The sequence below is a fragment of the Paenibacillus sp. BJ-4 genome (assembly GCF_020404765.1).
Lineage (GTDB): Bacteria > Bacillota > Bacilli > Paenibacillales > Paenibacillaceae > Paenibacillus.
The window spans coordinates 115,343-230,685 of record NZ_JAIVEM010000088.1 but is presented as its reverse complement, the minus strand read 5'-3'; the positions used below and the strand labels follow the sequence as shown (position 1 = coordinate 230,685).

At 43.6% G+C, this 115,343-nt stretch carries 112 protein-coding genes, 5 pseudogenes and 1 riboswitch (1 of these 118 cut by a window edge); of the genes and pseudogenes, 82 read left to right on the top strand and 35 right to left on the bottom strand.

Translation table 11 applies throughout. The features are described 5' to 3' along the window. Nucleotides 1-73: 73 nt before the first annotated feature. The 6 genes from LCF57_RS15880 to LCF57_RS15855 form a co-directional block, all read right to left on the bottom strand. Nucleotides 74-514: a GNAT family N-acetyltransferase gene (locus LCF57_RS15880; protein WP_226001562.1), complete on the bottom strand. Its 441-nt coding sequence runs from the start codon at nucleotides 512-514 to the stop codon at nucleotides 74-76. Between the two features lie 111 nt (nucleotides 515-625). Beyond that, on the bottom strand, nucleotides 626-1,603 hold the full coding sequence (locus tag LCF57_RS15875; RefSeq protein WP_226001561.1) for a FecCD family ABC transporter permease: 978 nt from the start codon (nucleotides 1,601-1,603) through the stop codon (nucleotides 626-628). Further along, nucleotides 1,600-2,604, bottom strand: coding sequence for a FecCD family ABC transporter permease (locus LCF57_RS15870; protein WP_226001595.1), 1,005 nt, complete (start codon nucleotides 2,602-2,604; stop codon nucleotides 1,600-1,602). The genes LCF57_RS15875 and LCF57_RS15870 overlap by 4 nt, the downstream gene beginning before the upstream one ends. A gap of 11 nt (nucleotides 2,605-2,615) precedes the next feature. Beyond that, the gene (locus tag LCF57_RS15865) at nucleotides 2,616-3,581 is read right to left on the bottom strand and encodes a helical backbone metal receptor (protein WP_226001560.1); all 966 of its coding nucleotides are present in this window, start codon (nucleotides 3,579-3,581) and stop codon (nucleotides 2,616-2,618) included. A gap of 161 nt (nucleotides 3,582-3,742) precedes the next feature. Next, on the bottom strand, nucleotides 3,743-4,471 hold the full coding sequence (locus LCF57_RS15860) for a response regulator (protein WP_226001559.1): 729 nt from the start codon (nucleotides 4,469-4,471) through the stop codon (nucleotides 3,743-3,745). Continuing rightward, complete coding sequence (locus LCF57_RS15855; protein ID WP_226001558.1) at nucleotides 4,464-6,137, bottom strand: ATP-binding protein; 1,674 nt, start codon at nucleotides 6,135-6,137, stop codon at nucleotides 4,464-4,466. Before LCF57_RS15855 ends, LCF57_RS15860 begins: the two co-directional genes overlap by 8 nt. A gap of 162 nt (nucleotides 6,138-6,299) precedes the next feature. Between LCF57_RS15855 and LCF57_RS15850 the strand changes: the two genes are divergently transcribed. From LCF57_RS15850 to LCF57_RS15840, 3 genes and pseudogenes are all read left to right on the top strand, one after another. Further along, a complete protein-coding gene (locus LCF57_RS15850) occupies nucleotides 6,300-6,593 on the top strand; it encodes a putative quinol monooxygenase (RefSeq protein WP_226001557.1) in 294 nt (97 codons plus the stop codon). A gap of 45 nt (nucleotides 6,594-6,638) precedes the next feature. Then, complete coding sequence (locus LCF57_RS15845) at nucleotides 6,639-7,463, top strand: aldo/keto reductase (protein ID WP_226001556.1); 825 nt, start codon at nucleotides 6,639-6,641, stop codon at nucleotides 7,461-7,463. Nucleotides 7,464-7,483: 20 nt separating this feature from the next. After that, nucleotides 7,484-7,861 (top strand): annotated as a pseudogene (locus tag LCF57_RS15840) (alpha/beta hydrolase fold domain-containing protein); the annotation flags it as partial. Nucleotides 7,862-8,101: 240 nt separating this feature from the next. On the opposite strand, the gene LCF57_RS15835 reads toward LCF57_RS15840, so the two are convergent. Then, the gene (locus LCF57_RS15835; RefSeq protein WP_226001555.1) at nucleotides 8,102-8,458 is read right to left on the bottom strand and encodes a winged helix-turn-helix transcriptional regulator; all 357 of its coding nucleotides are present in this window, start codon (nucleotides 8,456-8,458) and stop codon (nucleotides 8,102-8,104) included. Between LCF57_RS15835 and LCF57_RS15830 the strand changes: the two are divergent. From LCF57_RS15830 to LCF57_RS15810, 5 genes and pseudogenes are all read left to right on the top strand, one after another. After that, nucleotides 8,437-9,098: pseudogene (locus LCF57_RS15830) on the top strand (NAD(P)H-dependent oxidoreductase). The gene LCF57_RS15835 and the pseudogene LCF57_RS15830 overlap by 22 nt on opposite strands. Before the next feature lie 528 nt (nucleotides 9,099-9,626). Beyond that, nucleotides 9,627-11,591 (top strand): elongation factor G, encoded by a 1,965-nt coding sequence (locus LCF57_RS15825; protein WP_226001554.1) that lies wholly within the window; start codon nucleotides 9,627-9,629, stop codon nucleotides 11,589-11,591. Between the two features lie 267 nt (nucleotides 11,592-11,858). Next, complete coding sequence (locus LCF57_RS15820; RefSeq protein ID WP_226001553.1) at nucleotides 11,859-12,419, top strand: DUF4303 domain-containing protein; 561 nt, start codon at nucleotides 11,859-11,861, stop codon at nucleotides 12,417-12,419. 33 nt (nucleotides 12,420-12,452) lie between these two features. Beyond that, entirely contained in the window at nucleotides 12,453-13,094 is a 642-nt protein-coding gene (locus LCF57_RS15815; protein WP_226001552.1) for a hypothetical protein, read from the top strand. A gap of 159 nt (nucleotides 13,095-13,253) precedes the next feature. After that, the gene (locus LCF57_RS15810; protein ID WP_226001551.1) at nucleotides 13,254-13,781 is read left to right on the top strand and encodes a hypothetical protein; all 528 of its coding nucleotides are present in this window, start codon (nucleotides 13,254-13,256) and stop codon (nucleotides 13,779-13,781) included. Between the two features lie 286 nt (nucleotides 13,782-14,067). On the opposite strand, the gene LCF57_RS15805 is transcribed toward LCF57_RS15810, so the two are convergent. The 4 genes and pseudogenes from LCF57_RS15805 to LCF57_RS15790 all read right to left on the bottom strand — a co-directional run bounded on the left by LCF57_RS15805 (nucleotide 14,068) and on the right by LCF57_RS15790 (nucleotide 18,680). Continuing rightward, entirely contained in the window at nucleotides 14,068-16,062 is a 1,995-nt protein-coding gene (locus LCF57_RS15805; protein ID WP_226001550.1) for a serine hydrolase, read from the bottom strand. A gap of 554 nt (nucleotides 16,063-16,616) precedes the next feature. Then, nucleotides 16,617-17,588 (bottom strand): annotated as a pseudogene (locus LCF57_RS15800) (substrate-binding domain-containing protein); the annotation flags it as partial. Between the two features lie 127 nt (nucleotides 17,589-17,715). Next, nucleotides 17,716-18,372: an SdpI family protein gene (locus LCF57_RS15795; RefSeq protein ID WP_226001549.1), complete on the bottom strand. Its 657-nt coding sequence runs from the start codon at nucleotides 18,370-18,372 to the stop codon at nucleotides 17,716-17,718. Then, a complete protein-coding gene (locus LCF57_RS15790; RefSeq protein ID WP_226001548.1) occupies nucleotides 18,369-18,680 on the bottom strand; it encodes an autorepressor SdpR family transcription factor in 312 nt (103 codons plus the stop codon). The genes LCF57_RS15795 and LCF57_RS15790 overlap by 4 nt, the downstream gene beginning before the upstream one ends. A 220-nt stretch (nucleotides 18,681-18,900) precedes the next feature. Here LCF57_RS15790 and LCF57_RS15785 point away from each other — a divergent pair, with 220 nt between their 5' ends. Further along, on the top strand, nucleotides 18,901-19,527 hold the full coding sequence (locus LCF57_RS15785) for an alpha/beta hydrolase (protein ID WP_226001547.1): 627 nt from the start codon (nucleotides 18,901-18,903) through the stop codon (nucleotides 19,525-19,527). Nucleotides 19,528-19,618: 91 nt separating this feature from the next. Here the strand turns inward: LCF57_RS15785 and LCF57_RS15780 are convergent, their stop codons facing one another. Beyond that, entirely contained in the window at nucleotides 19,619-20,815 is a 1,197-nt protein-coding gene (locus LCF57_RS15780) for a chromate transporter (RefSeq protein ID WP_226001546.1), read from the bottom strand. Between the two features lie 172 nt (nucleotides 20,816-20,987). On the opposite strand from LCF57_RS15780, the gene tlp reads away from it, so the two are divergent. The 9 genes from tlp (at nucleotide 20,988) to LCF57_RS15735 (ending at nucleotide 30,541) form a co-directional block, all read left to right on the top strand. Further along, nucleotides 20,988-21,212 carry a small acid-soluble spore protein Tlp gene (gene tlp / locus LCF57_RS15775; protein ID WP_226001545.1) on the top strand — a complete coding sequence of 75 codons (225 nt, stop codon included), beginning with the start codon at nucleotides 20,988-20,990 and terminating at the stop codon, nucleotides 21,210-21,212. A gap of 240 nt (nucleotides 21,213-21,452) precedes the next feature. Then, complete coding sequence (locus LCF57_RS15770; protein ID WP_226001544.1) at nucleotides 21,453-22,745, top strand: ABC transporter substrate-binding protein; 1,293 nt, start codon at nucleotides 21,453-21,455, stop codon at nucleotides 22,743-22,745. A gap of 27 nt (nucleotides 22,746-22,772) precedes the next feature. Further along, nucleotides 22,773-23,735, top strand: a complete 963-nt coding sequence (locus LCF57_RS15765) for a carbohydrate ABC transporter permease (protein ID WP_226001543.1) — start codon at nucleotides 22,773-22,775, stop codon at nucleotides 23,733-23,735. Nucleotides 23,736-23,738: 3 nt separating this feature from the next. Next, nucleotides 23,739-24,578 carry a carbohydrate ABC transporter permease gene (locus LCF57_RS15760; RefSeq protein ID WP_007428865.1) on the top strand — a complete coding sequence of 280 codons (840 nt, stop codon included), beginning with the start codon at nucleotides 23,739-23,741 and terminating at the stop codon, nucleotides 24,576-24,578. Nucleotides 24,579-24,761: 183 nt separating this feature from the next. After that, nucleotides 24,762-26,048: a threonine ammonia-lyase IlvA gene (ilvA, locus tag LCF57_RS15755; protein ID WP_226001542.1), complete on the top strand. Its 1,287-nt coding sequence runs from the start codon at nucleotides 24,762-24,764 to the stop codon at nucleotides 26,046-26,048. Nucleotides 26,049-26,243: 195 nt separating this feature from the next. After that, nucleotides 26,244-27,218: a glycoside hydrolase family 43 protein gene (locus LCF57_RS15750; RefSeq protein ID WP_226001541.1), complete on the top strand. Its 975-nt coding sequence runs from the start codon at nucleotides 26,244-26,246 to the stop codon at nucleotides 27,216-27,218. A gap of 212 nt (nucleotides 27,219-27,430) precedes the next feature. Beyond that, nucleotides 27,431-28,516, top strand: coding sequence for a FecCD family ABC transporter permease (locus tag LCF57_RS15745; protein ID WP_226001540.1), 1,086 nt, complete (start codon nucleotides 27,431-27,433; stop codon nucleotides 28,514-28,516). 17 nt (nucleotides 28,517-28,533) lie between these two features. After that, on the top strand, nucleotides 28,534-29,541 hold the full coding sequence (locus LCF57_RS15740) for a FecCD family ABC transporter permease (protein WP_226001594.1): 1,008 nt from the start codon (nucleotides 28,534-28,536) through the stop codon (nucleotides 29,539-29,541). A gap of 37 nt (nucleotides 29,542-29,578) precedes the next feature. Beyond that, the gene (locus LCF57_RS15735; RefSeq protein WP_226001539.1) at nucleotides 29,579-30,541 is read left to right on the top strand and encodes an ABC transporter substrate-binding protein; all 963 of its coding nucleotides are present in this window, start codon (nucleotides 29,579-29,581) and stop codon (nucleotides 30,539-30,541) included. A 104-nt stretch (nucleotides 30,542-30,645) separates the two neighbouring features. Here the strand turns inward: LCF57_RS15735 and LCF57_RS15730 are convergent, their stop codons facing one another. Beyond that, nucleotides 30,646-31,077, bottom strand: coding sequence for a hypothetical protein (locus LCF57_RS15730; RefSeq protein ID WP_226001538.1), 432 nt, complete (start codon nucleotides 31,075-31,077; stop codon nucleotides 30,646-30,648). Between the two features lie 195 nt (nucleotides 31,078-31,272). Between LCF57_RS15730 and LCF57_RS15725 the strand changes: the two genes are divergently transcribed. From LCF57_RS15725 to LCF57_RS15715, 3 genes are all read left to right on the top strand, one after another. Then, nucleotides 31,273-31,569 (top strand): hypothetical protein, encoded by a 297-nt coding sequence (locus tag LCF57_RS15725; RefSeq protein WP_226001537.1) that lies wholly within the window; start codon nucleotides 31,273-31,275, stop codon nucleotides 31,567-31,569. A gap of 249 nt (nucleotides 31,570-31,818) precedes the next feature. Next, on the top strand, nucleotides 31,819-32,643 hold the full coding sequence (locus tag LCF57_RS15720; RefSeq protein WP_226001593.1) for an alpha/beta hydrolase: 825 nt from the start codon (nucleotides 31,819-31,821) through the stop codon (nucleotides 32,641-32,643). Between the two features lie 92 nt (nucleotides 32,644-32,735). Then, the gene (locus tag LCF57_RS15715; RefSeq protein ID WP_226001536.1) at nucleotides 32,736-33,527 is read left to right on the top strand and encodes a dioxygenase; all 792 of its coding nucleotides are present in this window, start codon (nucleotides 32,736-32,738) and stop codon (nucleotides 33,525-33,527) included. 109 nt (nucleotides 33,528-33,636) lie between these two features. On the opposite strand, the gene LCF57_RS15710 is transcribed toward LCF57_RS15715, so the two are convergent. Beyond that, nucleotides 33,637-34,155, bottom strand: coding sequence for a DoxX family membrane protein (locus tag LCF57_RS15710; protein WP_226001535.1), 519 nt, complete (start codon nucleotides 34,153-34,155; stop codon nucleotides 33,637-33,639). A 290-nt stretch (nucleotides 34,156-34,445) separates the two neighbouring features. Between LCF57_RS15710 and LCF57_RS15705 the strand changes: the two genes are divergently transcribed. From LCF57_RS15705 to corA, 7 genes are all read left to right on the top strand, one after another. Continuing rightward, nucleotides 34,446-35,495 (top strand): DUF3048 domain-containing protein, encoded by a 1,050-nt coding sequence (locus LCF57_RS15705; protein WP_413232200.1) that lies wholly within the window; start codon nucleotides 34,446-34,448, stop codon nucleotides 35,493-35,495. 184 nt (nucleotides 35,496-35,679) lie between these two features. Continuing rightward, nucleotides 35,680-36,294, top strand: coding sequence for a DUF47 domain-containing protein (locus LCF57_RS15700; protein ID WP_007428879.1), 615 nt, complete (start codon nucleotides 35,680-35,682; stop codon nucleotides 36,292-36,294). A gap of 14 nt (nucleotides 36,295-36,308) precedes the next feature. Then, the gene (locus LCF57_RS15695) at nucleotides 36,309-37,298 is read left to right on the top strand and encodes an inorganic phosphate transporter (RefSeq protein WP_226001533.1); all 990 of its coding nucleotides are present in this window, start codon (nucleotides 36,309-36,311) and stop codon (nucleotides 37,296-37,298) included. A gap of 240 nt (nucleotides 37,299-37,538) precedes the next feature. Beyond that, entirely contained in the window at nucleotides 37,539-38,987 is a 1,449-nt protein-coding gene (locus LCF57_RS15690; protein ID WP_226001532.1) for an amino acid ABC transporter substrate-binding protein/permease, read from the top strand. Beyond that, complete coding sequence (locus LCF57_RS15685; RefSeq protein WP_226001531.1) at nucleotides 38,980-39,708, top strand: amino acid ABC transporter ATP-binding protein; 729 nt, start codon at nucleotides 38,980-38,982, stop codon at nucleotides 39,706-39,708. The genes LCF57_RS15690 and LCF57_RS15685 overlap by 8 nt, the downstream gene beginning before the upstream one ends. Before the next feature lie 368 nt (nucleotides 39,709-40,076). Continuing rightward, nucleotides 40,077-40,340: a GNAT family N-acetyltransferase gene (locus LCF57_RS15680; RefSeq protein ID WP_226001530.1), complete on the top strand. Its 264-nt coding sequence runs from the start codon at nucleotides 40,077-40,079 to the stop codon at nucleotides 40,338-40,340. 175 nt (nucleotides 40,341-40,515) lie between these two features. Continuing rightward, on the top strand, nucleotides 40,516-41,475 hold the full coding sequence (gene corA / locus LCF57_RS15675; RefSeq protein WP_226001529.1) for a magnesium/cobalt transporter CorA: 960 nt from the start codon (nucleotides 40,516-40,518) through the stop codon (nucleotides 41,473-41,475). Between the two features lie 6 nt (nucleotides 41,476-41,481). Here corA and LCF57_RS15670 read toward each other — a convergent pair whose 3' ends face one another. Next, nucleotides 41,482-41,997 (bottom strand): tyrosine protein kinase, encoded by a 516-nt coding sequence (locus tag LCF57_RS15670; protein ID WP_226001528.1) that lies wholly within the window; start codon nucleotides 41,995-41,997, stop codon nucleotides 41,482-41,484. A 227-nt stretch (nucleotides 41,998-42,224) separates the two neighbouring features. Here LCF57_RS15670 and LCF57_RS15665 point away from each other — a divergent pair, with 227 nt between their 5' ends. From LCF57_RS15665 to rlmD, 4 genes are all read left to right on the top strand, one after another. Further along, entirely contained in the window at nucleotides 42,225-42,515 is a 291-nt protein-coding gene (locus LCF57_RS15665) for a YerC/YecD family TrpR-related protein (RefSeq protein WP_007428885.1), read from the top strand. Next, entirely contained in the window at nucleotides 42,515-43,282 is a 768-nt protein-coding gene (locus LCF57_RS15660; protein WP_226001527.1) for a sirohydrochlorin chelatase, read from the top strand. The genes LCF57_RS15665 and LCF57_RS15660 overlap by 1 nt, the downstream gene beginning before the upstream one ends. A gap of 209 nt (nucleotides 43,283-43,491) precedes the next feature. Further along, nucleotides 43,492-44,373 (top strand): diacylglycerol kinase, encoded by an 882-nt coding sequence (locus LCF57_RS15655; RefSeq protein WP_226001526.1) that lies wholly within the window; start codon nucleotides 43,492-43,494, stop codon nucleotides 44,371-44,373. Between the two features lie 398 nt (nucleotides 44,374-44,771). Beyond that, nucleotides 44,772-46,628 carry a 23S rRNA (uracil(1939)-C(5))-methyltransferase RlmD gene (gene rlmD, locus LCF57_RS15650; RefSeq protein WP_226001525.1) on the top strand — a complete coding sequence of 619 codons (1,857 nt, stop codon included), beginning with the start codon at nucleotides 44,772-44,774 and terminating at the stop codon, nucleotides 46,626-46,628. 393 nt (nucleotides 46,629-47,021) lie between these two features. On the opposite strand, the gene LCF57_RS15645 is transcribed toward rlmD, so the two are convergent. Then, nucleotides 47,022-47,342 carry a hypothetical protein gene (locus tag LCF57_RS15645; protein WP_226001524.1) on the bottom strand — a complete coding sequence of 107 codons (321 nt, stop codon included), beginning with the start codon at nucleotides 47,340-47,342 and terminating at the stop codon, nucleotides 47,022-47,024. A 19-nt stretch (nucleotides 47,343-47,361) separates the two neighbouring features. On the opposite strand from LCF57_RS15645, the gene LCF57_RS15640 reads away from it, so the two are divergent. The 27 genes from LCF57_RS15640 to LCF57_RS15510 all read left to right on the top strand — a co-directional run bounded on the left by LCF57_RS15640 (nucleotide 47,362) and on the right by LCF57_RS15510 (nucleotide 75,431). Continuing rightward, complete coding sequence (locus tag LCF57_RS15640) at nucleotides 47,362-47,697, top strand: hypothetical protein (RefSeq protein ID WP_226001523.1); 336 nt, start codon at nucleotides 47,362-47,364, stop codon at nucleotides 47,695-47,697. A gap of 247 nt (nucleotides 47,698-47,944) precedes the next feature. After that, nucleotides 47,945-48,148 (top strand): hypothetical protein, encoded by a 204-nt coding sequence (locus LCF57_RS15635; protein WP_226001522.1) that lies wholly within the window; start codon nucleotides 47,945-47,947, stop codon nucleotides 48,146-48,148. A 62-nt stretch (nucleotides 48,149-48,210) separates the two neighbouring features. After that, the gene (locus LCF57_RS15630) at nucleotides 48,211-50,016 is read left to right on the top strand and encodes an N-6 DNA methylase (RefSeq protein WP_226001521.1); all 1,806 of its coding nucleotides are present in this window, start codon (nucleotides 48,211-48,213) and stop codon (nucleotides 50,014-50,016) included. A 51-nt stretch (nucleotides 50,017-50,067) separates the two neighbouring features. Next, on the top strand, nucleotides 50,068-51,555 hold the full coding sequence (locus LCF57_RS15625) for a type I restriction-modification system subunit M (RefSeq protein WP_226001520.1): 1,488 nt from the start codon (nucleotides 50,068-50,070) through the stop codon (nucleotides 51,553-51,555). Further along, the gene (locus LCF57_RS15620) at nucleotides 51,552-52,691 is read left to right on the top strand and encodes a restriction endonuclease subunit S (protein WP_226001519.1); all 1,140 of its coding nucleotides are present in this window, start codon (nucleotides 51,552-51,554) and stop codon (nucleotides 52,689-52,691) included. Before LCF57_RS15625 ends, LCF57_RS15620 begins: the two co-directional genes overlap by 4 nt. A 24-nt stretch (nucleotides 52,692-52,715) precedes the next feature. Next, a complete protein-coding gene (locus LCF57_RS15615) occupies nucleotides 52,716-56,054 on the top strand; it encodes a DEAD/DEAH box helicase family protein (RefSeq protein WP_226001518.1) in 3,339 nt (1,112 codons plus the stop codon). A gap of 101 nt (nucleotides 56,055-56,155) precedes the next feature. After that, nucleotides 56,156-57,706 (top strand): serine/threonine protein kinase, encoded by a 1,551-nt coding sequence (locus LCF57_RS15610; protein WP_226001517.1) that lies wholly within the window; start codon nucleotides 56,156-56,158, stop codon nucleotides 57,704-57,706. Nucleotides 57,707-58,084: 378 nt separating this feature from the next. Next, nucleotides 58,085-58,255 carry a hypothetical protein gene (locus tag LCF57_RS15605; protein WP_226001516.1) on the top strand — a complete coding sequence of 57 codons (171 nt, stop codon included), beginning with the start codon at nucleotides 58,085-58,087 and terminating at the stop codon, nucleotides 58,253-58,255. A 35-nt stretch (nucleotides 58,256-58,290) separates the two neighbouring features. Then, on the top strand, nucleotides 58,291-58,965 hold the full coding sequence (locus tag LCF57_RS15600; protein WP_226001515.1) for a hypothetical protein: 675 nt from the start codon (nucleotides 58,291-58,293) through the stop codon (nucleotides 58,963-58,965). Continuing rightward, entirely contained in the window at nucleotides 58,962-59,885 is a 924-nt protein-coding gene (locus LCF57_RS15595) for a hypothetical protein (protein ID WP_226001514.1), read from the top strand. Before LCF57_RS15600 ends, LCF57_RS15595 begins: the two co-directional genes overlap by 4 nt. Nucleotides 59,886-60,872: 987 nt before the next feature. Further along, nucleotides 60,873-62,135 carry a site-specific DNA-methyltransferase gene (locus tag LCF57_RS15590; protein ID WP_226001513.1) on the top strand — a complete coding sequence of 421 codons (1,263 nt, stop codon included), beginning with the start codon at nucleotides 60,873-60,875 and terminating at the stop codon, nucleotides 62,133-62,135. 94 nt (nucleotides 62,136-62,229) lie between these two features. After that, a complete protein-coding gene (locus LCF57_RS15585; RefSeq protein ID WP_226001512.1) occupies nucleotides 62,230-62,484 on the top strand; it encodes a YciI family protein in 255 nt (84 codons plus the stop codon). A 249-nt stretch (nucleotides 62,485-62,733) separates the two neighbouring features. After that, nucleotides 62,734-62,904, top strand: a complete 171-nt coding sequence (locus LCF57_RS15580) for a hypothetical protein (protein WP_226001511.1) — start codon at nucleotides 62,734-62,736, stop codon at nucleotides 62,902-62,904. A 68-nt stretch (nucleotides 62,905-62,972) separates the two neighbouring features. Beyond that, nucleotides 62,973-63,716 (top strand): transposase, encoded by a 744-nt coding sequence (locus LCF57_RS15575; protein ID WP_226001510.1) that lies wholly within the window; start codon nucleotides 62,973-62,975, stop codon nucleotides 63,714-63,716. A gap of 158 nt (nucleotides 63,717-63,874) precedes the next feature. Continuing rightward, the gene (locus tag LCF57_RS15570) at nucleotides 63,875-64,720 is read left to right on the top strand and encodes a tyrosine-type recombinase/integrase (RefSeq protein ID WP_226001509.1); all 846 of its coding nucleotides are present in this window, start codon (nucleotides 63,875-63,877) and stop codon (nucleotides 64,718-64,720) included. A 175-nt stretch (nucleotides 64,721-64,895) separates the two neighbouring features. Continuing rightward, nucleotides 64,896-66,446: a phage terminase large subunit gene (terL, locus tag LCF57_RS15565; protein ID WP_226001508.1), complete on the top strand. Its 1,551-nt coding sequence runs from the start codon at nucleotides 64,896-64,898 to the stop codon at nucleotides 66,444-66,446. 203 nt (nucleotides 66,447-66,649) lie between these two features. Continuing rightward, on the top strand, nucleotides 66,650-67,285 hold the full coding sequence (gene bluB / locus LCF57_RS15560; RefSeq protein WP_134911101.1) for a 5,6-dimethylbenzimidazole synthase: 636 nt from the start codon (nucleotides 66,650-66,652) through the stop codon (nucleotides 67,283-67,285). 172 nt (nucleotides 67,286-67,457) lie between these two features. Continuing rightward, the gene (locus LCF57_RS15555; RefSeq protein WP_025685200.1) at nucleotides 67,458-67,775 is read left to right on the top strand and encodes a cupin domain-containing protein; all 318 of its coding nucleotides are present in this window, start codon (nucleotides 67,458-67,460) and stop codon (nucleotides 67,773-67,775) included. A 135-nt stretch (nucleotides 67,776-67,910) separates the two neighbouring features. Next, complete coding sequence (locus tag LCF57_RS15550; RefSeq protein WP_226001507.1) at nucleotides 67,911-69,218, top strand: phage portal protein; 1,308 nt, start codon at nucleotides 67,911-67,913, stop codon at nucleotides 69,216-69,218. A 779-nt stretch (nucleotides 69,219-69,997) separates the two neighbouring features. Continuing rightward, nucleotides 69,998-70,615 carry a DUF4355 domain-containing protein gene (locus LCF57_RS15540; RefSeq protein ID WP_226001505.1) on the top strand — a complete coding sequence of 206 codons (618 nt, stop codon included), beginning with the start codon at nucleotides 69,998-70,000 and terminating at the stop codon, nucleotides 70,613-70,615. Nucleotides 70,616-70,642: 27 nt separating this feature from the next. Continuing rightward, a complete protein-coding gene (locus LCF57_RS15535) occupies nucleotides 70,643-71,476 on the top strand; it encodes a P22 phage major capsid protein family protein (protein ID WP_226001504.1) in 834 nt (277 codons plus the stop codon). Nucleotides 71,477-71,570: 94 nt separating this feature from the next. After that, on the top strand, nucleotides 71,571-71,789 hold the full coding sequence (locus LCF57_RS15530; RefSeq protein WP_226001503.1) for a hypothetical protein: 219 nt from the start codon (nucleotides 71,571-71,573) through the stop codon (nucleotides 71,787-71,789). Further along, complete coding sequence (locus tag LCF57_RS15525; protein ID WP_226001502.1) at nucleotides 71,782-72,093, top strand: phage head-tail connector protein; 312 nt, start codon at nucleotides 71,782-71,784, stop codon at nucleotides 72,091-72,093. The genes LCF57_RS15530 and LCF57_RS15525 overlap by 8 nt, the downstream gene beginning before the upstream one ends. After that, nucleotides 72,093-72,374, top strand: a complete 282-nt coding sequence (locus LCF57_RS15520) for a hypothetical protein (protein ID WP_226001501.1) — start codon at nucleotides 72,093-72,095, stop codon at nucleotides 72,372-72,374. The genes LCF57_RS15525 and LCF57_RS15520 overlap by 1 nt, the downstream gene beginning before the upstream one ends. 4 nt (nucleotides 72,375-72,378) lie before the next feature. After that, nucleotides 72,379-73,530 carry an Ig-like domain-containing protein gene (locus LCF57_RS15515; RefSeq protein WP_226001500.1) on the top strand — a complete coding sequence of 384 codons (1,152 nt, stop codon included), beginning with the start codon at nucleotides 72,379-72,381 and terminating at the stop codon, nucleotides 73,528-73,530. 62 nt (nucleotides 73,531-73,592) lie between these two features. Beyond that, complete coding sequence (locus LCF57_RS27605) at nucleotides 73,593-73,718, top strand: SHOCT domain-containing protein (protein ID WP_256873800.1); 126 nt, start codon at nucleotides 73,593-73,595, stop codon at nucleotides 73,716-73,718. Nucleotides 73,719-73,808: 90 nt separating this feature from the next. Then, complete coding sequence (locus LCF57_RS15510) at nucleotides 73,809-75,431, top strand: recombinase family protein (RefSeq protein WP_226001499.1); 1,623 nt, start codon at nucleotides 73,809-73,811, stop codon at nucleotides 75,429-75,431. A gap of 28 nt (nucleotides 75,432-75,459) precedes the next feature. Here the strand turns inward: LCF57_RS15510 and LCF57_RS15505 are convergent, their stop codons facing one another. From LCF57_RS15505 to LCF57_RS15485, 5 genes are all read right to left on the bottom strand, one after another. Then, the gene (locus LCF57_RS15505; RefSeq protein WP_226001498.1) at nucleotides 75,460-75,747 is read right to left on the bottom strand and encodes a hypothetical protein; all 288 of its coding nucleotides are present in this window, start codon (nucleotides 75,745-75,747) and stop codon (nucleotides 75,460-75,462) included. Nucleotides 75,748-75,847: 100 nt separating this feature from the next. After that, the gene (locus LCF57_RS15500) at nucleotides 75,848-76,549 is read right to left on the bottom strand and encodes an Imm3 family immunity protein (protein WP_061830832.1); all 702 of its coding nucleotides are present in this window, start codon (nucleotides 76,547-76,549) and stop codon (nucleotides 75,848-75,850) included. Nucleotides 76,550-76,569: 20 nt separating this feature from the next. After that, nucleotides 76,570-76,698: a deaminase domain-containing protein gene (locus LCF57_RS15495; protein WP_226001592.1), complete on the bottom strand. Its 129-nt coding sequence runs from the start codon at nucleotides 76,696-76,698 to the stop codon at nucleotides 76,570-76,572. A 540-nt stretch (nucleotides 76,699-77,238) separates the two neighbouring features. Further along, a complete protein-coding gene (locus LCF57_RS15490; protein ID WP_226001497.1) occupies nucleotides 77,239-77,583 on the bottom strand; it encodes a hypothetical protein in 345 nt (114 codons plus the stop codon). A 13-nt stretch (nucleotides 77,584-77,596) separates the two neighbouring features. Next, on the bottom strand, nucleotides 77,597-80,656 hold the full coding sequence (locus tag LCF57_RS15485) for a zincin-like metallopeptidase toxin domain-containing protein (protein ID WP_226001496.1): 3,060 nt from the start codon (nucleotides 80,654-80,656) through the stop codon (nucleotides 77,597-77,599). Between the two features lie 268 nt (nucleotides 80,657-80,924). On the opposite strand from LCF57_RS15485, the gene LCF57_RS15480 reads away from it, so the two are divergent. After that, nucleotides 80,925-81,125 (top strand): hypothetical protein, encoded by a 201-nt coding sequence (locus LCF57_RS15480; protein WP_226001495.1) that lies wholly within the window; start codon nucleotides 80,925-80,927, stop codon nucleotides 81,123-81,125. A 118-nt stretch (nucleotides 81,126-81,243) separates the two neighbouring features. On the opposite strand, the gene LCF57_RS15475 is transcribed toward LCF57_RS15480, so the two are convergent. After that, the gene (locus LCF57_RS15475) at nucleotides 81,244-81,666 is read right to left on the bottom strand and encodes an NUDIX domain-containing protein (RefSeq protein WP_226001591.1); all 423 of its coding nucleotides are present in this window, start codon (nucleotides 81,664-81,666) and stop codon (nucleotides 81,244-81,246) included. 102 nt (nucleotides 81,667-81,768) lie between these two features. Next, nucleotides 81,769-82,404, bottom strand: coding sequence for a LysE family translocator (locus tag LCF57_RS15470; RefSeq protein WP_226001494.1), 636 nt, complete (start codon nucleotides 82,402-82,404; stop codon nucleotides 81,769-81,771). A 287-nt stretch (nucleotides 82,405-82,691) separates the two neighbouring features. On the opposite strand from LCF57_RS15470, the gene LCF57_RS15465 reads away from it, so the two are divergent. From LCF57_RS15465 to LCF57_RS15440, 6 genes and pseudogenes are all read left to right on the top strand, one after another. Further along, nucleotides 82,692-83,714: a LacI family DNA-binding transcriptional regulator gene (locus LCF57_RS15465; protein ID WP_226001493.1), complete on the top strand. Its 1,023-nt coding sequence runs from the start codon at nucleotides 82,692-82,694 to the stop codon at nucleotides 83,712-83,714. Nucleotides 83,715-84,011: 297 nt separating this feature from the next. Further along, the gene (locus tag LCF57_RS15460; RefSeq protein WP_226001492.1) at nucleotides 84,012-85,250 is read left to right on the top strand and encodes a PTS ascorbate transporter subunit IIC; all 1,239 of its coding nucleotides are present in this window, start codon (nucleotides 84,012-84,014) and stop codon (nucleotides 85,248-85,250) included. 54 nt (nucleotides 85,251-85,304) lie between these two features. Next, nucleotides 85,305-85,646 carry a cupin domain-containing protein gene (locus LCF57_RS15455; protein WP_226001491.1) on the top strand — a complete coding sequence of 114 codons (342 nt, stop codon included), beginning with the start codon at nucleotides 85,305-85,307 and terminating at the stop codon, nucleotides 85,644-85,646. A 196-nt stretch (nucleotides 85,647-85,842) separates the two neighbouring features. Continuing rightward, nucleotides 85,843-86,529 carry a GNAT family N-acetyltransferase gene (locus tag LCF57_RS15450; RefSeq protein WP_226001490.1) on the top strand — a complete coding sequence of 229 codons (687 nt, stop codon included), beginning with the start codon at nucleotides 85,843-85,845 and terminating at the stop codon, nucleotides 86,527-86,529. 12 nt (nucleotides 86,530-86,541) lie between these two features. Next, nucleotides 86,542-86,712 (top strand): annotated as a pseudogene (locus tag LCF57_RS28220) (GNAT family N-acetyltransferase); the annotation flags it as partial. A gap of 192 nt (nucleotides 86,713-86,904) precedes the next feature. Further along, nucleotides 86,905-88,380, top strand: coding sequence for a protein adenylyltransferase SelO (locus LCF57_RS15440; protein ID WP_226001489.1), 1,476 nt, complete (start codon nucleotides 86,905-86,907; stop codon nucleotides 88,378-88,380). Nucleotides 88,381-88,488: 108 nt separating this feature from the next. On the opposite strand, the gene LCF57_RS15435 is transcribed toward LCF57_RS15440, so the two are convergent. From LCF57_RS15435 to LCF57_RS15410, 6 genes are all read right to left on the bottom strand, one after another. Beyond that, nucleotides 88,489-88,905, bottom strand: a complete 417-nt coding sequence (locus tag LCF57_RS15435; RefSeq protein ID WP_152380566.1) for a DUF4280 domain-containing protein — start codon at nucleotides 88,903-88,905, stop codon at nucleotides 88,489-88,491. A gap of 5 nt (nucleotides 88,906-88,910) precedes the next feature. After that, complete coding sequence (locus tag LCF57_RS15430) at nucleotides 88,911-89,441, bottom strand: hypothetical protein (protein ID WP_226001488.1); 531 nt, start codon at nucleotides 89,439-89,441, stop codon at nucleotides 88,911-88,913. Between the two features lie 15 nt (nucleotides 89,442-89,456). Then, a complete protein-coding gene (locus LCF57_RS15425) occupies nucleotides 89,457-90,722 on the bottom strand; it encodes a pentapeptide repeat-containing protein (protein WP_226001487.1) in 1,266 nt (421 codons plus the stop codon). Nucleotides 90,723-90,734: 12 nt separating this feature from the next. Beyond that, on the bottom strand, nucleotides 90,735-92,150 hold the full coding sequence (locus LCF57_RS15420) for a phage baseplate assembly protein V (RefSeq protein WP_226001486.1): 1,416 nt from the start codon (nucleotides 92,148-92,150) through the stop codon (nucleotides 90,735-90,737). Next, nucleotides 92,150-92,827 carry a hypothetical protein gene (locus tag LCF57_RS15415; protein WP_226001485.1) on the bottom strand — a complete coding sequence of 226 codons (678 nt, stop codon included), beginning with the start codon at nucleotides 92,825-92,827 and terminating at the stop codon, nucleotides 92,150-92,152. The genes LCF57_RS15420 and LCF57_RS15415 overlap by 1 nt, the downstream gene beginning before the upstream one ends. Before the next feature lie 96 nt (nucleotides 92,828-92,923). Continuing rightward, nucleotides 92,924-93,796, bottom strand: coding sequence for an SDR family NAD(P)-dependent oxidoreductase (locus LCF57_RS15410; protein ID WP_226001484.1), 873 nt, complete (start codon nucleotides 93,794-93,796; stop codon nucleotides 92,924-92,926). A gap of 185 nt (nucleotides 93,797-93,981) precedes the next feature. On the opposite strand from LCF57_RS15410, the gene LCF57_RS15405 reads away from it, so the two are divergent. Then, nucleotides 93,982-94,449: a MarR family winged helix-turn-helix transcriptional regulator gene (locus tag LCF57_RS15405; protein WP_226001483.1), complete on the top strand. Its 468-nt coding sequence runs from the start codon at nucleotides 93,982-93,984 to the stop codon at nucleotides 94,447-94,449. 169 nt (nucleotides 94,450-94,618) lie between these two features. On the opposite strand, the pseudogene LCF57_RS15400 reads toward LCF57_RS15405, so the two are convergent. Then, a pseudogene (locus tag LCF57_RS15400) lies at nucleotides 94,619-95,188 on the bottom strand (SDR family oxidoreductase); the annotation flags it as partial. 508 nt (nucleotides 95,189-95,696) lie between these two features. On the opposite strand from LCF57_RS15400, the gene LCF57_RS15395 reads away from it, so the two are divergent. Continuing rightward, on the top strand, nucleotides 95,697-97,079 hold the full coding sequence (locus LCF57_RS15395; RefSeq protein WP_226001482.1) for an amino acid permease: 1,383 nt from the start codon (nucleotides 95,697-95,699) through the stop codon (nucleotides 97,077-97,079). A gap of 118 nt (nucleotides 97,080-97,197) precedes the next feature. Here the strand turns inward: LCF57_RS15395 and LCF57_RS15390 are convergent, their stop codons facing one another. Continuing rightward, nucleotides 97,198-97,404 (bottom strand): YczI family protein, encoded by a 207-nt coding sequence (locus tag LCF57_RS15390; RefSeq protein ID WP_226001589.1) that lies wholly within the window; start codon nucleotides 97,402-97,404, stop codon nucleotides 97,198-97,200. Nucleotides 97,405-97,789: 385 nt separating this feature from the next. Between LCF57_RS15390 and LCF57_RS15385 the strand changes: the two genes are divergently transcribed. The 4 genes from LCF57_RS15385 (at nucleotide 97,790) to LCF57_RS15370 (ending at nucleotide 102,884) form a co-directional block, all read left to right on the top strand. Beyond that, nucleotides 97,790-97,981 carry a hypothetical protein gene (locus LCF57_RS15385; protein ID WP_226001481.1) on the top strand — a complete coding sequence of 64 codons (192 nt, stop codon included), beginning with the start codon at nucleotides 97,790-97,792 and terminating at the stop codon, nucleotides 97,979-97,981. Then, nucleotides 97,948-98,745 (top strand): hypothetical protein, encoded by a 798-nt coding sequence (locus LCF57_RS15380; protein ID WP_226001480.1) that lies wholly within the window; start codon nucleotides 97,948-97,950, stop codon nucleotides 98,743-98,745. The genes LCF57_RS15385 and LCF57_RS15380 overlap by 34 nt, the downstream gene beginning before the upstream one ends. A 155-nt stretch (nucleotides 98,746-98,900) precedes the next feature. Next, complete coding sequence (locus tag LCF57_RS15375) at nucleotides 98,901-99,599, top strand: hypothetical protein (RefSeq protein ID WP_226001479.1); 699 nt, start codon at nucleotides 98,901-98,903, stop codon at nucleotides 99,597-99,599. Nucleotides 99,600-100,016: 417 nt separating this feature from the next. After that, on the top strand, nucleotides 100,017-102,884 hold the full coding sequence (locus LCF57_RS15370) for an S-layer homology domain-containing protein (RefSeq protein ID WP_226001478.1): 2,868 nt from the start codon (nucleotides 100,017-100,019) through the stop codon (nucleotides 102,882-102,884). 139 nt (nucleotides 102,885-103,023) lie between these two features. On the opposite strand, the gene LCF57_RS15365 is transcribed toward LCF57_RS15370, so the two are convergent. Beyond that, nucleotides 103,024-103,698, bottom strand: coding sequence for an NAD(P)H-dependent oxidoreductase (locus LCF57_RS15365; RefSeq protein ID WP_226001477.1), 675 nt, complete (start codon nucleotides 103,696-103,698; stop codon nucleotides 103,024-103,026). Between the two features lie 145 nt (nucleotides 103,699-103,843). Between LCF57_RS15365 and LCF57_RS15360 the strand changes: the two genes are divergently transcribed. The 4 genes from LCF57_RS15360 (at nucleotide 103,844) to LCF57_RS15345 (ending at nucleotide 106,353) form a co-directional block, all read left to right on the top strand. Next, the gene (locus LCF57_RS15360; RefSeq protein ID WP_226001476.1) at nucleotides 103,844-104,236 is read left to right on the top strand and encodes a winged helix-turn-helix transcriptional regulator; all 393 of its coding nucleotides are present in this window, start codon (nucleotides 103,844-103,846) and stop codon (nucleotides 104,234-104,236) included. 210 nt (nucleotides 104,237-104,446) lie between these two features. Continuing rightward, the gene (locus LCF57_RS15355) at nucleotides 104,447-105,442 is read left to right on the top strand and encodes an ABC transporter substrate-binding protein (protein ID WP_226001475.1); all 996 of its coding nucleotides are present in this window, start codon (nucleotides 104,447-104,449) and stop codon (nucleotides 105,440-105,442) included. 186 nt (nucleotides 105,443-105,628) lie between these two features. After that, the gene (locus LCF57_RS15350) at nucleotides 105,629-106,006 is read left to right on the top strand and encodes a MarR family transcriptional regulator (protein ID WP_226001474.1); all 378 of its coding nucleotides are present in this window, start codon (nucleotides 105,629-105,631) and stop codon (nucleotides 106,004-106,006) included. Between the two features lie 110 nt (nucleotides 106,007-106,116). Beyond that, nucleotides 106,117-106,353 (top strand): nuclear transport factor 2 family protein, encoded by a 237-nt coding sequence (locus LCF57_RS15345; protein ID WP_226001473.1) that lies wholly within the window; start codon nucleotides 106,117-106,119, stop codon nucleotides 106,351-106,353. Between the two features lie 131 nt (nucleotides 106,354-106,484). Here LCF57_RS15345 and LCF57_RS15340 read toward each other — a convergent pair whose 3' ends face one another. The 3 genes from LCF57_RS15340 to LCF57_RS15330 all read right to left on the bottom strand — a co-directional run bounded on the left by LCF57_RS15340 (nucleotide 106,485) and on the right by LCF57_RS15330 (nucleotide 109,707). Next, on the bottom strand, nucleotides 106,485-107,996 hold the full coding sequence (locus LCF57_RS15340; RefSeq protein WP_226001472.1) for a stalk domain-containing protein: 1,512 nt from the start codon (nucleotides 107,994-107,996) through the stop codon (nucleotides 106,485-106,487). Nucleotides 107,997-108,208: 212 nt separating this feature from the next. Then, nucleotides 108,209-108,844: a cyclodeaminase/cyclohydrolase family protein gene (locus LCF57_RS15335; protein ID WP_226001471.1), complete on the bottom strand. Its 636-nt coding sequence runs from the start codon at nucleotides 108,842-108,844 to the stop codon at nucleotides 108,209-108,211. Continuing rightward, nucleotides 108,841-109,707 carry a bifunctional 5,10-methylenetetrahydrofolate dehydrogenase/5,10-methenyltetrahydrofolate cyclohydrolase gene (locus tag LCF57_RS15330; RefSeq protein WP_025720698.1) on the bottom strand — a complete coding sequence of 289 codons (867 nt, stop codon included), beginning with the start codon at nucleotides 109,705-109,707 and terminating at the stop codon, nucleotides 108,841-108,843. Before LCF57_RS15330 ends, LCF57_RS15335 begins: the two co-directional genes overlap by 4 nt. Nucleotides 109,708-109,825: 118 nt before the next feature. Next, a riboswitch (ZMP/ZTP riboswitch) is annotated at nucleotides 109,826-109,911 on the bottom strand. Nucleotides 109,912-110,130: 219 nt separating this feature from the next. Between LCF57_RS15330 and LCF57_RS15325 the strand changes: the two genes are divergently transcribed. From LCF57_RS15325 to LCF57_RS15300, 6 genes are all read left to right on the top strand, one after another. Beyond that, the gene (locus tag LCF57_RS15325; protein WP_226001470.1) at nucleotides 110,131-111,186 is read left to right on the top strand and encodes a fatty acid desaturase; all 1,056 of its coding nucleotides are present in this window, start codon (nucleotides 110,131-110,133) and stop codon (nucleotides 111,184-111,186) included. A 67-nt stretch (nucleotides 111,187-111,253) separates the two neighbouring features. Continuing rightward, entirely contained in the window at nucleotides 111,254-112,387 is a 1,134-nt protein-coding gene (locus LCF57_RS15320) for a sensor histidine kinase (protein WP_226001469.1), read from the top strand. Continuing rightward, on the top strand, nucleotides 112,384-112,983 hold the full coding sequence (locus LCF57_RS15315; protein ID WP_226001468.1) for a response regulator transcription factor: 600 nt from the start codon (nucleotides 112,384-112,386) through the stop codon (nucleotides 112,981-112,983). The genes LCF57_RS15320 and LCF57_RS15315 overlap by 4 nt, the downstream gene beginning before the upstream one ends. Before the next feature lie 171 nt (nucleotides 112,984-113,154). Beyond that, nucleotides 113,155-113,778 (top strand): deoxynucleoside kinase, encoded by a 624-nt coding sequence (locus tag LCF57_RS15310; RefSeq protein WP_226001467.1) that lies wholly within the window; start codon nucleotides 113,155-113,157, stop codon nucleotides 113,776-113,778. Further along, a complete protein-coding gene (locus LCF57_RS15305; RefSeq protein WP_226001466.1) occupies nucleotides 113,775-114,416 on the top strand; it encodes a deoxynucleoside kinase in 642 nt (213 codons plus the stop codon). Before LCF57_RS15310 ends, LCF57_RS15305 begins: the two co-directional genes overlap by 4 nt. A 204-nt stretch (nucleotides 114,417-114,620) precedes the next feature. After that, nucleotides 114,621-115,343 carry the 5' portion of a Gfo/Idh/MocA family protein gene (locus LCF57_RS15300; protein ID WP_264083648.1) on the top strand. Its footprint extends 279 nt past the window's final position, so 723 of the gene's 1,002 nt are visible here — the first part of the coding sequence; the start codon lies at nucleotides 114,621-114,623; its stop codon lies beyond the right edge, outside the window.

The following is a 115,343-nucleotide window of genomic DNA, read 5'->3' as shown; positions in this document are numbered from 1 at the left end:
TTATTGTGGCTATGTTAAATCATAATGTTGATTTTTGACCAAAAGAAAACCGCCCTGACAGGCGGTAATTGAGCTATTGTATCCTATACTTCGCAAGCATTTCTCCCCAGGGTGATATTCCCTCTTCCCTGAAACCTGATTTTCTATATAGCTTTCTAGCTAGTTCATTGTCTGGCTTATATCCAATCATTATAACATCAGTTCTATCACTGGCTTTCCTTATTTCGTCAATAACCAGCAACATAGCATTGTAACCATGGCCAAAACCTTGAAATCTTTCGTCAATCATAAATCGGTAAACCCAGTAATTTCCGTCATCCGGGTCTAAACCAAACATCGTAAAACCAATCATTACATTGTCATTGTAAATAGCTTTAGATAAAAATCCATCTAAAAACTGACGTTCCGCAATTGAAAAAAGATTAGATACAATAAACCTTTCTTGCTCTGGTTTCGGTTTAAGTTGAGCACATTCTTCCCAATTATTTTTGTCGACTGCTTTTAGCGTAATCATTTTAGATTCCTCCTATATAGGGAAATCCGTATAGACTTCCCTATTTTTTAGACCTCTCTAATATCTTACCTGAATGCATTTTCATACCACATCACTCCTTTCATAAAACCGCTACCCGCTTCCCTTTGACTTGCGTTCCCGCAGCAATAGATAGAGAAAATAGGGCGCGCCAATGACGGCTGTCACGATGCCGGCAGGAATTTCGAGTGGCGGCTTCAAGCCTCGTCCCAGCGCGTCGGCGAGGACGAGAATCAGGGCGCCGATCATCGCCGCGCCGGGTAGCAGGTAACGGTGGCGGTTGCCAAACAAGCGTCGTGCCAGATGCGGTGCCAGCAGGCCGATAAAGCCAATGGAGCCGATGGCAGCGACACAGGCGGCAGCCAGGGCCACAGACACGGCCAGCAGTCCTGTGCGCACGCGTTTCACGCTAAGTCCTAGCCCAGCCGAGCTTTCTTCATCCAGGCCCATAATGTCCAGCTTGCGCTGTAGCATATAGGCGAGAGGCAGCAGGACGATCAACCAGGGCAGTAGCCCGTATACCTCGTCCCAGCCCTTGCCCCAGAGGCTTCCAGCCAGCCAGGTCAGCGTATCGCTGGCTTCGAGTGGATATTTGACCAGGATGTAATCAGTCGCAGCCTGAAAAATAGCGCCTACCGCCAGCCCGGTCAAGGCCAGCATATTGGGGCGCATGCCGCCCTTCATCGCAAGCTGTACGAGCAGCAATGCGGCCAGTCCGGCTCCGACAAAGGCGGCTACAGGCAGGAGCGCCACCGGGGATGAGGGCAGCAGCACGATGACGAGAACAGCAGCAAAGCCGGCTCCCTTCGATACGCCCACCACGTCCGGCGAAGCCAGCGGGTTGCGGATCATGCCCTGCAGCAGGACCCCGGCTACCGCCAGTCCAGCTCCGGCCAGAATGGCCAGCAGGCCGCGTGGCAGCCGATAGTGATGAACGATGAACCAGGATGAGGCATCGCGGTCAGTCAAAGCCGCGAGTAGCTCGGAGGGCGTAATGTAGGTGGTGCCCACGCCAATGGCTATAAAAGAACCTCCCAGCATTAGCGCGAGTAAAATCCACAGTTTTTTCATCTTGCAGCCCTCCCGTTCTTGTGTGCCAGATATAAAAAGAAGGGTGCACCGACCAGTGCCGTTACAATGCCGACGGGTGATTCATACGGAAACGCGATAAATCGTCCAAGCACGTCTGCATAGGTCAGCAGCAGGGCTCCGCAGATCGCAGACAGGGGAATAACCCGTTTGTAATTGTCGCCTGTAAACATCTTGATGATATTTGGAACCATCAGGCCTACAAAGCCGATGGAACCGGCCACTGCTACAGCAGAGCCTGCCAGCATAATGACCGAGGCCGAGGCCAGTAGACGGACAAGACGGACATTTTGTCCCAACCCCTGTGCGACCTCTGTTCCGAGGCTTAGCACAGACAGCGAGGGAGCCAGTGCCAGCGCAAGAATCATGCCTACGGCGAACCATGGCAGCACCAGACGTGTATCCGCCCAGGTGGAACCGTCAATGGCTCCGGCGAGCCAATACAGCACATCGGATATTTGCTCATTGAACACGAGCAGTCCTTGGGTGACGGAGGCCAGCAGCAGATGCACGGCCATCCCGGCCAGGGCCAGCTTGACTGGCGTCATGCCTGCCGTTCCAGCCAGGGCATATACGAAGGAGCCACCCGCGATAGCTCCGGCAAAAGCAAAATAAATGCTGCCGGACGATCCGATGTTTGGCAGCAGCACGACCGACAGCACGACAGCCAGCGAAGCGCCCGAGCTGACCCCGAACACCTGCGGCGAAGCGAGCGGGTTGCGTGTAATGGCCTGCATCAGCGCTCCCGCCACAGCAAGGCCGGCCCCTACGAGCAGCCCGATGACAGCACGCGGCAGCCGGACTGTCAGGATAATGAGCTGGTCCTTGGACGGATGCTCGGTGAAAAGCGCGGTCAGTATGGTGGGGATATTCATCCTGACCGGGCCAATCGCCACGCTCAGCAGCAGTCCAGCCAGCAGTGCGAATAGAAGTGCAAAGAAGACCGGCTTATTCAGCCGGTCGCGTGAGGCTTGTCCGATCAACGGGAGTCGTCTCATTTGCTTTGCGCGGGATACAGAAGCGAAATGGCTTGCTCGAGTATTTTCTCGGCTGAGCCGAGTCCGCGGTACCGGGTCCATAATGCCCGGTTCACTTCGTAAACTTCCCCTTTTTTCACAGCGGTAATATTTTGCCACAGCGGATTTGGTTTCCATTCTGCAATCAGCTTTTCATCGGCTTCAGCCATAAAGATCACATCCGGATCGGCTTGTGCTATCTGCTCCAGGGTCAGCTTGACGGTAGGTTCGCTTGTATTTTGAAGGGCATTACGGATACCTGCTTGCTCCAGTAGCTGTCCATCAAAGGAAGAAGCAGCATGACCGCTCAGTGAATCAGAGCGAAATACTCCGACCAGTACACTGCGTGACTCGCCTGTTTGGACTCCTTTTTTTAGCTTTTCCATTTTAGCTTTATGAGCAGCTAGAATCTGTTCCCCCTTTTCTTTTTCGCCCAGCGCATCGGCAATGACACCGAAGGATGCCAGGTTTTGTTCATAAGAGGAATTGCGGCTCTTCAGAACAATCGTTGGAGCAATCTCACTCAGTTCTTTGTATATGCCTTTATGACGGTTCAAATCGGCAATGATTAAATCGGGTTTCAAGGAGCTGATAGTTTCCAGATTCGGCTGCTTGCGCGTGCCTACAGGCGTGAAGTCGATTTTCTTGCCGAGTAATCCATCAATATCATCGTCATTTTCCTGAGCTATGCCGATGGGTGTTACACCTAGTTGGGTTGCTGCATCGACAAAAGAGAATTCCAGCGTTACGATTCTTTTGGGTTTACCCGTAATTTTGGTTTCTCCCATCTCATGCTTAATGATTCGGGTATCGCCGGTTGCTTGAGGTGCTGCTGCGCTGTTATCTTTTGACTGGCCACCACATCCCGCCATAATGACCGTCAGTAGTGCAAGGATCGCTGTAAGCAGGATGCCTGTCCGTAGTGGTTGTTTTGGTGTTGCCACATGTTGTCCCCCGTTCCAAAGTGTGCTTATCATAGTTATTGATAATCATTATCAATTAACCAACTGTTGATCATTCTAGCAATCGGGAGGAGGGACGTAAACAATGTGTTCATTTAAACCATTTTGGCTTATAAAGCGAATTAATTTCATAAAAATTACGTTTATTCATTTCTCCGCTGCCGCCGATAAATACGCTCCGGTCTGCCGACTGTTCCGTACATCTGATCGTGGTGGGCGTCACCACTTTCTACCAAGTACTCCAGGTATCTTCTGGCTGTGGAACGGCTCATGCCGAGTTCACTCCCCACCGTACCCGTAGTCAGCTCGCCTCGACGATTCAGGAGATCAAGCACCTTATCGCAGGTTACTTTATCAATGCCCTTGGCCCATAGCTCTCCCGTGCCAGCACCTGCCATCCGACCAGTGCTGGCACTTTGAAGCAGCTTGTCAATTTCGGATTGCTCCACAGTCGATGGCTGCTCCTGCCAAGCCTTGACCTGTCGCTGAAAACGGGCATATTCCTCCAGTGTGGCACGCAATCTCTCGAACACAAGTGGCTTCACGATAAAATCAAACACGCCTGCGCGAACGGCTTGTACCACGGTTTCAGCTTCTTTGGCGGCAGTCAGCATAATGACATCTGTGTCTGGATAGTGTTGCTTGATGAACGATAGCAGTGTTAAACCGTCCGTATCTGGAAAATAAACATCCAGCACGACTAAAGGCGGACGCATCACGTCCAATTGAAGCTTGGCCTCAAATTCGTTCGTTGCTATTGCACATACGGTGAATCCGTCCACCTTTTCAATAAATCGTCGGTTAATCTCTGCAATTCGCGAATCATCTTCAATAACAAGAACCTCAATATCCGATAAAACCCGCTCATTCATGGGTGTAACCTCCTTTTGCCTCATCACTCATTACTGACGTATTTAAAGGTATACGTATTTCAAAAATGGTGCCTCCACCTGTCCGTTCATGTACTTTGATAGAACCGCCCATTCGCTCTGCATACTCGTGCACGAGAGCAAGGCCGTAACCGTGCCCTGCTTCTGCTTTGGTCGATGCTCCTTTGACGAACAGCTTTTCCCGGATATCCTCCGCAATTCCCGCTCCGTTATCCGCAACCTCGACGGTTATGGCTTCAGCCGTTTCTTCAAGCCGGAACCAGACCTGTCCCCCAGGGGTGGAGAGTATCGCGACAGCTTCCATGGCGTTATCCAGCAGGTTTCCGGCCATGGCAGCGAGAAGCGACCACTCCAACGTGGGAGATAAGGTAGAGAATGCACCGCAAACCGTAGAATGTAATACAATCCCCTTGTCCAGCGCCTGTTTTTTCTTGCCGATCAGCAAGCTGGCAATGATCGAATCAGGTAAAAGTGTAGAGGCGGCAGGTTTGTGCACATGATATTCCTCTGATTCCTGAGTAATAAAGTCTACCGCTTCGTCATAGCATTCAAGCTGAATCAAGCCGGATATGAGATACAGACGATTGGCATATTCGTGTGTTTGGGATCGCAGCACTTCCGCGTAATCTTTGACCTCCGTCAATTGCCTCGTCATGCGGAGCAGCTCTGTTTTGTCACGCAGACTGGCAACCGTGCCAATCCTTCGCCCGGATTTATCCTTAATTGGAACACGGTTAACCACTATAACCCGTTGCTGTACCTCAATTTCCTCATTAAATACGATCACTTCATAGTTTGGCTCCATGATTGGGTTTTCCACTGTTGGATGGATGACAAGTACATCTGCCAGTTTACCTGCAGCACCTGGCAGGTGACGAAGCTCGCATCCGTTTAGGGTAGTTCCCAAGGGAAGGCCGAGCAAGCGGACAGCTTGCGGATTGGCAAGTGTGACTTGTCCACTGCTATTAACCGCGATAATCCCTTCGCCTATGGATTCGAGAATGGCTTGCTTTTCCTGGTACAAACGTCCAATTTCCACTGGCTCCAGCCCATGTAGCTCCCGGCGTACCCTTCGCGCTATTAGTAGACTACCTAAAATGCCGATCATAAGAGCCCCCACCATGAACCACAGCCAGGCATAGGTGTATGTACGAATATTTTGCTCCACATCTGTCATTAAGAAACCTACAGAAACGAGGCCGATGGCCTTGCCTTGTTCATCATAAACTGCAGTTTTGGCCCGTAGTGACTGCCCGAGAGAGCCTGTCGATTCCGTGATAAAGGACTGCCCTTGCAGCACCTTATCATTCATGGGGTCTAGCATAGGCGTGCCGATGCGTTCTGGATTTACATGCCACTGCCGGATAAGATGACGATCAGCAATCGTAATAAAATCAGCGCTACTGCTCGCTTGGACTGGCTTTACGGCCTCATTGATTCGCGAACGCAGCTGCGCCAAGTTGGTCTGCTCCAGAGCATCCCTGACCTGCGCATCTACCGCAAGCGTATTGGCAACGGTTAGAGCTCTTTTTCCCATTTCTTCGTATAGAGCGGAGGTGATCATATATCGAAAGGATAATCCCAGCAGCCCGGTAACCACCACCACTAAAAGGGATATAAATATCATTAGTTTTGTCTGAAAACGCACATGTCTTCACCACCGTCAAGCAAGATATAGGAGGAACAGATCAAGCTGTTCATCTCCTCAGTACGATCCATTTTACTGTATTACAGGAACAGCTGCACTTTTAATCTGTCAGATAAATGGTCTATAATAGAAATAGTTACATAATGCGAGGAGGACGAAATCATGATTATTATTCATGCTGATATGAAGGTTTTACCTGAAAAAAGAGAGGCTTTTCTGCAACAAACACAGGGACTGATCAGCGCATCACAGGCTGAAGAAGGCAATGTACGCTACACGCTGATGCAGGATCTGAACGATCCCAACGCATTTACTATGGTCGAAGAATGGAAGGATGCAGCGGCTGTAGATTTCCATAACAAGTCTGCCCATTTCCAAGCATTTGTTGCCGCAGCTAAGGAATTGTTGTCGGCTCCGCTGCAAGTGAATGCTTTTCAGGATGCAACCAAACTGTAATCATCCCGCTATATAAATCATAATCAGGAACAGGAGGAGATAGATATGGGGAACATTGCGGATACAACTGTACTGAATAACGGAGTTCAGATGCCTTGGCTGGGTTTTGGTACGTACAAGGCGGAAGGCAATGAGGTCTACGAAGCAGTCAAAACAGCCATTGAGGTTGGCTACCGTAGCATTGATACGGCGGCGATTTACGGCAATGAGGAGCTCGTTGGACAAGCTATTCGCGACAGCGGGGCGGCCAGAGAAAATCTGTTTGTTACCACAAAGCTATGGAATCAGGATCAGGGCTACGATTCAACACTGCGTGCTTTCGAGGAAAGCCGCAAGCGGCTGGGCCTGGACATCATTGATCTGTATCTTATTCATTGGCCTGGTAAGGACAAGTACAAGGAAACCTGGAAGGCATTTGAACGCCTGTATGAAGAGGGAAGCGTACGCGCTATCGGAGTAAGTAACTTCCAAGTTCACCATCTCGAAGACCTCCTGAAAGACAGCAACATTGTACCTGTCATCAACCAAGTGGAGCTTCATCCGCGTCTGACACAGCAAGAGCTGCATCAATACTGCCGCGAACACCAGATTCAGCTTGAATCGTGGAGCCCACTGATGAAGGGGAAACTGACAGAGCAGGTGGATATCGTTGAGATTGCTGCTAAATACGGCAAAACCTCGTCACAGGTTATTTTGCGCTGGCATCTGGATCGGGGCATTGTGACGATTCCCAAATCTGTAACCGCGCATCGTATCCGCGAAAATGCCGATTTATTTGATTTTGAACTGACGGCAGAGGATGTTAACCGAATCAACGCACTTCATCTTGATGAGCGTGTGGGCACGCATCCCGACAAGCTGTTGTTCTGATATTCAAATATTCTAATTATGCTGGAATGGATTCGGACTCGTACCGTGAATTTGCCGAAGGATACTTCCTGCGTCGTGATGGGATGGCTTGGTTTTGGGCACAGTATATCAACAAATCGGAAGAGTTGAATGAAATCTATACCTCTCCTCTGAGAGCCTCCATCGACCAGCTTCGCGATCTCCCTCCGGCTCTCATCATCACGGCTGAAGCTGACGTTCTTCGAGATGAAGGCGAGGCCTATGGGAATAAGCTTCGGGAGGCTGGCGTGGACGTCACGACGGTGCGTTATCAAGGAATCATTCATGATTTCGTCATGCTGAATGCTTTGGCGGATACGTTAGCCGCCCGCGGTGCGATGGCATTAGCCGGCACTTGGCTGAAGGACGGATTTCAATAATAGGTAAGGGAGAAAATATCTCCAGCTGCCTGGGGTGATTAACCCAGCATAGGATGCCGAAAAAAACCGGGACGCCTTATCAGGCGAATCCCGGTTTTTGAATTGCTTATTCTGCCCCCATCACGATCGGATTCCCACACGTACACTTCTCTGAAATCTCCAAACACTGAGCAAAAGACGCAATCCTGACTATGGGCGTGACTCGGTGCAGAATGAAACGGACTAGCGTAATGTCGAACGCTAGTCCGTTTCTTGTTCATTTTTCTTCTTTATGAGCTGCTTTCGCTCGATATGGGCCAATCCCCATTGATGTAGGGTTTCCAAAACCGGAGACAGGCTCATACCGTATTCCGTGATGGAGTATTCCACTTTCGGCGGGATTTGCGGATAAATGACTCGTTTAACGATCTCTTCCTCCTCCAATTCGCGCAGATGGAGCGTGAGCATCCTTTGAGTAATATCGGGCAGCAATCTTCTTAGCTCATTGAACCGCAAAGGTTTACCTTGAAGCAAATGATAAAGAATAATCGGTTTCCATTTGCCGACGATCGAATCCAGCGCCACAACGAATTGACATTGGACAGGGTTCTTTTGCATACGTTGGCCTCCGTTACAGTACCTTTTTTACCGCACATCCCCTTGATCCTCAGGAATCTTTTAGCCTCGCTGTGGGCAAAGAATTTATTGAAGCGTACCGTGAAGCTAATCCAACAGATGAAATTGTCTATTTGGATCTGTACAAAGAGAATATCCCGCAATTCGATGCAGATGTTTTACGTGGTTGGGGAAAGCTTCGGTCGGGTTCATCTTTCGATCAACTGTCTGATGCTGAGAAATCAAAAATAGCTCGTCTTGATGCGATTGTTGATCAATACGTGGCTGCTGATAAGTACGTGTATGTTTCCCCTATGTGGAATTTCTCAATCCCACTGGTTTTGAAAGCATACACTGATGCGGCTTCAGTTGCGGGTAAGACTTTCAAATATACCAAAAATGGTCCTGTAGGTCTGTTGTCCGGCAAGAAAGCCTACACATTCAAGCTAGTGGTTCCGTTTATTCGGAAGGTCCTCTTGCTGCAGTTGAAATGGGATACAGCTATCTTACTAAGGTTTTACAGTTCTATGGGATTCAATATATTGAGGCAATTTTTGTTGAAGGAACGGCATCATTAGAGAAAGCTCCAGCTATTAAAGAAAAAGCAATTGCTCATGCTACAGACGTCGCCAAACGCTTCTAATAGGGGGTTGTCATCGTTCTCGAACCTCCCAAAAGTAAAGTAATGCTTCGAAGCTGACTTCGATTACTTTTTTGGGAACCCCATCCCCATAATTAAGGTTAATAACTTTGCATTTCAACCAACTAATAATCCGCTTTACTAACTAAGCAATCACGAAGAACCGTATCACAAGTAGGGCAAATGATTTTAAAACTGATTAGTAAAATTAAATTAGAGATAATTGATTGGCAACTATGTTGGAAAGTTCTGAAATATCTGAAGCGAAGAAGTTAAAATAGAGGGTGGGTAATTTGAATAGATAACCAATATTTATAAAAAAATTCAATTTAATTGGAGATTAGTAACTTGCATTACCGGAGTTCTTTATTATTGTTCTGGAGAAATCGCTCAACATAAATGTAACTCGTTGTTTTTATCTTCTGCCTATGAAAAAAGACCCTCACTCAAAACCAACTCCTACCTATCTCCCGATTTCTATGCTTTAATAAAATGAGCAGTATTAACAAGAAGCGTTGAAAGTGGGATTCTATGAAGCGACTAACGATTGGCCTGTTCGCCCATGTGGATGCAGGTAAGACAACTTTTGCGGAACAGCTGTTGTACCATACGAACAGTATCCGGTCGCGGGGGCGGGTGGATCATCAGGATGCGTTTCTGGACAGCCACGACATCGAGCGGGCAAGGGGCATTACGGTGTTCGCAGATCAGGCGGTAATAGAATATAAAGGAGACAGCTATTATTTAATAGACACGCCTGGACACGTCGATTTCTCCCCGGAGATGGAGCGGGCAATTCAGGTTATTGATTATGCCATCCTGATTGTAAGCGCAGTTGAAGGTGTTCAGGGCCATACGGAGACGGTCTGGCAGCTGCTGCGCAAGCATCGGATTCCGACGTTCTTCTTTATCAACAAGACGGATCGGATCGGCGCGGATGCAGGCAGAACCGAGGCGGATATCCGTCAGCAGTTGACGGGGGAAGTATGCTGCATTACACAGAGCTTCGCTGACGGCATAGTCGGCGAGCCGCTGCGGGAGGCCATGGCGGAGCGGGACGAAGCTTTGCTGGAAGCATTCCTGGAGGGGAGAGAGGATTCGGGCTTCTGGCTAGAGGCCTTGCAGAGGATGATAGCGGCGGGTCTTCTATTCCCCTGTGCTTACGGCTCTGCGCTTCAGGATACAGGCGTCATTGAATTTCTGGATCAGCTGCATCTGCTGACGACAACCACTTATGACGAGAATGCTTCATTCCAGGGGCGGGTTTATAAAATTCGGCACGATGCAGGCGGAGCGAGACTCACGTTCATTAAGGCGCTGGGTGGTCAGCTGAAGGTGAGAGAACAGCTTAGTTACGAGAGCGGCGGGGTTCAATATGACGAAAAAGTTACGCGACTCTTCATGTTTAACGGCCTTAAATCGCAGTCGGTGGAACAGGTGGAGGCCGGCGATTTGTTTGCGGTTGCTGGATTGTCCGCCGCCGAGGCTGGACAAGGCCTGGGGGCGATATCGGACAAGTTAGCTTACGAGTCGGAACCGACGTTACAATCGAAGGTATTATTCGACAATTCGATACATGTACAGAAGGTGCTCGGTGCTTTTCGCACGCTGGAGGCGGAGGAGCCGTCTCTGAACGTCGTTTGGGATGAGAAATTGCAGGAGATTTCTATCCGCGTCATGGGATTGATTCAGCTGGAAGTGCTGGAGCAGCTTGTTAGAGAGCGGTTTGGCTTTGCTATCTCTTTTGGACAACCGGAAATCTTGTATAAGGAAACGATTCAATCGGCTGTGAAAGGGTACGGCCACTTCGAACCGCTCAGGCATTATGCTGAAGTGCATTTGCTGATTGAACCGGGAGCAAGGGGCAACGGCATCATGTTCGAAAGCAGATGTCATGCCGATGATCTGAATGTCAGCTATCAGAATCTGATTCGGAATCATCTCTATGAACGGGAGCATCACGGACTGCTGACCGGCATGCCGGTCACCGACGTGAACATTACGCTGCTGAGGGGCCGCGCGCATAAAGAACATACCCATGGTGGCGATTTTCGTGAGGCTGCCTTTCGAGCACTACGACAGGGACTGGAGAAGGCGGACAACGTGCTGCTGGAGCCCTATTACGATTTCAAAATCAAGGTCGCTATCGATGAAATGGGCAGGGTACTGTCCGATATTCAGCGTGCTTCAGGTATTTTTAATCCGCCGCAGACAACCGGAACGCAAGCGGTGGTCACGGGCAGGGTGCCCGTGTCGACTTTCATGAACTACAGTGCCGAATTTGCATCCTTTACGCATGGACGAGGCAGTATCCGCTGCGTGTTCAGCGGCTATGATCGCTGCCATAATACGGAGGAAGTCATAGAGCGGATAGGCTACCGCAAAGGGGCAGACCCACTGTATACATCCTCCTCCATCTTTTGCGCCAAGGGGGCGGGTTACTCGGTGCCATGGGATGAGGCGGAAGCCAAGATGCACCTTGAATTAGAACCTTGAATGAGCTTGCTCTAATGGAGATGAAACTCCAGGTAGGAGAGCAAAAAACCATACCTCAAGTGACGGTAAAAATGTTGTAGTGGATGCAAAATAGTTCAAAAGAGGGTGTCTCAAAGCCGAAAAATAACGGAGAGACATCCTCTTTTATCATGAGGGAGTAAATCGCCCATATTTCCAGGATTCAGGTAGAAAGTAGGTAGATTTAGGACAAACAATTTTTATAATGGAAATAAGATATATATTTTATAGGGCTAAGGGGCGAATGTCATGAAACCGACGCAAGGAATAGAGGCGCTGGCGGCAGAGATTGCCGATGTGGCTAGGACGTCCTTTCGCACTCTTTTTGAAAATGGCGAACGTTACTATTACTGCACGCTATTTACTACTGGAGAGGGACATGCGCCAAGCATCTCCGCCTGGTCATGGGAGGCCTTGGAGAGGGAAGCGGCCAGGCAAGGAGAAGTAAGTGACATGCCGGGGTCAACGATTGCGGAACTCATCAAATGGTCCTATGCCGATTCACCCTATTGTTGTTTCAGGGATGAGGACTTCGATGATGTTAAACAATTGTTTATGAGACGTCCTTCTATTGCGGAGCTTGAAGCTGACGAATGGAATCGTGAATTTGATTCGAGGCTGAAGGCCATGGAGCTGGCGATGCAAATGCTCGATGATGAAGGCGTGTTTGCCTTGAATCAACCGCGAGAGGCTGTATGCGTCCTTGTCGAGGTCATGCCGCCGGATGAGACCAATACCGAAATCGCCTTACGTTTGAATCGGGCGGAGTCTCCGGCTATGCAAGCATGGCTGGTGGAAGCAGCGGAGTAAGGGCATTCGCGTTTCTTGAGGGAGAGTTGTAAAATGCCTAATGAAAATCAAATGAATATTTTAGTTGAGAGAACAGCTTGTATTCTTTATTATGCGGGATCGGCCCTATCGAACGAACATAGTGCAGGCTGGATCGGCGGGAATGCACCCGACTTCTTTGATGATCAATCAGATTTCATCCACGAAGGTAACCCAAAATATGTTTTTTACTTGAGCCTCGTCCATCCCTTTAAACCGGAGAGCATGATTTCGATTTTCATCCCTGAAGACTATGAGGAGTATTTGGAAAACAACATTTATCCTAATTGCTCGGTCAAGGTGATTGAGCATCCCATTTCAACTGAAAGCGTCAAAGATATGTTTACTAACCCAGGTCTTATAAAGCATGCAATTTCAGACGGGAAACTAAGCCATGACGAAAAATCGATGGATCAGCCTTTTTTGATCAAAGTGGGCGGAAACCCGAGACTTATTCAAAATGAAGACTATTATTTTACGAAGCTCAAGGATGAGTCATTCTCTTTTTTATTTCAGGTAGATGAAGATGGTTATCCCGAAACGTTGCTTCAAGAGGATTACAATTATCCTTTTGGTTTTGGGTCACTATATATTTTCGCCAAAATGGGGACGACTGAGATACAACATCCAGTAGCAGGTTTTTGGCAATTCTCTTGATTTAGTGTGGGGCTGTGGTTAGCGGTGTTATTCTTGGGAGGACTTGAACGGCGGCGAGATCATCAAGCGATTTTTGGCGTGCGTATGTCCCATTCGCACAAGCAGACAGCCCGCCCCTGGCGTAAACTGAATTATAATCAGTGAGCGAGGTGAACTTCCATGGCACAATCGAAAGAGATGCGTGCACGGGCTAAGAAGTTTCAAGGCCGTCCGGTCTGTGTCACCCTGCACAGCGGAGAGACTTATGTCGGCTACATCACCGATGTTAATCGCGGCGGGTTGATACTTGCCAGTGCTGGAGCTCCTCCACGCGCTTCTTCCGGGAGGCAAAATTCCCGACCTCTCAAACGCAGAGCCAGTTCGCATGCCCCGGGCGTCCGTCTCGGCAACCGGAAAAGCGGCGCACGTAAACCGTCTGGCCGTTCGCGCTCCCGCAAGCCGGACGCCAAGGTGTCGGCATTCCTGCCGATGATGGGCTCGCTGTTAGGCGGCCTTGGCGGCTCCACTGCAGGCGCAGGAGGGCTTGGCGGTATGCTCGGCAGCGGCTTGCGGCTGTTCGGCATGATCCAGAAATTTGTCCCGGTCGTGAAGATGGGCTACGGCATGATCAAGTCCATTCGCCCGTTTCTCGGCGCCGTTAAAGGCTTGATGCCCACGGCTAGTCCGGCCACGCCGAATAACGAATAATCGTATACCTGGAACCTGAACATTCCGAAATCGGATTTACGAGGAATCCGAAAAAATGTAAAACGCTACTGACATCCCGTTGTCAGTAGCGTTTTTGAATATTAGGAGTATACGAATATCGCAGTGCTTTGAGATGAGGCTTGAGTTACACATGGTTTATACCTGATGTTTTTTATCATCGTTGCTCATGCCAGCTTCCGCAGTAATCCTGCTTCGTATTGACAAAGACCCGCCATATGAATACTTTAAAGATTATTATTTTACTTTTTCTATTTAATCTTTTGAATTAGTGACTGATTGGCAACGTATAGTAATTAAATGCTTGATCCAACAAGGCACTGGCTTCTTGACGCTTCAAAAGCTGTTTGGAGCGGAAGTCTATGGAGCCGTCTAAATTGATCTTGGTATCCGGGTCCATGATACCTTGGGAAAGAAGAGCTGTGACTGCCTTAACTGCCCAAGCATCCGTTTCGCCACTCAATTTAACCTTAGTTCCAGGCTCAACCTGTTTCAGGTTCTGGATCATTACCGCCGCCATTTGTCTAGTGATAGGAGAATTAGGCTGATAATTAGGTAGTCCGGCCATCATCTGCTTTTTATTCGGTTCAATCATGAAAGGTTGTTTATACCACCCATGGGCGCGCAGCAGCACTTCTGAGAATTCTCCCTGAGTCATCGTTCCTTTCGGATCGAAGAGGTTGGCTGACTTTCCGCTCATGACTTTCAAAGCATTAAGGTTGTTTATATATGAAATATATTTACTATCCGCAGGTACATCAGAAAATGGTGAATCAATGTTTACTTTTTGCGCATAAGCAACGAGGTCTGGGAGCTGCATGTAATACAAATATGCAATATGGCCTGCTTGATTTTTATTAAACGTCAATTTATTACCTGATTCATCTTCAAATAATAAAGGGTGGATCATTTTTAGTGTATGTTTGCCTGATGTTCCTGTCTCCATTATTAATTTTCCGTCCGAATACGAAACCTTCGTCCTTAAGGCAGCAAAACGCGTATTTTGGTATAATCCCAAGTAGTCTTGGGCCTGCTGCTCACTTATTGTCGCGTAGGTTGACTTTGGAACTTCTGATTTTCTCGGATAATAATGATTCATAAATTCTTCATACACTTCAAGACTCATCATGGAGTCGTTATTGTAGGACATGTACATTGCTGTATTCTTCTCAGGCAGAATAACAATCAAGGAAGAATGCCCTGTAACATTTCCTCCTTTTAGAATCACATGCTGATTATTCATCTTCTCTTTGAAGTAGCCTTCGAATCCAATTGTTGTAACCGGGAACTCCTTGTCGGGGAATAATTGGTATGTGTGCATTTGCTGTATGCTCTTTGGACTCACCACTTCTTTACCTTTGTACTTGCCTTTGTTCAGGTGCATAATGAGGTACTTCGCCATGTCATCTGCTGTTGAAACTATACCGCCTTCAGGTTTTTCCGTTGGTTTAAACCCGTCCAAGGGTATCAGTTCACCTGTTGGTCCATAGTGAGCAGCCATTCTGCTTAACAATTGGGGGGTAAACCGCACACTCGTCGAATTCATGCCTAACGGTTTGAAAATATTCTTTTCCATATATCGGGAATATGACATGCCCGTTACGTTTGCTACAGCATATCCCGCTAGCATGAAACCAAAATTGTCATACGTGTACGCTTCTCCTGGAGGCCTGACAACAGTTGGCATATTTGATGCAATGAACTTCTTCATTGGAAAATATTTGTCCGCGTATTCTGGATGCATTTCCATGGAAATATCTGGATCATCAAATCCACTTGAATATGTAAGTAGATCAAACATCGTCAGTTTTTTTCCTGTTTTATTCGGAACCTTTATTCCTCCTAAATACTCTTGGATATCGTGTTTTAAATCCATTTTCCCCTTATCGACCAACTGCATAGCTGCCAATGCAGTGAATGACTTTGTAACAGAGCCGATTTGGAAAACGGTATTTTTATCAACAGGAATTTTTTTGCCCTTGTCGGCATAACCGTAACCTTTGCTTAGCATCACTTTCCCACCTGCGACGACCACAAAATTAGAACCAACGGTATTAAACTTCTTCATCTTGTCCGCAAAAACACCATCTGCAAAAGCTTCTAGTTCCTTGGCATCTCGCGGCCCCTCCATGCTAGCCTTTTCAGATGTAACTGGTGGGTTAACGGGTGCGGCAACTGACGCGCCGTTGGGTGCCATACACGCGGTAGTTATCGTAGCAGATAATAGTAGAACCGCGAGACTGGTGTGAATCATTTTTTTCATGAATGATTTCTCCTTGAAATGTATTTTTGCCTTATAGCGTCCGGCAAAACCAAGTATGGCAAAGGACTTGTCATACCAACAAGTTACATTTCGTCACTCACCATACCAAGTCACTCCAAAGTGTCATATGACAATTAGGCACTAGGTTTAAAGGGCAATGGGTCATTCAGAAAACAAACGCTGCCGCAGAGTACAATGACAAGCCGAAAAATTCAACTTCTATGGAAAACAGCCCAGCTTGCGGGTGGGGAATTGTCATGTAGACCGAATGACGTTTTCTTTGCCCAAAGCCATTAGAGGCGGAGCGTGATCATCGTAGATTTCTTGCAAGACATCATTATACCAATTCGATTTTTAAGGAAATAGAAGGGGCTCACTCAAGAGGCCTCTTTCAGAAAAAACGGAAAAATTCACTACAGTTACATATCAGAATTGGAACTAATGCCTAGTGTTCAATGGTAATATCCTTTTTGCGTGTTTCCATTCGATTATTCACATTGACTGTCAGGGAAATAATGTTCCTTGATTTGTTTTTCATTTTCTATGAACCCCTTTCACCTCAGTCTCTTCTTAACCGTCTCCCCTTGAATTAACACGGGCTGATAATAGGTGTTGTTGCTCAGATCCTTTTTCCCTTGCAGTTTCTTAATAACCCAATCGGCAGCATCACGTCTCATTTGTTCCTGGGGGTGTGTTAATGTCGTTAGTTTGATGTTTGCATTTTTGGAAATATAGGAATTATCTTGACCGATAATGGACAAATCTTCGGGAACGGATATACCAAGTTGTCTGCATACATGTACAACTTCTAATCCGACCTCGTCGTTATAGCAGACAATTGCGGTTAACCCGTCTCTTTGTTCGGTCAGGAATTTCTTCAAGTTGGTGGATAGGTCTTGCTTCGTTTCTGTATAGAATGAGAGCACTTGCTCTGGGTGAAAACGTAATTTGGCTTCTTCAAGGGCTTTGATATACCCCTTCATTCGATACTTTCCTTGTAAATCGTCCATTTTGGCAATGATCCCAATGTGTGTGTGCCCATTATCGATCAACTCTTTTGTTGCCAGATAGCTGGACTGTACGTCATCGAACAGATGAAAGGAACTTCAAGCTCTTCATAATAAGCATTGATCATGATGAACGGAACATCCTGTTCCTTGAACGTCAGGTAGTAAGCGATATTGGGATTATATAGATTGCTCTTTGTAGGCTCAATGATCAAGCCATCCACACCAAAGGACAGCATCATCTCCAAAGCCTTCTTTTCCTGTGCGACATCATTATTGGTACTCGCTAATAGGAATGAATAGTTATCTTCATTCAATCTGGCTTCAATCCCGCGAATAATAGAGGGGAAGATGTAATCAGAAATGTAGGTCGTGATGACTCCGATCGTTTTATTACTGGAATTGCCACCGGTTTTTGATCGGAATTGGTTGCTGACATAGGTGCCAGATCCTTTTTCACTTCTTTAAAAAACCCTCGTTGGATAGCTCTAAAATAGCCTTTCGAACCGTCTGGCCACTATTCAAATGCATAAGGAACCTCCAAATCTGCGTTAATCGTAGCCAGGAGGTTCCTTTTTTATTTATGCATCGGAGATCTTCTCATACACTTTCGTCCGTCTAGACAGAGTTACTACGTCCTGCATGCCTACTGTTGATTTAATTTGCGATGCAGGAGGAAAGAATAGAGTATAGGGGCGACGACGGATATACCTAGTCCAGTGAGAAAAATGACTGTTCCCGCCACTCCATCGACCCATGCCGCCACCAAGCCCAAAGCACCACCAAGCATCATCATAGGCCCGCCGAAACGGTGCGTTTTACGCCAGACCTCCGGGTTGGACAAAGTCCAGGGTGTACGGATCCCGAAGGTAAAGTTCGGCTGTACCTGCGTCATATAATTACCAAGCACCAGCAGCAACAGACCTAATACCCCGTAAATTATAGCAGTCATCTGCAACCGATAATTCAGGTTATACAGCAGCATTCCCCAACCGGCTATAGCGATAATGAGCGAAGTGCCTACACGCGTAACCTCATAGGCTTTAGCAAATTTCTCGAAATTTACTCTGTTGGGGTCCATGTAGCGGGATAGCCGAAGGAGCAAAGGCACCAGCCCCAACAGCACCAGCATGAGAATAGAACCGTTTTTACTCATATACCCGTCTGCTGTATTATCAAAGCTAAAATGAGTGGCCAGCACATCGGGAAGCCGGTTATACAGCAGTAAACCGCCTATAGCAGGTGATAAGGCAATTAAATTCGCGAAAACATCCATAAGGCTCCATTGCATTCTAAACTTCATTCAGACTCCTCCGTATCCTTAATATCATTCGAATGTTTCTTTACAGGGGTATCGGAATGGACGATGCTGAACATCCAGCCGATGACATCCGCCACAACTGTTGTATGCAAGGTGTAAATAATGCTTTGCCCCTGTCGCTCATCCAGTACAAGCCCCGCCTGCTTCAGCAAATTCAGGTGGTGGGATATACTGGGCTTGCTGATTTGAAAATGCTCGGCGACATCGCCTGCGCTCATGCTTTTCTCTTTCAAAAGCTGCAATATTTTGCGCCGGGTCGGATCGGCCAAGGCTTTGAAGGCATCATTCAAAGTTTGCTCACTCCTTTAGATATTTAGATAATTCCCTAAATATCTAAACCAATATTAAAATAGTGCTGTGTTGTATGTCAACGGATCAATGTATCATTTTAAAAAAAAGTTTTAGAGCAGGTTTACAATTTGATTTGTAAAAGATAGAGAAGTTGAGTATAATCAAAATATACAAAAATAAGATTCTTAATTTAAAGTTAAAATAAAGGAGGAAATAGATATGAAACATATTTTCCGTAGAGGAAGTAATCCAGAAGCCCCGGTGATTTTGCTACTGCACGGTACTGGCGGGAATGAACAAGATTTGATACCATTGGCTGATTGGGTTGCACCAGGAGCATCTGTGTTAGGCGTAAGGGGGAATGTACTGGAAAATGGGATGCCGCGTTTCTTCCGCCGTTTGGCAGAGGGGGTGTTCGATATAGAGGATCTTGTATTCCGTACCCAAGAATTAAGCGGATTTGTGGATACTGCTGCGGAGCAATACAATTTTGACCGTAGCAACGTCGTGGCTCTTGGCTATTCCAACGGAGCGAACATAGCGGCCAGTATGCTCTTTCACGATGCAAAAGCGCTGCGTGGAGCCATTCTTCATCATGCGATGGTGCCGCTGCGCGGGCTGCAATTGCCGGACCTCAACGGTGTCCCTGTATTTCTGTCCTCCGGTGAAAATGATCCAATCGTTCCAGTTGGGGAATCCCGTGAGCTGCACGCTTTACTGGAAGGAGCCGGAGCTCAGGTGGAAGCATATTGGGAACGCAATGGTCATCAATTAACCCGTACAGAAGCCGAAGCCGCAGGGAAATGGTTTGGAGAGCATTTTAACCTGAGTGGAGAGCAGATTTAAATACCGGATAAGTTAAAATGTTGAGGATAAGGCGAGTGACCTAGCGAAGGTCATCGCCCAAAAGAGTCGACTGCTTGTAGGCTGTCGGCTTTTATCCTAGCAGCATTCCTCCAGTTGCCCCCACAAGAACTACCACCCAGGGCGGCAGCTTCCAAAAAACCAGCATCATAAACAAAATGACCGCCAGAGCAAAGTCTATTGGCTTCAGGATGGCGGTAGTCCAAAGCGGATCGTACAGCGCAGCCAGCAAAATACCAACCACAGCCGCATTCACTCCTACCAAAGCCCTTTGGATTTTCGGACTGTTTCTTAATTCATTCCAGAACGGAAGTGCGCCGACAACAAGAAGAAATGCTGGCAAAAAAATGGCGAGAGTAGCAACCACCGCTCCTGGTAACCCCCAGGCCATAGCTCCAAGGTAACCTGCAAAGGTGAATAACGGTCCTGGGACGGCTTGCGTAGCTCCGTAACCTGCCAAGAAATCTTCTTGGCTAACCCATCCAGATGGAACAACTTCTCTTTCCAAAAGCGGCAGTACGACGTGTCCCCCACCAAAGACCAAGGAACCTGAACGAAAAAAGCTATCGAACAGCGTTAACCATCCCACTTCCTCTGAGGATCTAAGAAGCGGAAGTGCCACAAGCATTGCAATAAATACAATCAAGGAGCAGACCGCAAAAGTTCGGCTAATCGCAATTTGAAGATTGGACGTAATCTCCGCCTCTTGCTTTCGAAAAAGCCATAGCCCGATAACACCAGCAGCAGCAATGATTAGAATTTGACTGTAAGCTGTATGCCAGGACAACGTAATCACTGCGGAAATCACGGCAATTGTCGCCCTATCCCGATCAGGCGTCAGCTTCTGTCCCATACCCAGAATAGCATGGGCCACAATCGCAACAGCTACGATCTTTAATCCGTGAATCCACCCCGCACTCGCTATATCGTATCCTTGAAGCAAGAAAGCAAACGCAACTAACACAAGAAACGACGGCAGTGTGAAACCAATCCAGGCAGCAAGTCCTCCAAGTAATCCTGCTCTTACAACTCCAATTCCAATGCCAACCTGACTGCTGGCGGGACCAGGGAGAAACTGGCAGAGGGCTACAAGATCGGCGTAACTTGCTTCATCCATCCACTTTCGGCGGCGGATGTATTCATCATGGAAGTATCCTATATGTGCAATCGGTCCTCCAAAGGAAGTGAGTCCTAATTTTGCGGACACCCCCAGCACTTGAAGAAGAGTGGCTAATTGCCCCCTTAGCGGCCCTTGCTTATTCGTTTCCATATAACGGAGGCTCCTTTTCTCATTTCTTCTAACTTTAATATAACTGAATAATGTAATCTAAATTACTCCATTTTATAAATTTGGCTCAGGAATGCATAAATTGATCCGATAGCGATCAAGCTACCGATTAGCGCTCCAGTGAGCGATTCCATAATTAGGAGGCGACAGTAATATGGCAAAACCGGATAATCGGGCCGATAATGTTGAACATTTGCAACAAAATATTCAGAATACACAGCAGAATCTGCATGAAGCAGAAGGCTATCTGAACGAATTTTCCTCTGAAATCAGTGACGAGGAGCGTAAGCAAATCGAAGAAAAAAATAATCGCCGTAAAGAAAGTATTAGAGCGTTTCGATCAGAAGTGAAGGACGAAGCAGCACATTCTCAAGAGTAGCTAGAAAAGCGCGACCCAGCTCCGAGTTTCAATTCGAGTTGGGTCGCTTTTTTATGCAAAAATCATCATAACCCCCTCCAATTCATTTTCCCCCTATAATGCAATGGAGACGCTAGTTTTGTACTAAAAATGAATTTTTATAAATAATGTTGTTGTAAACTAATTTGGCTTGATGTTAAATAATAAAAGAAAGCGCAATCATTACAAAATCATTTTTTCATCATGCGAAGGGGGAAGGATATGCTGCTGCGAAGAAAAAGCATGGCGTTGATGCTCATGGCGGTGGTTTTAATCGCCGGACTGCTGCAAGGTTGTTCCTTGAAAGCCGACGAACAGGATGGGCCGGGAACAGAACTGGTTTTGTGGACGTTTAACGAACTGCATGAGAAGTTTTTTCTGCAAATGGCTGACCAATGGAACCAACTGCACCCTGATGAACAGATTAATTTGAAAGCGAATACATTCCCTTATGACAACCACCACAGCAAGCTGTCGATTGCGTTGCAATCGGGGGTGGGGGCACCGGATATCGCGGATATCGAGGTAAACAAGATCGGCAACTTCCTCAAAGGGATACCGCAGCTGGTCCCGCTCAATCCGGTGATTGACCCGGAGATGAAGAACATTGTGCCTTCTAGAGTCCAGATTTACGGTAAAGACGGTAAGTATTATGGCATTGATTTTCATGTCGGGGCCGAAGTGATGTATTACAATAAAGAAATTTTGGATCAGGCGGGGGTAAACCCGGATTCCATCGTCACATGGGCAGATTATGCAGCAGCTGGCAAGCAAGTGCTGGCGAAAACAGGCAAGCCCATGGCGACGGTGGAGACGAATGACCTGTGGAACTACTGGCCGATGATTTCCCAGCAGAACTCGGACTTTCTGGATGATAAGGGCGAGCTAACGCTGGATAACGAAACGAATATTAAAACACTTGCGTTTCTTCAGCAGATGGTGAAGGACAAAATCGCCATTCCCGCACCCGGCGGCGGACATCATATGGAGGAATACTACGGGTTTATGAACAAAGGTGGGGCCGCTTCGGTATGGATGCCGATGTGGTACATGGGACGCTTTACGGATTATATGCCTGACCTGAAAGGGAAAATCATCATCAGACCGTTGCCGGCCTGGGAAAAAGGCGGCTTTCGCTCAGCAGGTATGGGCGGAACCGGTACGGTGGTCACAAACCAATCGAAGCACCCGGATTTGGCCATGCGATTTCTGGCCTTTGCCAAGCTGTCCAAGCAAGGGAATGTGGAGATTTGGAAGCAGCTTGGTTTTGATCCCATCCGCAGTGAGGTATGGACCATGCCGGAAGTCAAAGCCAAGAACAAATTTACGGATTATTTCGGACCGAATATCTTTGACACGCTCATTGAGGTAAAAGACGAAATCAACGCGGTGCATATTGGACCGAAAACGCCTGACATCGCCAGTGCGGTCCGCAATAAAATACTTTATCGAACATTGCTGAATGGCGAAGACCCAGCCACAGTGCTGCATGAGCTGGCAGATGAATTGAGATAAACCCCAACAGGAAAGGGAGTGAGATTCATGGCAACGCCCGTTCATACGAACGCTAATGTACCGACAGGTCAGTCGCCACAAACGCAGCGTCCGACCCGAAGTCGATGGAGCCGCTTTATTCATTCCAGCCGTACGGCACCGTATGTGTTTGTCCTTCCATTTTTACTGTCCTTTGCGCTGTTTTTTGCGTATCCGGTGATCTCGACGATCATTATGAGCTTTCAGGAAGTGCTGCCGGGTATCACAACGTATGTCGGACTGGAGAATTACAAGGACTTAATAAATCCTACGTTTGGAAAAGCGATACTGAATAGCGTCCTGTACACTTTGCTTACGCTGGTCGTGCTGATTCCTTTGCCGCTGGTACTGGCGGTATTGCTGAATTCGCCTAAAATGCCGGGCAGAGGGCTGTTCCGCTCTGTTATGTTCATACCTGCACTGACCTCGGTGGTGGTGGCAGGTACCATTTTCCGGCTCATGTTTGGCGAGTTGGATGGTTCCCTGATGAATTCCTTATTGAGTGTATTCGGTTTGGAGCCGCATAAATGGCTGATGAATGCCAACACCGGTTTCTTAGCGTTGATTGTGCTGGCTCTGTGGAGATGGCTGGGTGTAAACATGCTGTATTACATGTCAGGACTGCAAAACATTCCCCCCGAGCTGTATGAAGCTGCACAGATTGATGGAGCCAGTCGGTTTGCTTCCTTTTGGCGGATTACGATTCCAATGCTCAAGCCGGTGACGATCTACGTATTTACGATTAGTATTTACGCGGGCTTGTCGATGTTCACAGAGAGCTACATGCTGTGGAACGGAAATAACTCTCCCAATGATATTGGCTTAACGATTGTTGGTTATCTCTACCGTCAAGGTCTGGAGCAGAACAGCATGGGCTTTGGAGCTGCGGTGGGCATAGTATTACTTGTATTTACATTGGTGCTTAACCTGATCCAGCTCAAATTTTTTGGCATGTTCCGGAAGGAGGATTAAGCGATGGCTCAGAAACAAAAAGGCCCGTTATCCGCATTTCTCGTTGTCCTGTTCATTTTGTTTGCCGGGTTTGCCCTGTTTCCGCTATTTGCCGTGACGCTTGCCTCGTTCAAGCCATCGACGGAGCTGCTGCGCTACGGCTTGAATCTTAAGCTGGAGTGGAGCATCATGTCCTTGAAAAACTATGCGTTCATTTTCCAGGGGACAACGGATTATTTTCAATGGTACTGGAACAGCATTGTCATTACCGTCTTATTTACGGTGCTATGTCTGATATTGTCTGCGATGGTGGGCTACGGCCTGGAGATGTACCGTTTTAGACTGAAAAATGTGATTTTTACGCTGGTGCTGGTCGTGATGATGATCCCGGTCGAAATTATTATGCTACCGCTTTACAAGCTGATGATCGGCATGAAGCTGATTAATACGGTATGGGGTGTGATATTGCCCTTCGTCGTTGCACCGATACCGATTTTTTTCTTCCGTCAATATTTGAGTGGAGTACCCAAGGACTTTATGGATGCCGCACGGGTTGACGGGTGCTCGGAATATGGTATTTTCGTGCGGATTATGATGCCTCTGATGGCGCCGGCATTTGCGGCGATGGCTATTTTACAGGCGATGAACAGCTGGAACAACTTCCTGTGGCCGATGATCGTATTGCGCACCAACGACATGCTGACACTGCCGATTGGTCTGTCCAGTCTGCTGACGCCATATGGCAACAATTATGATGTACTGATCGCCGGTTCGGTTTTGGCTATTTTACCGATTCTGGTCGTGTTCCTGTTCTTCCAGCGTTATTTCATTGAAGGTATGACAGCAGGCGGAGTCAAAGGGTAATCGTTCACTACAAAAATGTAACATCGGAAAAAGCAGGTCGGGCATCCCGGTCTGCTTTTTTTGATTACAATTGATTTTCATTCTCATTTTCATGTCTATGAACTGCACAAGCTGTAGGTAAACGTGGTATGATATTTGAAAGATTCCAAATACAGAAATATTCAGGCGGAGCGTGGAGAACCTATGGAACCAACAGAAACCCAGAAAACCGGCCCGGCCACGGCTTCAACCGTTGGCATGGAGGATATTGTACGGGCGCATCATATGCTGCGTGAGGTGATTGTACGTACACCTTTACAGAGGGATGCCGTCCTGTCAGCCAAATATAACTGCAATGTATATCTAAAAAGAGAGGATCTCCAGGTTGTACGGTCCTTTAAAATCCGCGGAGCCTACAATATGATCCGCAGTCTGACTCCTGAGCAAATGGAGAAGGGCATTGTGTGCGCGAGTGCGGGCAACCATGCGCAAGGTGTGGCTTTTTCATGTAATGCGCTGGGCATCCACGGCAAAATATTCATGCCAAGCACAACGCCTAATCAGAAGGTGAAGCAGGTTCGTCGCTTTGGCGGTAACAGTGTGGAGGTCATTCTGACTGGAGATACGTTTGACGACGCCTATGACGAAGCCATGAAGGTGTGCAGTGAGCAGGCGATGACCTTTATCCATCCGTTTGACCAGCCAAAAATTATAGCAGGCAACGGTACGATTGCGATGGAAGTCATGGAAAGCCTGGACACACCTGCGGATTATGTGTTTGTGACGATTGGTGGCGGTGGCTTGGCGGCAGGCGTAGGTACGTATGTGAAAACAGTGAATCCGTCCACCAAGGTGATCGGTGTTGAGCCGCTTGGGGCAGCGTCGATGACGGAAGCGATGCGTCTGAACAAAGTGGTTACACTGGACCATATAGACAAGTTCGTTGACGGAGCTGCGGTGAAGCGTGTCGGTCAGCTGACTTACGACATTTGTAAAAATACGCTGGACGATATTGTGAAGGTACCGGAAGGTAAGGCTTGTACCGCAATTCTTGAGTTATACAATGAAAATGCGATTGTTGTGGAGCCTGCGGGCTCGCTGCCAGTGGCAGCGCTTGATCTGTATCGTGAGCAGATTCAAGGCAAGACGGTGGTCTGTATCGTTAGCGGTGGCAACAACGATATTGATCGTATGCAGGAGATTAAGGAGCGTTCCCTGATTTACGAAGGACTAAAGCATTATTTTATGGTGAATTTCCCGCAAAGAGCCGGGGCACTGCGTGAATTTCTTCAGGAAGTGCTTGGACCGGACGACGACATCACAAGGTTTGAGTATACGAAAAAGAATGATAAGGAAAACGGTCCCGCGCTGGTCGGTATTGAGCTGTTTCACAAGGAAGACTATCTTCCTTTGATTGAACGAATGAACCGCAAGGGACTCAAATATACAGAACTGAACAAAAACGAGAATCTATTTAATATGCTGATTTAACAAGGAGCCTGCGGGCTCCTTTTTGTATGTATAACGTTATGCGTAGTTAATGAACTTCTGTTTATTTGAAATAAAGCGTTTACAAAAATGAAGTTGATAGGTTAATATATGTATAACTTCATAAGTATAAACACTAACGAAATTTATGTTTCACCTGCTTCGTATCATATAAAATAAATTTGGAGGTGCGTAAGCTTGTTAAAAGCTTGGAAAAAATCAGTACAGGGTAAATTGGTCCGAACGGCGTTTGCCGCCGTAACCTCGGCTGCATTATTGCTGTCAGTGGTACCATCCGCATCGGCAGAGCATTGGGCGTTAACTGGTGATGTGGCGACACATGATCCGTCCATCACAAAGGAAGGCAATGCATGGTATATTTTCTCCACAGGGCAGGGGATACAGGTCCAAAGGTCGGATGATGGACGTAATTTTTACAGATTGCCGCAAATATTCCTATCGCCGCCATCATGGTGGAAATCGTATGTACCTAAGCAGAAGGCTAATGATGTATGGGCACCGGATGCTCAAAAGTACAATGGACGTGTGTGGGTTTACTATTCCATTTCTACCTTCGGGTCACGCATTTCGGCCATTGGATTGACTTCAGCAACGAGCATTGGCGCGGGAAGCTGGAGAGATGATGGATTAGTGCTGCGTACGACGGATTCTAACGATTATAATGCCATTGATCCGAATCTAGTCATTGACGCTTCCGGTAACCCGTGGCTTTCCTTCGGCTCATGGAATTCAGGCTTGAAAATTACTCGTCTGGATAAGAGTACAATGAAACCTACGGGCCAGATCTATTCTATTGCCAAGCGTACTGCTGGTGGTTTGGAAGCGCCACATGTTACATACCGTGACGGCTACTATTATTTGTTTGCTTCCATTGATAACTGTTGCAAAGGCGTAGACAGTAATTATAAAATCATTTACGGTCGCTCCAAGAGTATCACTGGACCGTATGTGGACAAGAGTGGTAAAAACCTGATGGATGGCGGTGGAACCGTGCTGGATGCAGGGAATGACCGTTGGAAGGGACCGGGCGGCCAATCTATTTATAATAACAGTGTTATTGCGCGTCATGCCTATGATGCTACAGATGACGGAAACCCAAAACTTCTAATTAGTGATCTGAAATGGGATTCGGCAGGCTGGCCTATGTACTAAAAAAGTGGGATGTCTGGAGTCATCCGTATGGTCATCTCACATAGATATAAGCCAAAAACTGCTCCTCTATATGGGGGAGCAGTTTTTGGCTTGCAATGTCATAGAAACATGCTATTATGAATCAAGCTGATAATAATTATCATTATCGTCTTTAGATTTATGGTGATTTTCGGATATGGAGATTTTCGGGTATGGAGGGAGTGACCTCAAGAATGCGGTCAAAAGGCAGGACGGACGAACGTGCAGCTCATACAGAAAGCACAGCTTTCGATGCAGCCTCTGTAGCTCGCCCGTTGCTCCGGTCAGGCAGGATTCGGCAGGCATTATTATTCATAGCTTCTGGGGTATTATTGGCCTTGTCCATGTTTGCTGCTATTTCTTTTGGAGCCAAGGACTTGACTCTAAGCACAGTGTGGGCGGCAGTATTCCACTATGATCGTTCGCTAATGACACATCAGATCATTCATGAGCTGAGATTGCCGCGTGTACTCGGTGCAGCCGTCATTGGAGCCGCGCTGGCGGTGGCAGGCTCTCTGATTCAGGGCATTACACGCAATCCGCTGGGAGATACAGGTGTGCTAGGCATTAACGCAGGAGCGATGTTTGTAGTCGCTGTGAGCTTTGCCTTTTTCCCTAATCTGCCTTATGGCACGTTAATCGTATTGTCGTTCATTGGTGCGCTGATGAGCACCTTGCTTGTATTCGGCCTCGGTGCCTCTGCGCCGGGGGGGTTGACGCCAATGAGATTGACAGTATCTGGGGCTGTGACGGCTGCCCTGCTAGGTTCGATGACTTCGGGGATTGCGATTTATTTTGATCTGAGTCAGGATTTGGCGTTTTGGTATGCGGGCGGTGTTGCCGGAATCAAATGGTCGCAGTTGGAGATCCTTGCGCCGATTTTGCTGATGGTGATTGTCTGGTCTATGGGGCTGGCACGCTCCATTTCGCTGATTTCAATGGGCGATGAGGTAGCGTTAAACCTGGGAATCAATCTCAAGCGTATCCGACTGCTTGGCCTGCTGACCGTGGTGGTGCTGGCTGGGCTATCTGTGTCGGCAGCCGGGGCTATCAGCTTTGTAGGGCTGGTCATTCCACATATCGCCCGCAAGCTGATCGGCGTGGATTATCGCCAGATTGTTCCGCTGTCTGCGCTATTGGGAGCTGTGCTGCTGGTGCTGGCTGATTTGGGGGCGAGAATGGCAAATCCGCCGGAGGAGCTGGCTATTGGAATTATGGTGTCCTTTATCGGAGTACCTTTTTTCCTCTTTCTCGCCCGTAAGGAAAGGAGGGATTTGTAGTGAGTCGCTCTATAGGGATGGGAGATGCAAGAAAGACAAAGGCTTGGATCGTCTGTCTGATATTGGCAGGGATCAGCTTTGTTGTCATTATGCTGGGTCTGAATACCGGAACGATTCGTATTCCACCGCTGCGTGTGCTGGATACGCTGTTTGGCGGTGGCAATGGACGTGATCATATGGTCCTGTTTGAATATCGTCTGCCGCGTATCGTCGTAACCGTGCTGGCTGGAGCGGGATTGGGCGCAGCCGGAGCAGTCATGCAAGGCTTGTCACGGAACGCACTCGCTGACCCCGGAGTGCTGGGACTTCATGCAGGGGCTGCGTTGGGGCTGGTGATGTTTGTCAGCTTTTTTCGCGACCTGGAGGGCTCGGCAGCCGTGCTTATCCCCTTGTTTACCTTTGCAGGAGGGCTCGTTGCGGCGGTGCTGATTGTACTGTTGTCGTATAGCCGCAGCAGAGGAGTCGTGCCCGTGCGTCTGATTTTGTCCGGCATCGGTGTAGCCTCGGGCCTCAGCGCGATAACGCTGTATTGGTCGCTGCGGCTGGATGAGGATACGTATGCATTCACTGCACGCTGGCTGGCTGGCAGCGTATGGGGCCGGGACTGGGTGCATGCAGCGGCTTTGCTGCCATGGATCGTCATAGTGTTGCCCTACGTTCTGTCACAGACGCGCAGCCTGAATAACCTGTCGCTGGGCGACGAGACAGCAGCCGGAATCGGCACGAATGTGAGGCGTCAGCGCCTGCTGCTGCTGGGCGCAGCCGTAGCTCTATCCAGTGCCAGCGTGTCTATGGCTGGAGGCATCGGCTTTATCGGGCTGATCGCGCCCCATCTGGCTCGCCGTCTGGTCGGACCGATGTACCAGCATTTGCTGCCCGTGGCCTGTTTTGTCGGGGTCGTCATACTGGTCATATCCGACACGATTGGACGTTCGGTGTTTCAACCGAATGCGATTCCCGCAGGGGTGGTGGTTGCGGTGGTAGGGGCTCCATACTTTTTGTTCCTGCTGTCCCGAACCAAATGACAGAAGCAATACATATGAAGCATAGGAGAGAATAATCATGAAAAAATATGGATTTAAGAGTTCGGATTTTAAGCGTTCTTGGGCAGCAATGATTCTTGTTTTGTGTATGATTATGCTGTCCGCTTGTGGACAAGCAGCAGACAACAAAGCTGCAGAATCCAAAGCTACAGATAACAAAGCAGCCAGCAGCGGTCAGACAACCATTAGTGCCGATTCGCGCATTGCTTCGATGTCGATCCATTTGACGAACAACCTGCTGGCACTGGGCATTACTCCGGCTGGTTCGGTCATTGGCGGAGATGTGAAGGATTTTCTGCCCCATGTAAAGGATCGTCTCCAAAATACCCGCAAGCTGGGTGTTGTCACAGACCCGGATATGGAAGCGGTGCTGGAGCTTCAGCCTGATCATATTTTTCTCGACAAAAAATATTCGGGAACCGATGTAGCCAAGTTTGAAAAAATCGCGCCAACCGAGGTTTTTGATCTGGATGAAGGCACATGGAGAGACCAACTGGAAAAAATCGCCGTCTTGGTTAACCGTGAGGCCCAGGCCGACGCTTTTTTGAAAGATTATGATGCACAGAAGGAACGGGTTAAAAAGCTAATCCACTCCAAAATCGGAGATGGAACAGTTATGGCTGTACGTGTGACGGCGAAGGAAGTTCGTGTCATGGGCATGAAGCGCCCGGTAGGGCCGCTGTTGTATCAGGACTTGGACTTGAAGCCAGCCAAGGGTGTAGAAAAAATCGACAAGGCCTACCAGGTCGTGTCCCAAGAGGTTTTGCCTGATTATGATGCCGATGCCATCCTTGTCATTATCAGTAAAGGCGCCGATGCGCAAAAGGTATACAAGCAACTGGAAGGAAACGCAGTATGGCAAGGACTCAAGGCGGTTAAGCAGGGTCATGTCTACATGCTGGACGGACAGCCTTGGCTGGACTATTCCGCGCTGGGGCACAAAATCGCCCTGGATAATGCAGAGCAACTATTTTCCAAATAGGCTTTAGCATATATCAATCCGTATTTCCACATGCATCTTCTTGCAGACGGGAATACGGATTTTTTGGGGTGATGAGGCGCTTCAGTACAATGAGGATTTGTGGATCAAGAACGCTTTTTACGCAGAAAAATGGGTTTGAGTCCGATGAACCCGACGGCCGCGAGAATTAGATTTAACCAAGGTGAAATCCTGAACACAGGCAGTATACTGCGCAGTGCCAATCCGGAAACGAGAATCACCACAACCAGCACAACATACATCACAATGGATTTGAAATTCAGCTGCGGCTTGACTGGGGCATGGCCTGACTGTTGCGTTTCCTCGTCTTCTCCAGGGCGGTCCATAAAATTCATCAATGCTTCAACCAGAAGAATCGCTCCTGCGGCGATGATGATGAGGGTGGACACGTTAACTTTTTCAAAGGGTGTGATATCTCCGCCTGTAAATGTGATAAACCCTCCGATCATCGCCTGTGTCAAAAAAAACATGGACAAGGCAATCCATGCAATAAGCGTATAATATTTTGCTTTATTCATTTCTTCCTCCTGCTTTGCGAGCGTATCTCGCTGATGAAACCGGTATTTTGCAACAAAAACAGTATACGTGAGGAAGCGCCAGATGGCAAAAGGCTTTATGTGCGGAATGTATATTAGCGCTGCATTCTCCTCAAACTGGATAAAGGGTGAGCACATGGAGCAACCTGAATATAAACGTTGAGAGGATGTAGCATCATGAAACTGGAGAATCAGGCAGATTATTCAGTCCAAAAACGACTGGCAGGCGCTCCGAACGGGAACAACGGGGTCTCCTTGTCTGCAAACGTGAGTCACCGGAGCATTCAAGGAGCATCTCCAACGTACCGTATACTGGACGATACTGAAGTGGCTCAGGATACAGAGTTTGCAGGGGAACTGGGTGAAGAGAGCTATCGCAGCTTATGGCATGAGGATCATAGCGGCGCCTCTTGTAAACTGGAGTGGGAGGGACGAGCCGAAACCCACCAAATGTTCAGGCACAGCTACGAATAACGAATCTTCTATACGAATGTGGGGGTTCACCCTAATAAGTGTGTCGTATGGCGTTCTCCGGCATCATGTCGGGGACGCCATTTGTTTGCTTTTTTATCAGTGTGAGTGACAGGTTGACAAGGAGGCAGGGCGATGATAGACTGACTTTACTATAAAGCTTATTAAACTTATCGGAATTGGAGTAAATCGATATCTTGCAGGGTATCCGTGTTACAATATACGTTTAAATTGTTCAGGGGGAGAATCATGATGGAACGGCAAATTGGAATTCGCTTTGAAAATGAGGAGCTAGCTGCAACGGTTCATTATCCGAGCAATCCGAGTGAAGGAGACCGTCAGAGACGGGTACCGCTCGTTGTGATATGCCACGGATTTGTAGGCAATCGGATCGGGGTAGATCGGTTATTTGTAAAGACCGCACGTGAGCTTGCAGCAGGGGGATATTTTGTCCTGCGCTTTGATTTTGCCGGTTGTGGGGAAAGCACAGGCGATTATGGCAAGCAAGGGCTGGAGTCGATGATTAATCAGACACGTACAGTGCTGGATTACGCTGTGAATTGCGCGGACATTGACCCGACCAAGGTGACGCTGATCGGTCACAGTCTGGGGGGCGCAGTCGCCCTTCTCACAGCTGTACGGGACAAGAGAGTACAAAACCTGGTCCTTTGGTCAGCTGTCGGCTATCCGTTCAACGACATTGTCAAAATTACGGAGCGAAGCGTGTATGATGAGTCTGTTAAAAACGGTCAGGCCGACTATTTGGGCTACAAGTTCACACCTACTTATTTTGAGTCGTTAGCCCAGTTCCAGCCGTTTCAGGAGGCTGTCAAATTTAACGGGGATGTGCTCGTTATTCACGGAACCTCGGATGATATCATTCCTGTGGATTACGCCTTTTTATTTCAGAAGGTATTCTGGATGCGTCCAGAGGGACGCTGCGATAAAGAGATTATTTTCCAGGGAGACCACACCTTCTCTTCAGGTAAAGAGCGGCAACGACTGATTGATCGGACGCTGGAATGGCTGGATGAACAGGAAAATATTCAACGGGATTGGCAGCACTGGATGATCTGATTTCAGGTTGTAACGGATTGCATTGGAAATTACGCCTCCGCCGGAGTAAAATGGAAGAGTAACACTATACTGGCGTGTGGAGGTTGGCAGCGATGACATTACCCTCAATTTTTGTTGCGCACGGTTCACCGACACTGGCTGTAGAAAATAACGCATATACTAGCTTTCTTGCAGAGCTGGGCGCAAGCCTGCCCCGACCCAAAGGAATTGTCATTTTTTCCGCGCATTGGGATAGTCCTGATCAATGTATCGGCGCGGATGATCAGCATGCAGCGTTGCACGATTTCTATGGCTTCCCTGAGCAAATGTACACACTTGATTACCCTGCACCAGGCGATCCGAAGCTGTATGAGGAGATAAAGCATCTGTTCAGTCAGCATAACCTGTTTCACCAGCCGGTTCGGAACCGGGGACTGGATCATGGAGCATGGGTGGTTTTGCGGCATATATATCCTGATGCAGACATCCCTGTCGTCCCGCTTTCTATTGATTCTCGGCGCGCTCCGCAGGAGCAGTATGAGATAGGGCGGATGCTGGCACCGTTGCGAGAACAAGGTATTTTGATTATCGGCAGCGGCGGATTGGTACACAACCTTCGTACACTCAAGCAAACGAATGAGCCGGCAGAGTGGGCGGTTCAATATGATGACTGGATTGGACAGCAGCTTCAAGACTGGAATTTGCGTCATTTATTCCAATATGATAAGAAGGCTCCTTATGCCAAGCAGGCGGTTCCTTCTTATGGGATTGAGCATTTTTCACCTTTGTTTTATGTGATGGGGGCTGCGGATGATCAGCGCTCGGCACGCAAGCTTTTTCAAAGCTATGTCCTTGGCTCGCTAAGCCTTAATTGTTGGGCTTTTGGTCAGGAAAATGATCAATAAATGTAAAAAGAACTTCCAAATCCACATGGCGTGTGGGAATGGAAGTTCTTTTGTGTATTATAAAAAAAACAACCATTAGCCCGGAGGGTAACGGTTGTTTTGGGGTTAGTTAAGCTGTTTTTCGAGCGGGATCCGCTGGAAAAGTATCTTTATTTTTACCAAACAGTCCACGCAGGAAGGGCAGTACCCAGCGGTCAAAGCCAATCCGTCCGGCATTTGCACCAGCGACCACAAGGAAGATTTCAAACAGCAGGTAGATTGCATTCGTGCTTACTGTACCCGAGAACAGGAACGAGAAGTTCATGACCATGGCCATCAAAGCAGCCAGTGTAGTCAGTGTGCCGAGCAGCAGGCCAACCCCGACCAAGAACTCACCCAGTGGGATCAGGACGTTGAACAAACCAACATTCGGCAGGGCAAAGGCTTCGAGAAACGATCCCCACCACCCTTGTACAGCGGGATGGTCTCCACCCGTTTTAGCAATGGCTCCCGAGATGAATCCACCGGCGTCAAATCCGCCAGTCAACTTTTCAAGTCCATGGCTCATCCATTCATATCCGAGATAAACCCGTACTACAGTCAGCAGCCACATCGCTACTTTGTTTTCACGCAACCAGTTGTTAAACATTTAAACCACTCCTCTTTCTTATCTCAAAATGTTTTTTATTTCATTAGGTTTGGGATGATCATCTCTGCTACACCTTTATTGTATTAGGTTCAGTTACACTTATTTGTGATAAAAATCACAAAGTCTGAATATTTTTTAAATTTTAATGTCTTTAGATAAGTATTCTATCGGGAGGGGTATCTTCGATCAAGACAAAAACAGGAAATAAAGCTTATAATGAGAAAAATATCTAAAGTGGAGGGATAAACTTGCTCAGGTCCATTTCCGAGCGAAGTCAATGGTTGCGTGTGATGGCCTCAGTTCTGTTATGCATGATGCTGATGTCTTGTTCTACTTTGTCCAAAACGGGTGAATCTGAACCCGCTCCCCAATCGAACGAGCAAAATACAGAACTGGAGGTTGAACCGCCCAAAGAGCAGTCCATTCCGGCATTTACAGCTCCGCTTACCGGTCTTCCGGTCAAGCAGCCTGTTTTGGAGCGACCGCTCGCGATTATGATTAACAACGCTCCGGCTGCACGTCCACAGGCAGGGCTTAGCCAGGCAGACATGTTATATGAAGTTCTTGCAGAAGGCGGAATTACCCGTTTGATTGCTTTTTTCCAAAGTTATGATGGAGATGTGAAGATCGGTCCGGTTCGTAGCATTCGACCGTATCTGATTGAGCTGGGCGAAACCTATGGTGCGTTACCGATACATGCAGGGGGAAGCACAGATGCCTATGCAATTTTACAGCAGCAGGGAAAGGAGCATCTGGATGAGATTTCAAATGGAGGGGCTTACTTTTGGCGGAGCAAAGATCGTCGTCCTCCCCATAATCTGTACACGAATATAAGTAGATTGCGCAAAGGAATCGATCATAAAGGGTATCTCAAACAAGCAAAGGTTCCCGTATATCCTTACCTTAAACCGGGAGAAGCCCCGGTCATGACAGACGAGAGTGCAGCATCCATGCAAATTCGTTTTTTGCTCAAAAGCTATCGTGTATCCTACACCTACGATTCGACGGATCAGCAATATAAGCGTTTTGTGAACGAAAAGTCACATATGGATCAAAATAATAACCAGCAGCTTTCTGCGGCCAATGTTATTGTGATGAGTGCCAGCCATCGAACACTGGACGATGTAGGCAGATTGAGTGTTGAGCTGAGCGGTAGTGGGGAGGCCATGGTGTTTCAACAAGGACGAGTCATACGTGCACAATGGCAGCATACGCCCGGTGATGCGGTTCGTTTTATGAAAAATGGAGTTGAAATTCCGTTGACGCCAGGTACATCCTATATACATGTGGTACCTGCAGATACTTCGCTAAATGAGCATGTAACTGTAAACGCAAAATAATGGAATACACCCGGTTAGGAAAAAAATGTCGGATAATGACCTTCTGTGTCGGGGATTGTATACCTATATCCTGAAATTTGCTTTTACAAACATTACAAAAACATTGATGAGTGTGATAAGATAGCAAAGGTTGTCTATTGCAGTCGAAACAGGTTGCGGATATTTTCGTAAAGGGGTAATCGTTATGAGATTGAAGAAAAAGGATATATTCTTCGAGACGTTGGAAAATATGGCAGATACGATCGTGCAAGCAGCCGATTATTTTGCCCAACATACTTCAAACCTTCAAGATGTGACTTTGTTTACTAATGAAATGAAGAAGTATGAAAATAAGTGTGATGATTACACACACACGATTATTACTGAGCTGAACAAGACTTTCATCACGCCGCTGGAACGCGACGACATCATGGAACTGACAACGACCATGGATGATGTACTGGACGGTCTGGAAGCAACGGCCTCACGTTTTTATATGTACAACATTACGGAGCCAGACGAGTATATTGTGCAATTCGCTGATATTTTGCGTCAATCAGCTTATGAAATTCAGAAGGCTGTACATTTGCTTTCGCAAAAGAAATTGCTGGCTATTCGTGAGTACACCATTCGCCTGAATGATTTGGAAAATCAGGGGGATGAATTGCTGCGTATTTGCATCAAAAACCTGTTTGCAACTGTAACTGATCCTATTGAGCTTATCAAACGCAAAGAACTGTACGAACGCCTTGAAACGACAACGGATTCATGCGAGGATGTTGCAAATATGCTGGAATCCATCATTATGCGTAACTCGTAAGGGAGTCCTTTTACATGGATACAAGTTTATTGGTACTGGGTATTGTTATTTTTCTTGCTCTGGCATTTGATTTTATTAACGGATTTCATGATACGGCGAACGCGATTGCTACTTCGGTTTCGACCCGTGCATTAACGCCGCGACGTGCGATTATTATGGCTGCAATCATGAACTTTCTCGGAGCTATCCTGTTTACGGGGGTTGCCAAGACGATTGGTGGAAGTGTTGCTGACCCTACCAAGCTTACGAATGGCATTGATATCGTCATTGCAACGCTGATCGCTGCGATCATTTGGAATCTTTTGACCTGGTGGTTTGGTATTCCTTCATCCTCTTCCCATGCATTGATTGGTGCGTTGGCCGGAGCGGTGTATGTAGGTGCGGGCCAGGATAAATTGAATTGGAGCGGCTTTATCGGGATTGTTGAGGGACTGATTTTCTCCCCGCTGATTGCTTTTGTTGTCGGTTACATTGTGATGATGATATTGAAGTACATCTTCGCTAATCGCAGTCCGCATACAGTGAACAAAGGCTTTCGCACAATGCAGGTTATTACGGCAGCCATTCAATCGTTCACGCATGGTACGAATGATGCTCAGAAGGCGATGGGGATTATCACGTTTGCACTCGTCGCGGCAGGATATCAGGATCATTTGGAAGTACCAATGTGGGTGAAAATTTCAGCCGCAACAGCCATGGCGCTAGGTACGTCCATTGGGGGCTGGAAGATCATCAAGACGATGGGAACCAAGATTTTTAAAATCGACCCCATTAATGGATTCGCAGCCGACATTTCGGGTGCTTCAGTTATTTTCACTGCCACCTTGCTTCATTTGCCTGTAAGTACCACTCATGCCATTACCTCGGCAATTTTGGGTGTAGGGTCCGCGAAGCGATTTTCGGCTGTACGCTGGTCATTGGCTGGTCGTATTGTCATAACTTGGGTGATAACGATCCCTATTTCTGCACTGTTGTCGGGATTGATTTTCAAAATTCTTTTCTAGTTTTCATTGATATTTCACGAAAAAAAACACACACTATAGGATACACAATAAGCTTCCGTCCGCTTTTGCGGCAGGGGCTTATTGGCATTCAGGGGTCAAAATTTCGCCTTTAAAGTTCACACATCCAGATAGTTCCATGAAATGTTTTTTCAAAAATAGCTGACATCAAAGTAGTCAATTTTTAATAACTCCTGTAAAATAAACAGAAAACTTTGAACCGTTCACTGACTGGAGGAAATTATGCAAAAATCTAGAAAACTAATAGCACTCATAACTTGTTTGTTTTTTGTGGTTGTCCTGGCTGGTAATTTCGGTGTAGTGGCACATGCAGAAAACAAAACAAAGTATGATATCGGCACGGATACGACGTTCGCGCCTTTTGAGTTTGAAGATGTTAATGGTAAATTTGTCGGAATCGACATGGATTTACTGGCGGCTATTGCCAAGGATCAGAATTTTGAATATACCATTAAGCCTCTTGGCTTTAACGCGGCAGTGCAGGCACTCGAAACAAATCAAGTGGATGGCGTCATTGCCGGGATGAGTATCACCGACGAACGCAAGCAAAAATTTGATTTTTCCGAGCCCTATTTTGATTCAGGAGTCGTCATGGCGGTTCGTAAGGACAATGATACGATCAAACGCTATGAGGATTTGAAAGGACAGCGTGTAGCTGTCAAAACAGGAACGGAAGGCTACACCTTCGCGGAATCCATTAAGGCCAAGTATGGCTTTACTACAGTACCGTTCGACGATTCTTCTCAAATGTACGATGAAGTCAAAACAGGTAATTCGGTTGCTTGCTTTGATGACTTTCCGGTACTGGCATACGGAGTGACGCAGAATAATGGCCTCAAGCTTGTAACTGATAAGGAAAAAGGCGGTTCTTACGGTTTTGCTGTCAACAAAGGCAAAAATCAGGAATTGCTGGAGAAATTCAATGCAGGGCTTGTTAATCTTCGCAACAGCGGGGAATATGACAAAATCATGTCCAAATACCTGGGTGAATCCGGCAAAGGTACGGCACCTGTTGAGCGTAGCCGCTGGGAACTGATTTCCGCTTCGCTGCCTTCGTTAATTAAAGGGATGGGAAATACACTGCTGTATACCCTGGTATCCTTACTTGTAGCCTTTTTGCTGGGGCTGGTGTTTGGCTTTATGAAGGTGAGCCATAACAAGGTGTTCCGTGGAATTGCAACTGTTTTCGTTGATGTGTTCCGTGGTATTCCGCTGATTGTACTTGCTTTCTTTATTTACTTTGGTATTCCACAGGCACTGGATTTCAAAATGCCGCTTTTTGTCGCGGCTGTATTGACGTTGTCTTTAAACGCAGGTGCTTATGTGACGGAAATTATCCGCGGGGGTATTCAGTCTATTGATCCGGGACAAATGGAAGCGGCCCGCTCACTTGGTTTGCCATATCGGACGGCTATGCTCAAAATCATTTTGCCGCAGGCTGTAAAGATCATGATCCCGTCGTTTATCAATCAGTTGGTAATTACATTGAAGGATACGTCCATTTTGTCTGTTATCGGTCTGGTCGAATTGACCCAATCCGGTAAGATTATTATTGCGCGGACGTTCCAATCCTTTGATATTTGGTTGGTCGTTGCGATAATGTATCTTATTGTCATTACAGTCCTGACCAAAATTTCCAACCGTCTTGAAGGGAGAGTTCGTCGTGGGTAAAGTTATCGTCAAAGATCTGAAAAAAAGTTATGGCAGTAACCAGGTGCTAAAGGGCATTGACATGCAAGTACGGGAAGGCGAGGTTGTATGCGTCATTGGCCCTTCGGGTTCGGGGAAAAGTACGTTTTTGCGTTGTATGAACATGCTTGAGGAAATTACCGCTGGTGAGGTCATCGTCGACGACTACAACTTGGGCGACAAAAGCGTGGACATTAACAAAGTCCGTGAAAATATAGGTATGGTGTTTCAGCATTTCAATCTGTTCCCGCATATGACGGTGCTCAAGAACATTATGTTCGCACCGACAGAGCTGGGCAAACAAACGAAGGCAGAGGCCCGGGAAACGGCGATGAAGCTGCTGGATCGTGTAGGCTTGGTTGATAAGGCTGATGCACTGCCAGGCCAGCTTTCCGGCGGTCAGAAGCAGCGTGTAGCGATTGCGCGTGCGCTGGCGATGAACCCGGACATCATGCTGTTTGACGAGCCTACCTCGGCGCTCGATCCAGAAATGGTGGGCGAAGTGCTAGGCGTAATGAAAGATCTGGCTCGTGAAGGCATGACGATGATGATCGTAACCCATGAGATGGGGTTTGCACGCGAAGTAAGCGACCGTGTCGTATTTATGGACGGCGGCTACATCGTGGAAGAAGGAACACCACAAGAGGTATTTGGTAATCCGAAAAATGAGCGGACCATTAGTTTTTTAGAGAAGGTATTGTAAGTTAGGCAGGGATTGTGAATGTAGGCGGGGGTGCTCGTTGTGAGACGCTCCGCGGTCTATTTGATCTTATGATCGCTGTTGCCCCCGAATTTTTTGGATTGTATAAGACCTTATAAGGTGAAAATTCAGGGGCAAAGGCGAACGCTCACGCTTCTTCAGATTCAAATGTACCGCTGCGCTACTACTGCTGAACCCGCTCCTACTTCACAAAAGCCTGCCTCACTTCTAAAATGAGTAGGTGCAAGGGGAAAGCATGGCGCATCGCTTTGCTTGCTGGCGGGAGGGAAATAGCGAGGTAAGCATCATCTGACCGTGTAGTAGCATCTTGTGTCATCTTTAGTGAACGTGAGTGATTTTTCTTTTATTTGATGGAGGAACTCGGGTATCCCACATCTGTAGAAAAAATGAAAGAGAGATACGCGCGCATCGTTGTTTTTGTGACAGATTCAAAGCATCGTAATAAAGGGATTGGCAAGGCGTTAAATCAGGCAGCAGAAGTTTGGGCCAGGGAGAATGGTTTGGTTGCCATTGCTTTGAACAGCGGTAATCGGAGTGAGCGGCAGGATGCACATCAGTTTTATCGCCGATTGGGCTATGAAGCGACCAGCACAGGGTTTGTGAAAAAGATTTAAGTGATACTGATTTTATCATCCTATAAGGATATCTTGGGGAGGCATGTTGGCCCGGAGATATCCTTTTCTTATTTTAGCGTGTGGAATATAGCGCGTGAAATTTGTATAATCCAGAATGGCTTATATACAATATAAACAGCATGAAAAACAGCAGTGTAGACGAGGGGGACGTTCGGTGATACGTACACTGGCTATAGGGCATGATCATCAGGTGATGGTGGGACAGCCACTGGAGCAAATAAACATGGAGAATTACATATGGATATGGGTGGATTTTAACGAGCCTACAGATCATGAGTCAGAGCTGCTGACAAGTTATTTTCAGTTTCACCCACTGGCTGTGGAGGATTGTATGCATGTCCTGCAACGCCCTAAATTGGATTATTACGAGGATGTGCAGTTTCTGGTTGTGCACGCGCTTGATGTAGATACATTGGATGCGGAAGAAGTGGACATGTTCATTAGCGGCCGTTTTTTGGTGACCTATCACCATCATGAATTGGATGAGATAGATCAGGCCTGGGAACGAATTGTCCAGCATGCGAATGAACGTAAAATATGGTCACGCGGACCATTGGCTGCGGCCTACACGGTGATGGACAAGCTGGTGGATAACTATTTTCCAAGTCTGTTCATGATTGAGGATGAATTGGCCGAGCTGGAGGGCCTGGGCAGGCATGAATCCGTAGAGGAATTGATGAAGCAGGTGTTTGCCCTGCGCGCCAGGCTGCTCAAGCTGCGCCGTACAATTGTACCGATGCGTGATCTGATGTACCGGGTTCTGAATTCACAGCATGTGCAGGGCAAAGGGGAGCATATGGCCTATTTTACGGATATTTATGATCATCTGTTGAAGCTGACGGACATGCTGGAGGCCGACCGCGAAATGACAGCCGACCTAAGAGACAGTTATATCTCGCTCAATTCCAACCGCATGAATTCGATCATGAAGACGTTGACCGTAATTACGACGATTTTTATGCCCTTGACACTGATTGCCGGCATTTATGGTATGAATTTTTCGTATATGCCTGAGTTAGGCTGGAAATACGGCTATTTCGGCATCCTCATTTTCATGTTTCTGTTGAGTGTCGCAATGGTGGTCTGGTTTATGCGTCGAGGCTGGTTCAAATAAAATGGACTAACGACGTTTACGCTTGACCGGACGTTTGCGCGGAGTAGTGGTATTTTTGCGTTGTGTTTTTTTTCGGCGGCGGCGTGAAGGTGGTGTGTATTCATCCAATTTCTCAGATACAGGCGCAGAATTTTTGCTGACGGATTTGCCGAATACGGGGAGCGAGCCCATGAGTAGCTTCGCCATCGGAGCAAATTGCTGTACGCTGCTCATAACTTTTTGTACCTTGCCGAGAGTGGCTACAATTCCGTCAATGCCCCCCATGCGATCGATAAAACCTTTAATTTGGTTGAGATTGTTGATATTTCCAAGACTTCCGAGCAGTCCTCCTTGGGCTGGTGCCGTGTCTGGTGTAACCACAGCAGAATCCGTAATACTTGCTGGCGCTTCATAAGGCACCAGACCGGAGGAACCCGCTTGTGGAACCTCGCTGTATGGATCGAGTCCGGGATATGGAGTAGAATTATACGGATCGGAAAGGGATCGCTGTAGCGGCCTCCGATGATAGTAGTGTCCAGGCATGAGATCACATTCCTTTGCAGGTTGATACTCTACTGTATGTTACAAACGCACAGTGGGTTTAGGCATGTGTCCCGAAATCAGGTATAAATGCGGATTTGGGCATTCGTACGGTATAATCCCATGTCATGTAATGTTGTTCTGTAATGCGTGAAACCGTTAATGCTTGAAAAACCTACTATTTCTCAGGTACAATGAGGAAAGATTGTAACCTTGGGAGATGATAATCCATGCAGCTCAAAAAGCTTAATGATAAAAGTATTGATCAATTGTTTGAAGCTATCTTAACCCTTAAAAATTTGGAAGAATGCTATGTGTTTTTCGATGATCTGTGCACGATAAATGAAATTCAATCCCTCTCCCAACGTCTGGAGGTTGCTCGTATGCTGGGCAAAGGCAGCACATATAACCAGATTGAAGCGGAGACAGGTGCGAGTACAGCGACGATTTCACGTGTTAAACGTTGCCTGAACTATGGTAATGACGGGTACAAAATGACGCTGGAACGTCTGGGACGCTAATGCGTAGCCCTGGGATACTGGTAATCAGCCATGGCTCCAAGGAGCCGTATTGGGTGGAACAGGTGGATCAGGCAGTTGCAAAGCTTCATTTACCGGAAAAGATACCGGTCGAGGTTTCATTTTTGGAAACGGTTAAAGGTAGATTGATTCAAGATGGTATTGATCATCTGGAAGCCTTGGATGTAACGGATTTACTGGTCATTCCTTTGTTTATGTCATCAGGCAGTACACATGTAGACGAGATCAGCTATGCGCTGGGAGTCAAGGATGCGCCAGATAAAGAAACGGATTTGAAGCCTTTTCGAAGAAAGGCGCGAGTGCATTTCGGCAGCCCGTTGGATGACGGAGAAGATGTTGCACGCATGGTGTGGGACAAGGTTTGCCCATTGTCGGTCCATCCTGCAAATGAGATCATTTTACTCGTTGGACACGGCAGTGTGCATAACGGCTTTCTTCAGCGCTGGGAGCAGGGAATTTCTTCGTTAGCCCGTACGGTGCAAAGCGTGAGTAGTATACGAACAGACTATGCTTTACTGAATCCTGAAAGTGTGCACGACAAGGTAGCGTATTGGAATCAGGAGCGGGGTCATGATGTTATTGTGGCACCGCTTTTTTTGAGCTCAGGTTATTTTACAAGCCGTGTTATTCCCAAGCGGCTAGAGGGGCTTGAGTATCGTTATTCAGGTGAGCCTTTGTTGCCGCATCCTTTACTTACAACCTGGATGGACAGGCAAATTAGCGAACTAATGCAAGGCATGCAGAAGTGAACAAGGTCAATCCATTGATTAGTTGGGTTCAGGTCGTTTGGTTCAGCTACAATGTTATTTATCCCTTTTATTCCCATATTTAGGTCAGTGATGGCTTCTTTTATTGTAAAAGAGGTCTTTTTCCAGTATGATGATATTTTGTACAGACTGAATGTGATGAACTGGAATTTGAATATAAATATCATTAAATATACGGGTGGCGTAACGGAATGAAAAGAGCTAGATTAATTTATAATCCTACCTCCGGGCGTGAGGAAATGAAACGTCGTCTTGCGGATGTTTTGCAGCGCCTGGATGAAGGTGGTATTGAAGCCTCTTGCCATGCAACTACGGGTGAAGGGGACGCGACGCGTGCTGCAACAGAGGCCATTGAGCGTGGGTATGATATGATTATCGCCGCTGGTGGCGACGGCACCTTGTATGAGGTTATTAACGGGATGGCTGAAAGGGAAAACCGCCCGCCCCTGGGTGTGTTTCCTCTAGGGACGACGAATGATTTTGCCAGAGCAATGGGCATCCCCAGGCAGTGGGAGGATTATTGTGACCTGGTTATTCGTCAAAATCCGAAGCCGCTGGATATCGGAAAAGCCAATGATCGCTACTTTATCAACATTGCGGGTGGAGGGACTTTAACCGAGCTTACGTATGAAGTTCCCAGCAAGCTAAAAACGATGATTGGCCAGCTAGCCTATTATTTTAAAGGCATGGAGAAAATGGTCAGCCTGGCCCCGCAAGAGCTGATTATTAAAGCATCGGGTCAGGAAGTGATACACGACGAGTTCATGCTCTTCCTGATTGCGAATACGAATTCGGTGGGCGGGTTTGAAAAGCTGGCTCCCGGGGCGACAATAGATGATGGGCTGCTCGACGTCATCGCTGTGCGCAAGTGCAATCTGGCGGAAATGATCCGGCTGGTGACACTCGCGCTGCGTGGTGAGCATTTGCAGGACAAGAAGATCGTTTATTTTAAAACAGATTATATGGAGGTAACCTCACCCGGCTATGTCCAGCTTAATCTGGATGGCGAACTGGGAGGAACTTTGCCTGCGACGTTCCAGAATTTGCCGCATCATTTGAATGTGTTTAGGTAAGGATTTTGCAAAAATCCACAAAGCGACTTGTAATCAGCAATAGATAGAACGAAGTGATTTTATTCGTCTATTTAGTGTACCTTAGAGCGATTGGAATCGAATTTTGCAGAATCCTGCGATAGGAAATGATGTGGAGAGGTTTTTGTTTTCGAACGATAACGTTTCTGATTAAAGTCATTTTTTGAAAAGATTGACGTTTCCAATGGTAATGAGAAGCTACGGTATGCAGAGGTAGTTATGTCGCTTTGGCCCTATTAGTTATTGGTCCTTGCCGTTCTCCGTGGGGAGTAACGGCATTTTCGAGTTGACGTTTATATTGCTTACAGGCCGTTTGTATTGTATGTATTGAAGGAAATGCTGGGTATAAAAAAGATGATCAGAAAGAAGTGACATGAATCATGACGAGTGACCGCAGCGGACGTGGAAAAAGCCGCCGGAATGCAGCAGCTCCTGTTCAAGGAAAGCCGCAGAAAAAGACTGTGCAGCCTAAAAGGGAGAGAGAGCAAGGGCAGTCTCGAGGTGGAACTGGAAAGGAACAACTTCGAATTGGAATCGGAATTGAAAGTGGAAATTTTGATGGAAATATAAAAGATACGGATCGGAATAGAATGGAAAAAGGGCGAGGGGCTCGTCGTTCTTCCGGTGATGGACAGGGGCGGCAGACTTCCAATCGTAACCGCTCCAGTGCAGAGCGTGCCGATCTGCCTGTACAAAAAAACGATGAGGCCATAATCGATATTATCGGCATGAATCATGATGGCGAGGGTGTAGGGCGTGCCGAGGGCTTTACGCTGTTTGTTCCAGGCTCATTGCCGGGGGAAAAGGTGCGAGTCAAGGTGCTGAAAACGAAAAAGCAGTATGGCTATGCCAAGCTGCTGGAGATCGTGCAGGCCAGCCCTGACCGGATTGCGGCGCCTTGTGCCATCTACGATCAGTGCGGCGGCTGCCAAATCCAGCATATGAGCTACGAAGCGCAGCTCGGCTGGAAGCGCCAGCATGTCGTAGACGTACTGGAGCGTATTGGAAAGCTGAGCGTGGCTGGGAGCGCCAGTTCCGAAACGGATTCAGGTGCGAATGCAAACGCGCCTACCGAATCCGGTAATCAGGCAGCACAGGCATTGGCTGCCCTTGCGGATTTAGAGGCGAATACAGCTTCGTCCTCGGCAGTAAGTACGGACCCGTATGCCGATAGCACGTCCGTAAAATTGGCGTGTGAGCAAGGCGTAGTGGTACATCCTACGCTCGGAATGAGCGAGCCTTGGCGGTACCGCAACAAAGCCCAGGTGCCGATTGGCGTCACCGAGGGCGGGCTTGTCGGCGGCTTCTACGCACGTGGCAGCCATCGCATCGTGGATATGAACACCTGCCTCATTCAGGATGAGCGTAACGACGAGGTTGTGGCACGTGTCAAAGAGATTGGCCGAATGCTGGGTATCAGTGCATATAATGAGGAAACTGGACGCGGACTGCTGCGTCATGTCGTCGTGAAGACCGCTTTTCGCACAGGTGAACTGATGCTGGTCCTCGTCACGAATGGACGAGATATTCCGCACGCCGATGCCTGGATTGGCAGTATCCGTGAGCATATCCCACACGTGGCAAGCATTTGCCAGAACGTGAATACCAAGCGAACGAACGTTATTTTTGGCGACGAAACTCGTGTGCTGTGGGGCCGTGATGTGATCTACGACTATATCGGAAACGTCCAGTTTGCCATTTCCGCGAGATCCTTTTATCAGGTGAATCCCGTTCAAACGGAAGTGCTGTATAGCAAAACCGTCGAATATGCCGGACTCACAGGTAAAGAAACGGTGATTGATGCGTACTGTGGTATTGGCACCATCTCTTTGTTCCTCGCTCAGCATGCGGATCAGGTGTATGGTGTAGAGATCGTCAAAGAAGCCATTGAGGATGCGCGGAGTAATGCGCTGTTAAACGATATGCGTAACGTGAAGTTCGAAGTCGGCGCGTCCGAGGACGTCATTCCCACGTGGAAAGGGCAGGGCATCACCGCCGACGTTATCGTCGTCGATCCGCCCCGTAAGGGCTGCGATCCACGACTGCTCGAAACTATTCTGGAGATGAAGCCAGAGCGCGTGGTGTACGTATCCTGCAATCCAAGCACGCTGGCACGGGATTTAAGAATACTGGAGGACGGCGGGTATAGAACGGTGGAAGTGCAACCCGTCGATATGTTCCCGCATACGGTGCATGTGGAGTGCGTGGTAGTGATATATCGAGATGAGAAGCATTGATGTACGAGGGATTAAGAGTAACTTGGATATGTTCCTGCATTCAAAAAAACACTTTAGGGTGGAGTGTGGGAACATATATTATTTACATACACATGGCATGTGGAGTGCGTGGTAGTAATATATCGAGATCAGAAGCATTGATATACGAGGAATTAAGAACAACTTGAATATGTTCCTGCATTCAAAAAAACGCTTTAGGGTTGAGTGCGGGAACATATTTTATTTACATTCACAAGGCATGTTGAGTGCTGTGCGTTGCTTGAACTAGCTGACTAATCCTAAGTTAAGCATGCTTTTTTACATGTGCAATACTCGGATGTGTCTTTGGAATAGCTAACTTAATATTTGTTGAAACATAAAAAGCAGACGGTTTAGAAGTGCGATAATGCACCTCTAATTGGCCGTCTGCTTTACTGTTATTTTATGAATGAAGCGAACTAAAATTGTTGGAGTTAGCTCTGTAAGTGGTTGTTTAGGATTTAATTGATTTAGGATATACGCTTTCAAATTAGCAATATCTACTTGCATATTACTTTCCTCATATTGCAACAGATTTACTTGTTCAACTAGTTTCTCTATTTCAGGATTTAAAATAACTACAAGACCGTCATAATCTTCTTGGTTAATTTTATCATCTAACAACAAATCGAGTGCCTTTTGTTTCTTAGTACGGAGACTAGCAAGCTGTTTTTGTAATTTTTCATGATTATTCACTGGCTAGGCGGAATGTACGATGAACTATTTAGATTTTAAGTTACAGGATGCAACGATGACTTGTGTAGAGGCTTTAAGATTAAGAGGGTTTCAAGTAAAAGCGGATAATGGGTTAATTGAATTTTTACAATCTAGCTCGAAAAAGGATATGGCACATGTAACGCAGATGTTAAATCGCTTGAAAGTACCATTTATTGTGAGGGATGCTAATCGTATTGAAATTTTAGTAACGAAGCTGCCATTAGCATTTTATTTAAAAGTTGCAAAATTCGGCGGCGAATCATACATGATTCCTTTTGAAGAGCATCACACAAAATGCGATACTTTTATAATCACCGCTATGGTGTACGATTAGATACCCTTGAAATTGAATATAACATGGCTGCATTTGTAAAAGCCGCAAATTTAGCTGGAATTCGAGTGATATCAGGTTGTAATGGCCATCATAGAAATTCACCAAGACTTCAAGTAGTCGGGGAATACTATGGCGCGTAGTTTGAAATGATCCAGCAAATGTTTATGCACGACCTTGAGTTGAACTATCAATGGCGATTGCTATATCAAGGAAACACAAAGGCAGAGATTCGAGCTGTCGGAAGTAATTGGGATATGGATCGTATTCATCAGGATACGTTGAAAATGGCCGAAAGGTTGCAACAACACGCAAAAGAACAATTAAAGAACGAATCTTTGAAAGACGAGCAAAAGAGCCTAAGCAATTTGTTGAGAATAAACAATATAAACAATTAGGACATTGGATGATGCAACGCTATGAAGAGAAGGTTGCATTAAAATTTCAAAAGTAATAAAATAGTATTAATGATACTATGTTTGTATATAGTGAATAAAAAAGAAAGTAGGTTTATTCATGAAGAACTTATATGGTTTTTTAGATAAAACAAGAGGCGATTTACCATTACATGAAACGTTTGAGGCAACTAAAGCTGTTGTTGCGATTGGAGATGCAAATACTTTACGAAATATTGCAAATTCAGTGAATATATTCGAAACATTAGTGCAACAAATATCACACTTAGATTATAGTGCCATGACGAAAGAACAATTGAATAGAACGGTAATCACACTGTCTTCTAAATTAATGTCTAGTTATACAATCGATTTGATTTTAGAGGTAGCAAAGGCACTTGAAGTAAATAAAGCAATCGAAGTATTCGATTGGATCGTGCAGCAATCGGAGGAAAAGTATGGTGTTTTAAAAGCTGATTCAACACAAACAGCGATCGTCAAAAACTATTTTGATGTACAGCAGAATAAAACAGTATTTAGTGGTCGAATTGGCAAAGGGTTTGAAATAACAGAGTTACTAGGTGAGCAAAAAGATGTAGCAATATATGCACAAGATTATTATCTAGATGATTTAGTTATTGCGGAAATTCGTTTACATTTAGCTGGTTATGAAAAGGTAGAACTGAAGCAAGGAAATATATTAGTTGAACCTACATTTAAAAATCAAACATTTGATTATATGTATGATACGCCGCGCTTTGGTTATAAACCGAATGCCCAAGAGATGGAGCAATTGAAGTATCATTCGCGCTTTAACTATTTTGGCGTTCCGTCAAAGATGAATGCTGATTTAGGGTACTTAGTTGCAGGGGTTCATGCTTTGAATGAGCAAGGGAAAGGTGCATTTTACTTTACTACAGGAGCTTTATCTCGTGGTGGGGCAGATGAAAAAATTCGTGAGCGTTTAGTGGCGAGAGATGTCATTGAAGCAGTTATTGAGTTTCCAGGTGGATTTTATGCACCAACAACAGGTATTTCTTCGGTATTAGTTTTGATGAACAAAGCGAAATGTGAGCAAGCGAAAGGAAATATTCTATTTATTAATGCTTCTACGTTATCGAAATTTGTTCGTAGAAAAACATCGCTTACAGACGAAGGGCTTGCCGAAATTATTTCAATTTTAGAAGAGCGCAAAGAAGTGAAGGGGATCTCGAAAATTGTCGCTATGCAGGATTTAACGGACTATGAATTATTACCTAGCCGCTATGTGTTCGAAAATGAAGTTGAGCTGGAAACGTATGGTTTAGTTGAAATTGACTTACCAGCATTTGAACAGGTAAAAACGGTACGATTAAAAGACAGTGCTACGATATATCGTGGTCATAATGCACTACCAAAAGACGAAAATGTAAATGGTAATGTCGCATTACTGAAAATTTCAGATATTGTAGATGGTGAAATTCAAGAAGCTGGTTTAACACGCTATGAATTAGGTGGCCGAGTGAAACTAGATAATTACAAACTTGAAAAAGGGGACATTGTTCTTTCGATTCGTGGACAGCTAAAGTTAGCGATGTTTGAAAGCGACCGAGAAGATGTTTTGTTATCACAAAACTTCATTGGGATTCGTTGCAATGCTGATTTTGATCCAACATTTGTGAAGCTGTATTTGGAATCACCGTTAATGCAATTTATTATACAAAACAGCCTAACAGGCTCGACAATTTTAAATTTATCGCCAAAGGATATTGAAGGATTTATGATTCCGCAATTACATTTAAAACAGCAGCAGGAAATTGTGAATGAATATAAGCAACAGCAACAAGAGCTGAAACAGAAGTTAGACGAGATTCTGATACAATTGAAAGAATCTAAACTAAATGCTTATGAACAAATGGGCATTGGACAAACATTTACTTTAAAATAGATAATAGGAAATGGTGTCTAAGAAGGCACCATTCTACATGGAGGTTTTGACATGATTACAGGTGAAATTAAAAATAAAATCGATAGTATCTGGACGACGTTGTGGACGGAGGGAAACACAAACCCTTTAACAAACATCGAACAATTAACATATTTACTGTTCATTAAAGGTTTAGATGAAGGTGAATTAAAAAAAGAAAACGAAGCGGAATTTTTAGGGCTTGAATATAAAGGCATCTTTTCAGAAATGCCAACTGAGTTTAATGAAATACAAAAACAGCACTGGGCGATGATGCGCTGGACACAGTTTAAAAACTTACCGGCACAAGAAATGTATGAGGTAATGACGACGACGATTTTCCCGTTCATTAAAACATTGGGCGGCAAAGACGAGTCAGCATTTTCAAAATATATGAAAGATGCGATGTTCCAAATTAACAAGCCAGCGACATTACAAAAGGTCGTAACTGCACTTGATAGCATCCCAATGGAAGACCGTGATACACAAGGGGATATTTACGAGTATTTATTATCGAAGTTACAACAAGCAGGGACAAACGGCCAATTCCGTACACCGCGTCATATTATTAAAATGATGGTGGAATTAATGAAGCCGTCACCAGAAGATATCATTATAGATCCGGCAATGGGGTCAGCAGGATTTTTAGTAGCTGTGAGTGAATACTTACGTAAAAATCACCAAGACCTATTTTTAGTACAAGGGCTAAACGAACATTTCCATAATACGATGTTCTACGGAAATGATATGGATACAACGATGTTACGTATCGGTGCAATGAACATGATGCTTCATGGTGTGGATTCACCAAATATCGACTATCGTGATTCGTTATCGGAGGAAAATAAAGAGACAGATAAATACACGTTAGTCTTAGCAAACCCGCCCTTTAAAGGCTCTTTAGACTATGATGCGGTTTCAAACGACTTATTAAAAGTAGCAAAAACGAAGAAGACAGAGTTACTGTTCTTGTCACTTATTTTACGTACATTAAAAGCTGGTGGACGTGCGGCAGTGATTGTCCCAGATGGCGTATTATTCGGTAGCTCAAATGCCCATAAAGCTATTCGTAAAGAAATTATCGATAACAACAAATTAGAAGCTATCATTTCAATGCCAAGTGGTGTGTTCAAGCCATATGCCGGGGTTTCAACAGGAATTATGATCTTCACGAAAACAGGTACAGGTGGCACAGATAACGTTTGGTTTTATGATATGAAAGCAGACGGCTATTCATTAGATGATAAACGTACTGCAATTGAAGCAAATGACATTGAAGACATTATAACGCGTTTTGGTAACTTACAAGGTGAAGCAGAGCGTAAACGTACAGAGCAATCATTCTTCGTACCAGTCGATGAAATCCGCGAGCAAGGATATGACTTGGCGATTAATAAGTACAAAGAGATTGAATATGAGGAAGTTGAATATAGTAGTCCACAAGAAATTCTTAAATCCATTATTTTATTGGAAGACGAAATTCAAAATGAATTAAAGTCTTTAGAGGGGCTTATAAAATGAAATATGTTGAATTAAAACATTTATGCTCACCAAAACAATGGAAAACGGTATCCACTTCTAATTTAATATCGAGTGGTTACCCTGTTTATGGGGCAAATGGCATTATTGGATATCATTCTGAATATAATCACAAGTTCCCTACTTTATTAGTAACCTGCCGAGGTGCTACTTGCGGCGAAGTTAATATTTGTGAACCATTTTCTTATGTAAATGGAAATGCGATGGCACTAGATGACTTAGATGAAAGTAAGGTAAATATAAAGTATCTTTATTATTATTTGAAGTATAGAGGTTTTAAAGATATTATTTCAGGTTCTGCACAACCGCAAATAATTCGTAGTGCCATAGAAAAAATAAAAATACCTCTTATTGAATTGGCAGTACAAGTAAAAATTGTTGAGACCGTAGATAAGATTATTGGTGTAATTTTAAAACGTCAATCCCAAATCACAGTATTAGATGAATTAACACAAAGTTTATTTTTAGAGACGTTTGGTGATCCAATTCAAAACCTAAAAGATTTTAAGAAATTATCTTTAAACAATGTTCTATCTAATATACAGACTGGATGGAGTCCGGTCGCTAGTAATGAACCAGCAATTAATAATGAACAAGGAGTATTAAAGTTAAGTGCAGTTACTGGGGGGCGTTATAATTTTAAAGAAAATAAAAAATTACTCGATGGTACTCCTTTTAAAACTGAATATGAAGTGAAAACTGGAGATATTCTTTTAACAAGGAAGAACACAAAAGAGTTAGTAGGAGCTTGTTCATATGTATTTGATACCCAATCAAATCTAATGTTTTCAGATTTAATATTTAGATTAAATATTAAAGATGAATCAATAATACAGCCTATTTATTTATGGAGATTATTAAATACTAATGCGATGAAAAAAGAATTAAGTTCATTAGCATCAGGAAGTTCAGGTTCTATGCCTAATATTTCTAAGAAAAATTTAAATGAACTTTTGATAATAATTCCCCCTATTAATTTGCAGGAAGAATTTATTAATAAAATCATTTCGTTAGAACAATTAAGAAGGGACTTAATTGAAAGTGTGTATTCGTATGAAAAATTATATGAGTCAATACTCCAAAAAGCCTTCAAAAGCGAGCTTTTCCAAGAACAATAACAATCTCACAAAGGAGATGTGTATATGTTGAACTTCGATTTTTTAAAGGATAAACAGTCATTTACGAGCTTTGCCAACGCTTGTTTTGAAGCGGAAAAGGCGATGCAAGTTAGTCCTGCCACGGTTGCGATTTTGTCGCGCCGTGCGCTGGAGCTTGCCGTTAAATGGGTGTATCAATTTGATAATGATGTCAAAATTCCGTATCAAGATAACCTTTCAAGTTTGATTCATGATCGACACTTTTTAGGCATTATTGATGAAGAACTGTTACCGATGATGAAATACGTGGTGAAGCTTGGAAACGCAGCGGTACATACGAATGTGGCGATTACGCGTGATGAAGCGGTGTTATCGTTACATAACTTGCATCAATTTGTGTCATGGATTGACTATTGTTATGCAGAGGAATATACAGCAACAGAGTTCGATGAAACATTATTGTATGATGCAGATTATAAGCGTGAACGTCCAGAAGAATTAAGTGACTTATACGAAAAGCTAAGTGCAAAGGATCAGTCGCTTGAAGAGCTTCGTAAGCAAAATGAAGAGCTTCGCCTGCAGTTAACAGCGAATCGTATAGAGTCACAACAACATTATGATTTTGATGTGGATACGATTTCAGAATTTGAAACGCGTAAACGTTATATCGATTTAGATTTGAAATTAGCGGGTTGGGAAATCGGTAAAAATGTTGAAGTGGAATACCCTGTAACAGGTATGCCAAACGTAAAAGGTGAGGGCTATGTGGATTATGTACTGCGCGGTACAAACGGTAAAATTTTAGCAGTTGTTGAAGCAAAACGAACGTCACGTGATCCGAAAGAAGGGCGTAACCAAGCAAAATTATATGCGGATTGTATCGAACGAATGCATGACTTACGACCTGTTATTTTCTATACAAACGGCTTTGAAACACACATTTGGCATGATGACTATGCCGCACGTAAAGTAGCTGGCTTTTATACACAAGATGAGCTGCAATTAGTAATTGATCGTCGTAAAATAAAGCAGCCGTTAGTTAATGCTGAAATTAACGACGCTATTACAAACCGCTATTACCAAAAAGAGGCGATTCTGGCGATTTGTGATACGTTTAGCAACAACCAACGTAAAGGGCTGCTCGTCATGGCAACAGGTAGTGGGAAAACACGTACTGCCATTTCATTAGTTGATGTGTTAACAAAAAATTATTGGATAAAAAATGTACTGTTTTTAGCTGATCGTACATCATTAGTGAAGCAAGCGTTTCGTAATTTTAACACGCTTTTACCGAATTTATCGCTAAGCAATATGCTAGAGAAAAATTCGAATCCAGAAGCGGCTCGTATGGTGTTTTCAACCTATCCAACGATGATGAACTCGATTGACGAAGTGAAACGTAAAGATGGTAATCGTTTATTTACAATCGGTCATTTTGATTTAATTATTATCGATGAATCACATCGATCCATTTATCAAAAATATAAAAGTATTTTTGACTACTTTGATGGGATGCTAGTCGGTTTAACAGCAACACCTAAAGACGAGTTGGACAAAAATACGTATACGATTTTTGACTTAGAAAATGACGTGCCGACTTTTGCCTACGAATTAGCGAAGGCTGTAGAAGACGGTTATTTAGTTGATTACCGAACACGTGAAACAACACTAAAAATTTTAGATGACGGTATTCGTTATGACGACTTATCAGAGGAAGAAAAGGAAGAGTTTGATGAAATCTTTGAAGATGAGCCACAAGTAAAAGATATCGATAGCTCAGCCATTAACAACTTTGTATTCAATAAAAACACAATTGATCATGTGTTAAATGATTTAATGGAGTATGGCTTAAAGGTTGAGGGTGGCGATAAATTAGGAAAAACAATAATTTTCGCAAAAAACCATAAACATGCGATGGCCATTAAAGAGCGTTTTGATTTGAAATTCCCAGAGTACGGAGGTGATTTCGCAGAAGTGATTGATTACAGTGTGGAGTATTACCAAACGCTAATCGATGACTTCTCAACAACAGATAAAATGCCGCAAATTGCAATTTCGGTTGATATGTTAGATACGGGAATCGATGTGCCAGACGTTCTGAATCTAGTATTCTTTAAAAAGGTGCGCTCAAAAACAAAGTTCTGGCAAATGATTGGTCGTGGTACACGTTTACGTAAAGACTTGTTTGGTCCAGGAATGGATAAGGTGTACTTTTTAATTTTTGATTACCTTAGAAATTTCGAATACTTCCGTGAAAACGAGAAGGGTGAGCAAACAAAAATCACCCAAACACTAACGGAGAAGCTATTTAATTCTAAAGTGGATATTGTTCGTGAATTGCAATCGCTTCAGTATCAGGAAGCTCCGTTTATTTCATACCGTGAACAATTGCTGAAGGAAATTTTATCGGATGTACGTGCATTAAATGATGAAAATTTCCGTGTACGTCAGTACTTACAATATGTGCATAAATATCAAAATGAAGATAGTTGGCAAGCATTATCTGTTGTGCAAACGAATGAAGTGAAAGAAAATGTTTCACCACTCATTGTACCGATTGAAGATGATGAGTTAGCGAAGCGTTTTGACTTATTAATGTTAACGATTGAATTAGCAAGATTGCAATCTAATAATGCAACAAAGCCAATTCGCCGTGTTGTAGATACAGCCGAAGCACTATCAAAGCTTGGAACAATCCCACAAGTACTAGCTCAAAAAGACGTAATCGATGAAGTACGTACGACCGAATTCTGGGGACAAGCATCAATTGCTGACTTAGAGCATGTTCGTGTAGCATTACGTGATTTAATTCGCTACATTGAGCGCTCGAATCAAAAAATCTACTATACTGACTTTCAAGACGAAGTGATGACCGTTGCAGAAAACGCATCAATCTTAAATGTAAACGACCTAAAAAGCTATCGCAAAAAGGTCGAGCATTACTTGAAAGAACATCAGCATGAGGACACATTAGCGATCTATAAGTTGCGTAACAATAAGCCATTAACGAAGCAAGACGTGGAATACTTGGAGCAAATTTTATGGAACGAACTAGGTTCAAAAGAACAGTATGAAAAAGACTACGGTGATACGCCCGTAACAAAGCTCGTTCGTAAAATTGTCGGCCTAGACCGTCAAGCTGCTGTCGAAGCATTTTCAGCGTTTATTAGTGAGCAACAATTAACATTACAACAAACGCAATTCATTGAGTTGATTATCGATTATATTGTTAAGAATGGTACATTAGAGCGCCAAGCTTTGCAACAAGATCCTTTTAGTTCAACAGGTGGGATTATGGTTGTATTCAAAGACCAACTGCCAAAAGCACGCGGGATTTTGGATATTATAGATCGGATTAATCGCAATGCGATGGATATTTCATAAATAAGTGAGGGACACATAGACATGCTGTTCCTCTTTTATAAATATATATTTGGAACGATAAAAGTTTATATAGATTTATACACAATTTGGGGGAATTAAAGATGAAACCTTTAGATATTGTTTATGATGAGGTCGGAATACCATATAAAGTAGGCGAGTATCTTGGTGGAGGTGGTTTTGGAAAGGTATATCAAGTAACTAAAGTAGATGATGGGACACTTTGGGCATTGAAAGTTTTTCCATATGCAGATTTAGAGGAAAAGGATTTTATAAGTTTCCAAAATGAATCAATAATGGCTATGAAAGTCCAACACGAACATGTAATTAATTATAAATATATACACGATGGCAAAAAATATAGTGACTTATCACCTTATATTATAATGGAAATTGCCCATGATGGGAGTTTAGCAGACTTAATTAAAACGTATAAAGCTAATAAAGAATTTATTAATTCTGAAAGCTTACTCCGAATGTACAATCAATTAATTGACGGTATGATTGAGGTAAATAAACATGTTATTCATAGAGATATAAAACCGGAAAACATTCTTTTTAGGGATGGGAAATTAATTATTACTGATTTTGGACTTGCCAAAATTACTGATGCCACTACAAGGAATGTTCAATTAACTTTCAAAGGATACGGTACGCCACCGTATCTTGCTCCTGAAGCATGGAAAATGGATTGTAACACAATTCAAATGGATATATATGCTATGGGAATGACATTTTATGAAATGGTGACTTTGGAATCACCTTTTAATGTAGTTGGTAGTATAAGCAATGATGAATGGAGACAAAAGCATTTATTTGAAGAACCAATGCCTGTTCATCAAAGAAACAGTACAGTTTCCCCTATAATATCTCAAGTTATAATGAAGATGATTGAAAAATCAACTAACAGAAGATATACAAATTGGCAGGATATAAAGAATGATTTGTCTAAGTTAGAGCTTCCCAAATCTAATAATGAAGATATATTAAATACAATGTTACAGCAGAAATTAGATGAAGCTGCAAAACGAAGAAGTAAAGAAGCAGAAACTGCGAAAATTTTAAAAGAAAAAGAAGAACATGAAAAGCTGATATTTAGCCAATTTAAAAGGGATATTTTTTCCCCAATAAATGACTTGATTAATGAATTTAATGAGCGAACTATAGATGAAAAGATATTAATAGTACCGCCTAATAAGTCTGGGAAAAATATTTCATGTAATTTTAATTTGTTATCCGGTAAGAAAGTTGAAATTCGTTTAGATATTTTACATGACGATGATTTTATAAGAAAAGTAGAGAATACTTCACCGCTGTACCATGGGGCAAAAACTTATAGTAAGGTTGTTAGACCTATATATATAAAAAATAATAAGAAGATATTAGCATGGGGTTATTTAAAAATCCGAAATGATATAGGATATAATATTTTGCTATTAGAAAATGATGATGAATTATATGGTGAATGGGTATTTTTGTTAAACAATCAAAGTGGCTTAGCAAGACATACAGAGAACAGACCAACCCCTTTTGCATTTGAGATACACGAATTAGAAAAAGAATTGAATTTTATCAATGCTATGCATATATATAATACAAGTGTTATGGAGTATGACGAAAAGATATTAAAAACTTTTATTTTGAATAACAATTAACAATAATAGTTTTGCTGAAATATATACCTCTAATGTTTGGCCGTATTTAAGGTAAGAAATTAAAGGTATTTATAATAGGGTAAGGTTATTCTACTACATCGTTTTATTTTATTATCTACCCTCAGCACTCACCACATGTGGAGTGTTGTTCACTATTGGTCAAGAAAGACTAATAGTTGAGGTGTATTGACGTATACAGCAACGGAGCAGCAATTGAATTTTTAACTATTGAGAAAGTCACGAAATCGAGCTTTAAGGCGATAGTCCATATCGAATAAATTGAATCATAGTGTGTCATGATCTGGCGCCTGTTAACACGGGCGCTTGGGTGACACCTGATTTATAGGTGCGATTCCACAATGACAGGAGTGAATCTGAATGAGCTACTTTTATTGTTACGATATCCATTTGTTTAATTATCTGACGAGTAAGGGCTTCTCGTTTATAACGAAGGCACGACACTATAAGACGAATGTTTTATTTTCCATGTATCTGAAAACGCCAGAACTATCTGTAGCCATTGATGAATGGGAAGCAACAAATTATTAAAATGTAGATGTTAGAAATGATGTGAGGAGCATTTGATGAGAATTGATGATTATAAGCCAAAGCAAAATGTAACTGAGAAGGTAAACGGGGAGGAGGCTGAATGGAAAAATGGAGATATCGTTTTAATTAGCAGTGGGACGGCATCGGGTAAATCCTATTTTATTCGAAACAAGCTGGAACAATTAGCGGATCAGCAAAATGTGAATATCCTTTTATTAGTCAATCGAAAGAACCTGTACGATCAGAATAAGGAAGCTATCGACAATTCATTATTTTCAAGAATCAAAGTGGAATTATATCAAACAATTGAAAATCAACTTAACGAAGGGAAAGAATACGATTTTTCTCCTTATACATATATCGTGTGTGACGAATCACATTACTTTACTACGGACAGTGGATTTAATGATAATTCCGATGATTCCCTTCAAGCTATACTCGGCTTACAGTCTCAAATTAGAATTTTTATGTCCGCAACAGGTCATGTCCTATTTTCCTATATAAAGGAGCAGTATAGACATAAACTCAAACAAAAGGGGAATAAATTATGGTCTTACTTCATTCCAATAAAATTCAATCAGATTGCATCGTTATCCTTTTATACAGACTTTTATGCAGTAGAAAAATGGATTAAGCGCAAATTCAATAAAGCTAACGATAAAATTATATATTTTGCAGACACGATCCAAAGGCTTTTGAGCTTCATGTGAAGTATGACGATTCACTATTCGTATGCAGTAAAAGCAGCAGCAAAAACAGAAAGTATCTCAAACATGTAGATGATGATCAAGTGGAGTCCATGGTCAAGCAAAATAGGTTTGACTGTAAGTATCTATTCACCACGACAGTGCTTGATAATGGTTTTGATTTGAAAGATGAGCAAATTAAATTAATTGTGTGCGATATATTTGATGTGGATACGATGCTACAGTGTATTGGGCGAAAGAGATTCAAGAATGACCAGGATAAGGTTCATGTGGTGTTACTGAATCGAAGCAATCGAGATTTGAATAATTACTTGAGATCCGTCCAGAAGAAACTGGATGAAGCAGATGCTTTTATTCATGGTGGAGTTGAAGAATGGAAAAAGCTAGTGGGTAAATTTTCGAGGCAATCCAATTACATCATTAAAGACAACGCAACAAGTGATGGCAAATATAAATCGAAGAAGACGGTGTCCAGAGTTAAATATCTTCAAGCTGTAGCTACGAGAGATCGGATCAAGGATATGCTGGATCGCAATAGGGAAACGAATGAATATAGAGAAAAAACGGGAGGAAAAAAGGAAAGCGATGCCTATATGATGTATATTTCGAACTTATTACATAAAAATAAAATCACGTTGATTGAGAAGATGTTTGATCAAGAAGAATTATGTAGCTATTTAGACACGATAGTAGGTAAAAGAATATACAAAGAGGGTCAAAAACAAGTCATTGAAAAATTTGATATCAAGGATTATCGAGGTAGATTACAAAAGGATATTAGCCAATTACAATCCTACCTCCAATCGAATCAATTAAAATATGCGATTGGTAGTTTTCCAGATAACCGAAAGAAGTTAGAAGATGGAAGTGGCAATCCCCATAAAGGGAAGCGATATTGGTTAGTTAGCAAATTTAATGGATAGTCGGTTGTAACAAAAAAATCAAATTTTTCTTATTTTCGATACTGTCAAAAAGGTAGTACATATAAGGATTTTTTTAATCTTGGACCGCAAATTGTGGAGTAATGCTATATATAACATATATCCATGATTTGCTGTCCAGAGGATAGAAAAGGCAATGAAATCAACCGTTTTATGAAATGTAAAAAAGCAAATAAATGAGACAAACCGGAAATGAGCCGCAAAAGGGTGAATTGCCTAGGCAAGAGGGGAAACGGCGGCAGGTCGATGAATACCGTTTACGAAGCGTAGCGAAGTGGTTTTTATCGAGATGGTGAGAGAGTTTCCCTTTATGTGGGTACAAACGTTAAGATCAAAAGAAACCGTCAACAAAAATTTGTAAACAAATTATTTCTTTCCGTAGCCATCCAACAATCGTTGGCTGTCTTCAGTTTATTTTTTTGAACATGATAGATTGACGTGACCCTAATTTTCTATATATAGGGGAAACTGGGGTCAGTCCATGGAATGTAGCTTAACTTAGAAAGAATGAAATGGAGAAATAACGTTTACATCATACTCAAGATACTTATTCATTTGTAGTCAGGCTGCTTATTTTAAAATTTTTGATTTACAGGTTGAAATTAATCTTGCTGAATGTAGGCTGATATTTTCAAAAATTTAAAACTAAAAAAGTCGAGCTTACAAAGTTTGAAGTGTGTCACGTGACACAATGTTGAAAATTTAAAAGTACATATTACACACGGGAACTCTGGCTATGGTCTAGGGTTCCTTTTTCATTTGGAGAGGAGAAATTAGGATGATTATATTGTTACTAGCATTATCCGTAGCAATCTGTATTTGGCTTAGCATATTCTGCACTGTAATTCTGAGTGAGAGGAGAATGAGCCGGATTGGAAATCAAATTCGTAAACGTAGAAATGCCCATACCATACATAAAAAATCAGAAACAATGAGAAAGCTGTAGATATAAAGGAGCAAATTTTATAAATGAAATGGATGAAATTGAAGATCGATCAACTGGTACATGCCGAATATAATCCAAGGAAGGATTTAAAAGCGGGTGATCCAGAGTTTGAAAAGATTAGGAATAGTGTAATGGAATTCGGTTATTGTGAACCAATTATTTGTAATAGCGATTATACTATCGTGGGAGGTCATCAACGAGCTAAAGTGTTGAAGGCACTCGGTTACGATGAAGTCGATTGTGTCATAGTGGATGTGAGTAAGTCGAAAGAGAAAGCTCTGAACATAGCGCTCAATAAAATTACAGGTGAGTGGGACTTTGACGCACTGGCTACATTATTAGATGAGTTAAAAGAAGCAGAATATAATATTGAGTTAACAGGCTTTGATTGGTCTGAAGCAGAGAAGTTGCTGGATACATTACATGAAGATACAGCCGATGATGAGGATGATTTTAATTTAGAAGAAGCATTACCTGAACATCCGATCACTTATAAAGGTGACATTTGGCTACTTGGTAAGCATAGGCTAATCTGCGGTGACTCGACTAATCCACAGGATATTACAAGATTGATGGATGGTAAGAAGGCACAGCTCATTGTAACTGATCCACCTTATAATGTGGATTATACAGGTAAGACCAAGGATGCATTGAAAATTGAGAACGATAAGATGGATGACGACCAATTTTATGATTTTCTATTGGCTGCCTATACTCGAATGTATGAAGTAGCAGATGACGGAGCAAGTATTTATGTGTTCCATGCGGATAGTGAAGGCTTGAACTTTAGGAAGTCATTTATTGAAGCTGGATTCAAACTGTCTCAATGTTGTATATGGGCAAAGCAAGCGATGGTAATGGGTAGACAAGATTATCACTGGATGCACGAACCCGTATTGTACGGTTGGAAGCCGACAGGAGGACATTATTGGAACAGTGATCGTAAGCAAACGACATTATGGCAATTTGATCGTCCCTTTCGCAATGAATATCATCCCACGATGAAGCCGATTCCCCTGATTAGCTATCCGATTAAAAATTCCAGTAAGCTTGGTGATATCGTATTTGATCCATTTGGTGGTTCAGGTTCAACGTTGATTGCTTGTGAGGAAACGGATCGGATTTGCTATACCAGTGAGCTTGATCCTAAGTATGTAGATGTGATTGTGCAGCGGTATATTGCCCACGTTGGTAGCGATAGCAATGTATATTTGATTCGAGATGGTAAACGGTTTAGCTACCAAGAAGTTGTTGCTGAGTCGGCAAGGTCAGAGGTATTGAGATAAATGTTATATATTGGTTTGATAAAATAATTAATATTCATTTTATGGATCAGTGATGCTAGACTTTTATTACAAGGAAAATACGGAGGGGAAATCAGTGAACTACTTTTTATTAATGACTACCCGAACAAACAAGTTCGATTCTAATGATATCCAAGGACATTATGACCATCTGGAAAAGTTAAAAAAAGAGGAGCTTCTCGAAATGTATGGTCCATTTAGCGATGCAACGGGAGGAGCCTATTTAATAAAGGCAGCATCACTTGATGAGGCGACAAATATTGGGAATTCAGATCCGCTCATTCAAAATGGATCTTCCACATTGACGATAAAGGAGTGGCTGTTGCGTTAAAAGCTCATCAGCGAAGAGTGATCATGAGTGGTCGGATATTAAAATATACAGACGTTTATGCATATCCTCTTGCATAGGCTTTTTGTATTGGAGATAAGGTTATTAAGGCAAGAGGGAAAGCTAAGCATTGCCAACGTTGGCGATAATAGCGGCGTATATTTGATTCGAGATGGTAAGCAGTATGACTATCATGAAGTCGTTGCTGAGTCGGCAAGGTCAGAGGTATCATGTGCTGACTAAACCGAAAGGGTGATTGAATTGGGCAAGGCAAAAGTGAATATGGTAGTTCGATTTCTGAAGGGCATGCAAGCCGAAAAGGTCAATGTGCTAGGGGCTGAGGAGGCTCGGGAGGACAATGAGTTGATTCAGAAGGTGATTGAGGATATCGAGTTGTTTTACGAGGCTGAGTTAGAAGGGTAAGCTGGAATACATATGGGGAATGGTCGATAGTTGGCTGTTCCTTTTTTTCGTGCTGGAGGTGAGTTAAGATGAGCAAAAACAATGACAAACCCAAAAGAAATAAGCCTAAGATACTGACCAAGTATGATCAATTTGTTGTGCCAAGACTTAAGGATATTCCCGTTTGGGTACGTGAGGGAGCTACAGATGAGGAGATTGCGAAACGACTGAATATTCATATCTGGACATTAGGCGATTATCGTAGGAAACATCCCAAATTTGCTGAAGCATTGGAACGTCCCACCAAGTGGGAAACCCATGTATATCCTAGACTCACGGAGATTCAGCAATGGTTCGAAGAAGGCGTGAATGCAGAGGACATCATTAAGAAACTCGATATAGGTAAAACGACTTGGTACGAGTATATTGATAAACATCCGATGCTGGCTGAACTAGTCAAATGGAGCAGATCTGTCCCTATTTCACACGTAGAGAATTCACTTTTGAAAGCTGCAACGGGATATGAATATGAAGAAATAAAAACGATCATTGAAGAGGACAAAAATGGAAAAAAGAAGACGCGTATCGAGAAGGTAAAACGATATCAGCCTCCCAATCCGACAGCGATGATCTTCTACTTAAAGAATCGCTCACCCAACGAGTGGAATGATCGCCGTGAGTTGGTGGTGAATACAAAAGCACTGGAACAGGAACGGAAGCAGCTATTTTTGGATATGATTGAAGCGGATGTAGTGGATGCCGACTATGAAGCTATTGAGGAATCGGTTGAGATTGAGGAAGGATATATGGAGTCGGATGATTTGCAGCCATAACGTTATGTCGTCAGTATTTGTATAGATAAACGCCCATTTCAGCCCTAAATTAGCCTGTGAATTGCCCAAACTAAGTGCATAAGATAAGTTATGTATGGAGTGGACTTTGCCCCACATCAACGCTATGATGTGACACACGAGCGAAGGGTGGGGGGAAAATGAAGTATATTCAAGGGTTTGAAGCACATTTATGGAGCAAGGATCGGAGTGAAAATACGGTTTCCTGTTATATTAGAGACGTATTGCAGTTTATAACCTGGTATCAAAGGAAAACGGAATATGGATTGGATCAGTGGATTGAACTGGATGGAGTAGAATACAAGAAATATCTGCAAAGCACCAACCAAGCGATACTGACCATCAACCGCAAGATCGCCAGCGTCAACGTATTTGCACGGTGGATGCACCAGCAAGGCTATATTAAGGAAGAAATACATATCGAAGCGGTCAGGAATAAGGTTGTCCGGCAATACAAAGGGTTAGCGGAAAAGGATTTGTGGAAGCTACGAAATGAAATTCACCGTATGGGCAATCGAATGCATATCTGTATGATTGAATTGTTGATTGGAACAGGGATACGGGTAAGCGAATTGGTTGGCATCAAGTTGAAGGATATTGAAATGAGTGAACGTAAAGGGATGCTGAAGGTGCTAGGTAAGGGAAACGCCTTCCGAACGATACCGATGAATAAGGATGTGCGTAAAGCCATCGTCAGATATCTCGAAGTCAGGCCACAAGTTGAATCGGAACACTTATTTATTGGGCAGCGTGGTGCTTTGGAACGGAATGCGGTCAACCTGATCCTGAACAAATACGGAAATCGGATAAACGTGAAGGTGACACCACATATGCTCAGGCATACGTTAGGATATAAGCTGGTGAAGACGACTCCTTTGACGACCATCCAACAAATCCTTGGACATGATAACGTAGCAACAACCAATATTTACACCCTAACAACACAGCAGGATATGGCTGAAGCCTTGGCAAATATCGAGTGGTAAGCAGCCACTCTTTTTGTCGTGGATGGAGGGGGTCTTCTATTTATAGAAACGGAGCCGCCAGCAAAGGGTGCAGAAATTTTTGTGATGATTTTATAGTGAATTTGAGAAAGGAGTTATACCTATTGAAACGATAAAGCAAGAAGAGCAACGACAAGCTGAACTGCTTAAACAGTATATGGAGAAGCATTTTAAGCCACCAAAAATGAAACAATTGATCGAAACGTTCTCTTTTTCTGAACTTCGCAAGCTAATCGGTGAAATGGACATTGAATTTTTCGCCTTGGCCTATTTCCCTAAATATTTTGATCGAGTATTTGGCAAGTTTCACAAAGAGTTATTTTCAGAGTTAAAGCATATGCTTGCGAATACAGGACTAATTACAGCTTTCGGACTCCCAAGAGAGCATGGAAAGTCGACAATCAGTTCTTTTTTATTTCCGCTGTATGCCACACTTTATGATAAATCTCAGTTCACACTGATCATATCAGCAACAGAACAAATTGCATTGCCCTTCTTGGACATGATCAAAGATGAGCTAGAAACAAATCAGATGCTGATTGAGGATTTTGGGATTCGTAAAGGGAGCCGCTGGAACAACAATGAGATTTGGCTGAAGAGTAAAGGTGGACTGGATTCCTGCATTATGATTCGTGGCATAGATGGCAGCTTGAGAGGTATTCACTATAGGCACCATCGTCCTACACTAGTTCTAATGGATGATTTGCTTAAGGAGGATACTGCTCGATCTGAAGCTAAACGAGAACAGATTAAAAATACATTTACGGATGTCATTCTGCCTATCGGAACAAGGGACACCAATATACTGATCTGTGGAACGATTCTCAACGAAGAAGATATCATGGCTGATCTGCTCAAAGGGAAGATACCAGGTGTGAGAAGTGTCCGTAAAGCAGCCGTGCTTCGGTTTTCAGAACGAGATGATTTATGGTCAGAATGGGAGCGACAATATAATAATCTCCAAGACGAGGATAGGATCAATACTGCCTTGTCTTTTTTTATGGCTCACGAAAAAGAAATGCTAGAGGGTACGAAAATCCTGTGGAGCGAGTATTTGGACTATTATTATTTGATGTGCAAGAAGCAAGCCATGGGTGAAAAGAGCTTCTATAAAGAGTTACAAAATGATCCGCGTTCAACAGACGAATACATATTTCAGAATCTCATGTATTGGGACAGGCTACCTGAGTTTGAGGATATGGAACTAGCCATGTACATTGATCCAGCCATTAAAGCCGGGAAGAAAAATGACTATTCTGCGGTTTCAATTATTGGGCAGCATCGGAAGACGAAGCAGATGTACGTGATCGATGGCATTATCTATAAATTGCTGCCGGATGATTTGTTCCAAGTCGCTATTGAGAAGTTAAAGCTTTATCCTGTAGATAAGCTGGGCTTTGAAGTCAATCAGGCACAAAGCTATATGAAGCAGAAATTTGAAGAAGAGTTATGGAAAGCGAAGATACATACGCCAGTTGAAAGTGTCCATTCCAAGGGGCAGAAGCATGAACGCATTATTAGCTTGGAGCCGGAAGTGAAGAAGGGTCATATTCTGTTCAATGCAGATAACCTCAGATATAATCATCAGGTGAAGGATTACAATCGAAATTGTACATATGATGATGCGCCAGATAGTTTATATGGGGCTGTTCAATTGATTCAGTCTGTGAAAAGTTTAAAGTTTTATGATCGTAGTTTGTTGTTTTGAGGGTCAGGCAGTTTAGACTACGGATTGATAATGAACTGCAAGAGATAATATTGATTTCAAGCATAAGTAATATTAGAGTTATATCATAAAAATACCAATTTCAATGTAAACTTGAGCCTGAAGCCCTGTCATAATAATCTGAGTACTGGCGCATTCTCAGTCTTATTTAGGCTGGGAATTTTTGTTTTAAGGGAGGAATTAAATTGTTAAATGATTCTGAAAGAGAAGGAATATTTAAAGCCATTTTTGAAAGGAGAGATATTCGATCATTTAATGGAAAACCCATATCCAAAGATAAGTTAAACAACATATTAAGGGCTGGTCATCATGCACCTTCCGTTGGTTTTATGCAACCTTGGGATTTTATTGTAATTGACTCTCAAGAAGTTAAAGAACGATTGGCGCATGCATGTCATAAAGAAATACAGGCCTTGTCCATACACTATGAAGATGAAAAAAAGACAAGATTTCTCTCGTTAAAATTAGAGGGTATAAGGGAAGCACCTATAACGATCTGTATTACATGTGATCCAACAAGAGGTGGCGGACATGTAATTGGGCGAAATTCTATTCCTGAAACAGATATTCTATCCGTCGCCTGTTGTATCCAAAATATGTGGTTGGCGTCTTATGCAGAAGGAATAGCTATGGGATGGGTTAGTTTTTACAAGAAAACAGACGTACGGGAAATACTAAATATTCCACCACATATTGACCCTATTGCTTTGATTTCATTAGGTTATACGGATTTTTATCCTACAAAACCAATCCTAGAGCAAGTAAATTGGGAGAGACGTCGAAATCTAAATAATCTAATACACCATAATGCTTGGGAATGATTTGAAATATAAGTGAATTCTCCTTTTTGGATATGATGCTAACGGAAACGATTGTTTCATAAGCATCAAGATTAAGCTGTTGGTTTAGTCGACAGCTTGCTACGTTTAGAAAGACTGCAATATGGTAAAAACCGCTGAAGAGAAAGGTAGGAGGATTATGAAGCAAGGACAAATGAAAAAGATAAATTTATTCGAGGTTACAAAAGACATAAACGATTATGCGAACTTTGTGGTCAGTGAAGTTAACGATCATGTTTTAAGAGCTGCTGTAATCGATGGTGAATTCCATTGGCACAAACACGATGACTGCGATGAACTCTTTATTGTAATTGAAGGGGAATTAATAATAGATTTTGAAGACCAGACTATAGTTTTGAACCAAGGAGATGTGTATACCATTCCCCAAAATGTCATGCATAGAACACGCTCTAACGGAAGAACTGTAAATCTTTGTTTTGAGAAAGCAGAAAATAATATTAAGGGTAACTAATAGGATAGAAATATACTCAAGTACGCAATGTAGTTCGTTAATAACTTAACGTAGAAGGAACTGCCTTATTAAAGGTGGTTCTTTTATTATTACAATCAGCAATTAAATGACCCATTTTTGAAAAGAGGCAAAGGTATGAAAATAAATGTAGAACTTATTTTTGAATGTCTAAACGAACTCCAATCGGCTGCAATAGCTAAACAGAAATATGCAGATTACTACAATGGTCAGCATGCTATTCTCAAGAACTATGCGATGCAAGAAAGTCGAAGCAATCAAAAGCTTATTTTTAATTTTCCACGAAAGTTCGTAGATAATGAAGTCGGCTACCTGCTAGGTAAGCCAGTAAACTATGTGTCCAAGTCAGATCAGGATGAAGCCATACATAATATAGATGTACATATGAGTCATTGGGACAAGGAGCATAATCTACAGCTTCGGAAACAATCCGAAATCTTTGGTGAAGGCTACGAATTGAACTATATCGATTCAGATGGCCAATTTTCAGCCACAGTATTATCTCCTTTGAATGCGTTTGTGTTAGAGGACGGAACAGCAGAACGAAATGTATTGCTTGGTCTACATAAATTTACCCGGCGATTTGATAAGCAAGTGTATTTGGACGTGTATACCGACCATGAAATTCTACATTATACAATCGGCAACGATGATAAACACATTCAGAGTAAGCAAAACCAAGCACCTGAATTAAAATATATCGGCAAACATAATCACATCTTTGGAAGAGTCCCGCTTATCTCCTGTCCAGCCAATACGGAGAGAAAAAGTGGCTTCCAGGATGTGATTTCTTTATTTGATGCCTACAATGCGTTGAATTCAGACTTGGTCAATGAAATCGCAGATCATCGCAACGCCTATCTCGTGATTGAGAATGCGAAGCTGGAAGCTGAAGATTTATTGAATATGAAGAAGATGGGCATTATTCAAGTTCCGGCTGGAGGAAAGGTAAGTTGGCTTACGAAGGAGATTAACGATTCTTTTGTGAAAAATGAGTTGGATAACATTGAACGAAAAATCTTTGACATGATGGATCAGGTTAATTTAAATGAGAATTGGGCCAGCAATACATCTTCCTTAGCTCTGAGAAACAAGCTGCTGAATTTGGAGAATCGAGTAGCAATGCGTGAAGCCTTAATGGAAAAGGCAATCAAGCAGCGTTTACGGAATTTCTTTACCTTTCTGCACATTAAAGAAGGTGTGCAATATGATTACCGTGATATCGCGGTGAAGTTTACTCGTAACTTGCCGACAGATTTGGTTGGGATGGCTGATGTGATTGTGAAACTGAAAGAAGTGGTCTCTCAGGAAACGTTGCTTACATTGCTTCCATTTGTGGAGAATCCGAAGCTGGAATTTAATAAATTTCATACGGAGCAGCAACGATTAGTGGATACGGCTGAGGAGAAATCGGATGCAGAATAAAAATAGGATCAAGCGGCTGGTGAAGAATAATTGTGCTTGTTATTTCGGAGCGAAGTATGGTATCCCAAACTATTGCTGTTTACAGGATGGCCCATGTGTATTTTTCGCTCAAGATGATTCTCTTCCCTGTTGTACCTATTTTGAAAATGGAGTTTTGCCAATGGATGAGAAGCTGGATCAAGAGTATAAGTCTGATCGGAATGTAGAATCTGAATTTAAGACAGCGAAATCGAGGGTGAACTGTACACGTTGCGGAGAAACATTTTCGGTAAATTCGAATCGGCAGAAATATTGTGAGAAATGCAGAGATAGGGCGAGAAAGGAAAGTATCAGGATACGTGTTCGGAAGTTCAGACAAAAAGACGGCTCGATGTAACGCTTTAGAAGTTGAAAAAGTCATATAAACAAAGGGTTAAAAATAGGCGAAAATGAGGAGTTGGTATGCTTGTACCTTTTCGTCACTTTTACGTTTTCTAATACGTTACATCATTGTCTTGAGCATGATATTCAATATGATACAGTTTCAGCATACATATACGTTTCAGAAGTTTAGGCAAACAACAGGTTCAGTGTTACGCTTCAGGCTGTCAAAAAAGCTATATAAACAAAGGATGAAAAATAGGTAAAAGTGGGGAGTTGGTATGTTTGTACCTTTTCCTCGTTTTTGTTATTTCTAAAGCGTTACATTGCTGTCCTGAGCATGACATTAAACGGCTCAATACATACATTAGCGTGTTCGGTTCTGTGAGTCGAATGGGCGATAAAGGAGATTATCGAAAATGAATTTAGAACAAATGAAGCAGTTAATTGAAGAAAACCAAACGAATGAGGAATGGCAAACGTATCTTCAGGGTTTGAATCCGTATAGCGTAGAAGGGATAGAGCAATTCATTCAATCTAATCATGATGCAAGAAGTTGGTTCGATAGCACGGTAGATAAACGATCTACTAAATCGCTGGAAACATGGAAGGCCAATCAGCTGGAAAGTGTGGTGGATGCTGAGATCAAGAAGCGATTCCCGGCTAAGGATGAGAAAGAAATTGAAGTAGAGAAGCTACGTGCCGAAGTCGAAAATATGAAGCTGGAGAAGCAGCGTGAACGATTAACCAGCCAAGCGATCAAAATTACATCCGAAAAGAAACTTCCACTCCCGTTAGTGGATTTTTTTATTGGTACGGATGAAGAAGCGACGATAGCGAATTTGGCTATGTTGGAACAATCGTTACAATTGGCTATACAACAGCAAGTAGAGCAACGACTCAAGGGGGAAGGATATACCCCTCCGGCTAGTTCAACGAGTAGCACATTTACATTGGATTCGATTAAAGGAATGTCCCCCAACGAGATTAATCAGCATTGGAATCAAGTCAAACAAGCATTACAAAACAAACAATAATAAACGAAAAGGATAGGGTGATTAGATATGTCAGTACAAAATTTTATTCCTACCATTTGGAGCGCACGTTTAAATGAAAGTCTGAAAAAGAATTTGGTATACGGAAATGTGGTCAACACCGATTATGAAGGTGAAATTAAAGGCCAAGGCTCCACCGTAAAAATCAATTCGATTGGGGCAGTAACGATTGGTAACTATGATAAGGTGGCAGGAATCGGGAATCCACAGGAACTGGATGCTACACAAAAAACATTGGTGATCGATCAGGCTAAATATTTCAATTTTCAGGTGGATGATGTCGATGATGCTCAAGCGAATGTAAATTTACTTGATGGTGGAATCGTAGAAGCCTCTTATGGACTTGCCAATGTAGTGGATCAGTATCTTGCTGGATTTTACACGGAGGTCAAAGCTGAGAATACAATTGGCAATGATACAGCGCCTATTATTCCAACTTCTTCAACGGCGTATGATTTGCTGATTGATTTAGGTGTGCTACTGGATGAGAACAATGTGCCTGAAAGCGAGCGTTTTGTAGTGGTTCCTGCATGGTACTATGGCTTGCTACTAAAAGATGCTCGTTTCACCAAAGACCCGAATGTTATCCGCACAGGCTATGTCGGAGATATTGATAGCATGACGGTTTACAAATCCAACAATGTGCCAAATACCGCAGGAGCCAAGTATAAAATCATCGCAGGTCATAAAAGTGCCATTTCGTTTGCGGGACAAGTAGATTCGGTAGAAGCATTTAGACCAGAGAAACAATTTTCAGATGCAGTTAAAGGGTTACAGGTGTTTGGAGCTAAGTGTATCAAACCCGAAGCCATTGCTGTGCTTACAGCCAATAAGTCTTATTGAAAGTGGATGATATGCAAACACATTATAATAGAAGAAACACGTTTAGGGTGTCCGTTTTGGATGCCCTATTCTTATTTTTTGGAGGGTGATGGAAATGTGGTTTTTGAATCAGGAAACAGGATGTATATGGGAAGTCACAGATCAGGAGTTAATGCTGCGGTTACAGGCCAGTAGGCATTATGAGCAAGTAGAGGAACCGCAACCAGATGAGACTGAGCAAGATGAACCTGTAACGAAAGCTCAAACGGTCAAGAATATGAAACGTACCGAGAAGGTACAGGTAAAGGAGGAACAGGAGATAGCAAATGAGTGAGCTAATGGATTTGATGAAACGATTATTAGGCATGGAACCAACAGACATATCCAAGGATGATATCCTGAACCACTATTTGAATAAAGCTAGAGGAAATATTCTGGGCTATTGTAATGTGGCAAACCTGCCTGTGGAATATGATGACGTTATGGTCGATTATGCGGTGTATCTATTTAAAAATCGGGATTCGATTGGTTTAACCAATAAGCAGGAAGGTGAACGCTCAGCCACCTATGAAACAGGGATTCCGACAAGCATTCGACTTGCTCTTCCTTTACCTAAAATCAAGGTCGGGACAAATTAATGTTCTACGATACGAAGCTGGAAATTTTGGATAACGCCAATTTCACACCTGTTCTGTCAGTGATGGCAGACGTACAACCTTATCGCAAAAGCTTTTCATTTGAAGATGGCTACATACTAGAGACAACATATCGAGCCTTCTGTCCACTGGAATCCTTATTGCAATTAAACGGCTATGTTCGAATTAGCAAGGATATTTTTACTATTTTGGACATGAAGGAATGGAGCGATTATATGGAGTTGTATCTGTATCGCTGTAACAGGATTTTGCAATGGAGGTGAAGGAGTGACACGAAGCTTAGAACCCATGCTGGATTTCTTTCTGCGAGAGAAGGGAGAGCTTGTGCATATCAACAGTGTAAAGCAGCTTGCTCTCATTCGAGATGCGGCAGACACCATTCAAATGACCGATGAAAAACTCATTCGTGCAGCAACACCCTTACATACAGGAGATAGCGTTGATTATCGTGATGAACGATATTTAATTACCAGTCAGGTGGATCAAAATGAACAGTCGTGTCGGGGCAGGATGAAAAAGTGTAATCAACGACTAGCTATAAACTGGAATGGACAGGTGAAATGGTTTGATGCTGTGGTAGAAGCCAGAACGTTTTCAACGGAAACAGGTAAAGTTATCTCCATGCCAGAGGGCAACATCCTGGCTAGTCTACAGGACAATGCAGACACGCGAAACATCGCATTGAACCAACGATTCTACATCACTCATCAGCCGTTTAAAATAGTTGGAATGGATCGTATCCTAAATGGCATCATCCAGTTAAGCTGCACATTGGATAGCATAAATACAGCTTATGATGACGTGGAAAATAACATTGCAGATAGATGGAAGTACAAGATTGCTCATACATATGCATTACATATTCATCAGGGAACGATGGCCCATGTACCTCTAAACGAAACAATACAGTTGAATGTGACTGCTACGGATAATGGAAATGAGATAGCGAATCCGCCAATTACCTATACATCCAGTGATCCGAGTGTAATTAGCGTAGATCAACAAGGACAGGTTATGGGCATTGTTTTGGGACAAGCAAGTATTACTGCAAAACTAACGTATCATCCGACAGTGTTGAGCACCATTGAAATGAGAGTCGTCGAAACAGGAACGCATATCTATTCGATAACCATTACCGGCAGTCCTACGCTTAAAACAGGCCAGAGTGCCTCATACGTCAGTCATATCTATGATCATGGAACAGAGGTGTTTGACCAGTCTGTGGAGTGGAGCCTACGAAATCAAGATGATTCAACTCCGATAATGGGAAGCATAACAGCCAGCACAGGAAATAGTGTTACCATAAAAGCAGGAAGCAGTAGCGGGGCGAACAATAAAGCCCTTGCGCTGACTGCCACCTTAGTAAGCGATCCTAGTATTACCATAGAAAAGACCATTAGCCTTAAGAATTTATTCTAAGTTTTATATCTATTGGCTTGCCTTCGTGGTGAGCCATTTTTATTTCAAAGGAGCACATACATATGCAACGAAAATCTATTGATTATCTACTGAGTCTAAGCCTATTGAAGCAATTGAGATTACAAAATGTCATTACAGAAGAAGAGTTCATAGCGATTGATGAGCTGAATAAAAAGTCTTTCAAGTAGCTATCACATGGACAGAAATGGACTTGATGATGTACCGCACGCATTATAACATGTGACCGTATAAAGAAGATATCGAAGGGAGAAACACCTATGGCCCAAGCCGCAACCGCAAAAAAAGTCGTGATCGTTCCCATTAAAACGATGGACATCGTAGAGGGAATCCAATCTATTCAAAAGAAGAAAGTCGCCGCCTATTGCCGAGTTAGTACCGATTCCGAGGAGCAAAAGGAGAGCTATACCAATCAGGTCAATTATTATACCCAATACATTCAAAACAACTTGGAATGGGAAATGACGGATATTTTCGCAGATGAAGGCATCACCGGAACCAGCACTAAAAATAGAACGCATTTTAATCGGATGATACAGGATGCCCGAAACGGTAAACTGGATCTTATTCTGGTCAAATCGATTTCGAGGTTTGCAAGAAATACACTGGATTTATTGAAATATGTACGGGAACTTAAAAGTCTCGGAGTGGCTGTATTCTTTGAACGAGAGAACATTAATACACTGGATACAACAGGTGAAGTATTACTGACCATTCTAAGTTCTCTTGCCCAAGACGAGAGTCGAAACATTTCTGAAAATAGTCGATGGGGCATATTACGTGGCTTCCAAAATGGCAAAGTCTTCTGCAACACCACTCGCTTCCTCGGCTATGATAAGGATGAACATGGTGAATTAGTAATTAACGAGCCAGAAGCAGAGATTGTGCGGCGCATATATGAGGAGTATCTAGACGGAAAAAGCTATCAGGCGATAGCCAGAGGCTTGATGCGAGATCACATTAAAACAGTCACGGGTGGCGATACGTGGTGGGATTCCTCCATTACCTTAATTCTAACCAATGAGAAATATTATGGAGCCTTGCTTCAGCAAAAGACGGTAACCGTTGATTTTCTAACCCATAAACGGATCAAGAATAAGGGACAAGAGCAGCAATATTTTATAGAGGATAACCACGAACCGATTGTATCCAAAGAAATATTTGAAGCGGTGCAAAAAGAGAAGAAACGGAGAGCCAAGCTGAAAGGGAGTGTGATGGGGGAGAGTAAAAGATACTCCAGCAAATATGCACTGAGCAGTAAAGTATATTGTGGATGCTGTGGAGCCATTTTTAAACGCCGAACCTGGAACAGCAATAACCCATCCAAAAAAGTGGTATGGCAGTGCAAAACGTATGTCAATGAGGGTAAAACAGCATGTGATGCCAAATCGGTTGATGAGCAAGTTTTACATTCCGCGTTTGTACGATTGTTCAACCGGATGTATGAGAACAAGGAAAGATTGATGAAGACGTTGAAAGCCAATATTGAATCGGCACTTTCTAGCAAAGTAGGGCAAGAACCGCTATTGGACATCGAAGGAAAGATACAACAATTGAAATCCGATTTGAAGGAGTTGGTGAATCTCAAGCTACGGAATCAGATTGATGAGATTGTATATGATGAAGAAACGAACAGACTTTCCAGTGAACTCAACGAGCTACGACAACAGATGCTGAAATTAGAGGAGGAAGAGGATCAGAAGGAAAAAATCAAGGAACGAATCGATGAAATTATTCAACTTTTAAGCTCGCGACAAGATATACTGGAACAATTTGACGATAACCTATTCAATGCGTTGGTGGAGAAGATCACGATTCTCTCACCAGCGCATTTTGTTTTTACCTTGAAAAGTGGAATGAGCATAGATGAAATACTGGACTAAAAAAATCATAGACTAAAGTGACCAAAAGCTAACGAGTAACTGTGGGTTGTATGACGGGAAGGATCAATCGAATCCCGTCTTTCACTCCTTCCATGTAGATGGATTGCTTATCCTGACTTAGCTGATAGCCTATGGCTTCTTCCCATTCAGATAACAGACGTTGAATATCTTCGTTTTGGTTGGTTTTGAATTGATCCATTTGAGTGAATAGATGCTCGTCTTCTGATAAATTTGAAGCGTTTTGTTCACTGGCTAATTCTAATTGATAAAAACGTTGGCGTAATGCTTCCAGAAACCAATCTGGCCAATTTGACATAGCATATTTTCCCTCCCGTTTGTTGAAGTGTGTGTATGTTAACTCTGATGGGGAGGGATGGCAAGTCATTGTTTTGTGTAAGTTAGTTGTTGGAGTTTTATCAGGAATAGTTAATTTGGTTTAATACGTTTTTAATTCGCTTTTCCAAATCCATTTGTTCCTCTTCTAATAATTGCTCTTGAAAAATATTTTTTATGTTAAACTGTTGTAATTCTTGTCTAATCTTTTGCAGAGCATCTGTCTGTGCTAATTTATGAGTTAATAAATTTTCAGCTAGCGTTGTATATACGATTATCTTTTCACTTAATGTATTTTTACAATCACGTTCAAAGCGTTGAAATGCACTAATAAAAATTTCATCTGCAGTTACATTTTCTATGTTTATTTGATTGAAAAATTCATTAACTTCGTCTGTCAATTCAGAATAGTACCAACATACCCTCGGATAGTAATCTGGTTTTTTATTTTCGAGTTCAGGTAATACCTTTTCTTTTCGAGAACGCAGATCATTGTATTGCACTATTGTTAATTTTTGTTCTTGTTCTATTAAATTGAAGTCTAATTCAGATAGTATTTTAATCATATGCTCTTTAAAAGTATGCAAAATTCTTGAATGGGAAACTAAAATTTCTGTAAGTGCTACATAAATAATTGCTTTGTCGGTTTCGCTTTCTTTAGCTAACATGTCATATTCATTAAATGTTCTTGCAATTGCCTCTTTTTTACTCATTTTTTCATCATCTTTAAATTCTTCGTAAGTTTCATTGATATATTCTAAATATTCTTCATACCCGTAAACCATATTTATAAAAACCTCCAGAGTTATTTTGAAGAAATGCGTTTATCACCATTATGAACAACTTCAATTGTAATATTAGGATACTTTTTATCAAATTGCTGAATGATTTGATTACAACTGGCACATGTATCCTTTTCTGTAAATAGTTTGATTACTCTTAATAGTGGCGGTATCTATCCGAAAAGATGCGATTTACTGTTATTTCATCCTCCCTATCGGGGCGGCATATTCTACAGTTGCAAATAAATTTGAAAAAAAGGTAAGAAAGCGAAGATAGCAAAAAACAGGTCAATTATGATGGTATCTAACCATAATCAACCTGTTCAACGTAACGAAATAGCGTTATTTAGGTTATAAAATTAAAGCATTTGATGTGCGTACAACCGAAATGAAGAAATCTTTATACGGGTATTACATGGGTTAAGTCTGCCTGAGCTTAGCCACCCGAAGCATTCCGCACTGGGTGGGTTCTATTCATCAACCGCTGAGACAGTGACAGAAACAAAGAAGACCACATCACGGGCGGCTAGCTCGCAATGTGGCGTTGTTGATTTTATGTTGCCCTCTTCTGTCGGATTGTAACTTAAATTTGCTTTAAATTATTGAAAGACCTTAAATTGCGACTAAACATAAAGAAACGTCTGACAAGCAGCAAATACTCGTTTGTCGAAAGTAAATAATTCCTTTGAATCTTAGACATCACTATCATCCTTTAGATAAGCCTCAAATTCTTCATCAGTCATACTGTCATCATAATTGTCTAGATGATATGCATGTGACATCCCGTTATGATCCAGAACATACTCTACAGTAGACTTCCTATCAGAAATAACTAAAGAAAAGTGATCATTACCTTCAAACCCACCTGACTCTAATTTCGATAATACCACCCAAGCAAAGCCGTCAATATCCACAATACTTTCATAGAATACTACCGATTTATTTATGTCATTTACAATAATACCTGGAATTTTATATTGTTTATGATAAGTTTTAGCAATTTGTAATGCTTGTTCTGCTGATATATTTGTTTTCACTACTCTACCTCCATTACTCTTCAAAACCTTTCCAACCTTGAAGTGGCCATTGACCATTTCTTACATAATATATATATTTTTGTGCCTCTAGAATCTCAGCATCACTATATCTACTTTTATTTTTCATAATTTCATTATAAACATGTTCTTCTCTCTGTAAAGTGCTTTGCTCGAGATATTTTTCTTTGCCAAGTTTATTCCATTGAGCAACATGATATGCTTCATGTTCAGCTGCTAAAATACTAGGATTTCCTTGTAGTACAATATAATAATCTTCGGGATGAAAACCACCTGCCTGAGTTGGTGATAAAATTTTTCCGTTTCTATCAATCTGCACTTCTATACCATACAAATCCTTCATTTTTCTTATATACTGTTTCTGTTCCTTAATACTTAACAGCCTCATTCCTTTAGCATTTAATCGTACTTCACCGCTAATAGGCATGTCTGACCATTCTTTATAATCAAGATCTCCCGTCCCCTCAATCCTTGTATCTTTATTGGGCTTCGGAGTTGAGAGTTGGGGTGACTCTGTTTTTTCATTTATGATTTTAGGACCTGGATGAACAGGTTCTTTGACTGGTGAATTTAGTATAGTTTTCGGCTTGAGAAATGAACCGACTCCCTCAAGGAACCCTGCTACACTAATGATATTAGACAAATGGTCTGGTGACAAAGGATCTTCAGGTGTCACAGCTCCACGTATAGCCTCTGTTATTCCAAATGTAGCAAAATTGATAGCGTCACTACCAGAGTTACCTTGATTACGTGCACGCTCCATGTAGGCTTGATACAATCCTTTAGGTATACCAAATGACGAATAATCTAAAAATTCACCAATGGAGTTTCCTGAATTTTGATACCTTACGTTATTAGCCTGCACTATGCCGTTGTATAATTCAACTAGGCTGTTTGCTGCTTTTTCAGATGCATGTGCCTGTTCCATGGCTATTTGACTTTTTATCATCGCACTACTACCCGTATAACCCAGGTAACGATCCCACCAAGACTTAGGCTTCTCAACTTGTTGTTTAGGCTGCTGTTGTGCCATGCGGCTGTCGTAATTGGCTCTCCAGCGTTTTCTTACTTCTTCCGGAACCTGCTGATACGCATGAACCATGGCATTCGATTCTTTAAGTAGGTTCTGTACCAGTTCCAATGTGCTGCCGGAATGAGCTATATGACGTGCGCTCGTATACACTTTTCCTAGAATCCACTTGTTATAATAGGCTTGTTTAGCTTTCTCATGCTCGTGTATACTAATCAACCCTTGCATGGCCAAACCAGCCAAGTATTTTAATGGGTGAACTTCGCTCCCCTTGCTACTGCCTCCAACGGTAGGGGTTCCTTTGCTCCGAACAGGGATCGCTGCGGTTGCCCTCAGAATCACACCCGCCGCAGGTCCACTTAGCGCTCCCACAACAACGCCAGCCACTTTCCCCATTACCGGAATGGAGCCTAATAGCTTGGATACTGTCCCCATCATGGCATTCGCCTGTTTAAGCTCTGCTGGACTGGTGACTTTTGCTTTAGGGGTAGAGGCATGGCTGCTAGATGAATCCTTGGCTGCTGATTGAGCTGCTTCAAATGCTTTGATGCTCATCAATGGTGGCTCAGGTACAGGAGGGAGGTCGGCTACGAAAACAGGTGCCTTCACCGTACCTTCCTGATAAATCACCGGAGCCTTGGTATCCGTCTCACCATCCAATACCATGCTGCTGGCTCCACCTTTTAAGTATAGCGCCGTTCCAGCTTCCAGTGAAAGTTCCTGTCCAGCAACAAGCTTCACGTGACCACCCTGAATTTGCACATTCCCCGGACTGTCAATCGTAATGCCGTTACCTTCATGAAGTGTAATGGAAAATTCACCGGAGGTGGATAGAGTCAGCTCATGCTCAGACATTTCTACGCCGCTACCTTGCACATGTTGCCATACCTTCACATTCGGCTGTCCATTGGTGTGGCGTTGTTGTCGCAGCGAATCCGTTACATAGGCATCCTGTTCGCGGTGGGTGGGCAGATACAATTCCACCTGTTCCCCGATCTCAGGCATATCGAACCAGCCACTATGTTCTTCCGCGACATAACGGGTGGCGATGGGAAACCAGCAGGCTTTGGCAGGATCTTGCTTCGGGTCAATGTCCAGTTGAAGCTGTACAAAATCCTGCTGTACCTTGAGCACCGTTCCTGTCAGCGAAATTCCAGTAGCCTGATCGTTTTCATACTGCGCATAGCGGATATCTTGTTCAGCTTGAAGATCATAACGGGTGCGCAGTAGGCCATCCGCTAGCGTAGTCACTGCTCGAACCACGACCAACTCTTTACCTTGTCCAATGGGTAACGTAATGAGGTCGCCAAGCGCATAGTATTGCAGACTTTCAATCTTATAGGTGACATACGAGTCAGCACGTTCCCCCGGCTTTTCCGCATCCAACTCATGAAACGTTTTCTGAACTCGATAAAATACATCCCGCTCCACCTTATGCTGCTTGCCTTCTGGCATCCCGAAGAAAACCTTGGGCGAGGCTGCGGTTACCTCTGGCACAAGAACGGAACCAAAGCGAGAAGCGAGGCGTTTTAAAAACGCCCAATCCGTCTCATCATATTGTAAAACAAATGTCTCCAGTTTGGCATAGTTGCTTACCGTATCAATGGCATCTCCGTACTGATATTTTCGAACCAGCGCAGTGACCAGATCATCATAGGTGCGGTGAATATCTTGATAGGAGCGTCTTTTACGTTTAATATCCATCTGGTATGAATGGGAAGCGGCCTCCAATTCAAACGTATACACGCCTCGTACGCAGTGTACGGACATACGTGTAACAATCCCATGGAACAGCCTTCTCAGCGATTGTCCCTGATCATCCAACTGACGAATCACAATCGGCTCTTGCTCCATATTTTGACCAATACAAGCCGCTCCCTGTTCTTCGGAGAGCATGCCACTGATGTGTAAATAGGCATGATCGTTGATGGTACGTGTTATTTGAAGTAGTTCAATGTGTAGTGGGTGAAAGGGACCATAAAAACGTAGGCTTTCATATCCGATCCCATCTGATAATACGCTCAAGTGAGTTCAAGACTCCTTTCTAGATGCGATGGGTATTTCCAAGTAAAGCACGTCATCTTGAAATTGCTTCTGATTAAAGAATACGCAGATGAGTACAACTGTCAGTCAAGATAGATACGTATTACAAGGTTTGTGCGCTATAAAGGTTTAGAGGTGATATTTAATAAACAACCCAGCATATGTATTTATCGGTTAAAAGAGAGATTTAGTTTACAGAATGACCCATTCATTGGGGGATTTTCAATGTGTATTTTTGGAAGGGAGAGACATGGGAAGAGAGAAAGCTGACAGTAATTTTGAGCAATTGCCTTCCAAAGTTAGGAACAGGGCTAATTTAATTGTGATTAAGGATTCGGGTAAATTAAATACAGGCTCATATGGAACTAGTGGGATCGATAGAAGTGAAGGGAAAACAGGATCATCTGGAAAATGGGGGTGTTGTGAGAAGGAGTGGCTTTTGATATTATAGGTAATATATATAATAAAAAGGAATATATCCCTTCCACTGTCTCGACACATGTGGAGTGTTGCTCACTGTTATACTCGACCAAATAAAAATATTCCCCGACAAGTGAAGTTTTTACGGATTATAACTGAAAATAAGTGCGGTCAGAGTCTGTTTGACAAAATATATCTTCGGGGTAAGGCATTGTGAATTTTGGCATAGCACTAGCGTCAAAAAATCGTAATTCCGCAGATTCTCCATCAATAGGATGAAGGACTCCGCCTTTGATGGAACACTCAAAGAAAAGAACAATATATTCAACCTTATTTCCATCGGGATAAGTGAATCTAAAATCTTTACCCCCAAATACGCCTAATAATTTTTGGGGAATTACCTGCAATCCTGTTTCTTCCCATACTTCTCGAATAACAGCTTGCGCAGGTGTTTCTCCTATTTCTATAGATCCAGCAGGCAAACTCCAGAGGTCATTCTTTAATGATGGTCGTTGAAAAAGTATTTGGTCATGCTCATTACGGATAATGGCGGCAACGCTGGGATTAAAAATGAGTTAAGTTCCTATATTTTTACGGAGTTTTTTATAATACTCAGACATTGGCAAGTACCCCATCTCCTTAAGTTACAATGGTTTTATATAGAATATTCAGGTTTATTGAGGAGCCTTTGCTCGAAGAAGATTTAATCCTAATCCGATGAAAATAATCCCGGTTATTTTGTTCAAATAGGTGCCAAACCTTTGGTTTACTTTTATTTTGCGGGTCATGTAAGAAGAAAAATAGGCAATAAACAGGCACCATAATAATCCGGTGAACGAAAATGTAAGCCCTAAAATGAGGAATGGAATTGGACCAGATGCTTTTGTATCAATAAATTGCGGAAGAAAGGCAATGAAAAATAAAGAAACCTTTGGATTGGTGAGACTTGTCAGCATCCCTTGTATATATGTTTTTCTAATATTGTGTTGTGTGTTGGATTCAGCTGCACTAAAGCTTGCATTTGTTTTATCCAATAGCATTCTAACTCCTAGATAAACTAAATAAATAACTCCAATTATTTTAATCACATTGAATACCATAATGGACTTTGTCAGAACTATGGACAAACCAAAAGCAACTAATAAAGTATGAATCAAGGAACCACTAATGATACCGAACACAGAATACACACCTGCTTTTCTTCCCTGTGAAATACTCCTCCCAACGATATACATAGTGTCTGCACCAGGAATTAAATTTAGGAGAATTCCCGTAAGCAAAAATACCTCATAATTTATGATTCCAAACATTTTGAGATGACCGCCTTTCCATTATGAAATACATTAAAAAGTAATGGTAATTAGTAAATTGCTCATTGTCAATGAAAACCACGATGCCTTTAAATAATTTCCGGGCTCATTTTGCGTTTTCCTCCCTATAAAAGAAAGTATATAATACAGTAGAACTCATACAAGCTTTACGAAATAGACGTTACAATGGTGAAAATATTGCACTAAGTGCCAAGTTTGTGGAAACGCTTCTATTTAATGTGCGATGTTTCTTGTTGTAAATGGGGCGTGTTTTAGGAGGCTGAACCATGGTGATAACGATGAAAGAAGTTGCAGAACGTGCAGGGGTTTCCAAAAGTACGGTTTCACAATTTCTGAATAAAAGATACAACTATATGAGTGTGGACACCAAGAGGAAGATCGAGCAAGCCATTGAGGAGCTCAATTATATCCCGAATGAGGTAGCTCGCAGTCTCAAACACAAGAAGACATTCATTGTAGGCGTTATTTCTTCAACCATATTATCAAAATTCACAACAGAAGTTGTACGGGCCATAGAAGATGAATGTCAGCTAAAAGATATTCAGGTCATTATCTGCAATACCGATGATGATTCCCTGAAAGAAAAAAAGTACGTCCAGTCCATGGTTGCGCGGCAAGTCGATGGCCTTATCATTTTCCCTACTGAAGAAAATAAGAAACTGTATGCTTCCCTTGTCCAAAACGGCTATCCTTTTGTTTTTGTTGATAGAAAAATCGATGAAATCAGCGTAGACACGGTGCTTTTGAATAATGAAAAAGCCAGCGAGCTGGCGGTCGAAACATTCGTTGAGCATGGTCATAAAAGCATAGGGATCATAACGTTCCCCTTAGGTAAAAAAGCAATCACCACACGGAGTGAACGGCTGTCCGGTTATAGAAAAACCTTAAAGAAACTTGGAATACCAGTTAATGAAGACTACATAAAAAGCGGCAGGTTGGATCAAATGCCCCACCTCATTGAGGAACTATTTTGCATGGGAAATCAACCAACCGCCATCATCGCCACCAATGACATGATTTTGGAACAGGTGCTAATGTATGCCAAAAATAACCACTTGACCGTACCCCATGACTTCTCCTTAATTGGAATAGATGATGTATCGTTTGCTACTTTCTATAACCCGCCTATCAGTACCATTTCCCAGCCAAGCTTTAATATGGGAAAGAAATGTGCCCAGCTGCTGCTGGAAAAAATCGATCAGAAAGAACAGGGGAATGGGGGAGCTTCAGAAATAATCCGATTAGATCCGACTATCAATCACAGAGATTCTGTCAAGAAATTAAACTGATTAAAAGGTGAAAGTAAAGTCGTTTTTGTTACACTTTTGGAAACGGTTTTATTTTTTTATAATATCTCTTGCAAAAAGGAAAAAAAGAGCTATAATCTCCCTATAATTGGATTTATGAATACCCTTACATTTTGAAGCACTCCTGATAAAAGAAATAATATCTGTTTAAAATCGGGAGGAGGAGAGGAGTGAGTTGAAATTTTTTTTCATAATGACTAAATCGATTTAGTAATGCCCATGCAAGCAGAAGGAAAATAAAATAGAAGAAAGAAGACGGAGATAACTATGGAACTGTTTATGAGTATTATCAAGGAGCCATCCATCATTATTGCGATCGTGACGCTTCTCGGCCTCATTTTCCAGAGGAAGAAAGTACCCGAAATCATTACGGGAACGACCCTTTCTTTTATGGGCTTCACCATGATCAAAGTCGGCGGAGGGATATTAGGAGGGGTTCACACCAACTTCAGCCAAATTTTTTCTTTTGCTTTCGACCTAAAAGGTGTCGTACCAAGCAATGAAGCCATCATGTCACTGACTATTGATCAGATCGGTGCGGATGCTGCACTCATTCTACTCTTTTCCATGATCCTCAACATTGTGCTTGCACGTCTAACTAAGTTCAAATACATTTATCTTTCCCTACACTTGATTCTTTTCATGAGCTTTGCTGCAACAGCCGTTATGAAAGGCCTCGGTTTTAGTTCACTGATCACGATTATCGTCGGTTTTTTGGCAATCGGGAGCTACATGGCCATTTTCCCCTACCTGCTCCGGAACGCCAGCAAAAATATTATCAAGTCAGATGAATATACGATTGCCCATGATTCCATGACCTCATACATTATCGGAACCTATCTCGGGAAAATATTCGGCAACCGCGAACATGATACTGAAAATGTAAAAATAAACGACCGCATCAATTTTTTGCGGGATTCCAATGTGGCCACTACCTTGACGATGCTTGTACTTTTGTTGGTGTCCGGACTGATAGCTGGTCCCGCCTATGTCAGCAAATTGTCTGGAGGAAAGGAATATATCGTCTTCATCCTTGAACAGGCAGCTATTTTTGCAGCTGGTTTGTATATTGCAAAAGCAGGTGTTAAGCTATTCACAACAGAAATTGTACCCGCTTTCAAAGGGTTTTCCCAAGTGTTCGCTCCTGGAGCAATCCCTGGAGTGGATGTGCTGGTTCTTTTCGACAAGTCACCTAATTCCGCTTTGGTAGGCTTCTTGGTCAGCTTCTTCACGGGGGTGGCCTGCGTCTTCCTCTTCCCACTTATTGGATTGCCTGTTATTGTCCCAGGGATTATGGCCTGCTTCCTGGCTGGAGGTGCAGCAGCTATATTCGGCAATTCCAGCGGTGGCTTCAGAGGTGCCGTCATTTCCAGCTGTCTCAATGGATTCCTGCTCTGTCTGCTGCCTGCTCTTACCTTGCCGCTCTTTTCCTTTTTGGGAGTAGAAGGGGTGACATTCGCCGATCCTGACTTCACTTCCCTTTCTATTTTATTATGGGCTATATTCCGTTGGTTTTAACTAAATCGATTTATTAACATTCATTAAAACAAAATTTATTAGGAGGAATGATTCATGTTTTTTAAAGATGAACATATTCAATTAGATACGGTGGATGACAATACGACTCGGAAAGTGCTGGCACACAGCGATCAGATTATGTATACCAAAGTGATTTTTGCTAAAGCCCAAGAAGGGGAAATCCCGCTTCACAAGCATGTCCATGAACAGGTCACTTATGTATTGAAGGGCAGTTTTCAGTTCATGATTGATGACGGGAAAACAAAAGATGTACAAATCGTCAAAGAGGGCGACAGCATCCATTTTCCATCCGATGTTCTCCATGGCTGCATCCCACTGGAGGATGATGGCATGCTGCTGGATGCTTTTACACCAGCCCGTGAAGATTTTCTGTAAAAAAATTCAACTGCTATCGTAGCTCAATTTTGTGATGACATTGATTTGTTACAATATTAAGTTAAAATTGTTGTTATACGATATCAAGGAGGCGGTTCAATTGGTAACCATGAACAAACGGACAGTTTTTAGAAGGATAGCGCCTACTCGTCCTTAAACTGCGTGTTTCCTTCTTGACGAGGTAACTACAACCAACATGCAAAAGTATAAAATTACTAAAATGAATGACTTTTCAAGTCATCAAATGGCTCAAATTCGAATGTTAGAACAACAGTGTAAGGAATTTGACGGATCAAGCTTGAGAGTGGGCTTAGAAAGCCTTAAGGAAAACGGTGGAGATCAGGCCTTCCTGTGCCAAAGCGACAACCAATTCATTGGCTTTCTCAGTTGGTATACCTCGGATGGAATTGAAGCTAATATAAACGGTATAGTTCATCCAGACTATCGCCGCCAAGGTGTATTTGGCCGCTTAATGGAAAGTGCTGCAGCAGAGCTGCAAATACAGGGGATCCAAACTTGCCGCTTTAGGGTCCCATCCAATTCTAAGCCTGGTATCGATTGCATAAGGCATTTGGGCGGGAATTTTAGTACATCTGAATTCTCTATGAATTTAATTCGGTTTCATACTTCTACCTTACGTTACTCTGGCTTAATATTGCGGTTAGAGGAAGCTGAGGATTTTGAATTTATGGTTACATGTTCATCACAAGCCTTCGGTGATTCAGAATCCTGGACAAGGAATTATTTTGCACATACAAAAGAACCTGAACGCGTCACTTACATCGCTGTAGACGACTTGGTGCCGATTGGAATGGTCAGGGTTAATCATGTTCATACAGGTCTAGCCGTCATTCATGATTTCTGTGTACTTCCAGCCTACTAAGGTAAAGGATATGGCCGTGAAATTCTGGCTTGCGTAGTTAATCGCTTGCTCAACAAGCAATGTACTCAGATACGGCTGGGGGTAGTCACTCAAAATAGACGTGCTTTAAACCTCTACCAGTCGATAGGGTTTGAGGTTTCTGCCGAGTCTCATTATTACGTGACCACTCTTAATCAGATGTAGCGAGCGTCGAGGCGCTACCGAAGCTCTGGGACAGCGATATTTGAATAATCAAAAATGAAAAGGCAACCGGATGATTCGGCTGCCTTTTCTCGCTAAAGAGCAGAATAGTATGGTGCAAAGTGGATAATAAATGGGCAGAGGTAGAGACTATAAGGGGAGACCCGGGATACCACAACATAAGAAGGAGACATTATGACGGAGAAAAAAGAAATACAAGATACAGGGTGGAACTTTGACAATAGTTATTCTCGTCTGCCGGAATCATTATTTACAAGGCTCAACCCAACTCCTGTTCGTTCACCGAAGCTGATCATGCTTAATCATCCGTTGGCAGCATCACTGGGGTTGAACGGTGCAGCGTTACAACGGAATGATGGTGTAGAAGTGCTGGCTGGCAACCAGGCTCCCGAAGGTGCTGCGCCTCTTGCTCAAGCTTATGCAGGGCATCAATTTGGACATTTTAACATGTTAGGAGACGGTCGTGCTCTGCTGCTTGGCGAACAGATCACTCCCTTGGGGGAACGGGTTGATATTCAGCTCAAGGGCTCAGGCAGAACGCCATACTCCCGCCGTGGCGATGGCCGGGCGGCACTTGGGCCGATGCTTCGTGAATACATCATCAGCGAAGCGATGCATGGGCTAGGTATTGCTACCACCCGCAGCTTGGCCGTGGCTACAACAGGGGAGTCGATCATCCGGGAAACGGAGCAGCCCGGTGCCATTCTGACTCGTGTGGCTGCCAGTCATCTTCGTGTCGGCACCTTTCAATACGTAGCAGCATGGGACACTACCCAGAATCTCCGGACCCTGGCTGATTACACATTGGAAAGACATTATCCGGAAGTTGCCGCTGTGGACAACCGCTACCTTTCCCTGCTCCAGGGAGTGATCAAGCGCCAGGCCGAGCTAATTGCCCAATGGCAGCTGGTTGGTTTTATTCACGGGGTAATGAATACCGACAATATGACCCTTAGCGGAGAAACCATTGATTACGGTCCTTGTGCCTTCATGGATGTCTATGACCCTGAGACGGTATTCAGTTCCATTGACATTCAGGGCCGCTACGCTTATGCCAATCAGCCTCGTATTGCTGCATGGAATCTGGCAAGATTTGCTGAGACCCTGTTGCCGTTGCTGCATGAAAACACGGAGCAGGCCGTCAAATTGGCCGAGGATGCGATTGCAGATTTTACAGAGCTGTTCCACCGTCATTGGCTTGCCGGAATGAGAGCGAAGTTGGGAATCTTTAACGAAGAGCTGCAGGATGAATCACTCATTCAAGACCTGCTTGGCATGATGCAAAAGCATCGTGCGGATTACACTAATACGTTCCGTGCTCTAACTTTGGACGAGCTGGAGGATACGGTCCTGTTCGGCACTGCGGAATTTACCCAGTGGCAAGAGCAATGGCAGGCGAGACTGGGCAGACAGCAGGAATCACAAGCCTCCTCGCGTCAGCTGATGCGCAGCAGCAATCCTGCCATAATCCCGCGCAATCACCGGGTAGAAGAGGCACTGGAGGCTGCGGTGGAACGAGAGGACTATCAAGTGATGGAGCAGCTTCTGGAAGTTCTTTCGAACCCTTACGCTTATTCTGACGAACAGACTATTTACTCTACATTGCCTGAGGAATCCAACTGTTCATACCGAACCTTTTGCGGTACCTGATATGATGTCAGCCATTTGAGGATAATCTATTTCATGCGTTGGTGGAGAAGATAGCTATTCTCTCACCAGCGCATTTTGCTTTACCCTAAAAAACGGAGGTTGCAGCCATTAATCCAACTCCTGACCGTCATTCTCGATTTGAATATGCCCGCAATACAGACACTGATGAGTACAGTTCTGCGTAAGCGCGGGCTGGCCTTCGATTTTCATGTCACTTTTCCCGCTCAGCCAAGGCATCGTAAGTACAGGAATGCACGGGGCCTTTTTCACCCCATAAATATCGACCATCTGACTGGCTTGTACAGCAGGATTGAGTGGACTGGAGCAATTTCCAAAAGTTTTGATGTTAACCCCCGGCACGTAATCTCCAATATTCATCTGTGCTTTATTTTTGATATACACCCCGTGGCTAAAAGGGCGCTTCAATCGGGTAGGCTGTGTACCGTAGCTACAGCTTAAAATTGCACCTGCGACGACGTAGCTTTTTTTCGCGCCCGTTCCAGGCTGCACATTCGCTTCTCCCATCTGGATTATTCCTCCTTTGCTGCCATCTCTAATTTTTGCACTCGAACACCTGTAAATGGACGGCGCAGCAGACTTTCCGCCACGGCGAGATCGATATAGATATGAGCTTCCATTAAACCGGCAATCCGAAATATAGAGGGCTCGATTTTTTCGTGTCTAAGTACCAAATGCTTTAGAGTATGGTCGGGATACCACTCGGTTCTTGAGGAAAGACAATCTACCACAGGGGGACGCAGTACCCAGTACACATCCTGCCTGGCTTGCTGAAAATCAGTAAGTATAGCGGCCTTCCATTCCAGTTCCGGCATATGTTTTTCCAACAGTGCTTTCATCGAATCTGACACCAGGGGCAAAGGAAACTCCAGAAAATCCGGATATACGGTTCGTGAATCTGTATGTACAGCTAAAAACAGGGGAGTGTCCTCCGCCTGAGTTCTGCGATCCGAAAGGATATCCTCTACCTGCAACGGAGACAGGGAAGCAGGCTCCACCCGATGCTTGACACGTTCATCCACCATAAGTCGAAAATATCTCATTGCATCCGGCCTCCTTTACCCACCGTATCTGTCACCTGTAGCCTTAGGATGAGAAGGGGATGCAGGGGGCATTTCCTCAGCAGCGAGGCCAATAGCATCGTTAAGCTGTTCCTCCGTAAAGCTTACCCGGTTGACCTTCGCCCCAGTAAAATCAGCTCTTGCTAAACAAGCACCTGTAAACGAAGCGCCAGTGATATCGGCTCCCACAAAGCAGGCGTCTGTCAGATCCGCTCCGATAAATGAAGCTCCTTGCAGTGAGCTATCTTGGAAAACTGCCCCCTCAAGCTGAGCATGTTGAAAGCTGGCTCCCTGTAAGCTCGCTCTTGTAAAATCTACTCCATCCCATCCTAACGGCTCCCAATCCAGCCAAGCATCTGAACCACCATATCCACGATTCCCTGAAACGGCGTCCAGTACAGCCTCTTGCAGGGAGCAATCGCTAAAATCGGCTCCATGAAGCAGGCTGTACGAAAAGTCGGTTCCTTCCAGCTGAGCTTCTTGCCACACGGTTCCTGCGAGAATGCAGCTATGCAATCGACTATGTTTCATCCTGATTTGGCGAAAGGCTGTATAGCGAAAATCCAAGGAGCTGTAATCTCCACCGGATAGATCGACTTGGGTCAACGCTTGGTAGCTATAGGCCCATTCTTCTTTTTCCTCCAGCCAGGACTTTATGACGTTCGCATCCATTGGTCTGCGATCTTCCCGGTACACAGACACACTGTGATCCATATACTCTCCGACACGAATCTCGAATGCTTCTTCACGATCCAGCGTCTGAAACTCTGGTAAAGCAACGGCTTGCTTCATAGCCTGCCGTATGAGACTAACGATCATGGTATGAAGATATCCCGCTGCTTCCAGCATGATCTGTTCTAATTCAAGCTCGGCAAGAGGTACCTGCCGCTTCAACGCTTCTGTCAAAAGTTGTTCACGTAAATGAGTCCAATAGGAAAAGACCCAACCAGCATCGTACTCCAACGAAATGGGTTCAGCATCAAGCATCCATAAAGCATCCGTAGCCTCGACCAGATAAACAGGCTTTTGTTCAAGCCATGTGGTGCGCAGCATGGAATAGGTGATATAACCGAGGCTGCCTTTAAGACCTTCTAGCTGCTTTTGCCGAATGAACTGACAAAAGGTGCGAAAATGTTCCACTATAGGCTGTAGTCGTTGCCCTTGTGTGGCTCTACACTTCAATGCCCATTCTCGGCGAATGAGTGACCATGCCTGAAGAAGAATCGCTTGTTGCTGATCTAACACATTTGTTTGCTTTTCCATTTTTAATCATCCTTAATTCGACTTCACTTCGCTGCCCTTCATGTCCGCCGAACCGCTTAATTCAATATGACTGCCGTTGCAATCCATACGGAGCTGACTACCTGCGGACAGGCTCATCGTTTTACCTGCAGACAGGCTGAGATTGCCTCCTGCTGAAATATTCACTTGCTTGCTGCTCGTGATATGAATGCCTTCTTTATCGTCCAGCTTGATATAAATAGCGCCGTCCTTGCCTGTAACGACCAGTTCATCCGGCCCCAGCCGAATTTCCTTGCCGTGTGGGGTCCGCCATATTTTCATTTGCGGATTGGAAAAATGGTTATGTGTACTCCTGCGATCTGCGCGTCTTACCGCACTGCCTGCCACGCCGTCTTCTTCCCGACTGCCGGGGAAATAAAGGGAAACCGAGTCGCCCCTTTCAGGCATAACGTACCAGCCAGTGTGACCACCGCCACTGTACACGGTTGAATAGTTGAACCAATGCGCTTTGCTCGCATCCTGCTGTTCATCACAATCCAGATGGATACGTACCTGATCCTGACGGACGTCCAGTACAACACCGCTTAAAGAGGCACCTGCCAGCTTATCCTGGTAGTAGCTTTTTTGCCGAAATCCCTGGTAGGAACCCAGCACATATTGATGCCGTAGCAGTCCTTGACTCATTGCGGTATAGGCCTCCATCACATACAAGTTATGCCCCTGAAAATTTAACTGAGCGCCTAAGTCTAGCACCTCATCCGTTTCTACCTCATAAAAAATAAAATCATGCTCACTCAGCTTGGCCTGCTCATTCTCCTGAAAATAACGAAAAGGCAGCAACTGCTTACGCACCGTATAGCGGGTATGATCCAGCACCGCCTGCGCGGGGCTCTCTTCAATACCAAAATAAAACTTGGGACTGTCAAAACGGGCTACAGGCATCAGACTCGTGTGATAGCGTGAGGCTATGCGTCTCAAGAATGCCCAGTCTGTCTCCTGATACTGAATGGCAATCCGTCCGATGGCTTCTCCGCCAGTAGCTCCGTCAATGACATCTAGCCCTTCATAATCCTTACCTATGTGCTCCAGCATTTGAGGAATCGTCATCTTCGTATATTGAAAAGAACGGGTGCGCTGCTTAATGTCCATCCGGTAAGTATGGGAAATAGCTTCCACCTCCAGATAGTACACACCCCGCACGACTTTTACCTCGACTGAGAGGGCAATCCCGCTGAATAGCGGCTTGCTGGCGCCAGATTCATCTCGTTGGCTCACCTCAATCACAGTATTTTTTTCTGTAGCTTCCACATAGCTGTCCTGCAAGTCCTCAGGAATCACACCCGTAAAATAAAGTCGGGTATGCTCGTTCAATTTTTTCGTTAAGGTAAGCTGCTCCAGATCGATTTGGTCATAAGGGTGAATTTGAATTTGATCGTATCCCAGGCTCATTATGACATCATTCCTTTCTCATTTGCAGGATAGGGGGAGGGCGTAAGGATACAAAGAGATTGGCCCCAATATTCCGCTACAGGTAACCACGCTTCGAGTTCTGCTTCCAGACAGCTAAAGGAGCCTATTACAACTCGCCCCTTTTGGATGAAAAGCAGCAATTCGTTGTATAGATTACCGTCAATCCCCGCTGCTACAAAACGAATCCGTCCGATTGAAAGCCCGGAATGATTGATGATCATGTCCGTCCCTAAACAGTTGCGGATGGGTTGTACTGATCGTAAAACATCTGCCATTTGCTCCACGAATTCGGAAAGCTCGTCCACTTCTAAAAACGAATCCGTAGGATTAAAACTGATATTAATCGTACCCTCTGCTGAGGTATAAATATCCTTTGGACGATGCTCCGAAGGGTATTTAATTGCAGCTTGCTCCATCGGCATAGGAATAAAGGATTTGGGAATATAGAATCCGATTTCTCCATCTAGTATCGTTCTTAGCTCTAACGCGAGGTGTTCATTTTGAATATGAAAGAGCTTATTGTCTTCAGACATGAAACCATTCTGCTCTGATTCCTGAGTTTGAGCTGGAATGGATTTTAAATCATCGTTATTAGCTGTCGTCTGATCCATCATTTTAGCTTTAAGGCTAAGAATATGCTCGTCTAGATAGTTCACAGAAAGCCCCCTTTTAGGAAAAATGTACAGCCGTACTTAAAACCCAGCATATGTATTTATCGGTTAAAAGAGAGATTTAGTTTACAAAATGACCCATTACATCATCCCTTTTTGCTGTAATAATTCTTTAGTAGCACTCCATAGTTGGCGTTGCATGTTGATATCCCCGCCAGGATGTACCGGTACTATGGGCTTTCCAGTACCAACATTAAAATATCCACCTGTCACTTTTTGATATTGAGATTCTGTAGCTAAACGAATAATAATGTCCGCTCCTTTTCGCGGATCTCCGATATGCAAAGCTTTCAATATTTTTGCAAGTACCGAAGAAAATCCTAACTCACGGCCAAGGCCGGTAACGTTAAACCCTGGATTAAGTGCGTTAACAGCGACTCCTGTTCCATCCAACTGACGTGCAAGCTCTTCCGTAAACATAATATTAAGAAGTTTAGTCTTTCCGTAAATCCTAGATGAACCTCTTGCAGTAAAGGCGGATGTATCTGTTAAATCCTCTGGCAATTTAAGTTCACCATGGTTACGGGATGCTTCAGAAGCAACATTGACGATCCTTGCATTTTTTGAATCCATTAATGGCTGGAGTAAGGTGTGTGTTAACAGCCACGGGCCAAGATAGTTTACGGCTATCATTTCTGCATATCCCTCGCACGTTATTCGCTGTTCAAATCCATGTAATCCTGCATTGTTCACTAATACATCAATCTTTGGATAATTAGCTTTAATTTCATTTCCAATACGTTTGACATCTTTCATAAGAGACAGGTCTCCGAAAAAGAAGTTTACTTTCGCATTTGGTGCAAGGTCTTTTAGAATATTTTTAGTTATTTCAGCTCGTTGTTTATTTCTGGATGTTAATACCAGATGTGCCCCGCTTTTGGCTAATTCAATTGCTGTCAATTGTCCAAGACCGCTCGTAGCACCAGTAATTACAACAATCGGATATGTCGACATATAAATACCTCCTTAAAATTCTTATAATAATTACATTCATAAATCACATGTCTATGCTCTATACTGTATCTTTTCTACTTGACACCTATCAAAACTATAAATATGATTGACATATATCAATTATATGTTTTTTAATTGATATATGTCAATCATTTTAAACCAATCAATAATGAGGTGAAAGCCCAATGGAAAATAAAATTCATGATCAAAATTCTTCAAGAGTGCAATTAGAGCTGAATCTTGGTGAGCAGCTCAATGCACTTATAAGTGCATCACATGCACTTAATGTAAGAACTGCAGCACTTTTCGATCCAGCCTTACAACCTGCAGCTTTTCTGATTGTACGTTGTCTCCTTTCATATGGTCCGGCAAGCGCTACATTTTTGGCGGAATCCACCGCTATGGATCGAAGCTCTGTTACTCGGCTTGTCACTCAGCTTAAGCGCTTGAATTATGTGAAAAGTGAAACTCACCCTGAAGATCGCCGGGGAGTGTTGATTTCCCTGACAATGTTTGGGCGTGAAAAAGCTCTGGATGCTTTAAAAGAAAAAGAAAATGAATTTTATAAACGCATTTCAACATGGGAGGATTCCAAACTTGAAGCGTTTATTGGGATGCTTAAGTGTTTTAACGGGCAAGACTGCCAGGATTAATGAGATTCGATATAAGGGCGGACAATAGCCGGACCGTGAAATTCAAGCCTGTGAACGGGTTTAAAGCGTCGAATGAAGAATATAGGAGGCATTCAAAAGTGAAAGAAAAAAATGTTAGGGAAATATCTATTTTCTGAAGAAAAAGTAAAAGGGAAGATTGAAATGCTTTCAATTGACCGATTACCCAACGGCTGTCTGATGAGGCAAGAAAGGCAGCAATATCCGCAACATCCTCAGACTCTCCCCACCTTTTGAAGGTTGAAAGGCCGGCGGCAAATTTTTGCCCATTGGGATCTTTTAACGTCTCGTCATTCATCTCTGTATTAATGATACCAGGCTGGATGGCGTTCACCGTAATATTACGGCTCCCCAGTTGCTGAGCCAAGATGTGCGTAAGTGTGTCGATTGCACCCTTCGACATGCTGTAGGCGAAAACACTAGGGGAGGCCACACGTGTAACAAACGATGAGATATTGATAATGCGACCTCCATCTTTCAGACGCGGCAAAGCTTGCTGGGTAACAAAAAGCGGTGCTTTGATATTAATGTTCATGACTTCGTCAAAAGATTCCTCCGTTGTCTCCTCCAGGGTTACAATTTGGCCGATTCCAGCGTTATTGACGAGAATATCAAACCGATGATCTCCTGTACGTTCCCGAAGGGCTTCATCCAATGTCGCATAAAAATCATGAATACCGTTAAGGACATTTAAGTCAGCACCGATTGTAAATGCAGCACCTCATCTTAAATTACTCATACCTTCATCTCCTTGTTTGGAATTTATGCTTAGTTATATCACAAGGTGATGTTTGAAATATTGCTCTCTCATTCGGAATTCATGTTTATATGTACTCTTTAACAGGGCTTGATTTCGTGATATTTATCATTGAAAATTATGTACACTTCGATACATTTTCCTGATTTAATGCATTAAATTAAATTGACCAATGTTCAGAAAAAAAGAATCTCCTTCCTTTCCATATCATCCCTAAATATGTCTACTAATTAGCAGTTGTATTTAGGCGTTTTTTGTCATACAATTCACCTAATGCTACGGACTCGGTCTTAGAAACAATAAGGTTTGGACGGTAAGTAGGGCGTGGTCTCTTTGTTAATTTACGAATCGTGGAACTATTTTGTAGTCGTTCGAGCAGGACTGCGTCAGTTCAAAAAATTAATAATGTTTGGGGACAGTTTTCCGGATCATTAACGTTTGATGATAAACATTTACAAAGGGGAGCGTTCTATTGGAATCGAAACAATTAACGAGAGGGCTAAAGCCACGGCACGTTGAGCTGATTGCGCTTGGAGGAACAATTGGCGTTGGCCTGTTTATGGGATCGGCAAGTACGATAAAATGGGCGGGTCCCTCTGTGCTGCTGGCGTATCTCTTAGCTGGAATTATTATGTTTTTTATCATGCGGATCATGGGGGAAATGCTGATTCTCGAGCCGGTGACGGGCTCATTTGCTACTTTTGCTCATAAGTATATCAGCCCTTTGGCCGGGTTTTTGACCGCTTGGAGCTATTGGTTCTTATGGGTTACGGTTGGAATGGCGGAGGTAACTGCGATTGGGGTGTACGTGGGTTATTGGTTTCCGGACATTCCGCAATGGCTACCAGCCTTGGCAGGTGTAGTTATTATCGCGTTAGCCAATTTGGCGGCTGTAAAGTTTTATGGGGAATTTGAGTTTTGGTTTGCCATGATTAAGATCGTCGCCATTATCTTTATGCTGATTGTTGGCACGGGCCTGATCTTCTTCGGCTTTGGTAATGGTGGACAACCGATTGGTCTCTCCAATCTATTCTCCCATGGCGGTTTTTTTGCAGGCGGTTTAAAAGGCTTTCTATTCGCACTGTGCATTGTAACGGCGGCTTATCAAGGTATAGAGATGGTGGGCATTACGGCGGGTGAAGCCGAAAATCCGAAAATGACACTGCGAAAAGCCATTAAAAACATTATCTGGCGTATTCTGATTTTTTACGTGGGTGCGATTTTTGTCATTGTTACGATTTACCCTTGGAACCAGATTGGCGAGATCGGCAGTCCTTTTGTTCTGACCTTTGCCAAAGTAGGGATTGTAGCGGCTGCCGGCATCATTAACTTTGTTGTTCTTACAGCAGCGATGTCAGGTTGCAACAGTGGTATTTATAGTGCGGGAAGAATGTTGTATACATTGGCTAAAAATGGACAAGCTCCTAAGTTTTTTGGGAAAGTTTCCCAAAGCGGAGTGCCTAGAAATAGCATTATTACGACGATTTCCTTGCTGTTGATCGGAGTGCTTTTTAATTACTTATTACCTGATTCCAAACTGTTTCTGTACATTTACAGCGCCAGTGTTCTTCCAGGCATGGTACCGTGGTTTGCATTGGCAATCAGCCAATTTAAATTCAGGAAAAAGTGGAAAAGCGAAATGAAAGATCACACCTTTAAGTCTCGTTTTTTCCCAATCAGCAATTACATCACCATTATCTTTTTATTACTAGTGATCGTCGGGATGTGGTTTAATCCAGACACACGCTTGTCATTGATTGTAGGGGCATCATTTATGGCGCTCGTCATTGTTGGATATTTTGTCTTTGGTATAGGAAAGCGGCAGAGAATTGAAGATTTAGAGGGAAACGAATAGGTTCCTAAAAATGTCGTATTTGCCGAGCGCAATTCAGATAATCCTGAGTTCGCTCGGCTTTTCTTTTACAAGGGATGGGGCTATGGAAAGGTTGTTACTGAAGTGTAGAATTGTGTGGTTATCCTGTTCGCACTACAAGTGTAAATATAAATACAAAAAAAGTGAAAAGGGAAACTGAGAAGTTGATTATTGCCATACTCTTACGATTAGCCTTAAACTCTGAAATTCCAGAAAATAGAAACATAAACCCTAGAAAAAATTGTGAGATTTTGTATGAGTCCCTATAGGTGTCTGGATATGCGAGTGATAAAGATGATGAGATCATGACAACTGCAGCAAATATTAAAGTGAAGATTCGGTAGATATCCATTTTCTTGAACATAGATATGTTCACCCTTCCTTTATAATGCCTAGTGTATTATATATACTAAAGGTCAGACCGTGGGACTTCAAATGAACATAAACACAAGTAGGAAATTTGCCTATTTTCAGGGCGATAAACATGTCTTAAATGCTGGAAACAACGAATTACTATAGAAAACAACCAAACATAATCAGGAGTATGGTCCAGTATGCCCTCATTTTTATTTCTGATAAGATGAATTCCATAATATTGAAGATACAATTGGACTACGAAGATAAAAGATGAACCTGAGTCTATTGTAGGTATGGATAACAGAATGATACATAAGAAATGAGGAAGACATCGGATGAGGGCGAAGAAGTACATTATATGGATGACTGCTGTAATTAGTTTGACTGCCATGCTGGCAGCATGTGGTGACCCCAAGCAAAAAGTGAAGGAGAAGCTACGACCGGAGCGACTACTGCTACGTCTACAGCTGCCACAGCTACACAGACCCCTAAGGTGGATCTTGATGCTACGGGACAGACAAGTGTAGACGCCACGGCGAGCAGTACAACGGACAAAGCTGCAAAAGCCGAAACAAAAACCTACTCAGACGTGGCTAAAGAGGAAACAAAGCCCGAGCAGCAAGCAGGAGAAATGAGGCTAAATACGACGCAGGAACAGCTTCTTACCTTTGTGGATCGTTACGGACTGGTACGAATTTCGGATCATCCGATTCGGCGGGTTTCCGATCCAACTGGAAAGCATATAAACATTGCAAATTACAGTGACTCTGTCGTCAATTTATACACAGGAGAGCCGATTCACCTGAATACGGATGAATTTATTCATGAGGCCTATACTTATTTTACAAGGGGAGTTGCTCCCGGTGAGTCCTATAAGAAGTGGGAGGAAACCTCTAACACGGAAAGAGGGCTTGTCAAAATTCTCTATTTGTCGAAGGAAGGGTTGCTCATATTACAAGATGCGATGAAGACGCATAATTACTCTGATCCAACCGTCCAAAACGCGCTGGGGTTCTTTAAGGTTGCTTCGGAATTTGAGTCTATGATGCCTGTTGCACAGACAGCGACAGATATCAGTTTGTACGATATGTACGATCAACGCGTTAAGCCGGAGTGGAAGAAACTGAGCGACATTAAAAATCCCGCTACGAATGAAAAAGCCTTTGCTGCGGCCTATCAGAAAGCAAGAGATGAGACAAATAATCTTATGGGTTTGTTGAACATTATGGTATCTACACAAATGGAAAAACGACTCAGAGCAGCTACGGACCAGCAAAATACAGGGAAATAGCATCATTCAACTCAATTTAACCCTCTACTCATACGTTATCCAAGTATTCATGTTTGAATTTTATTTTCTTCTAATATTTAACTGTTAATATAAATGTTGAAAAGCTATAATGCTAATAATGATTTGAGTGTACTTGGAGAAAAGAGGTTGAGGATATGATGTTGAAAAAATGGCCATTAGTACTGATGATAGGTATTCTCATGGTGGCATCTGTGGGCTGGAACGTTGGAGTCTCTTATGCAGCTACAGAGTATACTTGGGATAAGTACAAGGGCACTGAAAGCAAGACATATAGATTGACTGCAGTACCTGGAAGAGTCGAATATATGGATCAGGAAAGGTTTTTTGCCGCTTTAAGCCAAACTCCAAATGTGTATGGAGATTTCACCGGCTATAAAACGGGAAAAACAACTGGAATTGTAATCAAAAGTATAACGGATGATGTGTACAAATTTACAGTTACTGATTTTATTCGTGATCAGGAGCCTGAGGTTGTAGAGTATGTAAATCCCAGAGGCGGGATTCCTCATAGATGGAATGGAACTAGTGATATTCAAATTTTTATGAGAGGGTCAGAAGCCACTTCTTTGTCCGAGCTGTTTTATGAGGGGACACCAAGTGAAGGACGCTTTCATTTTAATGCTGACGATATCTATTTAGTTACATTCTGGTCCAGTACCGTGAGACCTATCAGTGGGATGTCTGCTGAAGCGTTAATAGAGGAAGGACCTCACACGTTTACAAATCGGGAGCTTGTAGGTCAAGTAACCAGCGAAGATCCTGCAACTTATCCGCAAGATGGAATTTCAGAGGGTTATTATTATGTTTTTAAGGGTACCAGCAATACAGATTAATAGATGATCGAATCAAAATAAATATACTTCATACAAAAGAAGAGATAACATTTTGTGCGCCCTATGCCTGAGCGCAATACATCATGTTATCTCTTATTTTATTTGTATACGTAATTGAAGTAGCAGTCGAATAAGGTGATGATCAAATTAATTACCAATGAAAACCATTGTTAAGTTATAGGGAATTACGGCTTTAAAAGCATGCTGAGTGAGCGTGCGAGCAGTATTGCTAAAACTACTTTTTTTGTTGGCTTTATTCAATCCTAGGGCTGTTATACCGATATTCAAGTATATACAGTTTGGTGTTAATAGAAATGAAAATCCGTTTGAAAAAAAAGAAATAACTTTCAAAATCGAAACAGGAGTGCAAGGCAAAAGTGACTCAGTGCTATCGAGGAGGTGTAAGGATCTAAAGTAATGAAATGTGAAAAAAAGTTAATACGAATTAGGCATTACATGGCTGGTTTACTGGCTGTCTGGTTGTTCTGTATACATACTGTGCCTGTTTTTGCAGACAGGGCTTTTAACGATATTGAACATTCCTACGCAGCTGATGCAATTGAGGCTATGGCTGCTCAAGGTTATGTTACTGGTTATCAGGATGGTAGCTTTCGACCTATTCATTTTATTTCGCGGCAGGAATGGGCTAGCATATTCGCTAAATCCTTAAAAAGAACATCGAATGGCAAAGACGTTACTTCTTTTCGTGATGTGTCTCCCTGGGCTCTTCCTTATGTGCAGACCTTGCAGGCAGAGAACATTACCAAAGGAATTGGTGACCAGTTATTTGGTGCAAAGCACAATATGACTCGTCAGGATATGGCGGTTTGGTATGCCAGGTATTTCGGTGTTTCTGAAGATACCCGAGCTTCCGGTATATCCAGTTTTGTGGATCAGTCTGATATTTCAAACTATGCACAAACGAGCGTATGGCTGATGGAACGGTTGGAACTGATCGAGGGGGATACGAATCATTATTTCCATCCCAAAGCGTCTGTGAGACGGCAGGATGCTACATTGGTTGCTTATCGGATATGGCTGGGCGGTGATGGTCTGAGAGAACGGGCTAAGCGTTTGCTGGAGTCATTAGGAAATGGAGCTGCAACGACGAATCCGCCAGCCAGTCCACCGGAATCGAAGAAGATCGTGGTCGACCTGGCGCCGGAAATTAGTCACCAGCGTGCGAATCCGGAGATCGAAGAGCCCAAAAGCCATAGTCCAAGACCCGATCCACCGGTATCTCCGGTAACACCAACAGAACCGAAGCCGGAACCGCCAGTTATACGACCAGAGCCTAGTCCCAAGCCGCCCGTGACACCACCTGTGCTTCCACCAGATCATTCGACGGATTTTGTAGTGGATGAGGTAGTCATCAAGGCGCCAGAGTTGGTAAATCAACCGGAAACGTATCCTTCTTATCAGCTGTCCTTTGATCTCTACAAGGAAGGACACTTGGTGAGTATTCCCAATGCCAGCGTCACAAGTGTCACCTACACTTTTAGTGATGCATTAGGTGTGTTTGATGAATATGGGAAGATCGTACATCCCGAAAATATTCCTGCTGCTGACGGTTATATTCCGGTAGAGATAGAAGTCACAATTGCTAAACCCTATCATGTGCTTAAAGCACAGACCAAGCTGATTGTGAAAGGGAAGACTCCTCCAGTAGAGGACCCAAGTGTAATCAGGTCCGTATACTTGGCGACGTATACCATTTCACAGGCCACTACTTTAGACCCTGCAACCTGGAGCATGCCCTATGTATTTCAGAATGCAAAGGGAGAGGTCATAGCTCCAGGCCTGTTGCCGTCAGATTTGAAACTTCGAATAGAGGATCCCAAGGGGATATTTGACGAGGATGGACATATTGCGAATCTGCATCTGATTCCTGCAGTGAACTCTGTCATTCCATTCAAGATTGAGGTTGAGTCACCATCTCAGGGAATTCACTTCATATCCGATGCCGAGTTAACTGTAGTACCGGGAGAACGCAAAAAGCAATATTTTGCTATCTCAATGATGCTACAGGGAAAAGATGCGGGCAGTACGACCACAGTGGAGCAAATTGAGCAGGCACGTCAATTGCTGATGGATCACTTTGGCCCCAACCTAAAAGTGACCTGGGCTATGGAAAATAGATTTATTTTTGTGGAAACGAATCGCCCGCAGCTTAAAAAGGTTTTGGAATATGTGGATCAGTATGGTGATGAAGTGGGGATTTTGGATGGGTATCCGAATAACCTGTATGGGCTTCCTGAATGGGAAGCACGGATGAACGAGTGGTTGTATATGTATCGTTATAATGCACTCAATGAGCTGCACCAATCCGGTTCGTTGGGATCACCTTCGGTGTTTGAAAGCATGGATACAGACCAGTATCGGAAATATCTGCCTAAATCATTGACCGGCTTTACGGTAAATCCTGAGCAGGCCCAATGGCTTAAAGATCATTTTAAAATCACTTCAGCTATGGGTTGGTCGGCTACACAGTATAATGTTAACAACATGTATGGTGAGGGTTCACCTTTGATGCCTTACTGGTCCAATAAGGATAATCCGATTGTTCCCGCGCAGGGGATTACAGATAATAGCGGTATCGTATTTATGAACTCGATTACGATTGATCCGATTGGATCACGCTATACAAAAAATTCCTCACGCTGGACTCTCCATCCAGGTGACCCATATGTGACTGAAACGGATGCGGCACCACAACTGTATATAGCACAGCAATATTTAGATAACCCGTATCAACGTTTAAATACGGTAAACTACATGTCCATTATTTTGGACATCAACTGGCTTGCCAAAAACCATAACATGTCTCAAATATGGGATAGCTTTGTGAATCACTTCCCTGTTGACCGTGAGGTCGAGATTGTGGGAGTGGACGGGCTGAAACAGATTTATGAATCGTTAGCTGGATCGAATAACGATCATACGGAATTTACGCTCATGTTTAGAGGCTCCGGCATTAAGACGGTGATGGACTCCAATAATTCACCAGCCAATCTGCGCTACCTATGGACCGAAAACGCCTCACAGCGGATTATTTTATCCAAAGAGGATGGGGATGCGGCATGGTCCATTATTGATTTTACCGATTATACCCGAAATCCGATTCCAAAGATGCCCTACAACCTGGATAGGAACACGGATGTAAGCTATGTTACCGGAAGGAACTTCAAGCTAGATCCTACGGCCCCGTTAACAGCAGAGGAAATTCAGCGCGTAAAGGATCGTTTGAAGCAGATTTACTTCGCTGAAGAAGTGAACTATCAGTAAGCGTTTGGAATGATCGCTTTTAGGATTTGAGGTATATGTAAAAGAACCGAGAGCATATGGCTTTCGGTTCTTTTTTTGACTACTCGCTTATGAGATACTCAATAATCTTTCCATGGTCGGCCATATGAGGCTGATCTGGTTATACCCATTCAATAACTTGATCTACAGGTCGCCGGTTTTTTCCGCGTGGCTCATTCAGACGGTATCCAAAAGCCACCATGCAGGAAATACCGAAATGCTCGGCGTCCATGATGCCTTCTTTAGAGAGGATACGTTCGATCTCTTGTTTATTAAAGCCTTCGATTGGACAAGAGTCGATTCCGATTTGTGCTGCGGCTGTCATCATATTACCCAATGCGATGTAGGTTTGTCGGCAGGCCCACTCGAACATCGCTCTTTCATTTTCTTCCAGCTCAAAATCTGATTTCAGGAAGGCGTCATATACTTTCTCTTTGCCTTGCATAACTTCAGCAGGTAATTGCTGTACGTTTTCCATCATATCCTTGATGTAATCGGATGAGGCTACCATATCTTTAGGCAGTCTGGAGAGAATGAGTACAAAATGGCTTGCTGTTGGCAACTGTTTTTGGGCTCCCCAAGAGTAAGGCAGCAGCTTCTCGCGCATAGCTTGACTTTGGACGACAACGAACTTCCAGGGTTCAAAGCCAAATGAACTCGGGGATAAACGACCTGTTTCAAGAATAAAATCGAAGTCGGAATCGCTAATTTTTTTATGACGATCAAATTCCTTGGTTGCATGTCTGAACTCATATGCGGATAAGATTTGATGTTTAGTGGTTGTTAAGGTTTCCATTGTTTTTACACTCCTTATAGATATGGATTGGAATTGACGCTTACTGAGTTACATGCTTAATATTAGAATATGCATGATTGTTTTTGAAGTACGCACATTAATGTGCTGTAGTATACAAAATGATACCAAGGGGGGAGAATCACCTATGCGCAATCGGAAGGGCGGCTTTGGGGAATGTCCCGCTGGAAATGATCAGGCTTGTCCTGTAGAGTACACGCTGGACGTGATTGGGGGCAAGTGGAAAGGAGTTATTTTATATCATCTGATGTATGGAACAAAGCGGTTTAGTGATTTTCGGCGTATTTGCCCGGGAATTACACAGCGTATGCTGACACTCCAATTACGTGAGCTGGAAGAGGACGGTGTAGTTCATCGGGAGGTTTACCAACAGGTTCCGCCCAAAGTCGAATACTCCCTAACTGAATTTGGAAGAACGCTTATCCCGATTATTAACCTGATGAAGGACTGGGGAGAAGATTATAAAGCCAAGCAACGTCCAACAGACAGTCTCCTTCAACATCCGAGCCCCAATTTGTAGCGCGCTGAGACAGACCTCACCACAAAAGACTTGTCATACATTTGGCAGGTCTTTTCCCTTTTACCTACTGTGAAAACGGCTCTATTCCAGTTAGGCTATGTTATCAATTTTAGTTGACAGCAGGAAGGCAGCCTGATATATTTCTTACGATATTGATAATCATTATCATGATTGATATAAGGCTATTTCCATATTACATAGGGGGCTAATATGTTGAAGAAAAAATCATTTTTTATGCTGACTACTTTGATACTTATATTGTCTGTATTCATTAGCGCTTGCAGTGGAAGCAGTAATGGAAGTAATTCCGCTCCAGCTCCAGGGGATAAGAAAGAGCCAACTTTGGCTGAGACGAGAAGCTTTAAAACGGTAAAAGGGGATATTCAAATTCCCGTCAAACCGCAGCGCATTGTAACCGATTTTTACGGTGGGGAATTATTGTCCGTAGGAGCTAACGTGGTGGGTGTGGAACCGACTGCGTTTCAAAATCCTTTTCTGACGGATTTGCTGAAGAAAAAAGGGACCCAAGAAGTCGGCGACCCGACCAATTTGGAGAAGACGCTGGAACTCAAACCCGATCTGATCGTGGTTATGAAGGATACGAACTATGAGGCGTTGTCTAAAATCGCACCTACCCTGTATATTCCGTACGGAACGACGACTAATATATACGATACAGTCAAGCTGTTCGGTGACATCACCGGGGAGAAAGAGAAGGCAGAGCAATTTATCGCTGCATTTGACAAAAAAGCTGCTGAAGGCCGCGCACGTCTTAAAGGCGTTATTGACGAAAAGGCAACCTTCGGCCTGTATGAGCTGACGGACAAGAATGCACTTTGGATATTTGGAGATAATGCGGGTCGGGGTGGACAAGCTGTCTACAATGCGCTCAAGCTGAACATGCCGAAGAAGACAGCTAACTCCAAGGAACAAACTATACAGCTTTCGATGGAGGTACTGCCGCAATATGACGCAGATTATATGTTCCTGACGACCTATGATCCGGAGAAAAAGGGTGACGCGCTTAAGCAACTGAAGTCATCCGCTGTCTGGGGGAACCTGCCTGCGGTGAAGAATAATAGAGTATTCTTTAACGATTTTGATACGTATTATCGTTATGATCCGATCGCTATTACCGGACAGATTGATATGATCGTGGATATGCTGGTTGAAAGAGAAAAAGAGAATAAAGATAAAATTAAGTAAACGATCTACTTACATTCGTAAGCACTTCACTACATGGGCAGTATAGCCGTGAGTGGGGTGCTTTTTTTGTTGGATCAGGAATTTTGCCAAGATACGCTGGTTTCAGCATAAGGCACCATATCGACAATTATTTTGTTAACCAGTAAACTATTTTTACTAACCGGTTAACAAAAAGGGAGAGGTACTATGAAGCGTCCAAAACACGAACTTACCTTTGAGGCAGTTCAACATTTTCTATTGGCGAGAGAGAGAAGTACACAGAAGCGTCAAGCTTTGCTAGAGGCTCTAACAGAAGACGTGATGAGAGAAAAACGAAGATGGACGATTACCCAGCTTCATATACTTTCGCTGGTCAATAGCAATCAGTGCGGTATGAATAACGCATCATTGGCTGCTGAACTGCATGTTTCCAAACCGGCGGTCACCAAAGCCGTGAATATTCTAGTTGAACATCAATTATTATTGACGTCCAAAAAATCGGACAATCAGAAAGAATTATATTATGACGTAACGGATAAAGGTAGGCAGCTGGCGGCTGTACATGATCAGATGCATAACAATTAAAGGAACAATATGAACAATTATTTGATGCCTTTTCGGAAGATGAATTAGACGTAGTCATCCGGTTTCTTCATGCATGGTCCCAACTACTGTAAAGATATGGAGTGAGCACATTGAACAGAGCAGAGGTAAAAGTATTTCTAACCCAAATGTATAATGACGAGCTACAAACTGCAACTTTACGCTATACCGTAGATATTACAAAAAAAGATGGAAAACAGGGGCAGGTCGAGCTGATTGCCATTTTTGAATTTAAAGACGGCAAGATTCTACGCTGCAATGAATTGTCATGTCCTCTGAAAAGTGATGAAAGCTTTAAGGAAATTGCGAGCATCAATCAAAACGGGTGAGTATGTAGCCTGCAAAAGACCTTAATAAAGCAATAAAGAACCAGCCCAAACATAATATAGGTTTCGACTGGTTCGTTTTATGGAGATCTGCTGGATCTGATTTGGTTAGTATATTCTCCTGGTTAATCTTCTTATTTCGTCGTGGTGACGGTCGTGATGGTGATAGTACCTTCCTTTTGTATCCAATCTACCTTGGCCCCTAACGTCTCGCTGATTAAGCGCAGAGGAAGATAGGCAATACCGTTCACAGTGAAAGGAGGGTTGGTAAGATCCACAGGTTTACCGTTCACTGTTGTTTGGCTGGTTTTGAGATTCAATTGTAGAGAGACAGGATTAGCTCCAGCCTTGGACTGAATAATCTTCGCTACTTTATTGTTGGTGTCAAAGGTGACTTCAGCCCCCAGCTTGTCAAAAACAGAACGGAGGGGAATGAACGCCTGCCCGTTCCGAGTAATTACACCATTACTCAGGGGGACAGGTGTACCGTTGAGACGGACGAGAATCGGCTTTTGTACAGGAACTGGCGTACTATAAAGAAATTCATAATCCCCTATGCCGAGCTGCGCATGCTTGTTAACCCCCCACCCCCACAGGGTGCCGTCCGTTTTTTGCATGATTACATGTCTTGGACCTGCTTTGATGCTTTGAATATTTTGGGCCAGTAATGTAAAGTGGGCATTCGGCAATAATTTTTCCCCGTCCAAGGACGCTGCATAAACACTCCCCTCTGTGGTCAGTGCAAGGATGGAACGCTCAACGATGAAGGCGTCTTTAACATTCTTTACACCAGTCAACAGTACAGGAGTATTTTCGTTATGATAGGTTGTAGCATCCGAGGAGCCTGTGACTGTAGCACCCCAGAACCACAGCCGGCCTTGCCGATCCATCGCAAGATTGGTAAGACCATTGGATTTGATTGTTTGGATTCCTGTTAAGGATTGAATCTGTGATGCAGTTGAAGTGTCGGATAAGGAAGCGTTTGTATCAAATTCCTTGGGCCATGTCCATACGGTACCGTCTTTTTTTAAGGCTATGTTTTTCGCGATTGCCGTAATATCCTTCAAGGAGGAAATAGGTTTAAAACCCTGCAAGCCTTTTGTGTTTTTCCACACACTGCCGTCTTTTTTTAAGAAAATCCAGCCTTCCTCATATTCCGGTCTTTCTTCATAATAGCTGTCTATATTTGCAACCCCGTCGACGCCAGATAGAGGTTGAAAAGGACCCAAGATGTCGTCATTGTTGAGTCGATCAGCGAAATATATGCTGCCTTCGGTGCTCAGAGCAAGCACATGATTTAAACCACTTACAGCTTCGAGGTTCTGTAGTCCTTCCAGAGGAATGAATTTTACGGCTTCAGAAATATTGTTTCTTGGTACATACCAAGCGGAATGATCTTGTAAGGTAAATACCAGGTCGCCTTCGTTGAAGATATTAGAAAATGTTTTTACAACGTTCGGCTTATCTTCTACGCGAGTAGGAACAGATTGATTATAGCCCCACAACCACAAGCTTCCATCGGATTGAATCAGACTCCCGGAATTATAGGAACGAATACCGGGCGTAGACTCCTTTTCGGCCGCCCATGCATTAGAGCTGAATAACAATAACGCGATCATACTGAGTAATAGGGTCCGTCTTTTCATACGCTTTTCCTCATTTCTTCATCAGTTATATAAGAGAAAAATCAATATCTTGGGAAATATACCCTTATCAATAGACGTTGAATATTTAGAAAAGTTTTTCACAAATTAATGATTCCAATAAAATAGCCTCAAAACCCACGATTATAAACGGGTTTTGAGGCTATTTTTTGAGCATGGGAGCAGGAATAACTTGGGACGGTTCTTCCAATGGATTAGCCCGTTATTCGGCTGCGCACGATCATTAGGGTTTGTTCTTTGATTTGTGCAATTTCACGCATGAGTGCAGCTGTTTTGGCTTCATAGGATTGTTTGACATCCAAGTCCTTTAGTGAGGCAAGGTTAATGTCAACGGTAAGCAGGGCGGATTGAGCAGCAGCTTCAAACAGGATTGCCCCAATGCCAAGATCAGAAATGACATTTTTATTAGACGCCTCCACAATACGGTAGGCATGAGACAATCCATCCCGGCTTACTTCCAGCAAGCGCAATGGTACCTCAATGGCAGCGATCACTGCGGTCTGTAGAGAATGGGTACGATAACGCTTCTCTTCGTCTGTTTCTTTGGGTAGCTTTAGCGCCGCCATGTACTGTTCAAAGGATCGAATGTCTGCGACCATCAGTTCCTCACAGCGTGCAGTCAGGTTTTCCATGCTACGAATCACTTCAGTGATTTGTTCGTGGATGTGTGCGAATTTTTCTCCTTGTGAAAGGTTGGCGGTCATGGAGGTCATAGCGGCCCCCAGTGCCGCAGCCAATGCGGATATACTTCCTCCGCCGGGTGTAGGAGCTGCGCTTCCAGCCTCTTTCAGAAAATGTCCAATGGAATCCTTCCACGACAGTTCACTCATGAATAAACCACCTCTCGGGAGTATTGTTGCAGATCAATCGCTTTGAGCAGATTTTTATACAAGATTGCCGTCGTTAATGTACCGACACCGCCGGGCACGGGAGAAATCGCATGGACCTTTTCCCCAACGTCTAAAGCGGCATCCCCCACTATTTTCCCCTCCAGCGTCTCATTAATTCCCGCATCTACCAAAATAAGACCGGGATGCACCATATCCTGTGTAATGACATCAGGGCATCCGACTGCGACGAAGGCAATGTCTGCATGACTCAAATGCTCTGCAATATCGCGTGTGCCCGCATGACAGGCGGTGACGGTGGCATTTTCTCTTTGCAGCATGTGAAAAAGAGGGAGTCCTACGGTCTGGCCGATGCCGACAAGGGTGACATTTTTGCCTGCCAGGGTGTGACCGTAATGCTTGAGCAGCTCAATACAGGCTTGAGGTGTAGCGGGATACAGTCCAGCTTCACCTGTAACGGTAGCCAGCTTATTGCCCGGGGTAATTCCATCAATATCCTTGTACGGGGCGATGGACTGTTTAATGACGGATGCGGATAGATGCCGGGGAAGAGGCAATTCCAGCATAATGCCGTGTACATGAGAAGCCTCGTTCAGGCTGTCGATCAGGTGAAGGAGCTCGGCTTCTCTAACATGGCGGTCAAAGGTATGGAGATGAAAAGAGATGCCCAGCTTCTCCGCTATTTTTTGCTTGGTCCGGGCGTAGTAGGCTGAGGCTGGATCACCTTCTACCAATAGGGTTGCCAGATGGGGACGATGTCCTTGCTGTTTGAGCTGTTCCACTTGGGAACGAATCGTCGCATACACTTGTTCGGCTGCTTCTTTAGATTTCATAATAATAGCCATAGTCCGGGCCTCCTCTGAATTTATCGCGCTAATGATGGAATCAACAGGGTGTCATGGTCTTGTAAAAACGAAAAAAAGTATTTGCACAAGGTCGTCAAGACAGACGAATCCTCTGCAAATACTTCTCCCAGGCGAACGGCACGCTTTTGTTTGTATGCTCCCTCGTGGTTTATTCCACTGACTTCGCCAGTCACATACAGCGTTATTTACTTTTTATTTTAACAAATATTCTCCCGGAAATAAACCCGTGAACCATTGGCAAATGGCTGCACTGATTTAACAATATGACAAATGTCATACTCCCGAACTGACGTTTATGACTACAGCGGTCAGAGGCTACTCCTTATACTGAGGTTAGATCTACATGCACGTCTGACGAGATCAAGGTACAGGCGTCATTTTAAAGGAGGATCAACATTAAGTATGGCACAACTTCCATTAGCTCAATTGAAAAAAAATATGGCTCCTTACGAAAAAATAAACACCAAATCCAGCGTTCTGCAGCTCATTAACACCTTGGGCCCGCTGATCCTGCTATGGTATGCGGCTTATCTCAGTCTGTCGGTATCCTATTGGCTGACGCTTCCGATTACCATTATTGCTTCAGGGTTTGTGGTAAGGACATTTATCATTTTTCATGATTGTGGTCATCAATCCTTCTTCAGAAGCCGCAAGCTGAATGACATTGTGGGAACGATTACAGGTGTTATTACGCTCTGTCCGTATCACCAATGGAAAAATAGTCACGCGGTCCACCATGCAACCAGCAGTAATCTCGACAAAAGAGGTACAGGTGATATGTGGGTACTTACGGTAGAAGAGTACGCTCAGGCTTCCACATGGACACGGCTGGCTTATCGCATCTACCGGAATCCTTGGGTTATGTTCGGATTAGGTCCGATTTATACTTTTTTACTTTCCTATCGGTTTAACGTCAAAACAGCGAAGCGCAAGGAAAAAATAAACACTTATATTACAAATATATCTATCGTCGCATTGTACGCATTGTTGTGTTGGGTTATCGGTTGGCAGTCGTTTCTTCTGATACAGGTGCCTATCTTTTTTGTATCAGGCATGCTGGGAATCTGGCTATTTTATGTGCAGCATCAGTTTGAGGATTCATATTTTGAGCATGATGAAGAGTGGAGCTATATCAATGCAGCCGTAGAGGGCAGCTCTTACTACAAGCTTCCTAAAGTATTGCAATGGATTACGGGGAATATCGGTTTTCATCACGTCCATCACTTGAGTCCCAAAGTGCCGAATTATAATTTGGAGAAGGCACATGAAGCGACACCATTGTTGCAAAAAGCAACCACCATCACTATGAGCAGCAGTCTGCAATCTTTAAAATTCCGGCTTTGGGATGAAAGCACAAAAACCTTTTTGACCTTTAAACAAGTGAGGCCGCTGCTGGGCAAACGTGTTACCGTTACCAAATCCATTCCTGCACCTGTTGTGAGCACAGAAAGAAAATGAATTGTACACATTTCGATATGATAAGATAAGGTATAAAAGCAAGGTGAAGGAGAGAAGGGTGGGCAGGATGCAAAAATGGTATCAGATTTTCCAAAAAAATACGGGACTTAGCCCTTATGTGTGGGTTGTCTTTTATATCCTGCCCTTTTACTACTTCAACACCTCCTCGACAAGTCATATTATTCTGGGCACGGCGATTATTTTAGTGTTTTTTGCTTGTTATGTTCTGGCTTTTGTCTCGAAAGGCTGGCTGATATACTTCTGGACCAGTGTACAGATTGTCATATCGATTACCATGACGCTGCTGTTCAGCTACATGTATTTTTCCATATTTATCGCTTATCTGATCGGTAATATTAAAAGTAAAGCCGCATTCACGACACTGTATATTCTTCTAATGGTTATTACCATTGGACTGATCAATTATGGTTTTGTTTCTGAAAATCCTGTTTTTATTAAGCAGATTCCTTTTATTTTGCTCAATCTGATTGGTGTGATTCTTCTTCCGATCACGAATTTTAATCGTAACAAAAGTGATCGGCTTCAGGTACAATTAGAGGATGCCAATAAGAAAATATCAGAACTGATTAAGCTGGAGGAGCGCCAGAGAATTGCACGTGATCTGCACGATACCTTGGGCCAGAAGCTGTCACTCATCGGACTGAAAAGCGATTTGGCGGGCAAACTGATGAATCAGCACCCAGAGCGGGCTCGTGTTGAAATTAACGATGTTCGGCTTACGGCGAGAAGCGCGTTAAAGGAAGTGCGGGAAATGGTGACTCAAATGCGTGGTATGCGATTAGAGGATGAGTTACTGCGTATTCGACAGATTTTAAAGGCTGCTCATATTGAATTGACCCTGGAGGGCGACCCGAAGCTGAAGCATACGTCATTAATGAACGAAAATGTGCTTAGTATGTGCATGAAGGAGGCGGTAACCAATGTGGTTAAGCACAGTGGAGCCACCGCTTGTTCTATCACCATTGAGCCGTCTCGGAAGGAATTGACCCTTCGGATTGAGGATAATGGGATTGGAGTTATGGGAGAACATGCAGTCTTTCGGGGACATGGGCTGCAAGGAATAAAGGAAAGGCTCGAATTTGTGAATGGATGTATGGAGCTGCATTCAGATCAGGGAACGACCCTGATCATTAAAGTGCCGAATATCACGGAAAAGCCGAACGAGGAGGTGGGGCCATGATACGAATTGTCATTGCGGAAGACCAGCGTATGCTGCTGGGTGCTCTTGCTTCGCTGCTGGACTTGGAAGAGGATATGAAAGTAGTTGGAAAAGCGAGTAATGGGGAAGAGGCTGTAGAGCTGGTCAAGCTGCATCAGCCGGATATATGCATCATGGACATCGAAATGCCGATAAAGAGTGGATTGGATGCGGCTGAAGAACTCAAGGGATTGAACTGCAAAGTGATGATTTTGACCACATTTGCTCGTCCCGGGTATTTTGAACGGGCCATCAAGGCAGGTACGCACGGCTATTTGCTCAAGGATAGTCCCAGTGAAGAACTGGCATCCTCCATTCGCAGCATTTTAGCAGGCCGTCGCATTTATGCCCCGGAACTGATCGATGATGCTTATGCCGAAGTCAATCCGCTGACTGAGCGTGAGAAATCCGTTCTAGCGCTCATTGCTGACGGGAAGAACACGAAGGAGATTGCTGGTGAATTGTATTTAACGACAGGGACGGTACGTAATTACATCTCAGTCATTCTCGATAAGCTGGGTGTCAGCAACCGGATTGAGGCGATTACACGTTTTAATGAAAAAGGCTGGTTTAAATGAGTGACCAGCAGAAATATCTAAGCAGAAACAGAGACGGCTATGAAGCAAGATATGGCAGCTCTGTTTTTTTGTTTTATCCATAGATTTGATATGCCGTTAGCACACTTCCTTGTGATACAATAGGATAGTTGTCCACAGGATGGACTGAAGTACAAGGAGGAACGGAACCGCATGAAACATGCCCCTTTTATAGCTGTTGAAGGGCCCATCGGAGCAGGTAAAACGACGTTGGCTTCGATGCTTTCAACCGAGCTGCATATACCGCTTATTAAAGAAATTGTCGAGGAAAATCCGTTTCTCGATAAATTTTATCAAAATATAGATGAATGGAGCTTTCAACTGGAAATGTTCTTTCTCTGCAACCGGTATAAGCAACTGGAGGACACTGGTCTGCAATATCTGGAGAAAGCTCAGCCTGTTATTTCTGACTATCATATCTACAAGAATCTGATTTTTGCTGAACGTACGCTTAAAGGTATAAAGCGAGACAAATACCGTCAAATCTATCATCTACTGACAGATGACATGCCTAAGCCGGACATCATCATCTATATTAGAGCCGACTTGGATACTTTGCTGGGCAGAATTCGTAAGCGGGCGCGCTCCTTTGAACAGGAGATGGCCCCCGCCTATCTGGAGCAATTAATTACGGATTATGATAAAGGCATTCAGTTTCTTGCTGAACAGTCCCCTTCGCCCCGTATATTGACCATAGATGGAAATGAGATTGATTTTGTAGAAAACCAGGCACAGTTCGAACAAATTGTTTCCGATGTAAAGGAGCTTATCCAATGAATAATTACAACATTCCCGCTAATGCCCTGATTACGGTAGCGGGCACGGTAGGTGTGGGGAAATCCACGCTAACGGCTGCTTTGGCTGAACGCCTGGGTTTTAAAACCTCTTTGGAGCAGGTCGATCATAATCCGTATCTGGAAAAATTTTATCATGATTTCGAAAGATGGAGCTTCCATCTGCAAATTTATTTTCTCGCTGAGCGCTTCAAAGAACAAAAAAATATTTTCTTATCCGGTGGGGGCTTTGTGCAGGATCGTTCCATTTATGAGGACACGGGCATTTTTGCGAAAATGCATGCCGATCAGGGAACGATGAACCCGACGGACTATGAAACATACACTAGCCTGTTTGAGGCGATGGTGATGACACCGTTTTTCCCGCACCCGGATGTGCTGATCTACCTGGAAGGCAGCCTGCCCTCCATACTGAGTCGGATTGAGGAACGCGGTCGCGAGATGGAGATCCAGACCGAGAGAGCCTACTGGGAGCAAATGCACCGCAGATATTCCAATTGGATCAGCGAGTTCGATGCTTGTCCTGTCCTGTGTCTGAACATTGATGAGTATGATGTACATGACCCGGCTTCTATGGATGCCATTTTGACAGAAGTAGGCAAGGTCATTTCCAAAAAATAAAGGTATAAAACCAGCAAAAAGCATACAAAGACTGTAGTACAATCAGAAATAAATTAATCTGATGACTACAGTCTTTTTTTGTCGAATAAAAGTTGTTGAAGAACAAGATAACCCTACGATATAGTGGACAAGCCTAGGCTAGAATGCGAGAATAGATACATATATTTAAATGAGAATGACTCACGGGAAGGATGGGATATTGTGATGCGTTTTGGTATTGTTGGAACCAACTGGATAACAGAGAGGTTTATTCAAGCCGGGGGAGAGACGGACGAATTTTCCCTGACCGCAGTATACTCACGATCAGAGGATAAAGGCAAAGCCTTTGCTGCCAAATATAACAGCCAACCAGAGGTTTTTACAGACCTGGCCCAAATGGCTGCAAGCGATCAGGTGGATGCCGTATATATTGCCAGTCCCAATTCCTTGCATGCGGAGCAGGCGATTTTGTGTATGAATCATGGCAAGCATGTACTATGTGAGAAGCCGTTTGCTTCGAATGCAACGGAGGTGCGGAGCATGATCGAAGCCGCACGTAACAACAATGTTCTGTTGATGGAGGCTGTTAAATCCACGCTTATGCCCAACTTTAAAATCATAAAGGAGCATATGTATAAAATAGGCCGGGTTCGGCGTTATTTTGCAAGCTACTGTCAATACTCCTCACGTTTTGATGCTTTTAAGCAAGGTAAGGTGTTGAATGCCTTCAATCCGGCTTTTTCCAATGGTTCCTTGATGGATTTGGGTGTGTATTGCTTATATCCCATGGTGGCATTATTCGGCAAACCGGAAGAGGTTCGTGCAGTCGGTGTACTCTTGTCCTCTGGCGTCGATGGTGAGGGCAGTATTGTGATGCGATATCCTGATATGGATGCGGTCGTCATGCATTCCAAAATTTCCGATTCCTATCTGTCTGCTGAAATTCAA

Bases quoted from the DNA above. Each gene is read 5' to 3' on its own strand.
- LCF57_RS15880 (WP_226001562.1), bottom strand. From the start codon at position 514: ATGATTACGCTAAAAGCAGTCGACAAAAATAATTGGGAAGAATGTGCT.
- LCF57_RS15875 (WP_226001561.1), bottom strand. From the start codon at position 1,603: ATGAAAAAACTGTGGATTTTACTCGCGCTAATGCTGGGAGGTTCTTTT.
- LCF57_RS15860 (WP_226001559.1), bottom strand. From the start codon at position 4,471: ATGAATGAGCGGGTTTTATCGGATATTGAGGTTCTTGTTATTGAAGAT.
- LCF57_RS15850 (WP_226001557.1), top strand. From the start codon at position 6,300: ATGATTATTATTCATGCTGATATGAAGGTTTTACCTGAAAAAAGAGAG.
- LCF57_RS15845 (WP_226001556.1), top strand. From the start codon at position 6,639: ATGGGGAACATTGCGGATACAACTGTACTGAATAACGGAGTTCAGATG.
- LCF57_RS15835 (WP_226001555.1), bottom strand. From the start codon at position 8,458: ATGCAAAAGAACCCTGTCCAATGTCAATTCGTTGTGGCGCTGGATTCG.
- LCF57_RS15825 (WP_226001554.1), top strand. From the start codon at position 9,627: ATGAAGCGACTAACGATTGGCCTGTTCGCCCATGTGGATGCAGGTAAG.
- LCF57_RS15820 (WP_226001553.1), top strand. From the start codon at position 11,859: ATGAAACCGACGCAAGGAATAGAGGCGCTGGCGGCAGAGATTGCCGAT.
- LCF57_RS15815 (WP_226001552.1), top strand. From the start codon at position 12,453: ATGCCTAATGAAAATCAAATGAATATTTTAGTTGAGAGAACAGCTTGT.
- LCF57_RS15810 (WP_226001551.1), top strand. From the start codon at position 13,254: ATGGCACAATCGAAAGAGATGCGTGCACGGGCTAAGAAGTTTCAAGGC.
- LCF57_RS15805 (WP_226001550.1), bottom strand. From the start codon at position 16,062: ATGAAAAAAATGATTCACACCAGTCTCGCGGTTCTACTATTATCTGCT.
- LCF57_RS15795 (WP_226001549.1), bottom strand. From the start codon at position 18,372: ATGAAGTTTAGAATGCAATGGAGCCTTATGGATGTTTTCGCGAATTTA.
- LCF57_RS15785 (WP_226001547.1), top strand. From the start codon at position 18,901: ATGAAACATATTTTCCGTAGAGGAAGTAATCCAGAAGCCCCGGTGATT.
- LCF57_RS15780 (WP_226001546.1), bottom strand. From the start codon at position 20,815: ATGGAAACGAATAAGCAAGGGCCGCTAAGGGGGCAATTAGCCACTCTT.
- tlp (WP_226001545.1), top strand. From the start codon at position 20,988: ATGGCAAAACCGGATAATCGGGCCGATAATGTTGAACATTTGCAACAA.
- LCF57_RS15770 (WP_226001544.1), top strand. From the start codon at position 21,453: ATGCTGCTGCGAAGAAAAAGCATGGCGTTGATGCTCATGGCGGTGGTT.
- LCF57_RS15765 (WP_226001543.1), top strand. From the start codon at position 22,773: ATGGCAACGCCCGTTCATACGAACGCTAATGTACCGACAGGTCAGTCG.
- LCF57_RS15760 (WP_007428865.1), top strand. From the start codon at position 23,739: ATGGCTCAGAAACAAAAAGGCCCGTTATCCGCATTTCTCGTTGTCCTG.
- ilvA (WP_226001542.1), top strand. From the start codon at position 24,762: ATGGAACCAACAGAAACCCAGAAAACCGGCCCGGCCACGGCTTCAACC.
- LCF57_RS15745 (WP_226001540.1), top strand. From the start codon at position 27,431: ATGCGGTCAAAAGGCAGGACGGACGAACGTGCAGCTCATACAGAAAGC.
- LCF57_RS15740 (WP_226001594.1), top strand. From the start codon at position 28,534: ATGGGAGATGCAAGAAAGACAAAGGCTTGGATCGTCTGTCTGATATTG.
- LCF57_RS15735 (WP_226001539.1), top strand. From the start codon at position 29,579: ATGAAAAAATATGGATTTAAGAGTTCGGATTTTAAGCGTTCTTGGGCA.
- LCF57_RS15730 (WP_226001538.1), bottom strand. From the start codon at position 31,077: ATGAATAAAGCAAAATATTATACGCTTATTGCATGGATTGCCTTGTCC.
- LCF57_RS15725 (WP_226001537.1), top strand. From the start codon at position 31,273: ATGAAACTGGAGAATCAGGCAGATTATTCAGTCCAAAAACGACTGGCA.
- LCF57_RS15720 (WP_226001593.1), top strand. From the start codon at position 31,819: ATGGAACGGCAAATTGGAATTCGCTTTGAAAATGAGGAGCTAGCTGCA.
- LCF57_RS15715 (WP_226001536.1), top strand. From the start codon at position 32,736: ATGACATTACCCTCAATTTTTGTTGCGCACGGTTCACCGACACTGGCT.
- LCF57_RS15710 (WP_226001535.1), bottom strand. From the start codon at position 34,155: ATGTTTAACAACTGGTTGCGTGAAAACAAAGTAGCGATGTGGCTGCTG.
- LCF57_RS15705 (WP_413232200.1), top strand. From the start codon at position 34,446: ATGGCCTCAGTTCTGTTATGCATGATGCTGATGTCTTGTTCTACTTTG.
- LCF57_RS15700 (WP_007428879.1), top strand. From the start codon at position 35,680: ATGAGATTGAAGAAAAAGGATATATTCTTCGAGACGTTGGAAAATATG.
- LCF57_RS15695 (WP_226001533.1), top strand. From the start codon at position 36,309: ATGGATACAAGTTTATTGGTACTGGGTATTGTTATTTTTCTTGCTCTG.
- LCF57_RS15690 (WP_226001532.1), top strand. From the start codon at position 37,539: ATGCAAAAATCTAGAAAACTAATAGCACTCATAACTTGTTTGTTTTTT.
- LCF57_RS15680 (WP_226001530.1), top strand. From the start codon at position 40,077: ATGGAGGAACTCGGGTATCCCACATCTGTAGAAAAAATGAAAGAGAGA.
- LCF57_RS15670 (WP_226001528.1), bottom strand. From the start codon at position 41,997: ATGCCTGGACACTACTATCATCGGAGGCCGCTACAGCGATCCCTTTCC.
- LCF57_RS15665 (WP_007428885.1), top strand. From the start codon at position 42,225: ATGCAGCTCAAAAAGCTTAATGATAAAAGTATTGATCAATTGTTTGAA.
- LCF57_RS15660 (WP_226001527.1), top strand. From the start codon at position 42,515: ATGCGTAGCCCTGGGATACTGGTAATCAGCCATGGCTCCAAGGAGCCG.
- LCF57_RS15655 (WP_226001526.1), top strand. From the start codon at position 43,492: ATGAAAAGAGCTAGATTAATTTATAATCCTACCTCCGGGCGTGAGGAA.
- rlmD (WP_226001525.1), top strand. From the start codon at position 44,772: ATGACGAGTGACCGCAGCGGACGTGGAAAAAGCCGCCGGAATGCAGCA.
- LCF57_RS15640 (WP_226001523.1), top strand. From the start codon at position 47,362: ATGAACTATTTAGATTTTAAGTTACAGGATGCAACGATGACTTGTGTA.
- LCF57_RS15630 (WP_226001521.1), top strand. From the start codon at position 48,211: ATGAAGAACTTATATGGTTTTTTAGATAAAACAAGAGGCGATTTACCA.
- LCF57_RS15625 (WP_226001520.1), top strand. From the start codon at position 50,068: ATGATTACAGGTGAAATTAAAAATAAAATCGATAGTATCTGGACGACG.
- LCF57_RS15620 (WP_226001519.1), top strand. From the start codon at position 51,552: ATGAAATATGTTGAATTAAAACATTTATGCTCACCAAAACAATGGAAA.
- LCF57_RS15615 (WP_226001518.1), top strand. From the start codon at position 52,716: ATGTTGAACTTCGATTTTTTAAAGGATAAACAGTCATTTACGAGCTTT.
- LCF57_RS15610 (WP_226001517.1), top strand. From the start codon at position 56,156: ATGAAACCTTTAGATATTGTTTATGATGAGGTCGGAATACCATATAAA.
- LCF57_RS15605 (WP_226001516.1), top strand. From the start codon at position 58,085: ATGAGCTACTTTTATTGTTACGATATCCATTTGTTTAATTATCTGACG.
- LCF57_RS15600 (WP_226001515.1), top strand. From the start codon at position 58,291: ATGAGAATTGATGATTATAAGCCAAAGCAAAATGTAACTGAGAAGGTA.
- LCF57_RS15590 (WP_226001513.1), top strand. From the start codon at position 60,873: ATGAAATGGATGAAATTGAAGATCGATCAACTGGTACATGCCGAATAT.
- LCF57_RS15575 (WP_226001510.1), top strand. From the start codon at position 62,973: ATGAGCAAAAACAATGACAAACCCAAAAGAAATAAGCCTAAGATACTG.
- LCF57_RS15570 (WP_226001509.1), top strand. From the start codon at position 63,875: ATGAAGTATATTCAAGGGTTTGAAGCACATTTATGGAGCAAGGATCGG.
- terL (WP_226001508.1), top strand. From the start codon at position 64,896: ATGGAGAAGCATTTTAAGCCACCAAAAATGAAACAATTGATCGAAACG.
- LCF57_RS15555 (WP_025685200.1), top strand. From the start codon at position 67,458: ATGAAAAAGATAAATTTATTCGAGGTTACAAAAGACATAAACGATTAT.
- LCF57_RS15550 (WP_226001507.1), top strand. From the start codon at position 67,911: ATGAAAATAAATGTAGAACTTATTTTTGAATGTCTAAACGAACTCCAA.
- LCF57_RS15540 (WP_226001505.1), top strand. From the start codon at position 69,998: ATGAATTTAGAACAAATGAAGCAGTTAATTGAAGAAAACCAAACGAAT.
- LCF57_RS15535 (WP_226001504.1), top strand. From the start codon at position 70,643: ATGTCAGTACAAAATTTTATTCCTACCATTTGGAGCGCACGTTTAAAT.
- LCF57_RS15530 (WP_226001503.1), top strand. From the start codon at position 71,571: ATGTGGTTTTTGAATCAGGAAACAGGATGTATATGGGAAGTCACAGAT.
- LCF57_RS15525 (WP_226001502.1), top strand. From the start codon at position 71,782: ATGAGTGAGCTAATGGATTTGATGAAACGATTATTAGGCATGGAACCA.
- LCF57_RS15520 (WP_226001501.1), top strand. From the start codon at position 72,093: ATGTTCTACGATACGAAGCTGGAAATTTTGGATAACGCCAATTTCACA.
- LCF57_RS27605 (WP_256873800.1), top strand. From the start codon at position 73,593: ATGCAACGAAAATCTATTGATTATCTACTGAGTCTAAGCCTATTGAAG.
- LCF57_RS15510 (WP_226001499.1), top strand. From the start codon at position 73,809: ATGGCCCAAGCCGCAACCGCAAAAAAAGTCGTGATCGTTCCCATTAAA.
- LCF57_RS15505 (WP_226001498.1), bottom strand. From the start codon at position 75,747: ATGTCAAATTGGCCAGATTGGTTTCTGGAAGCATTACGCCAACGTTTT.
- LCF57_RS15500 (WP_061830832.1), bottom strand. From the start codon at position 76,549: ATGGTTTACGGGTATGAAGAATATTTAGAATATATCAATGAAACTTAC.
- LCF57_RS15480 (WP_226001495.1), top strand. From the start codon at position 80,925: ATGGGAAGAGAGAAAGCTGACAGTAATTTTGAGCAATTGCCTTCCAAA.
- LCF57_RS15470 (WP_226001494.1), bottom strand. From the start codon at position 82,404: ATGTTTGGAATCATAAATTATGAGGTATTTTTGCTTACGGGAATTCTC.
- LCF57_RS15465 (WP_226001493.1), top strand. From the start codon at position 82,692: ATGGTGATAACGATGAAAGAAGTTGCAGAACGTGCAGGGGTTTCCAAA.
- LCF57_RS15460 (WP_226001492.1), top strand. From the start codon at position 84,012: ATGAGTATTATCAAGGAGCCATCCATCATTATTGCGATCGTGACGCTT.
- LCF57_RS15455 (WP_226001491.1), top strand. From the start codon at position 85,305: ATGTTTTTTAAAGATGAACATATTCAATTAGATACGGTGGATGACAAT.
- LCF57_RS15450 (WP_226001490.1), top strand. From the start codon at position 85,843: ATGCAAAAGTATAAAATTACTAAAATGAATGACTTTTCAAGTCATCAA.
- LCF57_RS15440 (WP_226001489.1), top strand. From the start codon at position 86,905: ATGACGGAGAAAAAAGAAATACAAGATACAGGGTGGAACTTTGACAAT.
- LCF57_RS15435 (WP_152380566.1), bottom strand. From the start codon at position 88,905: ATGGGAGAAGCGAATGTGCAGCCTGGAACGGGCGCGAAAAAAAGCTAC.
- LCF57_RS15430 (WP_226001488.1), bottom strand. From the start codon at position 89,441: ATGAGATATTTTCGACTTATGGTGGATGAACGTGTCAAGCATCGGGTG.
- LCF57_RS15425 (WP_226001487.1), bottom strand. From the start codon at position 90,722: ATGGAAAAGCAAACAAATGTGTTAGATCAGCAACAAGCGATTCTTCTT.
- LCF57_RS15420 (WP_226001486.1), bottom strand. From the start codon at position 92,150: ATGAGCCTGGGATACGATCAAATTCAAATTCACCCTTATGACCAAATC.
- LCF57_RS15410 (WP_226001484.1), bottom strand. From the start codon at position 93,796: ATGTCGACATATCCGATTGTTGTAATTACTGGTGCTACGAGCGGTCTT.
- LCF57_RS15405 (WP_226001483.1), top strand. From the start codon at position 93,982: ATGGAAAATAAAATTCATGATCAAAATTCTTCAAGAGTGCAATTAGAG.
- LCF57_RS15390 (WP_226001589.1), bottom strand. From the start codon at position 97,404: ATGATCTCATCATCTTTATCACTCGCATATCCAGACACCTATAGGGAC.
- LCF57_RS15385 (WP_226001481.1), top strand. From the start codon at position 97,790: ATGAGGGCGAAGAAGTACATTATATGGATGACTGCTGTAATTAGTTTG.
- LCF57_RS15375 (WP_226001479.1), top strand. From the start codon at position 98,901: ATGATGTTGAAAAAATGGCCATTAGTACTGATGATAGGTATTCTCATG.
- LCF57_RS15370 (WP_226001478.1), top strand. From the start codon at position 100,017: ATGAAATGTGAAAAAAAGTTAATACGAATTAGGCATTACATGGCTGGT.
- LCF57_RS15365 (WP_226001477.1), bottom strand. From the start codon at position 103,698: ATGGAAACCTTAACAACCACTAAACATCAAATCTTATCCGCATATGAG.
- LCF57_RS15360 (WP_226001476.1), top strand. From the start codon at position 103,844: ATGCGCAATCGGAAGGGCGGCTTTGGGGAATGTCCCGCTGGAAATGAT.
- LCF57_RS15355 (WP_226001475.1), top strand. From the start codon at position 104,447: ATGTTGAAGAAAAAATCATTTTTTATGCTGACTACTTTGATACTTATA.
- LCF57_RS15350 (WP_226001474.1), top strand. From the start codon at position 105,629: ATGAAGCGTCCAAAACACGAACTTACCTTTGAGGCAGTTCAACATTTT.
- LCF57_RS15340 (WP_226001472.1), bottom strand. From the start codon at position 107,996: ATGAAAAGACGGACCCTATTACTCAGTATGATCGCGTTATTGTTATTC.
- LCF57_RS15335 (WP_226001471.1), bottom strand. From the start codon at position 108,844: ATGAGTGAACTGTCGTGGAAGGATTCCATTGGACATTTTCTGAAAGAG.
- LCF57_RS15330 (WP_025720698.1), bottom strand. From the start codon at position 109,707: ATGGCTATTATTATGAAATCTAAAGAAGCAGCCGAACAAGTGTATGCG.
- LCF57_RS15325 (WP_226001470.1), top strand. From the start codon at position 110,131: ATGGCACAACTTCCATTAGCTCAATTGAAAAAAAATATGGCTCCTTAC.
- LCF57_RS15320 (WP_226001469.1), top strand. From the start codon at position 111,254: ATGCAAAAATGGTATCAGATTTTCCAAAAAAATACGGGACTTAGCCCT.
- LCF57_RS15315 (WP_226001468.1), top strand. From the start codon at position 112,384: ATGATACGAATTGTCATTGCGGAAGACCAGCGTATGCTGCTGGGTGCT.
- LCF57_RS15310 (WP_226001467.1), top strand. From the start codon at position 113,155: ATGAAACATGCCCCTTTTATAGCTGTTGAAGGGCCCATCGGAGCAGGT.
- LCF57_RS15305 (WP_226001466.1), top strand. From the start codon at position 113,775: ATGAATAATTACAACATTCCCGCTAATGCCCTGATTACGGTAGCGGGC.